The sequence below is a fragment of the Pseudoduganella umbonata genome (assembly GCF_014192225.1).
GTDB classification, from domain to species: Bacteria; Pseudomonadota; Gammaproteobacteria; order Burkholderiales; family Burkholderiaceae_D; genus Rugamonas; species Rugamonas umbonata.
In genome coordinates, this window is sequence record NZ_JACHXS010000015.1 from 1 (window position 1) to 115,343 (window position 115,343).

At 66.5% G+C, this 115,343-nt stretch carries 90 protein-coding genes (1 of these 90 running past the window's edge); 60 read left to right on the plus strand and 30 right to left on the minus strand.

Translation table 11 applies throughout. From position 1 onward, the window contains the following. Positions 1-137 precede the first annotated feature (137 nt). The gene (locus FHS02_RS28495) at positions 138-494 is read right to left on the minus strand and encodes a winged helix-turn-helix domain-containing protein (protein WP_137312055.1); all 357 of its coding nucleotides are present in this window, start codon (positions 492-494) and stop codon (positions 138-140) included. 112 nt (positions 495-606) lie between these two features. Between FHS02_RS28495 and FHS02_RS28500 the strand changes: the two genes are divergently transcribed. After that, entirely contained in the window at positions 607-1,122 is a 516-nt protein-coding gene (locus FHS02_RS28500) for a hypothetical protein (protein WP_229422457.1), read from the plus strand. A gap of 458 nt (positions 1,123-1,580) precedes the next feature. Further along, complete coding sequence (locus FHS02_RS28505) at positions 1,581-2,504, plus strand: GGDEF domain-containing response regulator (RefSeq protein WP_137312057.1); 924 nt, start codon at positions 1,581-1,583, stop codon at positions 2,502-2,504. A 110-nt stretch (positions 2,505-2,614) separates the two neighbouring features. Here FHS02_RS28505 and FHS02_RS28510 read toward each other — a convergent pair whose 3' ends face one another. The 3 genes from FHS02_RS28510 to FHS02_RS28520 all read right to left on the minus strand — a co-directional run bounded on the left by FHS02_RS28510 (position 2,615) and on the right by FHS02_RS28520 (position 7,591). Beyond that, positions 2,615-3,406 (minus strand): 3-keto-disaccharide hydrolase, encoded by a 792-nt coding sequence (locus FHS02_RS28510; protein WP_229422458.1) that lies wholly within the window; start codon positions 3,404-3,406, stop codon positions 2,615-2,617. Between the two features lie 231 nt (positions 3,407-3,637). Continuing rightward, the gene (locus tag FHS02_RS28515) at positions 3,638-4,705 is read right to left on the minus strand and encodes a Rieske 2Fe-2S domain-containing protein (protein ID WP_137312058.1); all 1,068 of its coding nucleotides are present in this window, start codon (positions 4,703-4,705) and stop codon (positions 3,638-3,640) included. Between the two features lie 96 nt (positions 4,706-4,801). Beyond that, positions 4,802-7,591 (minus strand): sensor domain-containing protein, encoded by a 2,790-nt coding sequence (locus FHS02_RS28520; RefSeq protein WP_137312059.1) that lies wholly within the window; start codon positions 7,589-7,591, stop codon positions 4,802-4,804. A 379-nt stretch (positions 7,592-7,970) separates the two neighbouring features. On the opposite strand from FHS02_RS28520, the gene FHS02_RS28525 reads away from it, so the two are divergent. The 4 genes from FHS02_RS28525 (at position 7,971) to FHS02_RS28540 (ending at position 11,594) form a co-directional block, all read left to right on the plus strand. Continuing rightward, on the plus strand, positions 7,971-8,390 hold the full coding sequence (locus FHS02_RS28525) for a response regulator (RefSeq protein ID WP_137312060.1): 420 nt from the start codon (positions 7,971-7,973) through the stop codon (positions 8,388-8,390). Then, a complete protein-coding gene (locus FHS02_RS28530; RefSeq protein WP_137312061.1) occupies positions 8,387-9,373 on the plus strand; it encodes a sensor histidine kinase in 987 nt (328 codons plus the stop codon). The genes FHS02_RS28525 and FHS02_RS28530 overlap by 4 nt, the downstream gene beginning before the upstream one ends. A gap of 248 nt (positions 9,374-9,621) precedes the next feature. Further along, a complete protein-coding gene (locus FHS02_RS28535; protein WP_175424657.1) occupies positions 9,622-11,190 on the plus strand; it encodes an ATP-binding protein in 1,569 nt (522 codons plus the stop codon). A gap of 176 nt (positions 11,191-11,366) precedes the next feature. Further along, entirely contained in the window at positions 11,367-11,594 is a 228-nt protein-coding gene (locus tag FHS02_RS28540) for an EAL domain-containing protein (RefSeq protein WP_503826886.1), read from the plus strand. A 68-nt stretch (positions 11,595-11,662) separates the two neighbouring features. On the opposite strand, the gene FHS02_RS28545 is transcribed toward FHS02_RS28540, so the two are convergent. Further along, on the minus strand, positions 11,663-12,073 hold the full coding sequence (locus tag FHS02_RS28545; RefSeq protein WP_137312064.1) for a hypothetical protein: 411 nt from the start codon (positions 12,071-12,073) through the stop codon (positions 11,663-11,665). 531 nt (positions 12,074-12,604) lie between these two features. On the opposite strand from FHS02_RS28545, the gene FHS02_RS28550 reads away from it, so the two are divergent. Next, entirely contained in the window at positions 12,605-13,159 is a 555-nt protein-coding gene (locus FHS02_RS28550) for a DUF3237 domain-containing protein (protein ID WP_137312065.1), read from the plus strand. A gap of 64 nt (positions 13,160-13,223) precedes the next feature. Here FHS02_RS28550 and FHS02_RS28555 read toward each other — a convergent pair whose 3' ends face one another. Together FHS02_RS28555 and FHS02_RS28560 are read right to left on the minus strand one after the other, a co-directional pair. After that, positions 13,224-13,436, minus strand: a complete 213-nt coding sequence (locus tag FHS02_RS28555) for a VF530 family protein (protein ID WP_137312066.1) — start codon at positions 13,434-13,436, stop codon at positions 13,224-13,226. Between the two features lie 127 nt (positions 13,437-13,563). After that, on the minus strand, positions 13,564-14,184 hold the full coding sequence (locus FHS02_RS28560) for a flavin reductase family protein (protein ID WP_137312067.1): 621 nt from the start codon (positions 14,182-14,184) through the stop codon (positions 13,564-13,566). Between the two features lie 266 nt (positions 14,185-14,450). On the opposite strand from FHS02_RS28560, the gene FHS02_RS28565 reads away from it, so the two are divergent. From FHS02_RS28565 to FHS02_RS28590, 6 genes are all read left to right on the plus strand, one after another. Then, positions 14,451-16,091: a right-handed parallel beta-helix repeat-containing protein gene (locus FHS02_RS28565; protein WP_137312068.1), complete on the plus strand. Its 1,641-nt coding sequence runs from the start codon at positions 14,451-14,453 to the stop codon at positions 16,089-16,091. Positions 16,092-16,100: 9 nt separating this feature from the next. Beyond that, positions 16,101-16,697: an NF038129 family PEP-CTERM protein gene (locus FHS02_RS28570; protein WP_137312069.1), complete on the plus strand. Its 597-nt coding sequence runs from the start codon at positions 16,101-16,103 to the stop codon at positions 16,695-16,697. A gap of 94 nt (positions 16,698-16,791) precedes the next feature. Next, positions 16,792-19,311 carry a PAS domain-containing protein gene (locus tag FHS02_RS28575; RefSeq protein WP_137312070.1) on the plus strand — a complete coding sequence of 840 codons (2,520 nt, stop codon included), beginning with the start codon at positions 16,792-16,794 and terminating at the stop codon, positions 19,309-19,311. 14 nt (positions 19,312-19,325) lie between these two features. Further along, positions 19,326-19,808, plus strand: a complete 483-nt coding sequence (locus FHS02_RS28580; RefSeq protein WP_137312071.1) for a response regulator — start codon at positions 19,326-19,328, stop codon at positions 19,806-19,808. 45 nt (positions 19,809-19,853) lie between these two features. Continuing rightward, on the plus strand, positions 19,854-21,341 hold the full coding sequence (locus FHS02_RS28585; protein WP_137312072.1) for a sensor histidine kinase: 1,488 nt from the start codon (positions 19,854-19,856) through the stop codon (positions 21,339-21,341). Beyond that, the gene (locus tag FHS02_RS28590; RefSeq protein ID WP_175424659.1) at positions 21,334-23,706 is read left to right on the plus strand and encodes a hybrid sensor histidine kinase/response regulator; all 2,373 of its coding nucleotides are present in this window, start codon (positions 21,334-21,336) and stop codon (positions 23,704-23,706) included. The genes FHS02_RS28585 and FHS02_RS28590 overlap by 8 nt, the downstream gene beginning before the upstream one ends. Positions 23,707-23,794: 88 nt before the next feature. Here the strand turns inward: FHS02_RS28590 and FHS02_RS28595 are convergent, their stop codons facing one another. After that, a complete protein-coding gene (locus tag FHS02_RS28595) occupies positions 23,795-23,983 on the minus strand; it encodes a hypothetical protein (RefSeq protein WP_137312074.1) in 189 nt (62 codons plus the stop codon). A 219-nt stretch (positions 23,984-24,202) separates the two neighbouring features. Here FHS02_RS28595 and FHS02_RS28600 point away from each other — a divergent pair, with 219 nt between their 5' ends. Both FHS02_RS28600 and FHS02_RS28605 read left to right on the plus strand, forming a co-directional pair. After that, on the plus strand, positions 24,203-24,499 hold the full coding sequence (locus FHS02_RS28600) for a helix-turn-helix domain-containing protein (RefSeq protein ID WP_137312075.1): 297 nt from the start codon (positions 24,203-24,205) through the stop codon (positions 24,497-24,499). Positions 24,500-24,736: 237 nt separating this feature from the next. Beyond that, entirely contained in the window at positions 24,737-24,919 is a 183-nt protein-coding gene (locus tag FHS02_RS28605) for a hypothetical protein (RefSeq protein ID WP_137312076.1), read from the plus strand. 238 nt (positions 24,920-25,157) lie between these two features. On the opposite strand, the gene FHS02_RS28610 is transcribed toward FHS02_RS28605, so the two are convergent. The 3 genes from FHS02_RS28610 to FHS02_RS28620 form a co-directional block, all read right to left on the minus strand. Further along, on the minus strand, positions 25,158-25,592 hold the full coding sequence (locus FHS02_RS28610; protein ID WP_137312077.1) for a hypothetical protein: 435 nt from the start codon (positions 25,590-25,592) through the stop codon (positions 25,158-25,160). Positions 25,593-25,864: 272 nt separating this feature from the next. Next, positions 25,865-27,790 carry a pectate lyase-like domain-containing protein gene (locus FHS02_RS28615; RefSeq protein WP_137312078.1) on the minus strand — a complete coding sequence of 642 codons (1,926 nt, stop codon included), beginning with the start codon at positions 27,788-27,790 and terminating at the stop codon, positions 25,865-25,867. Between the two features lie 124 nt (positions 27,791-27,914). Beyond that, entirely contained in the window at positions 27,915-29,060 is a 1,146-nt protein-coding gene (locus FHS02_RS28620; RefSeq protein WP_137312079.1) for an MFS transporter, read from the minus strand. Positions 29,061-29,336: 276 nt separating this feature from the next. Here FHS02_RS28620 and FHS02_RS28625 point away from each other — a divergent pair, with 276 nt between their 5' ends. The 11 genes from FHS02_RS28625 to FHS02_RS28675 all read left to right on the plus strand — a co-directional run bounded on the left by FHS02_RS28625 (position 29,337) and on the right by FHS02_RS28675 (position 45,435). Next, a complete protein-coding gene (locus FHS02_RS28625) occupies positions 29,337-31,535 on the plus strand; it encodes a TonB-dependent receptor (protein ID WP_137312080.1) in 2,199 nt (732 codons plus the stop codon). A gap of 96 nt (positions 31,536-31,631) precedes the next feature. Continuing rightward, positions 31,632-33,224, plus strand: a complete 1,593-nt coding sequence (locus FHS02_RS28630; RefSeq protein WP_137312081.1) for an EAL domain-containing protein — start codon at positions 31,632-31,634, stop codon at positions 33,222-33,224. A 175-nt stretch (positions 33,225-33,399) separates the two neighbouring features. Beyond that, positions 33,400-33,873, plus strand: a complete 474-nt coding sequence (pedF, locus tag FHS02_RS28635; RefSeq protein ID WP_137312082.1) for a cytochrome c-550 PedF — start codon at positions 33,400-33,402, stop codon at positions 33,871-33,873. Between the two features lie 38 nt (positions 33,874-33,911). Beyond that, positions 33,912-34,745, plus strand: coding sequence for a substrate-binding periplasmic protein (locus tag FHS02_RS28640; protein ID WP_137312083.1), 834 nt, complete (start codon positions 33,912-33,914; stop codon positions 34,743-34,745). Beyond that, positions 34,742-37,036 (plus strand): TonB-dependent receptor, encoded by a 2,295-nt coding sequence (locus FHS02_RS28645; protein ID WP_137312084.1) that lies wholly within the window; start codon positions 34,742-34,744, stop codon positions 37,034-37,036. The genes FHS02_RS28640 and FHS02_RS28645 overlap by 4 nt, the downstream gene beginning before the upstream one ends. Positions 37,037-37,089: 53 nt before the next feature. Then, positions 37,090-37,290: a hypothetical protein gene (locus FHS02_RS28650; protein WP_137312085.1), complete on the plus strand. Its 201-nt coding sequence runs from the start codon at positions 37,090-37,092 to the stop codon at positions 37,288-37,290. Between the two features lie 209 nt (positions 37,291-37,499). Next, the gene (gene adh, locus FHS02_RS28655) at positions 37,500-39,020 is read left to right on the plus strand and encodes an aldehyde dehydrogenase (RefSeq protein ID WP_137312086.1); all 1,521 of its coding nucleotides are present in this window, start codon (positions 37,500-37,502) and stop codon (positions 39,018-39,020) included. A 126-nt stretch (positions 39,021-39,146) separates the two neighbouring features. Further along, positions 39,147-40,892 (plus strand): PQQ-dependent methanol/ethanol family dehydrogenase, encoded by a 1,746-nt coding sequence (locus FHS02_RS28660; protein WP_137312087.1) that lies wholly within the window; start codon positions 39,147-39,149, stop codon positions 40,890-40,892. Positions 40,893-41,154: 262 nt separating this feature from the next. Further along, on the plus strand, positions 41,155-42,306 hold the full coding sequence (locus FHS02_RS28665) for a porin (protein ID WP_137312088.1): 1,152 nt from the start codon (positions 41,155-41,157) through the stop codon (positions 42,304-42,306). Between the two features lie 7 nt (positions 42,307-42,313). Then, positions 42,314-44,422, plus strand: a complete 2,109-nt coding sequence (locus FHS02_RS28670) for a 4Fe-4S binding protein (RefSeq protein ID WP_229422459.1) — start codon at positions 42,314-42,316, stop codon at positions 44,420-44,422. 26 nt (positions 44,423-44,448) lie between these two features. Next, positions 44,449-45,435, plus strand: a complete 987-nt coding sequence (locus FHS02_RS28675; RefSeq protein WP_137312089.1) for an FAD:protein FMN transferase — start codon at positions 44,449-44,451, stop codon at positions 45,433-45,435. A gap of 14 nt (positions 45,436-45,449) precedes the next feature. Here FHS02_RS28675 and FHS02_RS28680 read toward each other — a convergent pair whose 3' ends face one another. The 7 genes from FHS02_RS28680 to FHS02_RS28710 form a co-directional block, all read right to left on the minus strand. Beyond that, positions 45,450-47,378 (minus strand): sigma-54-dependent Fis family transcriptional regulator, encoded by a 1,929-nt coding sequence (locus FHS02_RS28680; protein ID WP_443094135.1) that lies wholly within the window; start codon positions 47,376-47,378, stop codon positions 45,450-45,452. A 227-nt stretch (positions 47,379-47,605) separates the two neighbouring features. Next, positions 47,606-48,916 (minus strand): fumarylacetoacetase, encoded by a 1,311-nt coding sequence (fahA, locus tag FHS02_RS28685; RefSeq protein ID WP_137312090.1) that lies wholly within the window; start codon positions 48,914-48,916, stop codon positions 47,606-47,608. Next, on the minus strand, positions 48,913-50,205 hold the full coding sequence (gene hmgA, locus FHS02_RS28690; RefSeq protein ID WP_229422460.1) for a homogentisate 1,2-dioxygenase: 1,293 nt from the start codon (positions 50,203-50,205) through the stop codon (positions 48,913-48,915). The genes fahA and hmgA overlap by 4 nt, the downstream gene beginning before the upstream one ends. 111 nt (positions 50,206-50,316) lie before the next feature. Further along, positions 50,317-51,099 carry a DeoR/GlpR family DNA-binding transcription regulator gene (locus FHS02_RS28695; RefSeq protein ID WP_137312092.1) on the minus strand — a complete coding sequence of 261 codons (783 nt, stop codon included), beginning with the start codon at positions 51,097-51,099 and terminating at the stop codon, positions 50,317-50,319. Next, positions 51,096-51,575, minus strand: a complete 480-nt coding sequence (locus FHS02_RS28700; RefSeq protein WP_137312093.1) for a heme-degrading domain-containing protein — start codon at positions 51,573-51,575, stop codon at positions 51,096-51,098. Before FHS02_RS28700 ends, FHS02_RS28695 begins: the two co-directional genes overlap by 4 nt. Before the next feature lie 10 nt (positions 51,576-51,585). Further along, the gene (locus FHS02_RS28705; RefSeq protein WP_137312094.1) at positions 51,586-52,623 is read right to left on the minus strand and encodes an oxidoreductase; all 1,038 of its coding nucleotides are present in this window, start codon (positions 52,621-52,623) and stop codon (positions 51,586-51,588) included. Between the two features lie 59 nt (positions 52,624-52,682). Beyond that, positions 52,683-53,597 carry a LysR family transcriptional regulator gene (locus tag FHS02_RS28710; protein WP_183444271.1) on the minus strand — a complete coding sequence of 305 codons (915 nt, stop codon included), beginning with the start codon at positions 53,595-53,597 and terminating at the stop codon, positions 52,683-52,685. Between the two features lie 102 nt (positions 53,598-53,699). Here FHS02_RS28710 and FHS02_RS28715 point away from each other — a divergent pair, with 102 nt between their 5' ends. From FHS02_RS28715 to FHS02_RS28760, 10 genes are all read left to right on the plus strand, one after another. Next, a complete protein-coding gene (locus FHS02_RS28715; RefSeq protein WP_137312096.1) occupies positions 53,700-54,809 on the plus strand; it encodes a muconate/chloromuconate family cycloisomerase in 1,110 nt (369 codons plus the stop codon). Between the two features lie 22 nt (positions 54,810-54,831). Beyond that, positions 54,832-55,122, plus strand: a complete 291-nt coding sequence (gene catC, locus FHS02_RS28720; RefSeq protein WP_137312097.1) for a muconolactone Delta-isomerase — start codon at positions 54,832-54,834, stop codon at positions 55,120-55,122. Positions 55,123-55,143: 21 nt separating this feature from the next. After that, a complete protein-coding gene (gene catA / locus FHS02_RS28725; protein WP_137312098.1) occupies positions 55,144-56,064 on the plus strand; it encodes a catechol 1,2-dioxygenase in 921 nt (306 codons plus the stop codon). Positions 56,065-56,075: 11 nt separating this feature from the next. Further along, the gene (gene benA / locus FHS02_RS28730) at positions 56,076-57,461 is read left to right on the plus strand and encodes a benzoate 1,2-dioxygenase large subunit (protein WP_137312099.1); all 1,386 of its coding nucleotides are present in this window, start codon (positions 56,076-56,078) and stop codon (positions 57,459-57,461) included. Further along, positions 57,458-57,949 carry a benzoate 1,2-dioxygenase small subunit gene (gene benB / locus FHS02_RS28735; protein WP_137312100.1) on the plus strand — a complete coding sequence of 164 codons (492 nt, stop codon included), beginning with the start codon at positions 57,458-57,460 and terminating at the stop codon, positions 57,947-57,949. The genes benA and benB overlap by 4 nt, the downstream gene beginning before the upstream one ends. A 29-nt stretch (positions 57,950-57,978) precedes the next feature. Further along, a complete protein-coding gene (gene benC, locus FHS02_RS28740; RefSeq protein WP_137312101.1) occupies positions 57,979-58,995 on the plus strand; it encodes a benzoate 1,2-dioxygenase electron transfer component BenC in 1,017 nt (338 codons plus the stop codon). A gap of 1 nt (position 58,996) precedes the next feature. After that, positions 58,997-59,809 (plus strand): 1,6-dihydroxycyclohexa-2,4-diene-1-carboxylate dehydrogenase, encoded by an 813-nt coding sequence (locus FHS02_RS28745; RefSeq protein ID WP_307722182.1) that lies wholly within the window; start codon positions 58,997-58,999, stop codon positions 59,807-59,809. Positions 59,810-59,829: 20 nt separating this feature from the next. Then, a complete protein-coding gene (gene pcaD / locus FHS02_RS28750; RefSeq protein ID WP_137317186.1) occupies positions 59,830-60,609 on the plus strand; it encodes a 3-oxoadipate enol-lactonase in 780 nt (259 codons plus the stop codon). Between the two features lie 43 nt (positions 60,610-60,652). Next, positions 60,653-61,807, plus strand: coding sequence for a benzoate/H(+) symporter BenE family transporter (locus FHS02_RS28755; RefSeq protein ID WP_137317187.1), 1,155 nt, complete (start codon positions 60,653-60,655; stop codon positions 61,805-61,807). 70 nt (positions 61,808-61,877) lie between these two features. Next, the gene (locus FHS02_RS28760; RefSeq protein ID WP_137312102.1) at positions 61,878-63,239 is read left to right on the plus strand and encodes an MFS transporter; all 1,362 of its coding nucleotides are present in this window, start codon (positions 61,878-61,880) and stop codon (positions 63,237-63,239) included. Here the strand turns inward: FHS02_RS28760 and FHS02_RS28765 are convergent. Then, positions 63,236-63,796 (minus strand): Lrp/AsnC family transcriptional regulator, encoded by a 561-nt coding sequence (locus tag FHS02_RS28765; RefSeq protein WP_137312103.1) that lies wholly within the window; start codon positions 63,794-63,796, stop codon positions 63,236-63,238. The genes FHS02_RS28760 and FHS02_RS28765 overlap by 4 nt on opposite strands. Positions 63,797-64,404: 608 nt before the next feature. On the opposite strand from FHS02_RS28765, the gene FHS02_RS28770 reads away from it, so the two are divergent. The 6 genes from FHS02_RS28770 to FHS02_RS28795 all read left to right on the plus strand — a co-directional run bounded on the left by FHS02_RS28770 (position 64,405) and on the right by FHS02_RS28795 (position 75,241). After that, positions 64,405-66,648, plus strand: coding sequence for a TonB-dependent receptor (locus FHS02_RS28770; protein WP_137312104.1), 2,244 nt, complete (start codon positions 64,405-64,407; stop codon positions 66,646-66,648). Between the two features lie 5 nt (positions 66,649-66,653). Then, the gene (locus FHS02_RS28775; RefSeq protein ID WP_137312105.1) at positions 66,654-68,150 is read left to right on the plus strand and encodes an amino acid permease; all 1,497 of its coding nucleotides are present in this window, start codon (positions 66,654-66,656) and stop codon (positions 68,148-68,150) included. After that, a complete protein-coding gene (locus FHS02_RS28780) occupies positions 68,134-69,573 on the plus strand; it encodes an amidase family protein (protein ID WP_175424661.1) in 1,440 nt (479 codons plus the stop codon). The genes FHS02_RS28775 and FHS02_RS28780 overlap by 17 nt, the downstream gene beginning before the upstream one ends. Before the next feature lie 52 nt (positions 69,574-69,625). After that, on the plus strand, positions 69,626-71,275 hold the full coding sequence (locus FHS02_RS28785; RefSeq protein ID WP_175424662.1) for an alpha/beta hydrolase fold domain-containing protein: 1,650 nt from the start codon (positions 69,626-69,628) through the stop codon (positions 71,273-71,275). Next, positions 71,268-73,490 carry a prolyl oligopeptidase family serine peptidase gene (locus tag FHS02_RS28790; RefSeq protein WP_175424663.1) on the plus strand — a complete coding sequence of 741 codons (2,223 nt, stop codon included), beginning with the start codon at positions 71,268-71,270 and terminating at the stop codon, positions 73,488-73,490. The genes FHS02_RS28785 and FHS02_RS28790 overlap by 8 nt, the downstream gene beginning before the upstream one ends. A 110-nt stretch (positions 73,491-73,600) precedes the next feature. Beyond that, positions 73,601-75,241 carry a GGDEF domain-containing protein gene (locus FHS02_RS28795; protein ID WP_137312109.1) on the plus strand — a complete coding sequence of 547 codons (1,641 nt, stop codon included), beginning with the start codon at positions 73,601-73,603 and terminating at the stop codon, positions 75,239-75,241. Between the two features lie 9 nt (positions 75,242-75,250). Here the strand turns inward: FHS02_RS28795 and FHS02_RS28800 are convergent, their stop codons facing one another. Then, on the minus strand, positions 75,251-76,204 hold the full coding sequence (locus tag FHS02_RS28800) for a LysR family transcriptional regulator (protein WP_221403982.1): 954 nt from the start codon (positions 76,202-76,204) through the stop codon (positions 75,251-75,253). A 147-nt stretch (positions 76,205-76,351) separates the two neighbouring features. Here FHS02_RS28800 and FHS02_RS28805 point away from each other — a divergent pair, with 147 nt between their 5' ends. From FHS02_RS28805 to FHS02_RS28835, 7 genes are all read left to right on the plus strand, one after another. Beyond that, entirely contained in the window at positions 76,352-77,518 is a 1,167-nt protein-coding gene (locus FHS02_RS28805; protein WP_137312111.1) for a mandelate racemase/muconate lactonizing enzyme family protein, read from the plus strand. A gap of 185 nt (positions 77,519-77,703) precedes the next feature. Continuing rightward, positions 77,704-79,041 (plus strand): C4-dicarboxylate transporter DctA, encoded by a 1,338-nt coding sequence (gene dctA, locus FHS02_RS28810; RefSeq protein ID WP_137312112.1) that lies wholly within the window; start codon positions 77,704-77,706, stop codon positions 79,039-79,041. 36 nt (positions 79,042-79,077) lie between these two features. After that, the gene (locus FHS02_RS28815; protein ID WP_137312113.1) at positions 79,078-81,384 is read left to right on the plus strand and encodes an NADP-dependent malic enzyme; all 2,307 of its coding nucleotides are present in this window, start codon (positions 79,078-79,080) and stop codon (positions 81,382-81,384) included. A 123-nt stretch (positions 81,385-81,507) separates the two neighbouring features. After that, positions 81,508-84,030, plus strand: a complete 2,523-nt coding sequence (locus tag FHS02_RS28820) for a sensor domain-containing protein (RefSeq protein ID WP_137312114.1) — start codon at positions 81,508-81,510, stop codon at positions 84,028-84,030. A 307-nt stretch (positions 84,031-84,337) separates the two neighbouring features. Next, a complete protein-coding gene (locus FHS02_RS28825) occupies positions 84,338-84,784 on the plus strand; it encodes a response regulator (protein WP_137312115.1) in 447 nt (148 codons plus the stop codon). Between the two features lie 139 nt (positions 84,785-84,923). Beyond that, positions 84,924-85,331 carry a hypothetical protein gene (locus tag FHS02_RS28830; RefSeq protein ID WP_137312116.1) on the plus strand — a complete coding sequence of 136 codons (408 nt, stop codon included), beginning with the start codon at positions 84,924-84,926 and terminating at the stop codon, positions 85,329-85,331. 88 nt (positions 85,332-85,419) lie between these two features. Further along, positions 85,420-88,722, plus strand: a complete 3,303-nt coding sequence (locus FHS02_RS28835; protein ID WP_137312117.1) for an EAL domain-containing protein — start codon at positions 85,420-85,422, stop codon at positions 88,720-88,722. Here FHS02_RS28835 and FHS02_RS28840 read toward each other — a convergent pair. Next, entirely contained in the window at positions 88,719-89,870 is a 1,152-nt protein-coding gene (locus FHS02_RS28840; protein WP_137312118.1) for a metallophosphoesterase, read from the minus strand. The two genes, FHS02_RS28835 and FHS02_RS28840, sit on opposite strands and share 4 nt — an antisense overlap. A gap of 397 nt (positions 89,871-90,267) precedes the next feature. After that, positions 90,268-91,365 carry a PEP-CTERM sorting domain-containing protein gene (locus tag FHS02_RS28845; RefSeq protein WP_175424665.1) on the minus strand — a complete coding sequence of 366 codons (1,098 nt, stop codon included), beginning with the start codon at positions 91,363-91,365 and terminating at the stop codon, positions 90,268-90,270. A gap of 287 nt (positions 91,366-91,652) precedes the next feature. Here FHS02_RS28845 and FHS02_RS28850 point away from each other — a divergent pair, with 287 nt between their 5' ends. Beyond that, complete coding sequence (locus tag FHS02_RS28850) at positions 91,653-92,993, plus strand: alpha/beta fold hydrolase (RefSeq protein ID WP_137312120.1); 1,341 nt, start codon at positions 91,653-91,655, stop codon at positions 92,991-92,993. Between the two features lie 12 nt (positions 92,994-93,005). Here FHS02_RS28850 and eutC read toward each other — a convergent pair whose 3' ends face one another. The 8 genes from eutC to FHS02_RS28890 all read right to left on the minus strand — a co-directional run bounded on the left by eutC (position 93,006) and on the right by FHS02_RS28890 (position 103,250). Beyond that, positions 93,006-93,824 (minus strand): ethanolamine ammonia-lyase subunit EutC, encoded by an 819-nt coding sequence (eutC, locus tag FHS02_RS28855; RefSeq protein WP_137312121.1) that lies wholly within the window; start codon positions 93,822-93,824, stop codon positions 93,006-93,008. A gap of 11 nt (positions 93,825-93,835) precedes the next feature. Then, positions 93,836-95,227, minus strand: a complete 1,392-nt coding sequence (locus FHS02_RS28860; RefSeq protein WP_137312122.1) for an ethanolamine ammonia-lyase subunit EutB — start codon at positions 95,225-95,227, stop codon at positions 93,836-93,838. Next, on the minus strand, positions 95,220-96,617 hold the full coding sequence (gene eat, locus FHS02_RS28865) for an ethanolamine permease (RefSeq protein ID WP_137312123.1): 1,398 nt from the start codon (positions 96,615-96,617) through the stop codon (positions 95,220-95,222). Before eat ends, FHS02_RS28860 begins: the two co-directional genes overlap by 8 nt. Before the next feature lie 175 nt (positions 96,618-96,792). Then, positions 96,793-98,172 carry a sigma-54-dependent transcriptional regulator gene (locus FHS02_RS28870; RefSeq protein ID WP_307722184.1) on the minus strand — a complete coding sequence of 460 codons (1,380 nt, stop codon included), beginning with the start codon at positions 98,170-98,172 and terminating at the stop codon, positions 96,793-96,795. Further along, the gene (locus FHS02_RS28875; RefSeq protein ID WP_229422462.1) at positions 98,169-100,124 is read right to left on the minus strand and encodes a sensor histidine kinase; all 1,956 of its coding nucleotides are present in this window, start codon (positions 100,122-100,124) and stop codon (positions 98,169-98,171) included. Before FHS02_RS28875 ends, FHS02_RS28870 begins: the two co-directional genes overlap by 4 nt. Positions 100,125-100,159: 35 nt before the next feature. Then, positions 100,160-101,158, minus strand: coding sequence for a porin (locus FHS02_RS28880; protein WP_137312124.1), 999 nt, complete (start codon positions 101,156-101,158; stop codon positions 100,160-100,162). Positions 101,159-101,182: 24 nt separating this feature from the next. Then, positions 101,183-102,469 carry a dicarboxylate/amino acid:cation symporter gene (locus FHS02_RS28885; protein ID WP_137312125.1) on the minus strand — a complete coding sequence of 429 codons (1,287 nt, stop codon included), beginning with the start codon at positions 102,467-102,469 and terminating at the stop codon, positions 101,183-101,185. Between the two features lie 229 nt (positions 102,470-102,698). After that, a complete protein-coding gene (locus FHS02_RS28890; protein ID WP_137312126.1) occupies positions 102,699-103,250 on the minus strand; it encodes a YdeI/OmpD-associated family protein in 552 nt (183 codons plus the stop codon). A gap of 150 nt (positions 103,251-103,400) precedes the next feature. Between FHS02_RS28890 and FHS02_RS28895 the strand changes: the two genes are divergently transcribed. The 10 genes from FHS02_RS28895 to FHS02_RS28940 form a co-directional block, all read left to right on the plus strand. Further along, positions 103,401-104,312 (plus strand): LysR substrate-binding domain-containing protein, encoded by a 912-nt coding sequence (locus FHS02_RS28895; RefSeq protein WP_137312127.1) that lies wholly within the window; start codon positions 103,401-103,403, stop codon positions 104,310-104,312. Between the two features lie 110 nt (positions 104,313-104,422). Beyond that, entirely contained in the window at positions 104,423-105,625 is a 1,203-nt protein-coding gene (locus FHS02_RS28900) for an aromatic ring-hydroxylating oxygenase subunit alpha (RefSeq protein WP_137312128.1), read from the plus strand. A 9-nt stretch (positions 105,626-105,634) separates the two neighbouring features. Further along, entirely contained in the window at positions 105,635-107,080 is a 1,446-nt protein-coding gene (locus FHS02_RS28905; RefSeq protein ID WP_137312129.1) for an aldehyde dehydrogenase family protein, read from the plus strand. A gap of 22 nt (positions 107,081-107,102) precedes the next feature. Further along, positions 107,103-108,500, plus strand: a complete 1,398-nt coding sequence (locus tag FHS02_RS28910) for an FAD-dependent oxidoreductase (protein ID WP_137312130.1) — start codon at positions 107,103-107,105, stop codon at positions 108,498-108,500. 9 nt (positions 108,501-108,509) lie between these two features. Further along, positions 108,510-109,838: an NAD(P)/FAD-dependent oxidoreductase gene (locus tag FHS02_RS28915; protein ID WP_137312131.1), complete on the plus strand. Its 1,329-nt coding sequence runs from the start codon at positions 108,510-108,512 to the stop codon at positions 109,836-109,838. Continuing rightward, a complete protein-coding gene (locus tag FHS02_RS28920; protein ID WP_217496880.1) occupies positions 109,835-110,218 on the plus strand; it encodes a EutQ-related cupin domain-containing protein in 384 nt (127 codons plus the stop codon). Before FHS02_RS28915 ends, FHS02_RS28920 begins: the two co-directional genes overlap by 4 nt. 40 nt (positions 110,219-110,258) lie before the next feature. Next, the gene (locus tag FHS02_RS28925) at positions 110,259-111,434 is read left to right on the plus strand and encodes an MFS transporter (protein ID WP_137312132.1); all 1,176 of its coding nucleotides are present in this window, start codon (positions 110,259-110,261) and stop codon (positions 111,432-111,434) included. A 150-nt stretch (positions 111,435-111,584) separates the two neighbouring features. Continuing rightward, on the plus strand, positions 111,585-113,171 hold the full coding sequence (locus tag FHS02_RS28930; protein WP_137312133.1) for a BCCT family transporter: 1,587 nt from the start codon (positions 111,585-111,587) through the stop codon (positions 113,169-113,171). Positions 113,172-113,267: 96 nt separating this feature from the next. Then, positions 113,268-114,473 carry a putative porin gene (locus FHS02_RS28935; protein WP_229422463.1) on the plus strand — a complete coding sequence of 402 codons (1,206 nt, stop codon included), beginning with the start codon at positions 113,268-113,270 and terminating at the stop codon, positions 114,471-114,473. A gap of 98 nt (positions 114,474-114,571) precedes the next feature. Continuing rightward, positions 114,572-115,343, plus strand: partial view of a phosphocholine-specific phospholipase C gene (locus FHS02_RS28940; protein WP_137312134.1) — the 5' portion only. 1,304 nt of this gene lie beyond the right edge of the window; the window shows 772 of its 2,076 coding nt (coding positions 1-772); it begins with the start codon at positions 114,572-114,574; the stop codon falls past the right edge of the window.

The window sequence follows — 115,343 nt, forward strand, 5'->3', positions numbered from 1 at the left end:
CTTCATGATGACGCCTCCCTCGATATCGTGGCTTGTTGACACTTCCACTTTGGCACATCGATGCCGTTTCGGAGGGGGCGTCCATCCCATTGCCTGGCAAAAATGGTCTTCGGAACAGGGAAGGCCAGAAACGTCTGTCATTCGCCCCCCTCCGTAGCCCGAAGCATGCAATGAGATAGCCGGTCGAAATGAAGAAGTGCAGCCTGCGTGAGCTCAATCTGCTTGCGTCGGGAATCCTCGGTATCGGTCAGCATGATCCATCCTTTCTCACGCATTGACTTCAAGCGGGCATGAACCGTTGCTGGAGCACCGAGTTCGTGTTTCCCCATCATGCTGCGCACCGACAACCGCAGCTTATCCTGCTGTGCACGTGCAACGATCGTCAAGATACGCTCCTCCAAAGGATCAAGTTCCGGCAACGACGGTAGTCCACGGATGGCTTCAGTCAATTGCAGAAACCGCAAGTAAATGTCAGCAGGACGGATCAGTTTCATAGATTTCAAGTTGCTATAGTGCAGCTGAACCCAGTAAGCTTTGGGAAGGTGTGCCGCTTGGCCCCATTACTTGATGAACCAGGGCATGAGCCAGTTACGACTAAGATTCCTTATGGTGGTCACCACCGTCATACTATTCTTGACAGCGCTTGCTATCAACGAGCTCCTTTTTACCCGGTCCGAGTTTACGCGTGGTATCAACTGGGTCTATCTTCCAGCTGGTGTGCGACTGCTCTGCACTTTGTTATTTGGCGAGGCTGGAATAGTTGGGCTGCTGCTGGTGTCGTGGGCAGTATCATTCCTGTATTTCTTTCCAAACGACATGGTCCGTGCTTTCATGGGCGGCATCCTTGCCAGTGCTGCGCCTTACCTCGTCTATCGGTTCACGCAACGCCATTGGGGCTTGCAGGAGACCTTGGCGAACCTGACGCCCCGACGCCTGCTTCTATGTGCTCTCGCATTTTCGATTGCAAGTCCATTTCTGCACCATCTCTGGTTCAGCTTCGCAGAGCCGGAGCGTCAGCTACTTCCCAGTTTCATTGCCATGGCGACTGGCGATTTTGTCGGCACCGTTCTAGTGCTCTACGCGGCAAAACTCGTCCTCAAGCGGTGGCCGCCTCATCATTGAGACCAACGATAGCGACCGAGCATTTGTGTAGGGACCATACCGAGCCACGCTGTAGCAGCAGTGTTGCTGGAACGAGAAGCATGGGTGCGCTACAGTCCCAATGGGATGCACTTGAGCACAGTCTCTTGCCACAGCAGCATAGTATCGTGCGAAGCCGCCTATAAGGAAGGCTATCCTTCTCATCAATCCGAGACAGCACCTGGAACGGTTTTGTGTGGACAACACCGGATAACCGATCTTGTGGAGTCTACAGGGTCATCCGGTTCGCACTGATGGACCGAACCGGTTTTTTAACAGTCTGTCAAGCCTGCAAGCAATAATTACTTGCATTTTGTAACCAAGCTGATAAGATCGTTCTAAATTTTATAACAATATTCAGATCAGCGGAGACCGCTGCTTTCCGGATATGTTGCGGCCACGTCAAAAACCACCACAGTGAGCCCATCGGAGACGGATGCATGAGCAATACCAATGGCATGAAAATCCTGGCAATCGACGATGATAGTTTTACGCTCGCGATGATTGCCGACATGCTCGGCGACCTGGCCCACGTGGATTGCGCTAACGGTGGTGCACAAGGTCTGACGGCAGCTGCGGAATTGAAGCCGGACTTGATCTTGTGCGACGTCGTAATGCCGACGGTAGATGGTCACGCGGTTTGCCGCCAGCTTCGTGCCGACGAAGACACCAAGCATATCCCGGTAGTGTGCGTGTCTGGCGCCTGCGCGGAATCTGACGAAATAGCTGCGCTGAACGCCGGAGCATCGGATTTCATAAGAAAGCCGCTGAGTGCCGCTCTTCTACGCGCGCGAGTCCAAGCTCATCTGGACCGGGCAGCCGAAGTTGCGCACATTTGGGATTTGGCTCGCCGTGATGGGCTGACAGGCATATTCAACCGCCGGTATTTTGACGAGAGACTTGAACGTGAGTGGGCCCGGCATCGGCGTTCTGGCCAACCTTTAGCGATTGGAATCGTCGATCTGGATCGCTTCAAGCAGTTCAATGATTTCTACGGCCATGTGAAGGGTGACCAATGTCTGGTGCAGGTGGCTGATTTGTTGCGCGGATGCGCTCGCCGACCGGACGGGTTCGCAGCCCGCTATGGCGGCGAGGAGTTTGTGTACTTGCTTCCTGGGATGAGCATGGACGAGGCGGACCGTTTCGGCGCGGCGGTTTGCGGAGCGATAAGGAATATGGCGCAGCCACATGAAAGCTCCGAGTTCCACATTCTTACTGCAAGCATCGGCATGGCCAGCGTTCGACCAATTACTGGACTCGCACCAAGCGACATCATCCGCATGGCGGACCGAGCCCTTTATCAAGCAAAGCTGGCCGGGCGGAATCAGCACATGAACAGTATCGCTACGAAGCCAGCGAATTGAAACGAAGCGCTTGAAGGCTCGCCGGTCTATTGTTCCCGGATCCGGCGGGGGTCATGGGAGAGTTCTGCCGCTGCTTCCCGGCGGCGCCGTGAGCTGCCTCATGGATCCGGTCAAGGCAGCGAAGCCGTGCCGGAGAGCGGTCTCACCCAGACATTCCGGAAGCTGACCGCATCGCCATGATCCTGCAGCTTGATCGGCGCGGGACCATGTTTGCGATAGGACGGCTTGCCGGCATAGACCGACTCGCCCTGGACCTCGACATGATTCTGCACCAGCACGCCATTGTGCAGGGCGGTGACACGCGCGGGCGACAGCAACGTGCCATCGGCGGCAAAACGCGGCGCGGTCCAGACCACGTCGTAGGTCTGCCATTCTCCGGCCGCGGAGCAGGCGTTCACCAGCGGGATGTGCTGCTTGTAGATGCTGGCTGCCTGCCCGTTGGCATAAGTCCTGTTGTTGGCACAGTCGAGAATCTGGATCTCGTAGCCGCTGTCGATGCCCGTCGAGGCCAGGAACAGGCCGCTGTTTCCCTTGCCCTGGCCGCTTCCCGTCGCCGATGGCGACACGCGCCACTCCAGGTGGATCTGGTAGTCCGTGAACAGCCGCCTGGTCTGGATGTTGCCGCTGCCGGGGCGCACGGTGAACACACCGTCCGTTACGATCCAGCTGGCCGGTTTGTCGGGCGCTGTCGTCGACACCCATTCGCGAAGATCCTGTCCGCCGAACAGTACGATCGCATCCGAAGGCGCGATGGCCGAGGAGCCAGGGACGACGCGCCTGGGTTCCGCGGCCCATACTTCCGTATCTCCCGGATCTGGCTGCGAAGGGGGACGGTCCTGAGCGGTGGCGGAAAACACCGTTGAAAATCCGATCAATGCCACAACGGTCTTTGCAATCATCATTCGTCCTGCATGAAAGCGTGACAAGCGCACGCCTGGGTTAGCGGTTCATCGGCGCCGATCAGTGTTTCGGGATGGTCAATCACACCCCCACCCATCACTGGCAAGCCCGGCCAGCCGTGATTATGCGGTACGCAAGGCAGGCCGGCTACGACCACGGCCTGCAGCGCGAAACGGCCTTCCGTGCGGCCGGCGCCACGACCAGCAAAGGAAGCATGCTGGCCATCCGCATTGTCAGCCGGCGGCCACCGATCCTGCGCGCTTCCCAGTGCCGCACTCGTCGGCGATCAGTTTGTCGAGTAAGCGCCGCGCGCGGATCGCACCGGCATCGCTTGCCAGGAGTACCGGGTGCATCGACCAGAAATCGCGGTCGCCGATCGCTGCCTGCTGGGCCTCGAGCATCGGCAGGTCCTCCTGCTCGAATGGCTGCCTGGCGCCCGCCACGATGCTCTCCACGACTGCTTCGCCGTGCGGGCCGGCGGAGCGCGCCATCGTTGTCGCGTACCAGTAATGCGTCGAGCTTTCGGTTTCAGGGCTGAACAGGTGGGGGAACATCGGCGCGCCCGGATTGTGCCGGCGCGGTTCCCCGGTCGGCGTTGCCCCGGCGTCGAGCAGCATGCAGGCCGGCGCATTCCAGCGGACGTCGAACCACCGGTCGACCGCTATGCCCTGCGGCAGTCCCATCGCGTCGTACAGGAAGGGCGACATGTGATCGTTGACCGTGCTGCGGTGGATGGTCACCTGGTTGCCTTGCTGCTCGACCCGCGTCACCGCGTCCTTGACTCCGGGGCTGCCCAGTGTTCCGGGATGGAGGAACTCGATGTGGGACAGGTCGAGGATGTTGTCGGTCTCCAGCACGTAATTGGCGTGCGCATGCAGGTAGCGCTTGCCGACATGGTTGGTTGCCGGATCCATGCAGGAAAAGTCGGGGATCAGCGCCGGATCGGCCTTCCCGACGTCGCCCATCCACACCCAGATCACGCTGTAGCGCTCGACGGTCGGATACGCCCGAACGATGGCCGCCTTTGGAATGACGCCATTGCCGTGCGGGTTGTGGACGCAGGCGCCGGTGGCATCGAACTCGAGCCCATGATACGGGCACTTGACGCAGTCGCCCTTGTGGGTGCCTTTCGACAGGGGCGCGAAGCGGTGCGGGCAGCGGTCGAGCAGGGCATGCGGCACGCCGGCCGTATCGCGAAAGAACATCAGTGGTTCGCTCAGCAGTGTGCGGCGGAACAGATCGTCCTTGCCCACCTCGTGGTCCCACGCTGCCACATACCAGCAATTTCTCAGAAAAGCCATGCAGATTCTCCATGCTCAGGTCAAGACGGAGACGAGTGTAATACTCGAGCTTTCAGTGAAACCAGCCGCTCTTATCCATACAAGGCATTCATGCTTTCAATTGGTGATTTGCGGTTTTTCGTGACTCAATTCAGGCTGGCATGCACGCGCGCCGTCTTCCTGCGCCAGGAACGCCTCCAGCGCGTCCAGTGGCATCGGCCGGGCGAACAGGTACCCCTGGCCTTCGTCGCACGAGGCGTCGCGCAATGCCTCCATCGCCGCGCGGTGCTCGATTCCCTCGGCCACCACCGACAACTTGAGCACGTGTGCCATGCCGATGAGCGAGCGCAGGAAGTCATCGCCGGCCGGATTCTCCGCCAGGAACGAGCGGTCCAGTTTCAGCACGTCGATCGGCAGGCGTTTCAGGTAGGACAGGCTCGAATAGCCGGTGCCGAAATCGTCGATCGACAGCCGCACGCCCAGCGCCTTCAGGCCGCGCAGCACTTGCACGGACTGGTCCAGATCCTCGATCAGCGCGCTCTCGGTCAGTTCCAGTTCCAGGGACCCCGCCGGCAGGCCTGAATCGGCCAGCGCCGTGTGCACCTGGCCGATCAGGTCGGGCGAGCGCAACTGCCGTGCCGAGACATTGACCGACACGTGCAGTGCCAGGCCATACCGGTCATTGATGTGCTTCACGTCGCGACATGCCGCGCCGAGTACCCAGCGGCCGATGTTGCCGATCTGGCCGCGCTCTTCGGCGAGCGGAATGAACTCCAGCGGCGGAATACTGCCGAACTCGGGATGCTGCCAGCGCAACAGCGCTTCGACGCCGAGCGTGCGCAGCGAGCGCAGGTCGACGCGCGGCTGGTAGTGCAGGGCGAACTGGCGATGTTCCAGCGCACGATGCAGTGCTGCCTCCAGTTGCAGGCGGCGCTTGGCTTCCAGGCACATGACCGGTTCGAAGAACTGGAACGAGCCGTCGCCCAGCGCCTTCGCCTTGTACATGGCGGTATCGGCCTTCTGGAACAGTTCCTCGGTCGACGTGAAGCCGGCCCCGGCCTGGCTGATGCCGATCGATGCGCCCACCCGCATTTCCATGCCGTCGGCGTCGAATGGCAGGTCCATCGTGGCGAGCAGGCGCCGTGCGATGGCCGCCGCCGCTTCGCGGCCCGTGCAGTTGGCCGCGACCACGAATTCGTCGCCGCCCAGCCGGGCCACGGCGTCGCCCGGCCGCATGCACGATTGCAGGCGCTTGCCTACCTGCTGAAGCAGGCGGTCACCGGTGGCGTGGCCCATGGAATCGTTGACTTCCTTGAACCGGTTCAGGTCGATGAAAAACAGCGTCGTATCGCCGCAGCCCCGGCCGTTGTCCAGCATGTCCGACACGCGCCGGTTGATCCAGGTGCGGTTCGGCAAGCCCGTCAGCGTGTCGCGCGTGGCCAGTATTTCCAGCCGGGCCTCTGCGTGCTTGCGCTCGGTGATATCGGTAATGAACGCCGTCAACGACCGCGCGTGGCCTTGCGCGTCCAGTTCGATGGTCTGGTTCACGAGGGCGACGACGCGATGGCCTTGGCGATGCCGCAGCACGGTCTCGAGTGCATGGTCATGCTGGCCCGTATGGCAGACGTTCAAGGCCGCGCTGGCCGCGCCGCCAACCAGGATCGCGGCCACCGGATTGCCGACCAGTTCATCGCGCGAATAGCCGGATAGCTGGCACAGCGCGGGATTGATGTCCTCGACAATACCGGCGCCGTTGACCAGCATGTAGCCGGCCGGCGTGATGCGGATCGTTTCGCGGAAGCGGCGTTCGCTGTCGCGGATCTGCTGTTCGGCCGCCACGCGCTCGGAAATGTCGTGGAAGAACACCGACAGGCCTTCCTCGTGCGCATAGATCCGCTCGCTGACCCAGACGCCCACCGGTTCATAGAATGCTTCGAAACTGGCGCTTTCGCGGCGTTCCATGGCCCTGCGCAGTTGCTCGCCGACCACCGAGTCCGCCAGGCCCGCCGCCACGTCCCACACGACCTTGCCGATTGCCGTGTCGCGGTCGACGCCGACGAAGGCTGCCGCGCGGTTATTGGCGTACACGATTTCCCAGGCCGGATTGACCGAGAAGAAGCCGTCGTTGATGCTCTCGAGCAGCGTACGGTTTTGCTCGGCCATGCGTTCCAGACTCTGCAGCATCTCCTTTTCGCGCGCGATGTCGCGCGAGACGAACACGGCGCCCAGGCATTCCCCGCTCGCCGGGTCGGTAACCATGCGTGTCTTCGATGCCAGGGCGAGATACTGGCCACGGGTATCGCGCTTGCGAAGTTCGATCGCGTCCGGCCTGGTCTCGCCGGCCAGGATGCGGCGCATGTCGTCGTTGGCATGGGCGTGGTCGTCCGGATGCACGAAGTCGATCGCGGGCTGCCCGATCAACTGTTCCCTTTCCCACCCGAGGCTGCGCGTGAAGGAAGACGAAATGTCGATATAGCGCCCATCCAGCCCGCAGTAGCCAACCAGGTCGGTGGCATTGTCGACCATCAGCCGCAACGTTGCCGCACTGCGCGTGGCGTCCTCCAGCGCGTTGTGCCGGTCCGTCATGTCGACCAGCGCGCCCGCATAGCCGCCGTCCTGCCGGGGCAGGCCGGTGACCAGCACGTGCCGATGCCGCCCGTCGATACAGGCAATCTCCAGCGCGCATTCGAAGGGCTGGTGCCTGGCCAGCACCCCTGCAAGCTCGCGTGCCAGGGCCGCACCGTCCGTGACAGCGACTGCCGCCAGCCAGTCCGCCAGGGGCTTGCTCTCCATATCGGGCAGCAGTTCCGGGCACCACGCCAGCGGAGCTGCGCACACGCCGTCGGCGTTGCTGGACCAGGCCAGGTGGAGAAGTGGTTCTCGGCATGTGCTGCGTTCGCGAATCATGGTGGGACTGCCTCGTATTGCGAGCAGGCCGCACGGGCCTTGCTTGCTGGATGATCGATTGGAAGAAATACCGGGCCAGCGCAATGGAGAGGGCCAAAAGCTGTCGTACCTCGGTGGCAGGCGGGGGGGCGGGACCACGGCGAAAGCTGAAACATGACGTTATCATGAGTGGTTCCGTGAGGCAATAAATGCGCGGGCCTGCAGGCGTACGTTGCGCACTGGCAACGCTATCGGCAGGCCTCCAGGTCTGTCGGTGCCGGCAAGCAAGCTTTCCACTCCGCCAAGAGGAAGAGCTCGTTTAGCGAAATTGTGTACACTGCTTCGTACTTACGAGCATCCTGCAACCCGGCAGCGCGCAAATTCCAAGGTCATGTAAACAATGCAAATATTGGTGGTGGAAGATGATGCCGTCCTGGCGATGGTGTGCGCGGCGGCATTGGAGGAGGCCGGGCACACGGTTGTGGGCCCGGTGCACGATGTCGAGAGCTTCCGGGCGATATCAGGACTCGACGGTACCAATCTCGCGCTGTTGGATATCAATCTTGCCGGCGGCAACGAAGGACTTGAACTCGCGCGCCAGCTTCGGCAGCGCGGCATCCCGGCGTTGTTCGTCAGCGGCCAGTTGGGGGCGGCGCGTGACAGTGCCAGTCTGGCTCTTGGCCTGTTGCGCAAGCCCTACGACGTTGACGATTTGCTCGACAGTATTGATTATCTGCAAAATTCACGTAATCCCGCTTCCGTTTCGACGCTGCAGAAACCGGCAGCACTGGAGATCTTCGGATCGAAAGAGCACCAATGAACGCTGAAAACAACTTCCGGGAAATGGGGGAGCTGGAGTTTCGTGAACTGGCGGACAACGCTCCAGTCATGATCTGGCGCTCCAGGCCAGACAAGCAATGCGACTGGTTCAACAAGCCATGGCTGGACTTTTCCGGCAGGACCCAGGAAGAGCTGTTCGGCTATGGCTGGGCCGATGACGTCCACCCCGAGGATTTCGAGCGCTGCGTGTCGATCTACCAGACAGCCTTCGATGCCCGCGAAAAGTTCACGATGCCGTATCGGCTTCGCCGGCACGACGGCGTCTACAGATGGTTCCTCGATAACGGTGCGCCGTTCTATCGCAATGGGGAATTCGCTGGCTATTTTGGCAGCTGTGTCGACATCACGGAACATCGCGAACTGGAAGAGCACCAGCGCACCTTGCTGGCGGAACTGAACCATCGTGTGCGGAACAATCTCCAGCTCATCATGTCCTTCCTTCAGCTCTCGAAGCTGCGTGCAAAAACCGACGAAGCAAAATCGCTGCTGCAAGGTGCCATGTCACGCGTCAAGGGCATTGGCATCATCCAGGACGAGTTGAATCGGAACGCCACGGGTTTCATCGAGCTGGCGGAATATTTATCCGGGCTGGCGCAGTCGATCCTGCGTGCCGAAAGTATCGGCGACATCGAACTCGTCACGGAAGCCTGCCCGTTGAGCGTGCCTTATGACCTCGCCGCGAACCTCGGCATGGTCGTCAACGAATTGGTGACGAATTCAATCAAGCATGCAGGCCAGGATAACCGCACGATTTTCCTGAAGCTGGAGTATGTCGACGGGCACATCAAAATCCTCGTCGCTGACCGCGGCGTGGGATTTTCACATGTCGCGAAAGACGCCCGCGCTCCCATGCAAGGCAGTGGCCTGGTCGATGCGCTGGTCAAGCGCTCAGGCGGTACGATCAGCCGGGAGAACCGTGGTGGCGCGCATGTGGTGGTATTGGTCAAGTTCCCAGCCACATGATCCAGCCGATGTGCCGTGCACAAACATGCCGGCACGACGGCACGAGGATGCCTTCGATCACTTGCCCGCGGCCGTGATCGAAACTTCCATCGATCGGCACACTGGCCGGGTCTCATCCGGATAGAACACCCCGCATCATGGCATGCGGCCGGCTGCGGGAGAAATCCGCGGAGAGCTGCCTGCGTGTAATAATGGACCTTCAAGCCCGCGTCCTCCTGCCCACCCCATTCAATACGGCGAACCAAGTTATGTTCAATTCTCTTTCTGACATGAAGGAGATGGCGATAGCCATCGCCGAAAATTCCGTGCAAGGGATAGTCGTGATGGATGAACAGGGGATGTGCCTGTACGCGAATCGTGCGTGGCTGGAAATCACCGGCTTTTCAGCCGCTGACATGCACTCGAAGCCAGTGCACGACTGGGTACATCACCACCGTCCGAACGGGCAACCGCTGCCGATTCACGAATGTCCGATCGGCTGTACGCTCGGTAACAACGAGTGTGTGCGGAATCACCGCGACCTGTTCTTCCGGAAGGATGGAACGTCGTTTCATGTGTCCTGTGCCGCCAGTCCCATCATGGTTGACGACGCCACTGTGCTCAAGATTCTCGAAATCCGCGACGTGACGCGCGAGGTCGAGACGGAACAGCGCAGGGATGAATTCCTGGCGATGCTGGCGCATGAGTTACGCAACCCTCTGGCACCGATCTCGGCGGCTGCCAGCCTGCTGGAGATCCAGAAACTCGACGAACAGAGTGTCCGGCGCTCAAGCAGAATCATCGCGCGCCAGGTCAGCCATATGACCGGGCTCATCGACGATCTGCTGGACGCCTCGCGCGTAACCCAGGGGCATGTGCGGCTTGAGAAGACAGCGTGCGACCTGGCGTCGGTCATTCTCGATGCGGCCGAGCAGATTCGGCCACTGATCGATGGAAAGCGTCACCGGTTCACTGTCGACGTTGCGCAGCAAGCTGCGACTGTCTGGGGTGACCGCAAGCGCCTGGTACAGATATGCGCGAACGTCATCGGCAATGCCGCCAAATACACTGCCGAGGGCGGAGAAATCCTGGTCAGCCTGACCATGCTCGAGAAACACGTGCAGGTGACAGTGTCGGACAATGGCATCGGCATGACTGCCGAAATGATCGGCCGCGCATTCGAACTCTTTACCCAGGCGAAACGTTCACCGGACCGTTCCCAGGGAGGGCTGGGCATTGGACTGGCACTGGTGCGCAGCCTCGTTCTGCTGCATGGCGGCACGGTCTGGATCCAGAGCGCTGGCATAGGCCATGGCGCCAAAGTAACCATGGAACTCCCGCGCGCAACGCAATCGGCCGTCACGACGAGTGAAGTCGCCGACGTCCTGGATACGGCGCATTCGCTGAATATACTCATCGTCGAAGATACGAAAGACACAGGCGACGCGTTGGGAATGGTGCTGGGTGTCCTTGGACATGACGTGCGCGTGGAACGCGACCCTTATGCCGCCATGCAGACTGCCGGCAATAAGCGGTTCGATGTTTTTCTGATTGATATCGGATTGCCCGGAATGGACGGAATGGAAATGGCGCGCCGGATTCGCCGGCAGCCACAGCACGCCGATGCCATGTTGATTGCCATTACCGGCTACGGACAGGCACGCGACCGGCTTGAGGCTCTCGAAGCCGGCTTCGACCACCATATGGTCAAGCCCGCAAACCTGCACGATCTCCAGAATTTGCTCTCCGGTCGCACCGGTCGCGTGGCAACGGTCGATGATGAAGACCAGGCTGCGCGGACAACGGCGCCGTACGAAATCCCGTCGACACTGCTGTAGCGTCGTGCCCGTTTCCGTATTGGCAGTTCCAGTGCTCCTGGCTCGTCAACGCAGCGGATAGCATGCCCGTGTCCTGCAGGCGCTGCTGCGCTGGCGCCGCGCGACGGGCGAGCTGATCGGCCCGACTTCTTCATTCCGATTGCGAAACAGAGCGGCACTATCACGAAGCTGACCAGGTGGTCAGCCATATCATGCGCATGGCCGACGCCATGGGCTTGCACGTGATTGCCGAGGGTGTCGAAAACGTGGAGCAAGCCGAGTTCCTGCGGGCGAACGGCGTGCAGTATGCGCAGGGGTGGCTGTTCTCCAGGGCGATACCGTTCGACGAGCTGTGCCGGGCACTCGACGGCGCTGCAGCCGCGCGGGGCGATCAACGCTTGGCCGACAGGGTAGGGGAGCGCTAACGTCGTCGTCAGTTCGAGCGCGATACCCGCGATACCACAGCTGCCGGCGACGGCGATACGGGTTCCTGTCAGGAGATGCGCCTGCCACTGCGTTCCTCGGATAAAACCCTCTCGATCACTTCGTCTCCCAGTCCTTCGCGGCGCAGCATGCGCTCCGCCATTTCGCGGCCCAGTTCCTGCGAGAGCGCAATCGCGGCCTGCACGACCGCGGCGCCAGTCAGGTCCTGGCGGCGTCCGGCGTTGCAATAAAACAGGCTGACGTGCGGATCGACCGGCATATCCGCCGCTACCGATGGCGCTGGGCGAGGCAGCGGCGGAATCCCGCCCGGCTGCCCATTGACGAGGCGTTCGATCACGATCTCGGGAATATCGGCCGCACGCCAGTAGGCGCGCGCATCGTCGACCCCCAGCATCTCCATGAAAATCAGCCCCGTTTCGATTTGCCGGGACACCAGCGCGTTCCTGCGCAGCTCCTGCATCGTCTGCTTCGCTGGCTGGCGCTCGTCCGATCCATGTGCGCAGGAGGCATGGCAGGGAGCTGCCGGAACCGGCGTGACCGCTGGCCTGGCGTGCGGTACCGGGCCGGCATGCTCGGGCTCAGCCATGTCCAGTGCGATCGCGGAGCCGGGTGCCGGCAAGTTCACGCGCCATCCCGTTGGCCGTCACGCGACCGGCACCACGGCAAGCGCACCGGCCGGGGACGGGGTGAAGGCAGGGACAAGGCAGCAGGCATGCTTTTGACGTTTTGATACTGTACGGATATACAGTATAGACGAAACCTCTTGCCGTTGCCAGACCGTCACATGCTTGCCGGTGCCTGGCCAATGTACTTGGCTCCAGGCCGGCACCGGCTAGCCGGGCGGCGCGTTGTAGAAAGAACTGTTGTCAGGTATCCTGATATTGTCGCGATAGCTGGTTGCGGCGGAGATCAGGGTGGTCCAGCCTCACCTGGCAACCTCCGCTGTGACCGAATCCGTCTAGTTCAACAATTCGATAACAATGGAGGAGACATGAAAAAATACCTGGGCACCGCCCTCATGCTGTCGTCATTCGTCGCGGCATCCGGCCCGGCGTGCGCTGTGGAGAAGCAAGTCTTCGAACCGCCGAAACCGAAGCTGGAACCTCTGGCGCGATTCACCGTGAACCTGGAAGCGCCGGTCTGGGAGCTGGGCGCGACCAGCGATCTGGGACGCCGCCGCATCATTCCGATCACCAGCGGCAGTTTCGATGGTGCGCGGCTGAAGGGCACCATCCTGAACAACGGAGCGGACTGGCAGGTGGTGACTGCGCAGGGGCTGGCGATCATCGACACGCGCTACCTGCTCAAGACCGGCGACGGGGCGCTGATCTACCTGCAGACCAAGGGTTTTCGCTACGGTCCGGCCGATGTGATGGCGGAAGTCGCCAAGGGCAACCCGGTCGATCCAGCCAGATATACGTTTCGCGTGACCATGAGCTTTGAAACGGCCGACCCGCGCTATGCGTGGCTCAACCGCGCCATCGGCGTGGGGGCGGCGATGCGTCTCGGCGCCGCTGTCGTGTACGACGCCTACCTGCTGGAATAGGCTGGCTTACCCGCTGCCGGTGTCGATAGCAGCGCCGGCCTGGCCGCAGGCCAGGTCATCCTCGTCAGTCGGGAAATTCGGTAGCCAGGAACAGCGCTTCCACTTCCGCGCGTGCCCATGGCGTGCGGCGCAGGAATTTCAGGCTGGACTTCACGCTCGGCTCGCTTCGGAAGCAATTGATGTCGATGCGGCGGCCCAGCTCGCGCCAGCCATAGTGCTCGACCAGCCGGGTAAGCAGGGATTCCAGGGTAATGCCGTTCAGGGATTGCACACGCATGTCAGGGGTGGTTGGGACGGGACAGGGCAGCCAGTATAGCCGCCATGGCCGGGTTGATGCAGCCCTGTGGATGGCCGCCGCAATGGAAGACCCTTCCGGGCGCGACCGATGGCGGGTCATGCGCGATTCATTTCGGCCGGTGCATCCTGAACAGCTGTGCCGGCACGATCTCGAAATAGTCGGCGGGGCCGCCACCGCGCAGGATATGCCCTGCCGACGCGGTGTCATAAACGCCGTCCTTCAGCGAGGCGCGGGCGATGTGCACTCCCACCACTTCTCCAAGGACAAGCCAGGTCGGCACCCTGGTGCCATCGGCGCCTTCCAGCTGCACGATCTGCGTGACCTTGCACTCGAATGCCACCGGGCTTTCCGCGACACGGGGAACGGATACCAGGCGCGATGCCACCGGTGTCAGGCCAGCGAGCTGGAATTCATCGACTCCGGGCGGCACCGCCGCGCAGGTCTGGTTCATCGCTTCGGCCAGCGGGCGCGTGGCCAGGTTCCACACGAATTCGCCGGTCTGTTCGACGTTCGTGACCGTATCCTTGTGGCCGATGCTGGCAAAGCCGACGATCGGCGGCGTGTAGTTGAAGGCATTGAAAAAACTGTACGGCGCCAGGTTCAGCCTGCCGGCGCCGTCGCGCGACGAGATCCAGCCGATCGGCCGCGGGCCGACAATGGCATTGAAGGGATCGTGCGGCAGACCATGACCGGCACGTGGTTCGTAGAAATGGATGTGTTCTGTCATCGCAAGACGATAGCAGGAAGCCGCCTGCCATGCATTTCCACAGTCTCTTCCCGCCGTCGCGCAGCAGGACTCATGGCGTGCCGCAGGGCGCGGATCGCCCGCAAACCCGCATGGCCAGCGCCTCATGCGCTGGCCGTCTATGAACATCACCAAATGTCGCAGCGAAAGTCTTGCCGAACCGATAAGATCTGGCGGCTTTTCCACAGCGGCCCACCCATCGGCAGCGGCCGCGCACGTCTCTTAAACTACAACACATCGGAGTATCAATGAAAGGTTGGCAGAGTATTGCACTCCTGGCCGCTGGGGTATCGTCGCATGCGGCGGCGGCGGTCTATTACGTGGCACCGAATGGCAACGATGGCGCGGCGGGTACCCTGGCGGCGCCATGGAAAAGCTTCGCAAAGGCCCAGTCGATAGCGCTACCAGGCGATACCGTCTATTTCCGTGGCGGCGATTACGTGTACACGGCCGGCCTCAACAGCTGCGCCACGCGCACGGACGTGGTCAACGTCATCACGCTCAACAAGAGCGGCCAGGAAGGCGCACCGATCCGCTACTGGGCCTATCCGGGCGAAACACCGAAGTTCGACTTTTCCCGGCTGAAGGACGATTGCCGGGTCAAGGCCTTCAATGTGACGGCCAGCTGGCTGCACCTGAAAGGGCTGGAGATCACGGGCGCGCCGCAGCAGCCGGGCAACACGCTCAACAACGAATCGTGGGGCCTGTGGATCCGCGGCAGCCGCAACATCTTCGAACAGATCGACACCCACCACCACATGGGGCCGGGCCTGTTCATTTCGCGCGGCAGCCACAACCTGGTGCTGAACACCGATTCGCACCATAACTACGACCCGTACAGCAGGAGCGGCGCCGGCCAGAATGCCGATGGCTTCGGCGCCCACATCGCCGCGAACGAGCCGGGCAACGTGTTCCGTGGCTGCCGCGCGTGGTCCAATACGGACGACGGCTTCGACACCATCAATGCCCACTCGCCCGTGACCATCGAGCATTCGTGGGCCTGGTCGCACGGCTACCTGCCCGGCACCGGCACGGCGATCCCGGCCGGCAACGGCAACGGCTTCAAGATCGGCGGCTTCTCCGGCCTGTGGGAAGCCAACGCTCCGGTGCATGTCACGCGCTTCAATGTGGCGATCGCCAACAAGGTCAACGGCTTCTATGCCAACCACCACCCGGTGGCCAGCGAGTTCTACAACAATACGGCCATCGGCAACCGCACCGGCTTCAACCTGCTCGGCGTGGCCCAGGACAACACGGACGTCAACCTGGGCATCGCCCGCAACAACCTGGTCGTTGGCGGCACCACCGCGGCCGCCAACGTGGCCGGCACGGACAGCACGCACAACAGCTGGAACCTGCCCGTCACCGTGACGGCGGCCGATTTCCAGAGCGTGTCGACCACCGGCTGGGACGCCCCGCGCCTGCCGGACGGCAGCCTGCCGCCGCTGCCGCACGGCCGCCTGGCCGCCGGCACTGGCCTGGTCGATGCCGGCATCGATGTCGGCCTGGCGTTCGAAGGCGCGGCGCCGGATCTCGGCGCCTACGAAGGCACGGCGCCGGTGCCCGCCTACAGCGACCTGACGGCCAGCGTGCGCATCGTGCAGTCGGGCCTGGTGCTGGACCGCGCCACGCAGAAGCAGCGCGGCACCGTCACCTTTACCAACACGTCGGACACGGCCATCGCCGGCACGCTGTTCCTGCGCCTGGACTACCTGAGCAGCGGCGTCGTGCTCGACAACGAGAGCGGCGCCCAGGGCGGGGCACCGATCCTGGCGCTGCCCGTTCCGGTGCTGGCGCCGGGCGAAACGGCCACCGTGACGACCACTTTCCTCAACCCCCAGCGGGTCAGCATCGGCTACACGCCGAAACTGTTCGCCGCCATCCTGTAAGGCACGACGATGTTGAAGTCCCTTGTAGTTGAAGCGTTTGTATTGCGATTGGCCCTGCTGCTGGCACTGGCCACCGGCACCGGCAACGCGCTGGCCAGCCCGATCTACCATGTCGCCCTCGACACCACGTCGCTGGCCGGCCAGCACGCGTGGCTGGACTTCCTGTTCACGGGCCTGGACAATGCCGCCCCGGCCCAGGCCACGGTGACCGGCTTCACCGCAGATACCGGCGGCGTCACCCTGGCGGAGGGCGACGTATCCGGCAGCCTCGCCTCGGCGCTGGTGATCGGTAACGGCAGCGGCTGGAACGAATACGGCCAGTGGCTGCAACTGGGCGGCCTGCTGGAGTTCGATGTGGCGTTCGACCTGGGGCCTGCCGGCGCAGGAACGTCGCTGGTGGTCACCCTGCTCGATGACCGGTTCGGCTACCTGGCCGGCACGGGCGACCTGGTCACGTTCGCCCTGCAGCCGGGTGCCGGCACCGCCGTCAGCGCCGACAGTGCCTTCGCCGCGGTATCCGCCATACCCGAACCGGGGTCGCTGGCCGTGCTGGGCACGGGCCTGCTGCTGATGATGGCCACGCGCCGCTTCGGCCGCCGGCGCTGAGTCCCTTGTAGCGGGCGCGGGAGCTGGCGCGGGCAGGGTATGCTTCAGGTGACGTACCACCTCGGCATTTGTTACCTTCGTCATCGCTTGCTCCATGACCTTATCGCTACGTCGCACGCCCGTAACGGCGGCAACCGCTGTCAGCCTCGTGATACTGGCGCTGGCCTGGCTGGTTCTTGGCCGCAGCATCAGGAACGAAGCCGAGTCCTGGTCCTGGCTGGTCCATACGCGGGAGGTCCTGGAGCACCTCCAGACCACGATGACGCTGACGAGCGACGCCGAAGCGGCGCAGCGCGGCTTCCTGCTGACGGGCAACGAGAAGTTCGCCGCCGCCTATACCGTCGCGCGTGACCAGGTTCCCGATGAAATGCAGACCCTGCGCCAGCTGACCAGCGACAATCCAAGCCAGCAGGCGACCTTGCGCTTGCTGGAGGCGGCGCTGCAACGGCGCCTGCGCATGCTGGAACTGGTGATGCAGCAGTACCGGGGGGGCACCATGGCGGATCCCGACATGCTGGAGTCCGGACGCCTGATCAAGCAGCAGATCGTCGCGCACGCAACCACGATCCGCCTGGAAGAACAGCGTTTGCTGCGCGAGCGGCAAGCGCGCGCGCAAGGCACGCGCTGGGAACTGATCACGGCGGTTGCCGTCGTGTCCGGCCTGTCGGTTTTCCTGATCGTCCTGCTGTGGGTGATATCGCGACGCGATGCCGCGCGCCTGGTGGCCGAGCGCGCACAGCTCGACGCGACACTGCGCGGTATCGGCGAGGGCGTGGTTGCCACCGACCGCGACGGTGTCGTCACGCTCGTGAATCCGGTCGCGGAAGACCTGATGGGGGTCACCGAGCAGGCGGCGCTGGGACGACGCCTTGCGGACCTGCTGGACCTGCATCACGAGACGGGTGCACCGGTAACGGCAATGGATGCGGCGATTGCCGGCAGCGGTACCGGCCGCTGGCACTTGAAGGCCGGCGAACGCAACCACGTTGTCGAGTTGACCGTGGCCCCCGTCAAGGCGGACAACGCGGCACCGCAGGGCTCGGTGCTGGTCATGCGCGATGTCACCGAGCGCGACGCGCGCGAGCGTGCGCTGCGCGAATCCGAAGCGAATTACCGTTACACGATCGAACTCAATCCGCAAATCCCGTGGAAGGCAAGTCCCGACGGCAGCGTCCAGGGCGTCTCCGAGCGCTGGCTGGCGATCACGGGACAGTCGCATGACGCCGCGACAGGGGCCGGGTGGGGCGAGGTCGTGTACGCGGACGATCTGCCGGGGATGGTCGCTGCCTGGACGCACTCGGTTGCGACGGGCGAGCCGTACGACTTCGAGCATCGTCTCCACACCGTGGATGGCGACCTGCGCTGGATGCGCTCCCGGGCCAACCCGCGGCGCGATCCGTCGGGGGCCATCGTCGCGTGGTATGGACAGACCGAGGATATCCATGCGCGCAAGGAAGCGGAACTGTCCCTGCGCCGCCGGGAAGAGGAACTGCGCGACAAGCTCGCCCAGGTCGAAACCATCTATCGTGCCGTTCCCATCGGTCTCGGCTACGTGGACACCCGTTCGCGGATCGTGGAGTTGAACGAAGCGCTGGCCGAGGTGGCGGGACGCTCGAAGGACGAGGTGGTCGGCATGACACCGGCCGCGGTGCTGCCGGCGCCCTTTGGCGAGCGTGTCAGTGCGGTGCTGGACGAGGTCGTGCGGCAGAGGCACCAGTTGAGCGGTGCGGAATTCACCGACACGCATGCCGCGGACGGCGCGCGGCGCGACTGGCTGGGCAGCTTCTTCCCCGTGCTCGATGGCGGCGAAGTGCAAGGTGTCGTCATCGCACTGCTCGAGGTCACGCAGATCAAGGTGGCACAGCTGGAGCTGGAGCATGCGAACCAGTCGCTGGAACGGCGCATCGAGGAGCGGACGATGCAGATCGGCGAAGCGAATGCCGAGCTGCGTGCCTTTGCGCATACGGTCGCCCATGACCTGCGCGCGCCGCTGCGTAATGTCGAGGGGTTCGCGACGGCGCTGCTGGAAGACGAGGGTGAACGGATGTCGGAAGATGGCCGCCTGTTCGCCGAGCGGATCGTCGCGGCCGTCACGCGGATGGACCGGCTGATCACCGACCTTCTGGCCTACAGCCGCCTGTCGCGCGCCGAGCTGCGCATCGAGCCGGTCGACCCCGCGGCGGCCCTGCGCGTCGTCATGCGCGACCTGGAAGGCGAGGTCGCTGCCCGCGGCGCGGTGATTGCCGTCGCGCCGGCGTTGCCGATGGTGATGGGCAACCAGGCCATGCTGGTGCAGGTGCTGGCCAACCTGGTGTCGAACGCGATCAAGTTCGTTGCCCCGGGCACGCCGCCGCGCGTGTCGATCGGCGGTACAAAGGATGGACCGCTCGCCAGGCTGTCGATCGAGGATAATGGCATCGGTATCGCCCCGGAACATCACGAGCACGTGTTCGGGGTATTTGAACGGCTGCACGGGCAGGAACAATATCCGGGCACGGGAATCGGCCTCGCGATCGTGAAGAAAGGGATTGAACGAATGGGCGGGAGTGTACGCATCCTGAAGGCGGCCGCGGGCGGTACCGTGTTCGAGCTTGTCTTGCCGGCGGCCGCATGACGACGGAGACCGGAATGGAGAGCGCCATTGCCGCGCCGCCGTCCGACGGCGCTCCGCTCATCCTGCTGGTGGAGGATAATCCGGACGATGTGCTGCTGGCGAAGCGGGCCTTCAAGAAGGCTGCCCTGTCGGCGACGATGGAAGTCGTCAGCGATGGCGATGAAGCTGTCGGGTACCTGGACGCGGCTGCGCAGGCCGGCGGGGGCGGGCAGTCGGCGCCGCCGTCGCTGATCCTGCTCGACCTGAAGCTGCCCAAGCGCCCGGGCCTGGAAGTACTGCGCTGGATCCGCGCCAACCGGCACTACGATGCCACGCCGGTCGTCGTGCTGACCTCTTCCACGGAAGATGAAGACATCCAGAAAGCGTATGCGCTGGGCGCCAACTCCTACCTGCAGAAGCCGGTAGCGTTCAACGGCCTGGTGCAGCTGCTGGGCGTGCTGGGCTTGTACTGGCTGCAGAATAACCTGACCGCGTCGCCCGGGACGGCGCAGCGCTAGATGTTAAAAATTTAGAGTCAAAGGGCGTGCCCGAAAGATGCAAGCGTGACGATTACCTTATTACTGCTGGACGATAATCCGGATGACCGCGCGCTGGCGCGGCGCGAACTCGAACGCCATTTCGACGGGTGCATGATCCGCGAAGTGGGCGACCGCGCCGGCTTCGAGCGCGAGATGCAGGATGGCCTGCGGGTCGACCTGATCATCACGGATTTCCAGATGCGCTGGATTACCGGCCTCGAGATCCTGAAGCAGGTGCGGGCCTACGATGCGCAGCTGCCGGTCATCATGTTCACCGCCACCGGCACGCAGGAAATCGCCGTCGAGGCGATGAAGCTCGGGCTCGACGACTATGTCATCAAGAGTCCGCGCCACTATGCGCGCCTGCCGGTTGCCGTGCGCACCTGCCTCGACCGCTCGGAGATCCGGGCACGGGCGATCCGCTCGGAGACGCGGCTGGCCGGTCTGCTGGAAAATATCCAGCTGGGGGTGTTTCGCATGAGCCTCGATGGCCGCCTGCAGGAAGGCAACCGCGCTTTCTGGACCATGCTGGGCGGCGATCCCACGGCACCGGACACGTTGCGCCATCCGTTGCTCGACCAGGTGCTGACGCGATTGCCCGCACTCGAGGCCACGCTCGATACCACCGAGCTGCAGGCCGAACTCGGCGCCATCGATGACGCGGGCCGCTTCTTCGTGGTCAAGCTCGTTCGTGTCAAGGTCAACGGCCACGATGTCGTCGACGGTATCGTCGAGGACGCGACGTCGCTGCGCCGGGCCAGTGCCGAGATCCTTCGCCTCAATGCGGAGCTGGAGCAGCGCATCGTCGAGCGCACCCGGCAACTGCAGGAAGCCAACGAAGCCCTGGAGACGTTCGGCTTTTCGGTGTCCCACGACCTGCGCGAGCCGCTGCGCACCATCCAGGGATATGCGGCTGCGCTGCGGCAGGACCTGCACGCGGGGGACCATCGCCATCTGGAAAAGTTCGTCGATCGCATCAACGCGATCGCCCGGCGCATCGACCAGATGGTGTCCGATCTGCTGGAGTTTGCCCGCCTGTCGCGGGCCGAGGTCGCATCCGAAACCCTGGTGCTGACGGACATCGTCCGCGATGCGCGGATCGCCTTGCAGAACGAACCGGTCTATCGCGCCGCCGAGGTCCAGGTCGACATCCCGGAAGACCTGCGGGTCCGGGCGCATCGTCCGATTCTCGTGCAGGCGCTGACGAACCTGCTGGGTAACGCCGTCAAGTTCGTGCGGCCCAATACGCATGCCGCCATCAATGTGGTGGCCCGCGCCCACGGCCGCCAGGTCCGCATCGAAGTGCAGGACAACGGCATCGGCCTGGCCGACGAGGCGCGCGCACGGGTCTTCAACGTCTTCGAGCGCCTGCATGGCGAAGAAGAGTATCCGGGCACGGGGATCGGCCTGGCGATCGTGAAGAAAGGCGTCGAGCGCATGGATGGCTGCGTCGGGGTGGATTCGGCCCCCGGCATCGGATCAACCTTCTGGATCGAGTTGCCAAGTGCCTGACCTGTCCAGTCGCGCCGAACGGCTGCGCATCCTGCTCATCGACGACAATCCCGATGACCGGGCACTCGTCGAGCGGGAATTGCGGCTGCGTATTCCCGGCGTGTCGGTGAGCCACGTGTCCGATGCCGGCGCGCTCGACCAGGCCCTGGCCGCCGGCCAGTTCGACGTGGCCGTGACGGACTACCGCCTGCGCTGGACGCTGGGCACGGACGTGCTGCGCGCCATCAAGCAGCGCTATCCGAACACGCCCGTGGTGATGTTTACCGGCAGCGGCAATGAAGAGGTCGCGGTGGAGGCGATGAAGGAGGGCCTCGACGACTACATCACCAAGACGCCGAAACATTATCCCCGGGTGCCCTACGCGGTGCTGGGCTGTTTCGAGCGTGTCCACAACAGGTTGCGGCTACAGGAGTCGCTGGCGCGGGAAAAACTGGCCAAGGCGCGGCTGGAAATCGCACTGCAGTCGGCCCGCATGGGCACCTGGCAGTATGACGTGCAGACAGGCGAGCTGGCGTTTTCCGACGAAATCGGTCCGATGCTCGGCCACGGCGCCGGCTTTGTCCATGCAACCGTCGACGAAGCGCTGGCGCAGGTCCACCCGGCGGACGGCGAGCGGGTGCGCGCGGCATGGGCGGGCGCCGTCGAGCGCGACGCGGCTTTTGCGATCGAGGCCCGCGTCCTCGGCGCCGATGCCAGGACACGCTGGCTTGCACTGAGCGGCAAGGCAGTGGGCGACGGAACCGGCACACGGCGGATCGTCGTGGGGACGGCCCGCGACGTCACGCCCGAGGTGGAAGCCAAGGAGGCGCAACGCGCCCAGCAGGAAGAACTGCAGGCGGTACTCGACGTCCTGCCGGTCGGGGTCGCGATCAGCCACGATCCGCAGATCAGCGAGATCACGGTCAGCCCGTATTTCTGCGGCTTGCTGGGCATCGCGCCCGGAACCAATATCGCCCAGGTCCTCCCCCAGGGCGATGGCCGGCAGCCGTACCAATACTTCCGGGGCGGACAGCCGCTCGATCCAGCCGACTGGCCGATCCGTGCCGCGGCCCGCCAGGGATCGCCGGTACGCGGCGAAGAGCTGGAAGTGCGTTTCGACGACGGGCGCGCGCTGACCATCCTGGTAAATGCCGCGCCGCTGCTGGACCGGCAGGCGATGGTGCGTGGCGCGGTTGCCGCGATCATGGATGTGAGCGCACTGAAGTCCGTGCAGCGGGAACTGGAGGGGGCCAACCGGCAGAAGACGGAATTCCTGTCGGTGCTGGCGCACGAGCTGCGCAACCCGATGGCGGCGATCAGCTATTCGGTCGAGATGCTGCGCCACATTGCGACACCGGATGCCATCAACAAGGCCCGCGACGTGATCGGCCGCCAGACGGCGCACATGCGCAAGCTGCTGGACGACCTGCTCGACCTGAGCCGGATCACCCATAACCGCATCGACCTTTTCCTCAAGCCGCTCGACCTGCGGCGGGTCATCGAGCATGCCTACGAAAGCACGCGTGCGCTGCTGGAACAGCAGCGTCACCGGATCGCGTTCGCGCTGCCCGAGATGCCGCTGACCGTGCTTGGCGATGAAGTACGCCTCACCCAGGTACTCAGCAACCTGTTGAACAACGCGGCGAAGTTCACCCCGGCGGGAGGCACGATCACGGTCGCCGGCGCCGCCGATGGGCGGTTTATCGCGATCGAGGTGACCGATAACGGCACGGGCATCCATCCGTCGGAACTCGAGCATGTCTTCGAGATGTTCGTGCAGGGGAAGGGCAAGGCCAGCGGTGGCGTGCCGGGCCTGGGGATCGGGCTGGCGATCGTCCGCAGGCTGGTGGAACTGCATGGCGGAACGGTGCAGGCTTTCAGCCAGGGGCCCGGCAGCGGAACCACGTTCCGCATCAGGCTGCCCCGTGTCGACGATGAGGAAGCGACGCAATCCATGTCGGGCGCGCTCGACGCCGGCAAGGGGGGACGGTTGCTGGTTGCCGACGACAACACCGACGCGGCGGACCTGCTGGGCGCCGTGCTGGCCATGGAGGGCTATCCCGTGGAGGTCGCCTATGACGGCGAAGCCGCCATCGAGCTGGCAGGACGCTGGCGGCCCGATCTGATGCTGCTCGATATCGGCATGCCGCGCGCCACTGGCCTCGACGTGGCCCGCTGGATCCGTGCCCAGGAGTGGGGCAGGGATGTCGTCCTCGTTGCCATCACAGGATGGGGGCAGCAGGAGGACCGCCGGGCGACAAAGGAGGCGGGGTTCGACGTCCACCTCGTCAAGCCTGTCAGCCCGTCGGAAATCGTGGCATTGATCGGCCAGCACCTGGGGTCGCGCCAACGCGATGCCTTGCCCGCGCCTGATGAGCGCGTATAAGCACACGGCGGGCCGTCCCGGTCACGACTGCTGCTCAGTCCTACTACTGCTCAGCCCTGCTGCTCAGCCCTGCTGCTCTTATTACTGCTCAGTTTTCCTTGGCGTCGCCGGATTGTCCGGGGGGCACCTGTTGCAGGGGCCGGTGTTCTTCCGAATATAGCAGGCGATAAATCAGATGCGGCGCGATGCCGACGGAGCGCAGATACGATTCCGCTTCCGCCGCGCCGAGCATGTTCTTGTAAACCAGGCCTACCTGCAGGTGCTGCGCGGTGAGCACGTCCTTTCGACTATTCATATGAAAGTTGCTAATCTGATATTAAGGGCGTACCGTAACCGATAGTCAGGTTGCTTGCAACACGATACTGTGAGGAATCCGCAGCCGAACCCCCGATTTCGACGAGATTTCGTGGTCGGCGCATGACGGCGATGGCATCCGACGCCTTGAATTGGTCCTGCCGAGTCCCTAGTTGTAAGGGACAAGAACAGGAGTCATGGAATGGAGACGAAAGACCATACAACGCGCAGCCACGCCTATGATCCCGCAAGGCTGCTGGATGCGCTGGCATTGCATACCGGAGCGTCCAGCGACGCCAGGCTGGCCAAGAAGCTGCAGGTCAGCAAGCATGTTATCGGGGGAATCCGGCAGCGCCGGATCTCCGTCAGCGCCACGCTGATGCTGCACATCCAGGAAGCGACAGGGTTGAGCGTGCCGGAGATACGTCACCTGGTGGGCGACCGCCGGCGTGTCGTACGCATGGCTGGCGCTGGCCCGGGCCGTTCGCGGCTTCGCTGATCGGGAAATCGCACCAGGCGCACCGGCTTCGCCACGGGGCTGGAGGCGTGCGCATGCCTCCCGGGATTTATCGTCTGCAAGGGGCGCCCGCACGCCGTCCGGATGCATCTTCGGGCAAGCCGCAACAGATTGCTGGTATCGACAAAAACAATTGGTGTCCCCCTCCGCCGAGGTCTAGTATCGACTTACGGACGCTGCGCGTACCTGCGGCGGACGATCATAAAATCGGAGACGGTCATGACACTACTCGCACTTACCCTGTCCGGCATCGCCATCGTGGCGGGAGCCTCCGCCGTGGTCTGGCAACGCGACAGCGCGCCGCAACAGCAGGCCATCCCCACCGAGGCTGCGCAGCCCGCCTTCCACCCGCCGGCCATCGACCTGGGGCGCCTGGCCCAGGCGTGCGGCCAACCCGGCTGATCCCGCTGATCCCGCTGGGCCAGGGGCCCCGCAATGGCGGATCAATCGCCCTGTGGCCAGGCCGAACGCCTGGCCACGCGAACTGCTGCGCCAACATAAGGTTGACACGCGCTGGTGTAATCCAGCTGGTGTACGGGAGGCGGCTCTTCAGGGGCTCGGTTCGGTGAGTCAATCACGGCGCGGAGCCGTGCAGCGTCCGCGTTATCGCGACAGGGCAGGGCAATTGCGCTAAATTGCGCTATTCAGTCACAAGTGCTGGCGATGGCCGTCTTTTTCTTGACCCGAGCACACGTGCCGATATCCAGATGGGTACTCCGGCGTTTCGAAGATATTCGGCGGCGGCGTTCGTGCCGAGCATGGTCTGGAAGACGATTGCCACCTCTACCCGTTGTGAGCTCAGCGTGTCGGTCCGACGATCCACAGGGAGCTGGACCAGTTCTGGACCAGCGACGATAGCCCGGCGTGCGGCATAGCGGCGATCCTTGCGCCGTACCTTGCTTTCATTTCCCTTCAGTACTCTCTCGATGACTGAAGCCGGCGTACCTTCCCGTATCAGTATCCAATACGCCCTGTCGGAGCCGAACGCCTTGTTTATGTAGATAGCCGCTTCTACATAAGCGGCGCAGACATAATTCTTCCTGCGGCAATGCGCATTTCCCTTGTCTACCGGCATCGGCGCTCCCTGACCGCGACAGGCAATTTATTGTCTCTTTATTGTTTGTTTTTACTGAGTCATCTGCATGTGGAAGCCATTAAAAATATTGTCGCATACGTCACAAGCAGCATGCTAGGTACACTGTTAACTTTGCGTCACAGTCCGAAAAAACGATCAGGTACTGCGGACTGGTTCCTCGGGTTAAATCACATGGAGCGGGCTGATGGTTGCCGTACCGGGAGCCGGATCGCCCTCGCTCCCACGCCGATCTCGCTACTCGTTGCGGTCTTTCAGGGAGCGGTCGGGAACACCGGCACCTGCCGCAGGGCGGCCAGGCCGACCACGAAGGAAGCTGGTCCGGAAGCGTCGACAGGACCGCCGATGTCGTTGAATACATGTTCGAAGCCACCGGACCCGAAGACCTTGCCGGCACTCGTGTTCGTGAAGCGCACGCCCGGCGCGACCGGCGCCTTGATTGCGCTGCGTGCATAGATGACCGTGGGTGGCGGGGCACGGAAGAATGTCCAGCTGATCAAACCGGTGGCTTCGTGCGACGTCACGTCGCCTGCCACTTCGTAGCACGGATAACCGTTCTCCGCGGTATTCCCCATGCTGTTCATCCAGCGGGCCTGCGAGGGCGGGTCGTAGGGCGGCTCGCATTCCATGAAGATCGTGCGGCCGCCGTTGGCGTTCCACAGGACCTGCGTCTTCTGGTAGTGCTCGGCAAACAGGGCCAATGCGGTGACATTGGCACCGTTGACGATCATGCCGTGGTCGGCCAGGTTGATGTCCCAGCCGACGGTATCCGGATTGCCATGGTCGGCGCGCCACAGCCAGGCGTGATCGACCAGCACGTCGTTCTGGTTGATCTCGAGGCTGGTTGTCGCCATGCCGGCATAGGAACCGCCGATGCGGATGAAAATATCGTGCAGGGTCGTCGGATCGGAAGATTTTCCCTTGCTGGCTCCCCTCGGCCCGACCTGCACCAGTACGTCCGAACGTTTCGTATTGGCGTCCACCATGAAGGACGACAGGATTACGCCTGGAACGTCGTCGACCAGGACCGCGGCGGTGCCGTCGGTCGGTGTCAGCGTGGCCAGGCCCATGCCCATCACGACAGCGTTGGCGCGGGTAACCCGGATCGGCCTGTCAATCGTGTAGACCCCGGGTGTCAGCAGCAGGTTCCTGCCCTGTGCAAGCGCCCCGTTGAGCGTCGCGGCAGAGTCGCCGGGCTTGGCGATATGAAACGTGGACATCGGCAGCGACGTACCGTCGCGTGCCGTCATGCCCCAGCTGACGCCACGCGCATCGGTGCGCGGGGACGGGACGAACACCCTGTAGTTCTTGCCATCATGATAGAGATGGGGTGCTTCCCGCGACAGGGGAGTCGACGCCAGCGAAGTCTTGTCGCCTGGAGCAAACTGCGTAGCTGGCGCGCCGACGACGCCGGACATCACGATATTGGCGGAGCGTCCCTGCCAGCTGCCGATTTCGCTGTCGCGGGTGTAGTACTGCGCCTGTCCGCCTTCGACCCCGCCGGTAACGGCCGGCTTGCGGTCTTCTTCCCACGAGAAAGCGGAACGCACTTCTCCGGCGACGCGGCTGTTCGCGATGAAATTGCCGAATGCGATGCCGCCAGCCAGGTCGAGATTGCCGGCGACGTTGAGGCGCCGCAGCGGGGATGCCTGTGACGTATTCCAGCGCATGGTGTGCGCGGGTTCGTCGGCCTGGATCGGATTGATCGTCATGTTTGCCAGGGACCGCCAGAAGGTGGAGAGCGCAGGCTGGCCTGCGACACCGGCGCGCAGGTTGCCGTTGATCGTCACATCGGTCGGCGCGGCGCCCAGTCCCTGCACCGTCATGTTGACGCCTACGGGTGAGTCGACGTGTCCTGTCGCAGTGGCAGGATCGGACTGGCCGGCTGCACTGCCATAGGTGCCCGGCATGAAATAGATGGCGTGGCGTTTTCCGTCGAAGCCGGTCGACTGGGCCGCCACGCCTTGCAGCTTCGCATTGATGTCGGCAACGGCCATTGCCGGCGTGAAGATGGTGACGTTCGGTCCGAAATCCGGCGGTGGCTCCGCGGGTTGGTCGGCGACGGGCTTGCTGTCGCCGATCCGTCCACTACTTCCGCCGCAGGCGGTCATCAGGACGGCGATGGCGACGACAAGCGCCAGCGCAGGCTTTCCCTTCTCACGCGTTCCTTGATGCGTCATACAGTCTCCATTGTTGTTATCGGGAGGCACACTTTTCCAGGCGCAGTGCCTTGGCACTGCACGGAGGGATCGTGCGGGACGAGCCGGCGGACGGCACGCAAATCCGTGCCGCCCGGATCCCGGCTCAGGAATGGGAAAGGACCGCCCGGTCTGCCCGGCTTGGCAGGAAGCAGGCCACCGCGCAGGCGGCGATGCCGGCCGCGGCCAGCCCGAGACTCGCATAGCCCGACAGCTTCACCACCGTCCCGCCGAGGATGGGGCCGATCGCCGCGCCGATCATCAGCATGGCCGGTGTCGCGCCCACCGCGCGGCCGCTCGGGTCGAGCGCGGCCAGGAGTCCGAACGCGAAGGTGTGGGTGAAGATCATCACGGCGGCGAAGAACATCGCGCCGACCGCATACGGCAGGAAGGCTTGGCTCTGCGTCATCAGCAACGCCAGAACCGCCTGGACGACGGGACCGCACACCAGCACCGCGCGCGGATTGACGCGCTTCTGCAGGAAAGCGGCAAGCGGCGCCGGAAGAAGGTTGGCGAAACCCAGTGCGATCAGCACGCCCGCTACCGCAGCGGTGTCGAAGCCCCGTTCGGCGCCGATGCGCTCGACGAAGGCGAAGATCATTGCCTGGACCAGGGCCATGCAGCTGACGCCGAGCGCCGCCAGCCATACCGCGCGCGGCAGTTTGCCGGCAATGCGCGGCGTTCCCGTGCTGGATGCGCGCGACGTGGGAAAACCCAGGGCGGCCACGCAGGCGGCAAAGGCCATGATGCCGGCGAAGCTCCAGAACAGCGCCGGCGCGCCCAGCGCGGCGACGATCTTCGGCACGCCGCCCATGAACAGGATGCCGAACACGCCCAGTGCAAAGCCGACGATGGCGAACAGCCGATGCGGGTTGCCGCTGCCGCCGATGGTGGCATGCGTCACGCTCAATGCCGTTGCTGCAGCCAGGCCGGCGGCCACGTGCAGCACCGCCATCGCCGCATACCCGTCGACGAACCCGACAGCGCCGAAGGCCAGCGCCGCCACGGCAAAGCCGCCGGCCGCGGTGGCTCGTGCAGGCAGGCGGGCGGAGCGGGGGGCGACGAACAGGCTTGCGCACACGGCGCCGACCAGGAACAGCGTGGCCAGCCCGCCCGCCTGTTGCGGGTCCAGGCCATAGCCGCCGATCAGCACACCGACCCACACCGGCAGGGCGACCAGGTCGACCATCCCGGCACAATGCGCCACCATCAGGCTGGCGCGGCCAGCCCGGCTTTCGCTTGTCGTGTTCATGCTTGTCTCCTTTATTTTTTCTGGCCGTCCGCGTACATGGCCGGCGGCGATGGGTCGCCGCGGTACGGGGCCCTTGGTATTTTTGTATTGGTAACGGCTTTGCGAATGTAGCGGTGGCACGTCACCGCCACAAGTCGGACCTTTCGATTGCAGGTATCCGCCAGGGCGATGGATCCGGGCCCGGTGCGCCATGACCGGCTCGCATATCCAGATGAGAATGATTCGTATTCTTTGGCGGCGGCCTATAATGGCGAATCGCCTTTTCACTGCCTGCATATGACCAAGCCCGCCTTCCCCCTGACTTCCATTACCCCCATCGCCTGCGCCGCGGCACTGCTTGCCGCCGGTGCCGTGCATGGACAAGAAAGCGACTCCCCGGCACCGCAAACGCTGCAGACCGTCGTCATCAGCGCCTCGGCCGACGCCTCGGCCGAAGGCCTGACGAAAGCCTATTCGGGCGGGCAGGTGGCGCGGGGCGGGCGCGTCGGCCTGCTGGGCAACGTGGACATGATGGATACGCCGTTCAACGCCACCAGCTACACCCAGCAGCTGCTGCAGGACCAGCAGACCCACAGCGTCGCCGACGTGCTGCAGAACGACCCCGGCGTGCGTGTCACGCGCGGCTTCGGCAACTACCAGGAGATGTACGTGATCCGCGGCTTCGCGGCCAACTCGGACGACCTGGCCTACAACGGCCTGTACGGCATTCTGCCGCGCCAGTACGTGGCAACCGAACTGCTGGAGCGGGTGGAAGTCTTCCGCGGCGCCAGCGCCTTCCTGAACGGGGCCGCACCCGGCGGCGGCGGCATCGGCGGCTCGATCAACCTGCTGCCGAAGCGTGCCGGCAATGCGGCGCTGACATCGGTGACGGCCGGCGTCGAATCCGGCGGCCAGGGCTATGCCGCGGCCGACATCGGGCGGCGGTTCGGACCCGGCGACCGCGCCGGCATCCGCATCAATGTCGTGCGCCGCGATGGCGATACGGCGGTGGACCGGGAGCAGCGCGAGCTGTCGCTGGCCTCGGTGGGACTGGACTGGAACGGCGGGAACTACCGCCTGTCCGCCGACGTCGGCTACCAGGATCACCGGTTGACGGCTGCCCGCCCCAGCGTCAATGTCAACGCTGGCGTGCCCGTCCCGGCCGTGCCGGATGGCGGCAGCAACTATGCGCAGCCGTGGACCCATTCGAACGAACGCGACACGTTCGGCACGCTGCGCGGCGAACTGGACCTCGCGAAGGACACGGTTGCCTGGGCGGCGTTCGGTGCGCGCTCGGGGCAGGAGTCGAATATCCTGGCCGCGCCCCGTGTCGCCGCCGCCGACGGCACCGCGGCCATGTACCGCTTCGACAATGAACGCAAGGACACCGTGCGGACCGGCGAAGTGGGCGCCCGTACCAGACTGCGTATCGGCACGGTCGGCCACGCCATCAGCGCGACGGCAACCGGCTTCTGGAACGATTCGCGCAACGCGTATGCGATGAGCAACTCCACCGCTGCCGGCATGTTCCGCACGAACCTGTATGCGCCGGTGGACGCCGTCGCGCCGGCGGCGACCTACATCGTCGGCGGCCGGCTGGACGCGCCCGGAACCACCGGCAAGACCATCCTGTCGAGCTACGCGATTGCCGACACCCTGTCGCTGCTGGACGAGAGGCTGCTCGTCACCGTGGGGCTGCGCCATCAGCGCATCCGCGATTACAGCTACAACTACAACACGGGTGCGGAAACGTCGGCCTATGACGAGAGCCGCAACACGCCGGTGGCCGCCGTGGTGTTCAAGCCGTCGAAGCAGGTCTCCGTCTACGCGAACTACATCGAAGGCCTGCAGAAGGGCATGACCGCTTCCGGTACCGGCGTGATCAACCTGGGCGAGACCTTCGCGCCGACGGTGTCGCGGCAAAAGGAAATCGGCGCCAAGTACGACGCCGGGACCATCGGTTTCTCGGCCGCCGCCTTCGTCACGGCGCAGCCGCAGGCCTACGTCGTCGACAATGTGTATGGACTCAATGGCGAGCAGCGCAACCGCGGCGTGGAGATGACCGTCTTCGGCCAGCCCGTGCGCGGCCTGCGCCTGCTGGGCGGGGTGACGTTCATCGATGCGGAGCAGCGCCGCACGAACGGCGGCCTGCGCGACGGCCACGATGCGGTCGGCGTACCGGACCGGCAGTTGAACCTGAACGCCGACTGGGACGTGCCCGGCATGCGGGGCCTTGCCCTCAATGGCCGCGTGGCCTACACGTCGAAGCAGTACCTGGATGGCGCCAACCTGCAGCAGGTGCCGTCGTGGGCCCGCACCGACGTGGGCATACGCTACCTGGCAAGCCTGGGCGAGCGGACGCTGACGCTGCGGGCGCGCATCGACAACCTGTTCGACCGCGACTACTGGGCGTCAGCCGGCGGCGCTTCCGGTGCCGGCTATCTCGTGCAGGGCACGCCCCGCACGGTGGCGGTGTCGGCAACGCTGGAATTCTGAAGGCGTGCATCCGCCGCCGGCGCGCCGGTGCCGCGGGCCGGAGCGTATACTTGCGGCCAGCGAGCTGAAAACCAGCTCATCGATCGTGAGTCCACCATGAAGCAGCGCGCGGTGTTTGTTGCAACGTCATTGGCGATGCTGGTCGCGGTCACGATACCCCCCTGGCTGGCGCTGCGCGAAGCCGGGCAGCAGGCCTACCGCGCGGAGGCCGACCTGGCGCTCGGCTACGCCAACGACATCGTGCGCCGCGCGGACGATACCGAGAAGCAGGCGCTGGCCGGCATCGGGCTGCTGGAGCGGTCGGGGCATCCTCCCTGTTCCGATGCGTCGCAGGCGCTGATGCGGCTCATCGACCTGACCTCGATTTATATCCAGGCCGTCGGCCATGTCGAGGATGGCGTCCTGGTCTGCTCGTCGATGGGCGACGACCCGGTCCCGCTCGGGTCGCTGGCCTTTCGTTCGTCGACCGGGGTAACGCTGCACGCCCGCGTCCCGCTGGGCAATGACGTCAAGAGTCCGCTGCTGGGTTTCCAGAAGGGTAACTTCGCGGCGCTGATCCACCGCGACCTGCCGCTCGATACCTGGACGGCGGTGCCGGACGTTTCGCTGGCGATGATGCACCTGGAATTTTCGCGCAACGGCAAGCCCGTCACCCATCGGGGGCACGTCGACCCCGGCTGGCTGCCGCGGCTGGGGGACCGGAACCAGGTGACGGTGGTCACGGGCGGTTACCTCGTCGCACTGGTGCGCTCGCGGCAGTTTCCCACCGCGGGAATCGCCGCGGTGCCGGTTTCCTACCTGGACCGGAGAACGGGTGGCCTCGCTTGGCGATTCGTGCCTGCGGGAGCGATCGCCGGCCTGGCCCTGGCCCTGGCGATCTTCCTGGTCGCCCGGCAGCAGCTGTCGCTCGCCAGCGCGGTGCGGCAAGGGCTCCGGCGCAACGAGTTCTTCCTCGCCTACCAGCCCATCGTCGAGCTGGCGACCGGGCGCTGGGTGGGCGTGGAAGCGTTGCTGCGCTGGCGCAGGTCGAACGGCGAGATGATCGGGCCCGATCTCTTCATTCCCGTCGCGGAACGCACCGGGACGATCACGAAGTTGACCGAACGCGTGGTGGAACTCGTGCATCGCGATGTCGGCGGGTTCCTGGCCCATCACCCGGCGTTTCACATCGCACTGAACCTGTCCGCCGCCGACCTGAATTCCCCCAGGACCAAGATCCTGCTCGACAAACTGCTGGCCGATGCCGGCGCGGCACCGTCGAACCTCATCGTGGAAATGACCGAGCGTGCGCTGCTGAATGTGAGCACCGCGAAACCGGTCATCGCCGACCTGCGGGCCGGCGGCATCGAAGTGGCCGTGGACGATTTCGGGACCGGCTATTCGAGCCTGTCCTATCTCGAGTCGTTCGACGTCGATTTCCTGAAGATCGACCGCGCCTTCACCGAGGCCATCGGAACGCGATCGCCGACCGACCAGGTGGTGCATCACATCATCGCCATGGCCCAGACCATGCAACTGCGCATCATTGCCGAGGGCGTGGAGACGGAAGCGCAGGCGGAGTACCTGCTCGCACGCGGCGTGCAGTTCGCGCAGGGCTGGCGGTTCGCCAAGGCCATGCCGTGGAACGAGTTCCGCACGGCCTTCGAGGAGCGCGGGTTCGGCAGCCCGCGGGTGGCGGCAAACCATTGATTGTTTCCGAAGCCTCCTCGTGCATCCGCGTTTCCCTCGGAGCAGGGCCATGTGACACCTGTTCCAAACTGTCGCACCCAGGCCTCGCGCCTGGCATGCCGTTCCTCTGGCGATGTGATGGCACGCGGCTTGCTCCTGCTGGAAGCAAAGATTCTTAAACCAGCAGGAGACAAGCATGAAATACCCGATCCGCACCCTCATCGGCGCAGCAGCATTCTGCATCGCCGCCATGGCCTCGCTGCAGGTCGCCGCCCACGGCCCCGTCACGCCGCAGGCCGTCGACACGAAGGGGCTTCCCGCACTCGGCGACAAGTGGCACGAAGAAAACCCCTTCCGTACCAATGCCATCGCGCTGAAGATCGGCGCCTCGGCCTATAACCAGAACTGCGCGCGCTGCCACGGTATCGATGCCGTCTCGGGCGGCATCGCCCCCGACCTGCGCCTGCTCGACCGCGACTGCACCGGCACGAAGAACGCCAAGAAGAAGACCGCCTGTTTCAAGGAAATGGACAACTACTACCTGACCGCCGTCCGGAAAGGCAAGGTGCGCAACGGTGCCGTCTACATGCCGCCGTTCGAAGGCGTCTTCAACCAGGAAGCGATGTGGGCCATCAAGACCTACCTGGAATCGCGCCGGGAAGCCAACTGAGCCAGCTGCAGCCACCGAACCATCCTGAGAGGCCCGGCATGAACCGACGCTGTTTCGCGCGTGCCAGCGCGCTGCTGGCTTGCGCCGGCATGGCAACCCTCTTCGCCGCGCCGGCCCGCGCGGACTGGCAACAGGTATACGGGAGCGGCACGCTGAAGGTCGCCGTGTACAACGAGTTCGCGCCTTTTTCCGACAAGGGCGCCGGCATCGACATCGACCTGGCGCAGGCACTGGCAGCGAAACTCGGCGTGAAGCTCAGCCTGCTGCCGTTCCCGGCCGACGAGGAAGTCGCCGATGACCTGCGCAACATGGTCTGGAAGGGCCATTACCTCGGCTATGGTCCGGCCGACGTGATGATGCACGTGCCGGTCGACAGCCGCCTCATGGCCGGCAACCCGCAGGTGCGGATCTTCGCGCCGTATTACGTCGAGACGCTGCGCCTGGCGCGCAGCGCCCGCGGCATCCCACGCTTCGATGGCATGCAGTCGCTGGACGGCAAGCGGATCGGCGTCGAGAAGGTATCGCTCTCCGGCATGCTGGTGCTGGGCGAAGGGGAGGGGCGCTTGCGCGACGAGGTGCGGATCTATCCCGGCGCAGGGGAAGCGCTGGCGGCCCTGAAGGCGGGGGAACTCGATGCGGTGGTGGCCAAGCGGTCCGAAATCGAGTCGGCCCTGCGCGGCGACGCGGCGTTCCCGCTGGAAGAGGTGGGCTTCCAGCGCATGCCCCGCACGGGCTGGGCGGTCGGCATGGCGGTGCGCAATGACAGCGAGGAACTGGCGCGGCGCCTGCAGGCGGCCATCAACGACATGTCCGCGAACGGCGAGCTGGAGGCACTGTTCGCCAGGCACGGCGTCAAGTGGGGCAAGCCATGAACGCGGACGCCGGCAAATGGGCAGGCCCGGTCGGCCTGCTGCTGGCGGCCCACGCCGCGGCCGCGGCGCCCGTGCCGGAAGGGGCCGCGATGGCGCGGGTGGAGATCGTCGGCGCGCTGCCCTTCGGCGGCGCCGGTATCGAGGCGGACCGCCTGCCGTACGCGCGCCAGATGCTCGATCGCGAGGCGCTGCGCGATGCCCAGGGCGGCAACTTGGCGGAGACCATGGCACGCAAGCTCGATGGCATTACCGTCAACGAGATCAGCGGCAGCCCGTTCCAGGCCGACGTGAGTTACCGGGGATTCCGTGCCTCGCCGCTGCTCGGCACTTCGCAGGGATTGTCGGTCTACCTGGACGGCGTACGCATCAACGAAGGCTTCGGCGATGTCGTCAACTGGGACATGGTGCCCGAGGCGGCGCTGGGCCGGGTGTCGCTGGTGTCCGGCTCGAACCCGCTGTATGGCCTGAACACGCTCGGCGGCGCGATCGCGCTCGAGACCCGCTCCGGCATCACCGATCCGGGCGCGGAAGCGTCGGTGAGCGTGGGGACGTACGGCCGGCGCCGCATCGACCTGGCCCATGGCACGCACCGCGATGGCTGGCACGCATTCGCGGCGGCCACGCTGTTCGACGAGGACGGCTGGCGGCGGCACTCGGCGGGACACCTGGCGAACGGACTGGTCAAGGTAGGACGCGACGGCGCCGCCACCGACTGGAGCGCGACGCTGACGGGGGGCCGCAGCCGGCTGCTCGGCAATGGCCTGCTGCCGGACGGGCTGTATGCAGCGGACCGCCGTGCCGTCTACACCTACCCCGACCGCACCGGCAACCGCGTGGTGCAGGGCACGCTGCGTATCGCCCACCGCCCGCAGGCGGGCATCGACATCGGCGCCATGGCGTATGTGCGCGACAGCCGGCGCGATACCGTGGGCGGCGACGTAGCCGACGAGTATGCCGATTATGCAAGCGGTTGCGCCGATGGCTTCGACGCCGGCGGCGGCCCGGCCGATCCCGGCGAGTGCGGTACCGATCGCGAGGAGGGGGCGGCGCTGCATCCGGCCAGCCTGAACACCACCTCCACGCGGCAGCGCGGCCGTGGCGCGGCCCTGAACCTGCACCGGCGCGCCGGCGCCCACGCGTTCGACGTCGGCGCCACGCTGGACCATGCCCGCGTGCGTTTCTCGCAATTCGAACAGGCGGCATTGTTTACCGCATCGCGCGGCGTCGAGGCCGACCCGGACGCGGATATCGAACCCGCGTCGTCGGTGTCGGGCACCTCGCACGCCGCCAGCGCCCATGCCGCCGCCACGCTCGAACTGCGGCGCGGCACGAGCGTCACGGCGTCCGCCCGCTTCAACCGGGCCCGGGTCGGCAATACCCTGGTAACGGAGGATGGGCCCAGGCCGCACGAAGCGTTTACGTATTCGCGGCTGAATCCGTCGATCGGCATCGCGCATGCGCGCGGCGGCGTGACGTGGTTCGCCAATGCCGCCCAGAGCAACCGCGTGCCGACCGTGATCGAACTGGGTTGCGCCGACCCGACAGAACCGTGCCGCCTGCCGGTGGGCCTGCAGTCCGATCCCTACCTGGCGCAGGTCGTCTCGCGCACCGTGGAAGCGGGCGTGCGCGGCGACGGCTTCGGCGCGACCGTGTTCCGTACCGTAAACCGGGACGATATCCTGTTCGGCCGCGCCGGCGCCATGCGCGCGGGATACTTCTCCAACTTCGCGCGTACGGTGCACCAGGGCGCCGAGCTGGCCTGGACCTTCCGCAAGGGCAGCCTGCACCTGCGCGCCGGCTACAGCTACCTGCACGCCGCTTATGGCGCACCCGGAACGCTGTTTACCGGCGCGCGCTCGGTGCGGGTCGACAGCGGCACCCGTATCGCCGGGTTGCCGCGCCACACGCTGAACGTCGACGTGGATTGGGACGCGGGGCCGGGGCTGGTGCTGGGTGCGGAACTGCGCGCGCTGTCGCGCATGGCGAGCCAGGGCAACGAGGATGGATCGGTGGAAGAAGACGGCGTGGCCCATGGTGACTGGGGCATCGCCGGGCACGCGCTGCTGAACTTGCACGCGAACTGGACGCCAGCTCGGGGCTGGCAGCTGTTCGCCCGCATCGGCAACGCGATGGACCGCCGCTACGAAAGCTTCGGCGCGCTGGCCGTCGACATGTTCCCGGCCGGGCGCCTGCTGCAACCGCACGCCGGCGCCGCCGATGCCGGAATCACCCGCTTCGTGGCGCCCGGCGCGCCGCGCACGCTGGCGGCCGGGCTGCGCTACCGGTTCTAGACCGGATCCAGGTGTGTACCGCGCACCTCGGCGCGGCTTCTGAAAGGTCGACCATGCATCGGTTCCGCCTCACCCTCGTTCTTGCAACGCTGACGCTGGCCGCCGTGTCGCTGTCTGTCGGCGCCGGCGCCGCCCCGCTGGCCTACGTGCCCAACGAAAAATCCGCGACCCTGAGCGTGATCGACACCGCCACCGCCACGCGTATCGGCGACATCGCGGTCGGCCAGCTGCCCTGGGGTGTGCTGATCCGCTGACCTGTCCTACTTTGGCGCAGGTGTACCAGGGCCTGCCAGCTTGCCTCCGCCGCCGGGGCGCTTCCGAAGCGGCCGCACTGCGGGGTGCCGGGCAGGGCAGCCGGGAAAAGGGGGCTGGCACGACCCTTGCGGAAAGCACCATGTGTCAACGCACCGTTGCCGGCAAAAGGCACAACATCACACCACACCACACCAACATAGAGGATGACATGAATCTCGCGGACATCAACAAGCTCGGCGTCGCCAATCCGTTCAAGCAGCGCTACGACAACTTCATCGGCGGCCGCATGGTCGCCCCGGTCCGGGGCGAATACTTCGCCAACGTCACGCCGATCACCGGCCAGCCGTTCTGCGAAGTGGCGCGCTCCAGCGCGGAAGACGTCGAACTGGCGCTGGACGCGGCGCACGCAGCCAAAGAAGCGTGGGGCAGGACCTCGCCCGCCGAGCGCGCCACGATCCTGCACCGCATCGCCGACCGCATGGAGCAGAACCTGGCGCTGATTGCCACGGCCGAGACCATCGACAACGGCAAGCCGATCCGCGAGACCATGGCCGCCGACATTCCGCTGGCGATCGACCATTTCCGCTATTTCGCCGGGTGCATCCGCGCCCAGGAAGGTTCGGTCGCGCAGATCGACCACGAGACCTACGCCTACCACTTCCACGAACCGCTCGGTGTCGTGGGGCAGATCATTCCGTGGAACTTCCCGATCCTGATGGCGGTGTGGAAGCTGGCCCCGGCGCTGGCGGCGGGCAACTGCGTGGTGCTGAAGCCGGCCGAGCAGACCCCGGCCTCGATCATGGTGCTGATGGAGCTGATCGGCGACCTGCTGCCGCCGGGCGTGATCAACGTCGTCAACGGCTTCGGCCTGGAAGCGGGCAAGCCGCTGGCCTCGAGCAAGCGCATCGCCAAGATCGCTTTCACCGGCGAGACCGGCACCGGCCGGCTGATCATGCAGTACGCCGCGCAGAACCTGATTCCCGTCACGCTGGAACTGGGCGGCAAGTCGCCCAACATCTTCTTTGCCGACGTGATGGATGCCGACGACGCCTTCTTCGACAAATGCCTGGAGGGCTTCGCAATGTTCGCGCTGAACCAGGGCGAGGTCTGCACGTGCCCCTCGCGCGTGCTGGTCCAGGAGTCGATCTACGAGCGCTTCATCGAGCGTGCGCTGGCACGGGTTGCCGCCATCAGGCAGGGCAATCCGCTCGACGCCTCGACCATGATCGGCGCCCAGGCGTCGCAGGAGCAGCTGGAGAAAATCCTGTCGTACATGGACATCGGCCGCCAGGAAGGCGCGCAGGTGCTGGCCGGCGGTGAGCGCAACACGCAGGGGGGCGAGCTGGCCGGCGGCTACTACGTGCGCCCGACCGTGTTCAAAGGCGACAACAGCATGCGCATCTTCCAGGAAGAGATCTTCGGCCCCGTCGTGTCGGTGACCACCTTCAAGGACGAGGAGGATGCGCTGCGTATCGCCAACGACACGCTGTACGGCCTGGGCGCCGGGCTGTGGACGCGCGACGGCAGCCGTGCCTTCCGCGTCGGCCGCGCCATCCAGGCCGGCCGCGTGTGGACCAACTGCTACCACCTGTACCCTGCGCACGCCGCGTTCGGCGGCTACAAGCAGTCCGGCATCGGCCGCGAGAACCACAAGATGATGCTCGATCACTACCAGCAAACCAAGAACCTGCTGGTCAGCTACAGCCCGAACGCGCTGGGCTTCTTCTAGGTAACGGCACCGGCCGGCGCTTCCATAGGCGCTCGCGCCGGTTCACCGGCAAGGAGTCCCCGCTGGCCGGCGGGCAGCCCGCCGCGGCATCGACGGACCATCAACGATAACAACAAGGAGATGAACATGAAGACGAACCTGCTGTGCATGGCGGCCGCACTGGCCGCAGTCTGCGCCGCGCATGGCGCCGACGTGACGACGGCGATGATCGATGCCGACGCCAGGAACGAGAAGGACGTGCTGTCCTTCGGCATGGGCACCAACGGGCAGCGCTATTCGAAACTCACCCAGATCAATACCGGCACGGTGGCGCGCCTGGTGCCGGCCTGGTCGTTCTCGTTCGGCGGCGAAAAGCAGCGCGGACAGGAATCGCAGCCGCTGATCCATGACGGGAAGATGTTCGTGACCGCCTCGTACTCGCGGATCTTTGCGGTGGATGCCAGGACCGGCGCGAAGCTGTGGAAATACGAGCACCGCCTGCCGGACGGGATCATGCCCTGCTGCGACGTGGTCAACCGCGGCGCCGCGCTGTACGGCAACCTGGTGATCTTCGGCACCCTGGACGCCCAGCTGGTGGCGCTCGACCAGAACACCGGCAAGGTGGTGTGGAAGGAAAAGGTCGACGACTACGCGGCCGGCTATTCGATGACGTCCGCGCCGCTGGTCGCCAACGGCATGCTGCTGACCGGCGTCTCGGGCGGCGAGTTCGGCGTGGTCGGCCGGGTCGAGGCGCGCAATCCGCTGACGGGCGAACTGCTGTGGGTGCGCCCGACCGTCGAAGGCCACATGGGCTACCGCTACGACAAGGATGGCAACGAGATCGCGGCGGGCGTCAGCGGCACCGTCAACAAGACCTGGCCGGGCGAATTGTGGAAAACCGGCGGCGCGGCCACGTGGATGGGCGGCACCTACGACGCCGGCACCGGGCTGGCCTACTTCGGTACCGGCAACCCGGCGCCATGGAACAGCCACCTGCGCCCGGGCGACAACCTGTATTCCTCGTCGACGGTGGCGCTGGACGTGAAGACCGGCCAGATCAAATGGGCCTACCAGAACACGCCGAACGATTCGTGGGACTTCGACGGCGCCAACGAGTTCGTGACCTTCGACCTGAACGGCAAGCGCTACGGCGGCAAGGCCGACCGCAACGGCTTCTTCTACGTGATCGATGCCGGCAGCGGCAAGCTGCAGAACGCCTTCCCGTTCGTGCGCAAGATCACCTGGGCCAGCGGCATCGACCTCAAGACCGGTCGCCCGAACTTCATCCCCGCCAACCGTCCGGGCGACCCGACCAAGGGCGAGGAAGGCAAGAAAGGCAAGACCGTGTTCTCGGCGCCGGCCTTCCTCGGCGCGAAGAACCAGATGCCGATGGCCTACAGCCAGCAGACCGGCCTGTTCTACATTCCCGCCAACGAATGGGGCATGGAAATCTGGAACGAGCCGATCTCGTACAAGAAGGGCGGCGCCTTCCTGGGCGCGGGATTCACCATCCGGCCGCTGTTCGACGACTATATCGGCGCGCTGCGCGCGGTCGACCCGAAGACCGGCAAGATCGTCTGGGAAGCAAAGAACACCGCGCCGCTGTGGGGCGGCGCGATGGCAACCGCCGGCGGGCTGGTGTTCTACGGCACGCCGGAGGGCTACCTGAAGGCGCTGGACGCGAAGACCGGCAAGGAACTGTGGAAGTTCCAGACCGGCTCCGGCGTGGTGGCGCCGCCGGTCACCTGGGAAGAGGGCGGAACGCAATACGTCGCCGTGGTCTCGGGCTGGGGCGGCGCCGTGCCGCTGTGGGGCGGCGAGGTGGCCAAGAAAGTCAACTTCCTCGAACAGGGCGGCTCCGTGTGGGTATTCAAGCTGGCCGGCAAGGGCTGAACAGGTGTCTCCGGGCGGCAGCGCACGCGCCACCGCGACCGGTTTGCTGGCGGCGCGTGTCGCCAGTTTTTTTGGGGGCGGAGCGCGCACGCAGGGCGATCCAGAACCGGACAGCGGGCGGCGCAACTGATCATTTTCGGCGCAGGCCGGAGGCCGGCCCGGCCCGTTCTCCTCCGTGCAATTGCGGGCACGCTCCTTGCCATTGCCTTCCAGTGCATCAGCCGATGCAACCAACCACACAAGAACAATGCAAGGAGACTCCATGAAAACCATTTGCGTCCTGGCCCTGTCGGCAGCCTGCATCCCGCCGGCGCTGGCGGTCGACATCAAGGCGGGCGACTGGAACGTCGCGGTCGGCGGCATCGTCAATGCCTACGCCACCGTGGTCGACTGCGGCGGCGAGCAACCCGGCGGGCTGGCGCTCGGCGGCGCCGCGCTTGGCTGCGGCGGCAAGGAGCGGCGCACCACGATCGGCAACGGCCTGCTGCCCAATGCGCTGACGGCGTCGGCCACGTCGACGCAGGGCGGCTACGACGTCAAGGCCCTGGTCGGCATCTACGCGGCCACCGCCACCGACAGTGCGATCTCGCAGAACAGCACGGTGGACGTGCGCCAGGCCTACTTTACGTTCGGCCGCGCCGGCCTGGGCACTTTCAAGCTGGGGCGCGACTACGGCATCTTCGGCAGCAACGCGATCCTGGGCGACATGACCCTGGTGGGCGCCGGCGCGCCGGTGCAGGCAACGCAGCGCGGCCGCGTCACGCTCGGCCACATCGGCGCCGGCTACGCCTATCTCGGCACGTATGGCCAGATCGCCTACAGCAGCCCTGACCTCGCCAGCGGCGTCGGCGCCGACGTCGCCGTCATGAGCCCGGTCGCCGACACGCCGGTGGTGGCCGGCGCCGCGTACTCGTCGGGCTCGACGCCCCAGTTGCAGGCACGGTTGCGCGTGGCGCAAGGCGGCTTCAAGGGATGGCTCGGTGTGAAGGGCCAGCGCTTCGAGGCGGAGACGCCCGGCATGCCCGACCTGTCGATGCGCGGCATCGAGGCCGGCGCGTCGCTGCAAGCCGGGCCGGCCGGCTTCCTCGTCAACGTGCAGCGCGGCACCGCGCTGGGCATCCTGTCCGATGCCGACCAGGGCGACGTGCGCACCACGCATTACCTGGTCCAGGCCACGTACAAGGTCACCGATGCGCTCAAGCTCGGCGTCGCCTACGGCCGCAGCCGCAACAGCGACGCCGCGCCAGGCACCGCCGGCCTGAAGTCGAACTCGAACGCGACACTGGGCGCCTACTATGCCCTGAACAGCGCGATCACGCTGGTCGCCGAGGCCGGGCAGACGCGCTCCGAAGCCTTCGCCGGCGCCGAGGGCACAATGAACGGGGTTTCGCTCGGCGGCATCATCTTCTTCTGAGCCCGCCATGCGCGCGCCGAAGGTTGTCCCGCTGCTGCAGATGCAGCTGATACTGCTGATTCTGCTGGCGGCGGCCGCCAGCGCGGCCACGGCCGGCGTGCTGACGAAGCGGGAGCTGGTGCGCCGCTTCCCGGCGCCGCTGATGGTCGGCGACAGGGACGCGGACCTGCCGGCCTGGCCGCTGTTCAGGCGGAACGGCACGGCGACGGAGCTGGCCGGCTATGTCTTCGAGTCGGCCGACCTGGCGCCGGTGCCCGGTTTCACCGGCGTGCCGCCGAACCTGCTGGTGGCGATCGATCCGGCGGGGCACTTCCTCGACGTGGCAGTGCTGTCGCAGCACGAACCGGTATTCCTGGACGGGCTGGGCGAAGAGCCGCTGCATGCCTTCGTGCGCCAGTACCGCGGCGCGGCGCTGGGCCAGCAGATCGACGTGGGCGGGCCCGAGGGCGCGGGCCGGGTGCGGCTGGACGGCGTGTCGAAGGCCACGGCGTCGGTGCGCATCGTCAACCAGAGCGTCCTGTCGGCGGCGCTGAAGGTGGCGCGCGCGAAGCTGGGTTTTGCGCAGGGCCGCGACCCGGCACGCATCGCGCGCATCCGCGACCAGGTGTTCGCGCCGATGACGCTGCGCGCGCTGTTCGATGGCGGATTCGTGCAGCACGTGCGCGTGGCGAATCGCGAGGTCGAACGGCTGTTCGCCGGCAGCGCGGGGGCCGGGCTCGATCGGGATTCGCTGGCGCGGCCGGACGAGCCCTTCATCGACCTGTACCTGGCGTGGGGATCGGTGCCGGCCATCGGCCGCAACCTGCTGGACGAACGCAGCTGGACCCGCCTGGCGGCGCGGCTGGACGAGGGCGACCACGCGCTGCTGGTGATGAGCGCGGGCCGGCACGGTATCCTGGCGGACGACTTCGTGCGCGGCAGCGTGCCGCGGCGCATCGCGTTGCGCCAGGATGGGTTGCCCCTGGAGATGCGCGACCTCGACCTGGAACTGGGCCTGAGCCGGGCCGTGCACGGCGCCTTGCCGGCCACGGAGATCATTGCGCTGCGGGTCATCGCGCAGGCCGGGCTGGATCCGGCGCTGCCGCTCGACTTCACGCTGCCGGTCACGCGCAGCAAGGGCATCGTCTATCCGGAACGGATCACGCGGGACGTGCCGGCGCGGTACGTGCTGCCGGCAACGCTGTACCGCAGGCCGCCGCCGGCGGCGGCAGCCTGGCAGGCCAGCTGGCGCAGCCGCATGCCCGACCTGCTCGTGCTGGCCGTCGCGCTGACCGTGCTGTCCATTGCGCTGGCCGTGCCGGAACGCCTTGCGCGCAACGCGCGGCGCCTCGCATGGGTGCGGCGCGGCTGGCTGCTGTTTACCATCGGCTTCATCGGCTACCACGCGCAGGCGCAGCTGTCGATCGTCAACGTCACCGGCGTGCTGCAAGCGCTGCGCGAGGGCAGGGGGCTGGGCTTCCTGCTGTTCGATCCGATGTCGCTGGCACTATGGGGTTTCGTGCTGTTTTCGCTGCCGCTGTGGGGACGGGGCACGTTCTGCGGCTGGCTGTGCCCGTTCGGCGCGATGCAGGACCTGGCCGGGCAGCTCGGCAAGGCACTGCGCCTGCCGCAACTGCGCTTGAAGCACCGCGCAGACCTCCGGCTGCGGCGCGTCAAGTACGTCATCCTGGCTGGGATCGCGGGTGCGGCGTTGCTGTCCCCCGCGCTGGCCGGCCGCCTGGTCGAAGTCGAACCGTTCAAGACGGCCATCACGCTCGCCTTCGTGCGCAGCTGGCCCTACGTCGCCTGGGCCGCTGGCCTGCTGGTGCTGGGCATGGTTGCCTACAAGTTCTTTTGCCGCTACCTGTGCCCGTTCGGCGCTGCGCTGGCCCTGCTGGGCCGGGTGCGCCGGCGCGACTGGATCGCGCGCCGCGCCGAATGCGGCACGCCATGCCAGACCTGCCGCCACCGCTGCGGCTACGGCGCCATCCTGCCGTCGGGGAAGGTGGCGTACGACGAATGCTTCCAGTGCCTGGACTGCGTGGCGATCCACGAGAGCGATACGCTGTGCGCGCCGCGCATCCTCGCACGCAGGGGCGCGCGCACGATCCGGATCGAACCGGTGCCGCGCACATGAACCTCCACCACCACGCGGGATCGACGATGCAGCGACGTACATTGATAGCGGCAGGGGCACTGGGACTTGGCTCGCTGGCCGGGCTGCGCGGCACGTCCGCCGCGGGCGGCCGGCTCCATGGCGGCGCGGCGCTGGCCTTCGGCACCACGATCTCCGTCGTCGTGCGGCACGACGATGCGGACACCGCCCGGCTGGCGATCGGCGACGCGCTGGCAGTGGTCGCCCGGGTGCACCACCTGATGAGCATCCACGATCCGCGCAGCGAAGTGTTCCGCCTCAACCGCGATGGCGTGCTGCGCAGTCCGGATCCGCGCCTGCTGGAAGTGCTGCAGCATGCGCGTGCGCTGTCGCAGCTGTCGCATGGCGCGTTCGACATCACCGTGCAGCCGCTGTGGCAGGCAGGGCGCGAGGCCGCGAACCGCGGCGGCGTGCCGACGCTCGCGGAGCGGGAGCGTGCCCGCGCCCTCGCAGGATGGCGCGATGTCGAAGCCAGCCGCGAACGCGTCACGCTGCGCCGGCCGGGCATGCGGGTCACGCTCAACGGCATGGCGCAGGGCTACGCCGCCGACCTGGCACTGCGGGCGGTGCGCCGCCATGGCATTCGCGATGCGCTGCTGGATACCGGCGAGTTCGCCCCGATGGGCGACGCGGGCGGGCGGCAGTGGACACTCGGCGTGCTCGATCCTCGGGCGGATGGCGGCCTGGCGGCGGCGTTCGCGGCGGACGGGCGCTGCGTGGCGACGTCCGGCGACTATGGCTCGGCATTCACGGCGGACTTTCGCCACCACCACATCATCGATCCGGCGACCGGCCTGTCGCCACCGGAACTGGCGAGCGTCACCGTGCTGGCACCCACCGCGCTGGAAGCGGATGGCCTGTCAACCGCCTTCATGGTCATGGGCGCGCACTCCGCGCACGCGCTGGCGACGCGCCTGCCGGGCGTGGACCTGCTGACCATCAACAAAGGGGGGCACGTGTGGCGTTCGCACGGTTTCCCGGCGCTGCGCACGTGATGTGCCCGGTGGCGCTATTTCAGGTGCGGCAGCTTGCGGTAGATGGTGTTGCGCGACACGCCGAGCGCGCGCGCGGTGGCCGACACGTTGCCGTCGTTGGCTTCCAGCGATTGCATGATCGCGCTCAGCTCCATGTCTTCGAGCCTGGCGCTGCCGGCCACGAACGTCTGTGCGCTGGTGGGCGGCCCGGCCATCGCGTCGATGTCGTCGAGGAAATCGTCGGGCATGTGGTCCAGGCCGATCTCGTGCTCGTCGCCAGCCATGATGACGGCGGTGCGCAGCAGGTTGGTGAGCTGGCGGAAGTTGCCCGGCCACTTGTGGCGCCGGAACAGGCGCAGCACTTCGTCCGAGAGGAGGTACGGTCCGCCGTCCGATTCGGTCGACAGGATCTTGCTGGCCACGGTTTCCAGGTCGGTGCGCTCGCGCAGCGGTGGCAGCTTGACGACCAGGCCATTGAGCCGGTAATACAGATCCTCGCGGAACAGCCCCTTGGCGATACGCTCGCGCAGGTTGTGGTTGGTGGCGCAGATCAGCTCCACGTTGACCGGGATCGACTTGCCGCTGCCGAGCGGCGTCACCATGCGTTCCTGCAGCACGCGCAGCAGGTGGGCCTGCAGGCTCACCGGCATGTCGCCGATCTCGTCGAGGAACAGCGTGCCGCCGTTCGCCTGCAGGATCTTGCCCGCGGCGCCTTTCTTGCGGGCGCCGGTAAAGGCGCCTTCCTCGTAGCCGAACAGTTCCGATTCGATCAGGCTTTCCGGGATCGATGCGCAGTTCACCGCCACGAACGGGCCCGCCGCGCGCGGCGAATCGTTGTGGATGGCCTGGGCGAGCAGTTCCTTGCCGGTGCCGGTCTCGCCCATGATCAGGATGGGAATGTCGCGGCCCAGCACCCGGTTGACCTTGTCGATGACCTTCTCGAGTTGCGGGTCGCCGGTGTTCAGGTAGCGCAGGCCCGAGAGGCGGCGCGGCCTGGCCGCCGCCCCGGCCTGTGCGGTGGCGGAAGGAGATGGCGCCGCGGCCTCGTCGGGATCGGTGAGCGCATGCATGCCGCTGCCGAGCCGGAGCTCGGCGCGGCCCCGCACCCGCACGCCGTTGTGCAGGCACATGTCGAGCAGGCCGGGCGCCGCCGTGCGGTAATGGTCGAACAGGGCGGAGACGGGCAGGCCGAACAGCGAATGGAAGGTGTGCATCTGCAACGCCTGGCAGGGCAGGCCGAGCTGGAACAGGCCATTCCGGTTGGCGGCCAGGAAGCGTCCGCCGGGACTGAATGCGGCAATGCCTTCCATCAGTGTGCCGATGAATTCAGGGCGCGCATGGAAGCGCAGCACGATGGCGTGTTCGAAGGTCGCCGCGAATACCTGGTTCTCGATCATCAGCGCGGACATCCGCACCAGCGCCATCGTGTGCTGGTGATAGCTGCGCCGGTCGCCGCTGACATCGAGCACGCCGATCACCTTGCCCTGATGGTCGGTAATGGGGGCGGCGGAGCAGGTGAGGAAATGGTTGGCGGCGAGATAGTGCTGGTCGGCGTGCACCAGCGACGGCGCTTTTTCCGCGATGGCGGTGCCGATGGCGTTCGTTCCCATGCGGTCTTCCGACCAGCCGACCCCCGGCGCCAGCGCCACGCGGTTGGCTTTCTCGATGAAATCGGCGTCGCCCAGCGAATGCAGGATGATGCCCTGCGCATCGGTCAGCAGCACCATGTTGTGGGTATTGATGATCTGCTGGTACAGCGTTTCCATGGCCGGCACGGCGTGCGCATGGAGCAGCGTGTTCTGCTCCAGCAGCAGCGACATGTCGCTGCGCGCCAGCGGCGCGAAATCCGGCCGCACGCCCGGGCACAAGCCGTACCCGGCGGAACGCTGGCGCGATGTCTCGATGACCATCTGCGTGTCGGGTCCCTCAGCCGCCGTCAATCGTTCCGTTGGCGGCACCCCCATCGTGTCTCGATGCAACATCCCATGTCTCCTCATTGGCCCGTGACGGGCTCTCGTACTGGAATTGCTGTTCCATAATGTAACACCTGTACCAGGACGGACCAAACCAGCCTGGCTGGGGAGCCACAGTCGTGGCTCCCACTTGTGGCGCCCACTTGCATGGGAGCAGCCTATGCAAGTGTAGTGCCAGAGGAGGAGATGGCGCGCGGACTGCGGTCCGCGCCATGGGGTCAGCGGGCAGCCAGCAGCGTGCCGGACGCTTCGCCGAAGCCGATGCGGGGCAGGCCCGGACGCGCGGCGCGGCCACGCAGCACGACACGGTCGCCATCTTCGAGGAATACGCGCTGCTCGCCGTTCGGCAGCGACAGCGGCTGCTTGCCGCCCGCGCTCAGTTCCAGCAGCGAGCCGGCTTCCGCCGCTTCCGGGCCGGACTGGGTGCCCGATCCCAGCAGGTCGCCGGGGCGCAGCGCGCAGCCGGTGACAGTATGGTGGGCCACCAGTTGGGCCACGGTCCAGTAGGAGTGCCGGAAGTTCGAGGTCGCCAGGGAAGCCGGCGCCTGGCCTTCGCGGCGCATGGTCTCCGTTTGCAGCAGCACTTCCAGTTCGATGTCGAAGGCGCCGCTGCCGCGCAGTGCCGGATAGTCCAGGTAAGGCAGCGGCTGCGGATCGGCGGCGTCGCGCTGCCAGGCCGTCCTGTATGGCGCAAGGGCCTCGGTCGTCACGATCCAGGGCGAGATCGTGGTGGCGAAGTTCTTCGACAGGAACGGGCCCAGCGGCTGGTATTCCCACGCCTGCAGGTCGCGCGCCGACCAGTCGTTCAGCAGGCACAGGCCGAAGACGTGCGCCTCCGCGTCACCGACGGCGATCGGTTCGCCCGCGGCATTGCCGCCGCCGACGAAGATGCCCACTTCCAGTTCGAAATCCATGCGTTTCGCGGGGCCGAACACGGGTTCGGTCTCGGTGGCGCCGCAGGTCTGGCCGCGCGGACGGTGGAACGCCTGTCCGGACACGCCGATCGTGGACGAGCGGCCGTGGTAGCCGATCGGCACCCATTTGTAGTTGGGCAGCAGGGGATTGTCGGGCCGGAACAGCTTGCCGACCGCCGTGGCGTGGTGGATCGACGTATAAAAGTCCGTGTAGTCGCCGATGCTGGCCGGCACGGTGAACTCGGCATCGGCCTGCGCCACCATCAAGTCGGGGCGTGCCGGCGCATCGCTGCGCAGGAGCCTCGACAGGGAAAGACGCAAGGCCGACCAGGCCTGCGGGCCTGCGGCCATCAGTGCGTTCAGGCTGTCGCGGGAGCCCAGCGCCGCGGCCTCGCGGGCGGCTGGATCCGCGCCGGCCAGCGCATCGCCCAGCGCGGCCAGGTCGACGATCTGGTCGCCGATGGCGACGCCGCCGCGGAACGCTTCGCTGCTGCCGGCACGGCGGAACACGGCGAACGGCAGGTTCTGGATCGGGAAGTCCGAACCCGCTTCGTTGGCCGACTTGACCCAGCTGGACAGCGCTGCGTCATGGGTTTCGTTGAGTTGGTAGGTCATGCGCGTGGATCCTTGAAATGCTTGTTGAAACCTTGCCAGCACTGGTAGTAGTCCGGCTGCAGTTGGGGCGAGGCGAGGGCGGCGGCGGTGGGGCGGATCACGTCGCGCGTCTCGAACATGAAGGCCATCGTGGCGTCGACCTTGTGCGGCCGGGTCGTGTCGGCCACGCTGGCCTTCTCGAAGGTGGGCGCATCCGGGCCATGGCCGCTCATGCAGTTATGCAGGCTCGCGCCACCGGGGCGGAAGCCCTCCGACTTGGCGTCGTACTGGCCAGCGATGAGGCCCATGAACTCGCTGGCCACGTTGCGGTGGAACCAGGGCGGACGGAACGTGTCCTCCGCGGCCAGCCAGCGCGGCGGGAAGATCACGAAGTCCAGCGTGTCCACGCCCGGCGTGTCGCTCGGCGCCTGCAGCACCAGGAAGATCGACGGATCGGGATGGTCGTAGCTGATCGAGCCGATCGCATTGAAGTGGCGCAGGTCGTACTTGCAGGGCGCGTAGTTGCCGTGCCACGCGACCACGTCGAGCGGCGAATGGCCGATCGCTGCGCGCCACAGGTTGCCGGCGAACTTGGCCACCAGTTCGAAGTCGCCTTCGCGGTCTTCGAAGGCCGCCTGCGGCGTCAGGAAGTCGCGCGGGTTGGCCAGGCCGTTGGAGCCGATCACGCCCAGGTCGGGCAGTTGCAGCAGGGCGCCGAAGTTCTCGCAGATGTAGCCGCGCGCCTCGCCGTCCGGCAGCGTCACCTGGAAGCGCACGCCGCGCGGGATCACGGCGATCTCCTGCGGTTCCACGTCGACGATGCCCAGTTCGGTGGCGATGTGCAGCCGGCCCTGTTGCGGCACGATCAGCAGCTCGCCGTCCGCGTCGTAGAAGTAGCGCCCTTCCATCGGCTGGTTCGCGGCGTACAGGTGGATGGCCACGCCCGCATTGCCGGCCATCGTGACCCAGCCGTCGATGAAGTCGGTAGGGGTGTCCGGCATCGGCAGCGGGTCCCAGCGCAGCTGGTTCGGCGGCGCCTCCAGCGTGGCGAATGCGCTGACGATGCGGCCGTTGTCCAGCCGCGTGAACGGCTGGTGCATCGCGCCGGGGCGGATGCGGTACAGCCAGCTGCGCCGGTTGTGCGCGCGGGGCGCTGTAAAGGCCGTGCCGGACAGCTGCTCGGCGTACAGGCCGTAGGGCGCCCGCTGCGGCGAGTTCCGGTGGGCGGGCAGGGCGCCGGGCAATGCTTCGGTGGCGAATTCGTTGCCGAAGCCGGACAGGTAGCCCGGGTTCAGGTCGGTCTTGTTCACATTGTCTCCTGGGTGGAATGCGTGACAAGACTGTAGATCATTTGCCGCATGAATGCGGAAATGTCGAATATTCATGCTGAAAATAGACCCGCGAACTAGGCATGCGCTGCGCTACAGCGTCCCGCCAGCCACCACGACCTCGACATCCAGCCCGTCGAGCGTCTCCATCAGCACGGCGGGCAGCGCCCGGTCCGTGACCAGCACGTCGATCGCCTCGAACGCGCACAGGCGGTGCAGGAAGCCCTTGCCGAACTTGGCGGCATCCGCCACCACGATCACCTGGCTGGCCTGGCGCAGCATCGCCTGCTTCAAAGACGCTTCGTCGTCCGACGGGCAGGTCAGGCCCTGCGGGTCGATGGCGCAGGCGCCGAGGATCAGCTTGTCGAACCGGAACTGATCGAGGCCCAGCCGCGCCTGCGCCCCTTCCAGGCTGCGCTGCCAGGGATTGAAGCGCCCGCCCGTCAGGTGCAGCTCGACGCCGTCGCGCCCGCCCAGCACTTCGGCGATGTCGATCGAATTGGTGACCGCGTGCAGCGGCGACGCGGTCAGCGCACGGGCCACCTCCAGTACGGTGGTGGAGGTATCGAACAGCACCCGGTCGCCGTCCCGGAGCAGCGCCGCGGCGGCGGCGCCGATCGTCTGCTTCGCCGCGGATGCGCCGGCGCGTTCGGCATATTGGCGCACCTGCCGGCCCTGCGGCGGCAGCACGGCGCCGCCGCGCACGCGCAGCACGCGGCCGTCCGCATCGAGCCGCACCACGTCGCGGCGGGCGGTATCGCGCGTCACGCCGAACAGCCGGCAGATGTCCTCGATGCCGATGCGGTAGTGCTGGCCCAGGTAGTCGCAGATCGCGTCCAGCCGCTTCGGCTGGGGCAGCGCGCCTTCCCCGCTCATGCCGGCGCAGCCAGGTATTCGCGCAGTACCGCGGTCACCAGGTCGTGGTCTTCCTTCTGCGGCAGGCCGGAGACCGTGATCGTGCCGACGATGCCGGTGCCGCGCAGGATCAGCGGGAAGGCGCCGCCATGGGCGGCAAAATCGGCGGCGGCGGCGTTGCTGTCGGCCTCGAAGGTCTTGCCCTGGCTGCGGTAGCGCGAGCCCACGTGCCACGAGCTGCGGCCGTAGCGCTGCACCACGTTGTTCTTGCGGCGGATCCAGTCGGCATTGTCCGGCGAGGTGCCGTCCATGGCGTGCTGGAACAGCTGGTGCCCGTTGCGCGTGATGTCGACCGTGACGGCCTTGCCCAGTGCCCGGGCGCGCTCGACGAGGGCCAGGCCCAGCTTCAGTGCGTCGTTGTTCGAGAATGCGGCGAACTGCAATTGCTGTTCTTCCAGCGCGAGTGCCTGCAACAGGCTGGCGTAGTCTTCCTGCATGGGGTTCTCCTCAGGCGAAATCGACGGTGCGGCGTTCGTGGTGGCTGCGCAGGGCCAGTTCGATCACCCGGACCACGTCCACCGCCTCCCGGGCGGGCACGGCAACGGGCCCGTCTTCCGCGATCGCCCGATGGACGCCCTGGTAGAACGATTCGTAGGCGCCGGGGACGGTTTCGACAGCGCGGTGCGATCCGTCCGCCAGCGTGATGATGGCGTAGGCGGCGGGCGCGTCGTGGCCCCAGCCGGCGTCGCCGGGCCGCACGCCCGCCTTCAGCGCGTCTTCCTGCGGATCGATGCCGGATTTTACGAAGCTGCCCAGTGTGCCGTGCACCTGGTAGCGCGGGCCGGGTGCGCGCACCAGCGCTCCCGCGTGCAGGATCGACTTCGTGGCGCCATGGTCCAGCACCAGCTCGAACGCGTCCTCGACTTGCGCGCCGTCGCGCTGCAGCGACAGGTGCGCCGTGACCGCACGGGGCGTGCCGAACAGCTGCAGCGCCTGGTCGATCAGGTGGGAACCGAGATCCCACAGCACGCCCGCACCGGGCTGCGCCTGTTCCTTCCAGCGCACCTTCACCTGCGGCGCATAGCGGTCGAAATGGGCGCGGTACGTGTGGATGGCGCCCAGTTCACCGGATGCCACCGCGCTGCGCAGCGTCAGGAAGTCGCCGTCCCAGCGGCGGTTCTGGTAGACGCTCAGTTTCAGGCCTTTCTCCCGCGCCAGGGCCGCCAGTTCGTCGCCCTCGGCCGAGGACAGCACGAAGGGTTTGTCCACCACGACATGCTTGCCGGCCTGCAGTGCCGCCTTGGCCAGGCCGTAATGGCTGGCGTTCGGCGTGCACACCACCACGAGATCGATGGACGGATCGTCCAGCATGGCTTGCGGCGTGTCGTCGCGCTGCACGCCCGGATACGGGCGCAACGCTTCCTCGCCGGCGCTGCGGCTGGCGATGCGGGCCAGCCGCAGGCCCGGCACGGCGGCAATCATCGGCGCATGGAAGATCGCACCACCCAGGCCGAATCCGATCAGTCCTACTGCATATCGCTGCATGGTTTTCCCCTGATAAGTCAAATCGATTAAGCATTCTAAGCGATTTGCAGTATTTCTGGCTAAAGCTCTTCCCGCACGTGCGGGATCTGCCGTTCCTCGTAGATCTCGTAGATGATCGCCAGCATGTCCGCCAGCTCCTGGGAGCGGTCCATCGCCCGCGCGCTGAAGATGATGGGAGAAATTGCCTGCCGGTCGTCGAGCGGCTTGTAGACCACGTCGGTGCGGATCATGCCTTGCAGGCTGTCGGGCACGATCGCGATGCCCTGGCCGGCGCCGACCAGGCCGATGGCGATCTGCAGTTCGCGCACTTCGATCACCTGGCGCGGCACCAGCATCCGTTCGCGGAACGTGGCCAGCACCTGGTCGGCGAAACTGGGCCGGGGCGTTTTCGGGTAGACGATCAGCGGGTCGTCCATCAGTTCCGACATCTTCAGCGCTCCCGGCACGCGCGTCAGCCGGTGGCCGACGGGCAGCGCCACGATCAGCGGTTCCTCGCGCAGCACGATGCGGCGGATCGCCGCATCCTCTCCCTTCAGCCGGCCGAAGCCGACGTCGATCGTGCCATCCTTCAGCGCTTTCAGCTGCTCGACGGTGGTCAGCTCGTGGAAGCTGATGTCCACCGCCTGGTAACGGTCGCGGAAGCGCCGCACGATTTCCGGCAGCAGGCCGTAAAGGGTCGAGGCGACGAAGCCGATCGACAGCTTGCGTTCGATCTTGCCCACCCGGCGCGTCATCGCCTTCAGGTCCTGCGCCTTGTCGAGCAGTTCCTGGGCATGGGCGTGGAAGAACTGGCCGGCCTCGGTCAGCCGCAGCGGCCGCGAGCCTTTTTCGATCAGCACCACGCCCAGTTCCTCTTCCAGCTGCTGGATCTGCCGGCTCAGCGGCGGCTGCGCGATGTTGAGCCGCTCGGCGGCCCGGGTGAAATTCTTCTCGTCGGCGACGGCGACGAAATAGCGCAAGTGGCGCAGCTCCATGACTATACCTTCCAGGTATGAAAAGCATACCAAATCAGTGTTGGACGGGCGCTTCTACGGGGAATATTGTACCCATACCGCTCCAAACCATACTGACTGAATATGATCTCCCATATCGAAACCTACCTCGTGGACGTGCCGACGATCCGTCCGCACAAGCTCTCCGTGGCCACGATGAACACGCAGACGCTGGTACTGGTGCGCATCCGCTGCGCCGACGGCATCGAAGGCTGGGGCGAGGGCACCACGATCGGCGGCCTGGCCTACGGCGAGGAAAGCCCGGAAAGCATCAAGGCCAATATCGACACCCACATCGCGCCGCTGCTGGTCGGCATGGAAGCCGGCGCGGTCGCGAAAGCGATGGCGAAGGTGCGCAAGGCCATCCAGGGCAACCGCTTTGCCAAGTGCGCGATCGAGACCGCGCTGCTCGATGCGCAGGGCCGCCGCCTGGGCGTGCCGGTCAGCGAACTGCTGGGCGGCCGCGTGCGCGACAGGCTGCCGGTGGCGTGGACGCTGGCGTCCGGCGATACCGCGAAGGACATCGCCGAGGCCGAGAAGATGCTGGAACTGCGCCGCCACCGCATCTTCAAGCTGAAGATCGGCGCCCGCGGCGTGAACGACGACGTGGCCCACGTGCTGGCCATCAAGCGCGCGCTGGGCGACGCGGCCAGCGTGCGGGTCGACGTCAACCAGGCATGGAGCGAACTGCAGGCGGTACGCGGCATCGCCGCGCTGCAGGATGGCGGCGTCGACCTGGTCGAGCAGCCGGTGCGGGCCGAGAACCGCGAAGCGATGCGCCGCCTGGCGCGCCGTTTCGACGTGGCGATCATGGCCGACGAAGCGCTGCACGGCCCGGTCGACGCCTGGAACATCGCCCGCATCGAAGGCGCCGACGTGTTTGCCGTGAAGATCGCGCAGTCGGGCGGCCTGGTGCCGGCCCAGCAGGTCGCCGCGGTGGCGCAGCAGGCCGGGATCGGGCTGTATGGCGGCACGATGCTGGAAGGCGGTATCGGCACGGCGGCCACGGCGCAGCTGTGCGCCACGTTCGCCGACCTGTCCTGGGATACCGAACTGTTCGGCCCCTTGCTGCTGACCGAGGAAGTGCTGTGCGAGCCGCTGGTATACCGCGACTTCATGCTGGAAGTGCCGGCCGGGCCGGGCCTGGGCGTGTCCATCGATACCGACAAGCTGCACCGGCTGGCGCGCAAATAAGTCATCAATAAGGAGAGAGACCATGCTGTTCCATGTCCGAATGGATGTCCAGCTGCCGCCGGGCATGCCGGCCGACCAGGCCGCGCAACTGAAGGCCGACGAGAAGGCGCTGGCCCAGCGCCTGCAGGAAGAGGGCAAGTGGCGCCACCTGTGGCGCATCGCCGGGCAGTACGCCAACGTCAGCATCTTCGACGTCGGCGGCAACGAAGAGCTGCACGCGCTGCTGATGTCGCTGCCGCTGTTCCCGTACATGAAGATCGACGTCACGCCGCTGTGCCGGCACCCGTCCTCGATCCGCACCAACGATTTTTGACCGGAATACAAGGAGACAATCATGACCCATAATGACATCGACAAACTCGTCAACAGCTGGATCGTCGAATCGGCGATCCGCCCCGCCAATCCGCGCGTGCAGCAGATCGTGGTGCGCCTGGTGGGCGACCTGTGCAAGGCGATCGAGGACCTGGACATCACGCCGAACGAATTCTGGCAAGGTCTCGAATACTTCTCCGCGGCCGGCGCGAACAATGAACTCGGCTTGCTGACGCCGGGCCTGGGCCTGGAGCGCTTCATGGACATCCGCGCCGACGAAGCCGATGCGAAGGCCGGGCTGGAAGGCGGCACGCCGCGCACCATCGAAGGCCCGCTGTACGTGGCCGGTGCGCCGGTCTGCCAGGGCAGCGCGCGGCTCGACGACGGTACCGAGAGCGACCGCGCCGAAGTGCTGTTCATGCAGGGCACGGTGTACGGGGAGAACGGCCGGCCGGTCCCCGGCGCGCAGGTGGAGGTGTGGCACGCGAATTTGCTGGGCAACTACTCGCACTTCGACCAGACGCAGTCGCCGTTCAACCTGCGCCGCACGATCGTCGCGGACGACAAAGGGCGCTACCAGTTCCGCACCATCATGCCGAAGGGCTACGGCTGTCCTCCGGGCGGCAGCACGCAGACGCTGCTGGACCTGCTGGGACGCCATGGACAGCGCCCGGCGCACATCCACTTCTTCGTGTCCGCCGACGGCCACCGCAAGCTGACCACGCAGATCAACATCGACGGCGATGAATACCTGTGGGACGACTTCGCGTTCGCCAGCCGCGAGGGCCTGGTGCCGCCGGTGGTGCGCGTCGACGATCCGGCCGCCATCGCGGCGAAGGACCTGCAAAAGCCGTTCGCATCGATCGACTTCGATTTCCACCTGCATGCCGACAGCGCGGCCGCCCCGGCCGGCGACGTCGAACGCACCCGCGCCGCCGCCTGAGGAGTATCGCCATGAACCAGCGCACCACGATCCCGATCCATCCGGCCAGGCCATCCATGCCGTCCTCTGTTGACGGTCTGTTGATCGAAGACGAAGGGAAGGGCGACTACCGCGTCCACCGCAGCGCCTTCACCGACCCGGATCTGTTCGAACTGGAGATGAAGCACATCTTCGAAGGCAACTGGATCTACCTGGCCCACGAGAGCCAGATCCCGAACAACAACGACTACTACACCACGCACATCGGGCGGCAGCCGGTGTTTATCGCCCGCAACAAGCAGGGCGAACTGAATGCCTTCATCAACGCCTGCAGCCACCGCGGCGCGCAGCTGTGCCGCCACAAGCGCGGCAACAAGGCCACGTACACGTGCCCGTTCCACGGCTGGACGTTCAACAACAGCGGCAAGCTGCTGAAGGTGAAGGACCCGGAAGGCGCCGGCTATCCGGACTGCTTCAACAAGGAAGGCTCGCACGACCTGAAGAAGGTGCCGAAGTTCGCCAGCTACCGGGGCTTCCTGTTCGGCAGCATCAACCCGGACGTGGTGCCGCTGGAAGAGTTCCTCGGCGGCGCCGGCAAGATCATCGACATGATCGTCGACCAGTCGGCCGATGGCCTGGAAGTGCTGCGTGGCGCGTCCACCTATACGTTCGACGGCAACTGGAAGCTGCAGGCTGAAAACGGCGCGGACGGCTACCACGTGTCGGCCGTGCACTGGAACTACGCGGCCACGACGAACCGCCGCAAGGAACAGGAAGCGCAGCCGGGCCGCGAAGACAAGATCCGCGCGATGGATGCGGGCACCTGGGGCCGGCAGGGCGGCGGCTTCTACGCGTTCGAGTACGGCCACATGCTGCTGTGGACGCAGTGGTCGAACCCGCAGGACCGGCCGAACTATCCGCGCCGCGCCGAGTACGCCGAAAAGTTCGGCGAAGCGACGGCGAACTGGATGATCGAGCGCTCGCGCAACCTGTGCCTGTATCCGAACGTCTACCTGATGGACCAGTTCGGGTCGCAGATCCGCCTTCTGCGCCCGATCTCGGTGGACAAGACCGAAGTGACGATCTACTGCATCGCGCCGAAAGGCGAGTCCGACGAGGCCCGCGCCCGCCGCATCCGCCAGTACGAGGACTTCTTCAACGTCAGCGGCATGGCCACGCCGGACGACCTGGAAGAGTTCCGCGCCTGCCAGACCGGCTATGCCGGCGCGTCGATGGAGTGGAACGACATGTGCCGCGGCGCGACGCACTGGATCAAGGGACCGGACGAGGCGGCGAAGGAAATCGGCCTGGCGCCCGTGCTCTCCGGCGTGCGCACCGAAGACGAAGGTTTGTACACCGTGCAGCACCGCTACTGGCTCGACGTGATGCAGAAAGCCGTGAAGGAGGGTCAGCCATGAGCGACGTCACCATCGAACGGATCGCCGCCTTCCTGTACCGCGAAGCGCGCCTGCTGGACGACGAGCAGTGGGACGACTGGCTGGAGTGCTACCACCCCGACGCCCGCTTCTGGATGCCGTCCTGGGACGACGACGGCACGCTGGTGACGGACCCGCAGCGGGAAATCTCGCTGATCTACTACCCGACCCGCCAGGGGCTGGAGGACCGCGTGTTCCGCATCAAGACGGAGCGCTCGAGCGCGACGATTCCCGATACGCGTACCAGCCACAACATCGCCAACATCGAAGTGGTGCAACAAGAAGGGAGCACGGTCACGGTGCGCTTCAACTGGAACACGCTGAGCCACCGCTACAAGACGGACTTCGCGTACTTCGGCATGTCGCGCTACGTGATCGATTTCGGCGGCGACCGGCCGCGCATCCTCGACAAATACGTCGTGCTGAAGAACGACTACATCAACCAGGTCATCGACGTCTATCACATCTAGTCGATCGACAAGCCACAAGGAGACAGGTGATGAACACCCACCGCATCGCCCTGCAGTTCGAAGACGGGATCACCCGCTTCATCACCTGCAACGACAACGAAAAACTGGCCGATGCCGCATACCGGCAGAAGGTCAACATTCCGCTCGATTGCCGCGACGGCGCCTGCGGCACCTGCCGCGGCTTCTGCGAGTCGGGCAGCTACGACATGCCCGAGTCGAGCTACATCGAGGATGCCCTGGAGCCGGAGGACGCGGCGCAAGGCTACATCCTGGCCTGCCAGTGCAAGCCGACCTCCGACTGCGTGGTGCGTATTCCCGCCACATCGGCGTCGTGCAAGTCCGGGGCCAGCACGTTTGCCGGCAAGGTCGCCGCCGTCGAGCACCTGTCGGCATCGACGATCGCGTTCGCCATCGATCTCGACGCCGACGGGCCGGATTTCCTGCCGGGCCAGTATGTCAATGTCGGCATTCCCGGCACCGCGCTGACCCGCTCGTACTCGTTCAGCTCCCCGCCTGGTTCCACGCAGGCGCGTTTCGTGGTGCGCAACGTGCCGGGCGGCCGGATGAGCGGCTTCCTGTCGCAGGAAGCGGCCGCCGGCCAGCCGGTCGCGTTCACGGGACCGTATGGCAGCTTCTACCTGCGGCCGGTGGTACGCCCGGTGCTGCTGCTGGCAGGCGGCACCGGCATTGCGCCGTTCCTGTCGATGCTCGACGTGCTGGCCGTCAAAGGTTTCGCGCATCCGGTGCGGCTGGTCTACGCGGTGACCAACGACCACGACCTGGTGGGGCTGGAACAGCTGGACCGCATCGCCGCGGCGCATCCCCATTTCACGTATGTGACCACGGTGGCGACAGCGGACAGCCGGCACCCGCGCAAGGGGTACGCAACGGCGCACGTGGAGCCGGGCTGGATGAACGGCGGCGACGTCGATGTCTACCTGTGCGGCCCGGTGCCGATGGTGGACGCGGTGCGCGGCTGGTTTGCGGAGACGGGTGTGACGCCCGCCAGCTTCCACTACGAAAAATTCTCGTCGACGGGAGCCTGAGATGACGGATCGCATGACATATGAAACGGAAAGCCGGCGCGAACGTTTCCGCGGCAAGGTCGTCATCGTCACCGGCGCGGCGCAGGGAATCGGCCGCGGCGTGGCGCTTGCCGCCGCGCGGGAGGGCGCACAGCTGGTCCTGGCCGATCGCGCCGGCCTCGTTGCCGAGGTGGCCGCCGAATGCGCGGAACTGAAGGCCCAGGTAGCGGTCGTGCAGTCGGACCTTGAAACCTATGCCGGCGCGGTCGCCGTCGTCGACAGGGCGCTGGCCGAATTCGGCCGCGTCGACGTGTTGGTCAACAATGTCGGCGGCACCATCTGGGCCAAGCCTTACCAGGAATACGAGGAAGAGCAGATCGAAGCGGAGATCCGCCGCTCGCTGTTCCCCACGCTGTGGTGCTGCCGCGCCGTGCTGCCGTCGATGATCGAACGGCGCAGCGGCAGCATCGTCAATATCTCGTCGATCGCCACGCGCGGCATCTACCGGATTCCCTATTCGGCGGCGAAGGGCGGCATCAATGCGCTGACCGCCAGCCTGGCGCTGGAACATGCGCAGGACGGCATCCGCGTCAACGCCGTGGCCACCGGCGGCACCGAGGCGCCGCCGCGCGTGGTGCCGCGCAATCCGCAGCCGCTCAGCGCGCAGGAGCAGGCGTGGTACCAGGGCATCGTCGACCAGACCATCGCCAGCAGTCCGATGCACCGCTACGGCACCATCGGCGAGCAGGTCGGCGCCATCCTGTTCCTGGCCTCCGATGAAGCGTCCTATATCACCGGCAGCGTGCTGCCGGTCGGCGGCGGGGACCAGGGATGAATACCGTCATGAATCCCGTCATGAATACCGTCGAACTCAATGGCAGCGCATGCCGGTACCGGACCGACGGCGATCCGCGCAACCCGGCGGTGCTGATGTGTAATTCGCTCGGCACCGACCACACGATGTGGAACGCGCAGGTCGACACGCTGTCGCGCTGCTTCCACGTAGTGCGCTACGACACGCGCGGCCACGGCGAATCCGCCAGCCCGCCCGGCCCGTACAGCCTGGAGATGCTGGCCAACGACGCGCTGGCGCTGCTGGATCACCTGGAAATCTGCCGTGCCCACGTGGTCGGCCTGTCGATGGGCGGCCTGGTCGCGCAGTGCCTGGGCCTTTACGCGCCGCACCGGGTCAACCGGCTGGTGCTGGCCAACACGGCGGCCCGCATCGGCACGGCGGCCGGCTGGCGCAGCCGCGCCGAAGCGGTGCGCGAGGATGGCCTGGCCGGTATCGCCGCCACGTCGCCCGCACGCTGGTTCACGCCCGCATTCGCGGCGGAGTACCGGACCATCGTCGAACCGCTGCAGCATGCGCTGCGCAGGCAGTCGCCCGAAGGTTACGCGGCCTGCTGCGATGCGCTGGCCGGCGCCGACCTGGGCGACGACATCCGCGCGATCGCGGCACCGGTGCTGGTGATCGCCGGCGAAGCCGATCCGGTGACCACGGTCGCCGATGGCGTCGCGCTGTGCACGCGGATCCGCGACGCCAGGCTGGTTACCTTGCCGGCATCGCATCTGTCCAGCATTGAAGTCCCCGCGGCCTTCGCGCGGGAAGTGCAGTCCTTCCTTCACTCCTGAGGACATCATGAGCGATACGGTTCGGCCGAGCGACCCGGCCGGCATGGCGGCGCACGCGCTGCCGCTGCCGGCGATCGTGGCGGGATTCCTGGCGGTGCTGGTGTCGTTTGCCGGGCCGCTGGCGATCTTCTACCAGGCCGCGCAGGCGGCGCAGGTGGATGCCACCATGTTCGCCTCGTGGGTCTGGGGCATTTCGATCGGCGCCGGCGTCACCGGCATCTTCCTCAGCATCCGCTACCGGGTGCCCGTCATCACCGCCTGGTCGGCACCCGGCACCGCACTGCTGATCGCGCTGTTCCCGGCATTGTCCGTGGCGGAGGCGGTTGGCGCCTACATCACGGCGGCGGCGATCCTGCTGGTGCTCGGTCTGACCGGCAGCGTCGACCGCATCATGCGCCACATCCCGCAGGGCGTCGCCGCCGGCATGATGGCCGGGATCCTGCTGCCGTTCGGATTGAACGCATTTCGCGGCGTCGGCAGCCTGCCGGTGGTGGCGATCGGGATGATTGCGGCCTACCTGCTGTGCCGGCGCATGCTGCCCCGCTACACGGTGGTCGCCGTGCTGGCGGCCGGCGTCGCCCTGGCGCTGGCCTCGGGGACGACGGATTTCCGCGGCGTCGGCTTTGCGCTGGCCGTGCCGGAACTGATCGCGCCGGAATGGTCACTCGGCAGCACTTTCAGCCTTGCACTGCCGCTGGTGCTCGTCACGCTGACGGGGCAATACCTGCCCGGCATGGCACTGCTGAAGACTTCCGGCTACAGCCTGCCCGCCAGGCCGGTGATGGTCGCCAACAGCCTGGCGTCGCTGCTGGTTGCGTTCACGGGCGGCATCACGATCGCGATCGCCGCCATCACGGCGGCCATGTGCACCGGTCCGGATGCCCATGAGGATCCCCGCAAGCGCTACATCGCCGGTGTCGCCAACGGCGTGTTCTACCTGCTAGCCGGCTTGTGCGCCGGCTCGATCGTCACCTTGTTCGCGGCGCTGCCGAAGGAACTGGTGGCGACCATCGCCGGGCTCGCCCTGCTGGGACCGATCGCATCGAACGTGGGCACCATGATGGCCGCGCCCGACCGCGAGGCGGCATTGATCGCTTTCGTCGCCACCGCTTCCGGCATGACATTCCTCGGCCTGGGCGCGGCCTTCTGGGGCATCGCGATCGGCATCGCCGCGCATTTTCTCCTGACCCGCAAATAAGGAATACCGGCACCGGCCTTCATACACGATTCGACACAGCATCATCCAACAATCAAAGGAGACACGAATCATGCGGCAAATCGACCTGCAACAACTGGCGGACAAGGCCAGCTTCAACCGGTACCACGGCAGCATCCTGGCATGGTGCGCCATCATCATCATCTGCGACGGCTACGACCTCGCCGTGGCGGGCATCGCGCTGCCGTCGATCATGAAGGACATGGGCGTGACGGCGCAAAGCGCCGGCTTCATGGTCAGCTCGGCACTGTTCGGCATGATGTTCGGCGCCATCTTCCTGGGCACCATCGCCGACCGCATCGGCCGCCGCGCCGCCATCGCCACCTGCCTGGCGCTGTTCTCGCTGTTCACCGCGGCCGCGGGCCTGACCAGCGATCCCTATGTCTTCAGCGCGATGCGTTTCCTGGCCGGCCTCGGCATCGGCGGCGTGATGCCGAACGTGGTGGCGCAGATGACCGAATACTCGCCGAAGAAGATCCGCGCCACGCTCGTCACGCTGATGTTTTCCGGCTATGCGGTGGGCGGCATGCTGGCCGCGCTGCTGGGCAAGGGCATGCTCGAAGCGTGGGGCTGGCAATCGGTCTTCCTGGCCGCCGGCGTGCCGGTGGTGCTGATTCCGTTCGTGCTGAAGTCGCTGCCGGAATCGCTGGCCTTCCTGGTCCGCAAGGGCCGTATCGAAGAGGTGCAGCAGATCGCGCGCAGGCTGGAACCATCGTTCGTGCCGCAGCAGGGCGATTCCTATGCGCCGGCGTCCGGCGGCGCCGCGACCGGCACGCCGATCGGCCAGCTGTTCAAGGACGGCCGCGGCTTCTCCACGGCGATGTTCTGGGTCGCCTTCTTCATGTGCCTGTTCATGGTGTATGCCTTGAGCTCGTGGCTGGCCAAGCTGATGGCCGGCGCCGGCTACAGCCTCGGTTCGGCCTTGACGTTCGTGCTGGTGCTCAATTTCGGCGCCGTGATCGGCGCCGTCGGCGGCGGCTGGCTGGCGGACCGCTTCCACATCAAGTACGTGCTGGTGGCGATGTATGCTCTGGCGGCCGTGTCGATCACGCTGCTCGGCTATCCGGTATCGACGCCCGTGCTGTTCCTGCTGGTGGGGCTGGCGGGTGCGTCGACGATCGGCACGCAGATCGTCACCTATGCGTACGCCGGCCAGTTCTACCCGGCGGCGGTGCGCGCCACCGGCATCGGCTGGGCGTCGGGCGTGGGCCGCAGCGGCGCGATCCTGGCGCCGATCGTCATCGGCACGCTGGTCGGCATGGCGCTGCCGCTGCAGCAGAACTTCACCGCGATCGCCATCCCGGCCGTGATCGCGACGGTTGCCGTGTCGCTGATCCGGCACGACAGATCCGCGGCCGCGCACGAGCTGCTGGAGCAGGGCGGCAGCGGCGCCTTGCCAGGCAAGGCGGTCTAACGCCGCGCCGCCGGCTGCTCGGCCCCCGCATGCGATGCCGGCGCTTCGCGCTGGCGCGGCGCCTTGCGCGCTGCCGTCTCCGCGGTCGGCATCAGCTGGTATCCGCTGAACGCTTTCATTTCATCCATCAGGAAGTGCGAGACGATCTTCTCGACGCCGTAACCGCCGTCGAGCAGGATCAGCATTAGGCGCTTCCATTGCTGCATGTCGCCGACCACGGCGCGTAACATGTAGTCGTACATGCCGCTGACGCGGCAGGACTCGACGATTTCGGGCATCGCGGCGATGCGGTCGTCGAACGCGCCGAAGTCGTTGAGCGCATGGCGTTCGAACGACACCTGCGCCATGACGATCAGCACGTTGTGCATCTTGTCGACGGCGATCTGCGCTCGGTAGCCCGTAATGAATCCGCGTTCCTCCAGGTCGCGCACGCGGCGAAGGCAGGCGCTCGGCGACAGCGCCACACGGTCGGCCAGCGCCTGGTTGGTGATGCGTGCGTCCTGCTGCAGCAGATCCATGATCTTGCGATCGATACGGTCGATGTCTTTTTGTGTCATATGCAGTGGGCTCCAGGTTATCGGCGCCACTCCCGATCATGACGAATGGCAGCCTGTTATTAGTCAAGCAAGATCCATACCGGTAAGCACGCAGCGATATCAGTCGCTGCCGTGTCATCGAACCGCGCCGGTCGAACGATTCTATCGCCGCCGGACAGCGCGGGAACCGCAAATGTGCGCGTGTTCGCGGCCGGATTCCCCGGCATATCTCCGCGACGGACCTGCAGTTGTGCCGCCGCTGCTGGTTAATCCATATAAATCAGCTACTTGGCGCTAGCTGCGCACCATTCGGGTGCTTTCCGTTACCACGGAACAAGGCAAGAGCGTTTCTGTGCACCACGGTGCAGGAAATGCCGATTTCATGCGTTGCCTGTCAAGAATCTGCGGTTGTTGGGGTGCCCAGGCGGGGAAATCTTGTGATGTTGGAGAAAAAGGCTTTGTAATTCAAAGGCTTGGGGCCGATCGAGGGTGCCCGGCAGCCAATGGACTGACGGCGCGATTGGCTCTACAGTCGAGCGGTGCAGTGGTCCGGTCGAACCCGGAACCGGACCAGCCGCTGCAAGCGCCATCCACATCACGCCGCACATCGCCACGGAGATTTGCCCAGTATGAAACCAGCATCCCCAGCCCTTCTGCACCGCAGTGCCATGTCGCTGGCGCTGCTTGGCCTGTTTGCCGGCCCGGCGCAGGCGCAGGCAGACATCGCCCCCCACGATGCCGCCGGCACCGCCAACGCCACCGGAGCGGCGTCGGGCGAGTCTTCCTCGGAGTCTTCCACGACCACGCAGGCCGTGGTCGTGGTCGGCAAGCGTGGACAAACCGTAGCCAATACCGTCGGTGCCGCCAGCGCCCTGAGCGGCGAAGCGCTGAGCAAGGCCGGGGCCGAATCCTTTGCCGACTACCTGGGCAAGCTGCCTGGCGTCGTCTTCAATGCGGGCCCGGCCGGCAACTCGACCGCCGTCATCCGCGGCGTCGGTACCACCGCCGGCCTCGACCAGGGGCAGGGGACGACCGGCTACTACATCAACGAGATTCCCCTCAGCGAAGTGGGCTATACGGTCTCGATTCCCGATATCGATACGTTCGACGTACGCCGCGTCGAAGTGCTGCGCGGGCCGCAGGGTTCGCTGTATGGCGCATCGTCGCTCGGCGGTGCCGTCAACTATGTCGCCAACGACGCCGATCCGGGAGGCTTCGATGCCGCGCTGGAAACATCGCTCAGCAAGACCGTGAATGCGGGCAGCCTGGGCTATACCGCCAAGGCGATGCTGAATGTTCCGCTTGTCGCCGGCAAGCTGGCCGCCCGTGTGGTAGCGGTCAAGCGCGACATGCCCGGCTACCTGGACAACGTCGGCATCGGCAGGAAAGGCAGCAACGACAACCGGGTTTCGGACGGCCGCGTGTCGCTGGTCTGGACGCCGGACGGGAAGACCCGGCTGTCGTGGCTCAGCCTGTGGCAAAGCTCGTTCGCGGACGACAGTGGCTATCGCATGACGCGCTATGGCGAGCTGGAACGGTCGACTGCGCTGCCGGCCAGCTTCGACCTGGACTTCGCACTGCACAGTGCGCGCCTGGAGCGCGATGTCGGCGTCGCCCGGCTCACGGCGATCGCTTCCTGGAACAAGAAGGAGCAGGAACTGCACTTCGACTACACGCCTTATTACGGCGGATTCATGGGCACCACCGATCCCCAGCTGTTCCGCCAACTGGGCACCAGCAAGAACACCAACTACGAATTGCGGCTCGCGTCGCCGGATGGCGGGCGCTTCGAATGGCTGGTGGGCCTGTCGTACCAGAAGACCGACAAGCGCTTCGACGAAGACCTTTCGGCGCAGGGCGCCTACGATGTGCTGCTGCCGCAGGTGGGCGCCAGCCAGCTGCGCGGCGACCACTATTACTGGGGCGACGGCGGCACGTACGGTACCGACAAGGGAGTGTTCGGCGAAGTCTCGGTCAATTTCGCGGACGGCTGGAAGCTGACGGCTGGCGGCCGCCGCTATGACACGGCACTGCGCACCGACGGCCACCGCGATGGCGTGCTGTATCCGGGCGGGGTTTCGCTGCCGAACGGCTACCAGGCCGAGAACGGGTTCTCGCCGAAGATTTCGCTGAGCTACAAGGCCAGCCCGCAAACCCTGTACTACGCGCTCGCCTCGGAAGGCTTCCGCTTCGGCGGTGCCAACATCCTGCTGCCCATGGCCGGCTTCGACACGCCCACGGGCTGGGGCAGCGACTCGCTGCGCAATTACGAGATCGGCGTGAAATCGTCGCTGTTCGAGCGTCGTCTGGCGTTCGATGTCGCCCTCTTCAATATCGACTGGAGCGACCTGCAGGTGCGCCTGTTCCGCCCGGACGATCTCAGTTATGGCACCAACGCGGGCAGGGCCCGGCTGCGTGGCCTGGAATTTTCCGGCAGCTGGCGCGCCACCGACCAGCTGGACCTGGGCCTCAACTACACCTTCCTCGATGCGAAGCTGACGGAGGACCTGCTGGAAGCCGCCGTGCCGCTGCGCAAAGGCCAGCAGTTGCCCGGCTCCTCGAAGCACCAGCTGTCGAGCACCGCGACGTGGAAGTTCGACGGCCGGTACAGCCCAACAGCCACGCTCAGCGGCCGTTACCTGTCCGGCGCGCCGGCCAACCTGCAGCAGTCCGGGCAGCGCATCAACGGCTTCAGCCAATTCGATGCCCGCTATGCCATGTGGTTCGACAACCTCGAACTGAGCCTGTTCGTCAACAACATCGCCGACAAGCGCGGTGTCACGTTCAGTTACGGCAGCGAAGCCGCCTTCGGCGCGCAGGAATTCGTCATCCGCCCGCGTACGGCAGGGGTGCGCCTGCACTGGCAGCTGTGAACGCGATGCCCACGCCTTCTCCCGGCCTGCGCCACAGCCTCGGCTGGGGCGGGCTGCTGGTCCTCGGCATCGCCAACATCCTGGGCGCCGGCGTGTATGTGATGACCGGCACGGCGGCAGCCCGCTTTGCCGGGCCGGCGGTCACCGTGTCGTTCGCCATCGCCGGCGCGGCCTGCCTGCTGGTGGCGTTCTGCTACGCCGAGCTGGCGTCGTGCATGCCCGAATCCGGCTCCGCTTATACCTACTGCCGCCGTGCGCTGGGCGGCGGGCCGGCCTGGGCGCTGGGCTGGCTGCTGTTCCTGGAATACAGCGTGGCCGCCTCGCTGCTGGCAGTGGGTTTTGCCGGCTATCTCGGCAGCCTGCTGGGCGATTTCGGCATCGGTTTCCCCGCCTCGCTGTCCATGCCGCTGATCCACTCGCAGGTCGTCGAGGGCAGGCATGTGCTGTCGCTCGGCGCGGGGTGCAACGTCGTGGCGGCGCTCGCGGTGCTGTGCGCCGGCGGCATTGCCGCACTGGGCATGTCGCGCTATGCGCTCGTCAGTACGCTGCTGGTGGTGCTGAAAGTCGCCGTGCTGGTGGGCTTCATCGTGGTCGGCGGAAGCGCCGTCGATCCCGCCAACTGGCAGCCGTTCGTTCCGCCGAACGAGGGCGGCTTCACCTACGGCTGGGAGGGTGTCGCACGCGGTGCATCGCTGCTGTTCTTTGCCTTCCTCGGCTTCGAGACGGTGTCCACCGCCGCGGCCGAGACCCGCATGCCGCAACGCGATGTACCGGTCGGCATCCTCGGCGCACTGGCGGTCTGCACGACGCTCTATGTACTGAGCGGCTTTGTGCTGACCGGCCTGGTGCCGTTCCGGGAACTGGGCGTGCCCGATCCGATCGCAATTGCGGTGGACCGCATCGGTTATCCGGGCATTGCGCTGGTGATCAAGATCGGCGCACTGGCGGGCCTGGCGTCGGTACTGCTTGCTAACGCATTCGGCCACTCGCGCATCTGCTATGCGATGTCGCGCGACGGCTATCTGCCGGCACTGTTCTGCCGCGTGCACGAAACGCGCAACAGCCTCTGGCATGGCAATCTGCTGCTGGCCGGGATCGCGGCGGTGAGCGCCGCGCTGCTGCCGGTCTCTGTCATGGCCGACCTGATCTCGTTCGGCGTCGCCTTCATGTTCGCCATGGTCGCGGTCAGCCTGATCCACATGCGCAATACCCGGCCGGACCTGGAACGCAGGTTCCGCGTACCGTTCGGCGGGGTGCGCATCCGCGGCTTCTGGATCGGCTATGTCCCCGTGGCGGCGATCGTCACCAGCTTTGTCATGACCTTGCCGGTGGCGCTCGACATCCTCGACCAGGCCCGCCGTGGCGACTGGCTGGCCGTCGGCCTGCTCGGCGTCTATGCATTGCTGGGTACGTCGATCTATCTTTTCTTCGGCAAGCCGCGTGCGCGCCGCCTCTCCATCCTGAACCATGAGGAAGCCGTCTCCTATGCTCGAACTCACTGACGCGTTTGCCCTCGGGCTGCTGGACGCGCATGACCAGGCAGCCCTGGTGCGCAATGGCGAACTCGATGCCGCAACGCTGGCCGAGGCGGCGCTGATGCGCATCGCCGCCCTCGATCCGGCGTTGCGCGCCGCCAGCCATGTCGCATCGGAACTGGCCACCGCGCGCGCCGCGCGGTTGCCGGGCGGTGGCGCTATGCGCGGCGTGCCATGGATGCCGAAGGATTCGCTCGACTATCCGGGCATGCCCAGCCGCGCATGCTCGCGCAGCCGCACCGGCATGCTGGCGGCGGCCGGGCATCCGTTCGTCGACCGGCTCGATGCGGCCGGCCTGGTCGCAGTGGGCAAGACCTCGATGCCCGAGTTCGGCCTGCTCGGTTCGACGGAACCGCTGGCCGGCCCCGTCACCAGGAATCCTTGGTCGGCACGGCACTCGCCAGGCGGTTCCAGCGGTGGTGCCGGCGCCGCGGTCGCCGCGGGCCTGGTGCCGCTGGCGCACGGCAGTGATGGCGCCGGTTCGATCCGGTTGCCCGCCTCGTGCTGCGGCGTCGTCGGCCTGAAGCCCGGGCGCGATGCCACGGTTCGCGTGCGCTCGCGGCACAACGTGGAGGACCTGCTGGTAGGGGACAGCCTGATGTCGCGTTCCGTGCGCGACACCGCATGGGCATTTGCCGCCACACACCTGCAGCCTCGGCGGCCGATGGTCACGGGGCCGTCCGCGCGGCGCCTGCGCATTGCCGTGATCGAGAACGGCTTGCAGGGCGGCGCGCCGCATGCGGACGTGGCCGATGTCGTCCGCCGCACCGCGGACCTGTGCGCCACGCTGGGCCACCGCGTGGAAGCGGCGGCCTGGCCGCTCGACGGCGCCGCTTTCCTGCAATCGTTCCAGGATTTATGGACCCATTTGGGCGCCGACTGCGTGGACACGGTGCGCGCGGGCAGCGGCGTGCGCCGCCTCGAGGACGCACTGGAACCGTGGACGCTGGCCCTGGGCAGCCGTGCCGAGATGCTGTCCCCCGCCGCGCTGGAGGCGGCGTACCGCCAGTTGGCCGGGTTGCCGGCGCGGCTGGCGGATTTCTTTACGCGGCACGACGTGCTGCTCTCGCCCGTCGCAAGCACGCCTCCGCCGCTGCTGGGAACCTTCGCGCCCACCGTGCCGGCCGCCACGCTGATGGAAACCATGTTCGACTGGATCGCCTACACGCCGCTGCAGAACCTGGCGGGTACGCCGGCGATATCGCTGCCGCTGTTTGCCGCCAGCGATAGCGATGCCCCGGGCGGCGGGCTGCCGGTGGGAAGCATGTTCTCCGCCGACCGCGGCCAGGAAGACATGCTGCTCGCGCTGGCCTACGAACTCGAAAACGCGCAGCCCTGGCATGCGCGGTGGCCGGCCGTTTCGGTGGCAACCCGATCCCGACAAGCCTGATTCCGACAAGCTGATTCCGACAAGCTGATTCCGACCAATGACGACCGTTCCGATGACCGACAAATTTTCTCCCCGCATTTCGCGCGACATCGCCGACCTGGTACACAGCCATCCGCTGGCGTGGATCGTTTCCGGCCCCGCCGACGCCTTGCAGGCATCCGTCCTGCCCATCCAGCTCGAATGCGATGCCGACGGCCAGCCATTGCGCCTGCTCGGCCACTTCGGCCGTGGCAACCCGCAGTGGCGGCAGCTGGCGCAGTCGCCCCGTGCCACGGTGCTGCTGCTTGGCCCGCATGGCTATATCTCGCCATCGTGGTTTGCCGACCGCACGCAGGCACCGACATGGAACTACGCGCTGGCACGGTTCGACGTCGACGTGACGATCCGCGACACGCCCGAGGATGCCGATGCGCTGCTGCGCGGCCTGGTCGCGCAGATGGAGGCGGGGCGGCCCGCGGCCTGGCACATCGGTGACATGGGTGCGCGCTATGCCGGCCTGGCGCGCGGCGTGGTGGGCTTCGAAGCCCGCATCCTGGCGGCCGGCGGCCGCTTCAAGCTGGGACAGGACGAGCGCGACGATGTCTTTGCCGACATCCTGCACGGTTTGCAGGTGAGTGCGCCGGCGGGCGAATCGCGCACGCTGGCCGACTGGATGCGCCGCTTCGCCGACCGCCCCGCCGGTGCCGTAGCGCCGCGCGCGTTGCCCGCGCCATCGCCGCTGGATCCGGACATCATGCGCTTCATCGACGATGTGCGCGAGCGGGCACGCACGCTGACCGCCGGCCGCGCACTGGACTGGCCGGAGCGCCGCATCGTCGCGCTGCAGTCGCGCCTGCCGTGGCAGCAGGGCGGGCCGTCGATGGCCAGCACCGTGGAACGCCTGGTTGACACCGTGGCGGGGCCGGTACGGCTGCGCTTCTACGACCCCGGCCCGGTGTCTCATCCGGGTAAGGAAAGGCCGGCGCTGGTCTACCTGCATGGCGGCGGCTGGGCGCTGTTCGGGCTCGATACCCATGACCGGGTGATGCGGGAATATGCGGCGCGCAGCGGCATGGTGGTGGTGGGCGTGGATTACGCGCTGGCGCCGGAAGCGCGCTATCCGATCGCCTTGAACCAGGTGGTGGGCGTGCTGCACTGGCTGCGCCGGCACGGCGGCGAATACGGCATCGATGTCGACCGGCTCGCGCTGGGCGGCGATTCAGCCGGCGGCAGCCTGTCGATGGGCGCGGTGCTGAAACTGCGCGACGACGGCGACGGCGATGCGGTCAAGGCGGTGCTCAGCAACTACGGCGGCTTCTCTCCCGACTGCTCGCCGGTGGCGCGGCAGCGCTACGGCACGCCGGACGACATGCTGACGGCGGACGAGATGGACGAGTTCTGGAACACCTACGTGGGCACCGTGGCGGACCGGCGCGATCCTTACCTGGCCACCGTGCTGGCACCGTTGCGCGGCCTGCCGCCCGTGTTCCTGGTGGTGGCCGAATGCGATGTGCTGACCGAGCAGAACATGCTGATGGCCGGCTGCCTGCTGGAGGCGGAGGTGCCTGTCAAGGTCAAGGTGTATCCTGGCGCGCCGCACAGCTTCATCGAAGCGATGGGCGTATCGAAGGTGGCCAGCGATGCCATCGACGATGGCGCCGCATGGCTGTGCCGGACGCTGTCGTATTCCCCGCTATCGAACCAGAGGATGCCGCATGACTGACCGACGCAGGTTTCTCGTTTCCGCCGCCGCGACGGCGGCCGCCACGCTGCTTCCGGGCCTGCCTGCCAGGGCGGCGAAAGCGCCCCGGTGGCCCATGCCGCCGCAGCACGCGCGCAAGCCAGCCGCGGTCGGCGCGCTGGGCTATCGCCGCATCGACGACTACGCGTGGTTCCAGCCGCGCGACTGGCACGCCGTGCTGCGCGCCCCCGACACGCTCGACGCGCCCGTCAAGGCCGTGGTACAGCGGGAGAACGACTACACTGCCGCCATGCTCGCGCCTACCGAGGCACTGCAGAAGCAGCTGAGCGGACGCATGGCGGCGCTCGAAGGCATCGCGGGGGCGCCCATCGAGGTGCGCAATGGCGACTGGCTGTACTACCGCCGCAGCCGCCAGGGCAGCGACCATCCGGTCCATGCGCGCAGGAGCGTGGCGGGCGGCGCCGAACAGGTGCTGCTCGATGTCGGCACCGAAGCGCACGGCAAGACGTTCTACAGCTTGAGCTGGGGCGGCCCGCAGTTCAGCCGCGACGGCCGGCTGGTGGGCTGGGCGGCCGACCAGACCGGCTCCGGCATCTTCTCCGTGCTGGTGCGCGAGATCGCCACCGGAAAAATGGTGGTCGACGATATCGGCGATGCGCACGGCGGCTTTGCGTTCTCGCCCGATGGCCGGTACCTGTACTGGGTCGGGCGTTCCGACAAGGGACGGCCATCGACGGTCCATCGCCGCGACCTGCAGGCGGGCGGTGCAGGCACGGAGCGCGGCGACATGCTGATCTACGAAGAGAAGGACCCGGCGTTCTTCATGGGCCTGCACACCACGGCGGCCGGCGGCTATGTCGTGATCCGCATCTTCAATGGCGACATGGCCGAAGCGCGGCTGGTGCCGATGAGCGACCCGACCGCCGCGCCGCTGCTGGTCGAGCCGCGTACACCTGGCCTCCATTACGACGTCGACGAATGGAATGGCAAGCTGCTGGTGCTGACGGATGCCGACGGCGCGGCCGATTACAAGCTGATGACGGCAAGCGCCGCCGCACCGGGCCGCGCAGGCTGGCAGCCGCTCGTCGATCATCAGCCTGGCCGCTTCATCGCGGCCATCCATCCGTTCGCCGGCCACCTGGTACGGGAAGAGTGGCGCGACGCGCTGCCGCGGCTGGTGGTCATGGCGGCCGACGGCACGGAACGCGAGATCGGCTTCGACGAGGCGGCCTACGCGATCAGCGTGCCGGCAGGGCAGGGGTGGCATTCGCCCACGCTGGCATTCACCTACCAGTCACCCCGCACGCCGGCCGCACCGTGCGCCTTGACGCTGGCCACCGCGCAGTATGCCCGGGCGGGCAAGCCGGTGGCATCGAAGGCTTTCGACCGGCAGCGTTATGAAGTACGCCGCCTGAACGCCAGGGCCGACGATGGCGCGCTGGTGCCGATCACGGTGCTGATGCGCAAGGGCCAGAAGCTCGACGGCAGCGCGCCCCTGTTCCAGTATGGCTACGGTTCCTATGGCGCCACCGTGGATGCCGATTTTTCGCCGGCGGCGATCGCCCTGGTGGAGCAGGGCTGGATTTACGCGATCGCCCACGTGCGCGGCGGCGCCGAGCGTGGCACCGACTGGTGGCGCTCGGTGCTCAAGCGCGGCAAGCGCAAGACCTTTACCGACTTTATCGCCTGCGCGGAATTCCTGATCGCGCAGGGCTACACGCGCAGGCAGCGCATCGTCGCACATGGCTATTCGGCGGGCGGCCTGTTGATGGGGGCCGTCTACACGATGCGGCCCGACCTGTGGGCGGGCGTGATTGCACAGGTACCGTTCCTGGACGTGCTGAGCACGATGGAGCATTTCGACATCCATCCGCTGGGCACCACGTCGTTCCCGTTCTGGGGCGACCCGCGCATCCCGGAAGACCATGCCTACATGGCCAGCTATTCGCCGTACGATAACCTGCGCCCCGCGGCGTATCCGGCGCTGCTGGCGCAGGGCAGCGTGGCGGACGACCGCGTGGCGTTCTGGGAACCGCTGAAATTCGCCGCGAAGGCGCGGGGACTGACCACGGCGGGCAATCCCATCCTGTCGAAGACCCTGCTGTACGCGGGCCACATGGGCGATCCGGGCACCAACGCCGCGCGTGCCCAGCATGCGACGTACCTTGCCTTTGCCATCTGGGCCGCGGAGCGGCGCTGGGGCGAGGTGCCGCAAAGGCCGACGCCGGCGGGCTGAGCCGCGTGGCCTGTTGCCTGCCGGTGGGAAAGGAGGCACCGCAGCAACGTGCAAGGCAATAGGCACTGTGTACCGCATGGTAGACTGCCCCCAAAAGACAGGGGCCTGCCATGCACAGAATCCACCCATTCAATACGCTCAAGGCGCGGATGACAGTCATCGTCTGCGCGCTGGTCTTCCTGTCCGGGATCCTGCTGGCCATCTACGCGGTGAACATCGTCGAGCGCGACATGGCCAAGCTGGTCGGCGATCGCGAATATGCCCTGTTGTCCAGCGCGGCGGCGCAGATGGAGCAGGACCTGCAATCGAAGCGCGCGGTGCTGCGCGTGACGGCCGAAGGCATGCGAGCCGCGCAGGTCTTCCGCCCGGCGGCGGTGCGAAGGCACCTGGAGCAGGTGCCTTCGCTGGACCAGCAGTTCTTCAATACCGTGGCCATCGATGCCAAAGGCGTACTGATGACCAGCCTGTCCGGCGACGCGGCCGCGGGCCAGGCCACCGCCCAGTCCACCCTGGCCGCGCGCGAGTACTTCCAGCAAACGGTGGAGAGGCGCAGGGGGCTGCTGTCGCGGCCGCTGCGCAGTGCGCTGTCGGGAAAGCCCATCGTGCTGCTGACCGAGCCCGTGTTCAACCCGGCCGGTACCCTGCAATTCGTGCTGGCCTCCTCGATCGACCTGTCGGAGGCGGAATTCTTCCGTCACCTGGACCGCCTCAAGCCGGGCCGGAACGGCTACATGTTCGTGATCACGACGGAGGGCGTCATCCTGCACCATCCGGACGCCGGCCGCCTGCTGCGCAATGTCGCCGACGAACAGGGCGGCATCGTGCCGTCGACGCGGCAGGCGCTGGCCGGGATGAATGGCTGGGTGCTGGCCAGGAACAAGGCCGGCGTCAACTCGCTGATCGGCTACCGGCGGCTGGCGACCGCCGACTGGATCGTCGGCATCGTCTACCCGACCGCGGAGGCCTTCGCGCCGCTGGTGGCGATGCGCCAGCGCGCGATCGAGCGCACGGGCATTGCCGCGGCCGTCGCCGGCCTGCTGGGGCTGTTCGCCACCATGCTGTTGCTGCGCCCGCTGGAGACGCTGCGCCGCCAGGTGGCCAGTATCCGCCGCGGCGATGCCGGCATCGACATCATCGACCTGACCCGCCGGGACGAGATCGGCGCGCTGAGCCGGGCCATCCACGCGCTGACCGAGGAGCGGGCGAAGGCGGAGGCCGAATCGGCGCGGCTGGCCAGCACCGACTCGCTGACCGGCGTGTGCAACCGGCGCGCGATGGAATCCGAGCTGGACAAGGCCGTGCTGCGCCAGGGCCGCACCCACGGCGGCCTCGGCGTGGCGTTCCTCGACATCGACCATTTCAAGCAGATCAACGACAGCCATGGGCACGGCACCGGCGATGCGGTACTGGTCGAATTCGCCAGGCGGCTCAAGCTGGCCGTGCGGGGTACCGACATCGTGGCGCGCTACGCGGGCGACGAATTCGTCGTCGTCTTCGAAGGGTTGTTCTCGGCCGACGAATTGCCGGCCCTGGGAGCAAAGATCGTCGAGGCCATGCGCGTGCCGTTCGACGTCATCGCCGGCGGCCTGAATGTCACCACCAGTGTCGGCCTGGCCTTCAGCGGCGCCGACAGCACCCGGGAAAGCCTGCTGAAGTGCGCGGACGAAGCCCTGTACGCGGCCAAGGCCGCGGGCAGGGACGGCTACTTCGTCGACGGGATCGTGGCCCGCACCTGCGGCGCCGGGCACTAGCGCAAGGCCTTATTCCTGCGCCTGCTTGCGCGTCTTGCGCGAACGCGTGCCCGCTGCGAGGTGCTCGCGGACACCGCCGCTCCGGCTGTCGAGCGCGGCCTTGAAGTGGTCGGCAAGGAAGTCGATGAATACCCGCGCCCGCAACGGCAGGTTGCGGCGCTCGGGGTAATACACAAACAAGTCCGCCGGCGGCAGCTTGAAGTCCGGCAGGACGATCCGCAGGCGGCCGCTGTCGAGATACCTGGCCAGGTCCCATTCCGACCGGATCAGGATGCCGTGACCGTCCAGTGCCCAGCCGAGCACGATGTCGCCGTCGTTGCTCGACAACATGCCATGCACCTTCACCACTTCGCTGTGGTCGCGGTGCAGGAAGCGCCAGATGCCGTAGGCGTCGTCGTTCTGGCGGTGGATGATGCAGCGGTGCGCGGCCAGGTCGGCCAGTTCCCGGGGCGTGCCATGGCTTTCCAGGTAGGCGGGCGAGGCGCACAGGAAACGCCGGTTCGACATGATGCGGCGGGCGCTGAGCCGTTTGTCGGGCAGGTCGCCGAAGCGCACGGCGAGGTCGAAGCCGCTTTCCACCAGGTCCACCGGCCGGTCGGTCACCTCGACCAGTACCTCCACTTCGGGATAGCGTTTCGCGAACTCCGACACCAGCGGCGCGATCGCCGAGCGGCCGAAGTTCAGCGTCGCGTTCACCCGCAGCAGGCCGCGCGGCATTGCCCGCCCCTGCGAGACCAGATCCTCCATCTCCTTCACGTCCGCCAGGATCCGGGTGGCGTGCTGCAGGTAGGTTTCGCCCTCGCTCGTCAGGCTCAGGCTGCGCGTGGTGCGGTTCAGCAGCCGCACGCCCAGGCGGCTTTCCAGCGTGGCAAGCCGCTTGGTGGCAGCCGGCGGCGTCAGGTCGACGGCCCTGGCCGCGGCCGACAGGCTGCCCAGCCGGGCGATCAGGACGAACAGCTGCATGTCCGAGGTGGGGTCATTCTTCACTTGTATTCACTTTTGAAATCAATCCGGGGAAATTATAGACGCTTGTTTCGCGATTAATCTATGGGTTCCCAATACCAGTCGCAGCCCGGTTCCAGGGCAAGGCGGCGCTTCCAGGAGACTCGCATGAGAATCGTAGAAATCCGTGAACAAACCCTGCCCATCAGCTCGCCGATCCGCAACGCCTACATCGACTTCAGCAAGATGACGCTGAGCCTGGTCGCCGTGATCACCGACGTGATCCGCGACGGCAAGCCGGTCATCGGCTATGGCTTCAATTCCAATGGCCGCTACGGCCAGGGCAAGCTGATGCGCGAACGCTTCATCCCGCGCATCATGGAAGCGGACCCCGCTTCGCTGGTCGACGACGCCGGCACCAACCTCGATCCGCACAGGATCTGGAACTGCATGTTCACCAACGAGAAGCCGGGCGGCCATGGCGAGCGTTCGGTGGCCATCGGCACCATCGACATGGCCGTGTGGGATGCGGTGGCCAAGATCGAAGGCAAGCCGCTGTTCCAGCTGCTGGCGGACCGCTACGGCAACGGCCAGCCGGACCGCAAGATCTTCGTCTACGCCGCGGGCGGCTATTACTACCCGGGCCAGGACCACCAGAAGCTGAAGGACGAGATGCGCAGCTACATTGACCGCGGCTACACGGTGGTCAAGAAGAAAATCGGCGGCGCCTCGCTGGACGAAGACCTGCGCCGCATCGACTCGATCCTTTCCGTGCTGGGCGATGGCCAGAAGCTGGCGGTGGATGCCAACGGCCGCTTCGACCTGGACACGGCGATCCAGTACGCCAAGGCGCTGTCGCAGTACGACCTGTTCTGGTACGAGGAACCGGGCGACCCGCTGGACTTCGAGCTGCAGGCCACGCTGCGCAACTACTACAAGAACCCGATGGCCACCGGCGAAGACCTGTTCTCGATGCAGGATGCGCGCAACCTGATCCGTTACGGCGGCATGCGCGCCGACCGCGACTGGCTGCAGTTCGACTGCGCGCTGTCGTACGGCCTGGTCGAATACCTGCGCACGCTCGACATGCTGCGCGAGCACGGCTGGTCGCCGAGCCGCTGCATCCCGCACGGCGGGCACCAGATGTCGCTGAACATCGCGGCCGGCCTGGGCCTGGGCGGCAACGAGTCCTACCCCGACCTGTTCCAGCCGTTCGGCGGCTTCCCCGACGGGGTGGCGGTCGACAACGGCTACATCACCATGCCGGACCTGCCCGGTATCGGCTTCGAAGGCAAGGCGGACCTGTTCGCGGAAATGCAGAAGCTGTCGGCCTAGTGCTTCCTTAGCCGCCCCGCGTGACGGGGGACCGGTAACGCCTCCGCAGAAGAGGCGCGGTCCGCCAACGATTCGACCCAGAGGACGTGGACCATCGCAGCTGCCGCCGTGCGCAGCTGCGACGGTCGCGCTCGTCCATCAGAAGTCCGGAACGCAGTACGAAACATTCGCAACAGGAGGCAGCCATGCGAACCAACGTCATCGGAAAATCCCTTTCCAAACTCTATGTCCAGGTCCTGATCGCCATTGTCGTCGGCATCGCGCTGGGCCATTTCATGCCCGACCTGGGCGCCCAGCTGAAACCCCTCGGCGACCTGTTCATCAAGCTCATCAAGATGCTGCTGGCGCCGATCATCTTCGCTTCCATCGTGGTCGGCATCGCCCGCATGAACAACGTCCACGAAGCGGGCCGCGTCGGCATCAAGGCCGTGCTGTATTTCGAGATCGCGTCGACCCTGGCGCTGGCCATCGGGCTCGTCGTCGTCAATGTGTTCCAGCCGGGCGCCGGGATGAACATCGACCCCGCGCACATCGACGGTTCGTCGGTGGAAACCTACGCAAAGCGGGCGGAACAGCAGGGCGGCGCCTTCGATTTCATCCTGAATATGGTGCCGAACAGCGTGGTGGGCGCATTCGCCGCCGGCGAAATGCTGCCGATCATCTTCTTTTCGCTGCTGTTCGCCATCGCGCTGGCCCGCGCCGGCAAGACGGTCGAACCGTTCGTCGACATGCTCGACCAGTTCCTGCAGGGGATGTTCGGCGTCGTGCGCATTGCCATGTACGTCGCGCCGCTGGGCGCCTTCGGCGGCATGGCGTTCACCGTCGGCAAATACGGCATCGGCACGCTGGCCTCGTTCGGGCAGCTGATCCTGTGCCTGTACCTGACATCGGCCGTGTTCATCGTGCTGGGACTGGGCATCGTCATGCGCGCCTGCGGCCTGTCGCTGTTCAAGTTCCTGCGCTACATCAAGGACGAGCTGCTGGTCACGCTCGGCACCGCATCGACGGAAGCGGTGCTGCCGCAGATGCTCGTCAAGCTGGAAAAGCTGGGCATTCCGAAGCCGGTGGTCGGCCTGGTGCTGCCGACCGGCTATGCCTTCAATGCCGACGGCACGGCGATCTACCTGACGATGGCGTCGATCTTCATCGCCCAGGCCATGAACATCGACCTGACGCTGTGGGACCAGCTGGTGCTGCTGGGCGTGCTGCTGTTCACGTCGAAGGGCTCGGCCGGCGTGGCCGGCGCCGGCTTCGTGGCGCTGGCGGCCACGCTGGCCTCGATGCACAAGATTCCCGTCGAAGGACTGGTGCTGCTGCTGGGCGTCGACCGGTTCCTGAACGAAGCGCGGGCGGTGACGAACCTGGTGGGCAACGGCGTTGCCACGGTGGTGGTGGCGCGCTGGGAAAAGGCCATCGACATGGCGCAGGCCAGGGCCGTGCTCGAACGCGGCGCCGCGTTCGGCGACGACCAGCCCGCCCCTGTGCTGGAGCCCGTCGTACCCGTCGCACGGATGCAGAAGTAATCACCGCCCATTACCCCGAATCGAACAAGGCTCGACATGACTTCCGAAACCTCCGCGCTGCGCCAGGCAGCGCTCGACTATCACGAATTTCCCCGGCCGGGCAAGCTGGAGACGCTGCCGACCAAGCAGCTGATCAACCAGCGCGACCTGTCGCTGGCCTATTCGCCCGGGGTGGCATTTCCCTGTGAAGAGATCGTCGCCAACCCGCTGAACGCCGCGCGCTACACGGCGCGCAGCAACCTGGTGGGCGTCGTCACCAACGGCACCGCGGTGCTGGGGCTCGGCAATATCGGCCCGCTGGCGTCCAAGCCCGTCATGGAAGGCAAGGCGGTGCTGTTCAAGAAGTTCGCGGGCATCGACGTCTTCGACATCGAACTGGACGAATCGGACCCGCACAAGCTGGCCGACATCATCGCGGCGCTCGAGCCCACGTTCGGCGGCATCAACCTGGAAGACATCAAGGCGCCGGACTGCTTCGTTGTCGAGCGGGAGTGCCGGGCGCGGATGAAGATTCCCGTGTTCCACGACGACCAGCACGGCACGGCGATCGTTGTCGCCGCGGCCATCATCAACGGCCTGCAAGTGGTCGGCAAGCGGATCGACGCCGTGAAGCTGGTGGCCTCGGGGGCCGGCGCGGCGGCGCTTGCCTGCCTCGACCTGCTGGTCGACCTGGGCATGAACCTGCATAACATCTTCGTTACCGACCTGGCCGGCGTGGTCTACAAGGGCCGCGCGGAACTGATGGATCCGGACAAGGAACGCTACGCACGCGACACGGGCGCCCGCACGCTGGCCGACGTGATCGGCGACGCCGACGTGTTCCTCGGGCTCTCGGCGGGCAATGTACTGAAGCCGGAACTGGTCATGACGATGGCGCCGCGGCCGCTGATCATGGCGCTGGCCAATCCGACGCCGGAAATCCAGCCCGAGCTGGCCCTGCAGGCCAGGCCGGATGCCATCCTGGCGACCGGCCGCGCCGACTATCCGAACCAGGTCAACAACGTGCTGTGCTTTCCGTATATCTTCCGCGGCGCGCTGGACGTGGGGGCCAGCACCATCACCCGCGAGATGGAAATCGCGGCCGTCAATGCGATCTCCGAACTCGCCCGGCAGGAGCAGAACGACGTGGTGGCCGCGGCCTACGGCACCGCCGACCTGGCGTTCGGCCCCGATTACCTGATCCCGAAGCCTTTCGACCCGCGCCTGATCGTGCGGATCGCGCCTGCGGTCGCGAAGGCGGCCATGGCCTGCGGCGTGGCGGCGCGGCCCATCGACGACATGGCCGGGTACGAGCAGCACCTGCAGCAGTTCGTCTACCACAGCGGCAGCCTGATGAAGCCGGTTTTCCATGCGGCGCGCGCCATCGCGGCGGAAAGGAAGCGCATCGTCTTTGCCGAAGGCGAGGAAGAGCGCGTGCTGCGCGCCGTGCAGATCGCGGTGGACGAGGGCATTGCGCGCTCGGTGCTGGTCGGCCGGCCGGACGTCATCGCCCGGCGCATCGAAAAACTTGGCCTGCGCCTGGCGAAGGACCGGGATTTTACGGTTGTCGACACGGACCATGACCCGCGTTACCGCGAGTACTGGATGGCCTACCATGGGCTGATGGGCCGCAAGGGTGTCACCGTCCAGATGGCCAAGCTGGAGATGCGCCGGCGCACCACGCTGATCGGCGCCATGATGGTCCGTAACGGCGAGGCGGACGGCATGATCTGCGGGACCATCAGCACGCCCCACCGCCACCTGCATTTCATCGACCAGGTCATCGGCAGGAAGGCCGGTTGCAGCGTGTACGGTGCCCTGACCGCGCTGGTGCTGCCGGGACGGCAGATCTTCATCGCCGATACGCACATCAATGCCGACCCGACGCCTGCCGAACTGGCTGAGATCGCGCTGATGGCCGCCGGGGAAGTACGCCGCTTCGGCGTGGAGCCGAAGATCGCCTTGCTGTCGCATTCGAACTTCGGTTCCAGCAATGCTCCCTCTGCACAAAAAATGCGGGATGCGCTGGCGATCCTGCGGGAGCGGGCGCCCGGGCTGGAAGTGGATGGCGAGATGCACGGCGACGTGGCGCTCGATGCCGGCCTGCGCAGCAGGACGCTGCCGGAATCGACGCTGGAAGGCGATGCCAACCTGCTGATCCTGCCCGATATCGATTCCGCCAACATCTCCTACAACCTGCTGAAGGTGGCGGCCGGTAACAATATCGCCATCGGTCCGATCCTGCTCGGCGCGGCGCAACCGGTGCATGTGCTGACGCCGTCGGCAACCGTGCGCAGGATCGTCAACATGACGGCCCTGCTGGTGGCCGGTATCGGCGCTGGCCGGGATGCCGACCTGGGTTGAGACGGGGCCGGAGCCAGGCAATCGTGTTCATGGCGAAACGACTGCGTACCAAAAAGAAAGTCGTGGCCAAACCTGTCGTGCAGTCCTACACTGCAAGGCAGGCCCTTCTCTTCACACGGCGTCATGACCGGATCCGGCATCCATAGTCGCGTTCACTCCAGCCCCGGGGACGAGAGTCCTCCTGGCGGAGAGAATGCGGACGACGCCGAATCGGCCCTGACCTATCGCATGGCGGCGGAGAGTGCCGGCATCGGTACCTGGACCATCGATCCCGTGGCCCGGACGATCGTTCTTTGCCGCACCATGTCGGCGATGCTCGGCCTGCCTCCAGCCGTCCATCTGCAGCCAACCGGCGAATGGGAGCAGGGCATCCACCCGGACGACCTGGCGGCGGTCAGGAAAGCCCTCGGCGGTTCGATCGCCTCGAAGCAGTCGTTCAGTCTCGAGCACCGCATGCGCCGGCGCGACGATCGCGTCATCTGGCTGCTGACGCGTGGCAGGGTGGTCGACGCCGGCAATGGCACGCGCCAACGCCTGGTCGGGGCCTGCGTGGATGTCACCGACCGGAAAAAGGCCGAGGAGGCCGCCAGGTCCGTCGAGGAACGCTATCACCTGCTTGCTGAAAGCAGTCCGGACGGGATACTCGTCAAGGAAGGCAGCCGGATCCGCTACGCCAACGCGGCGGCGGCGCCCATTTTCGGCGCCGCCCATGCCGGCGATCTCATCGGGCGGTCTGCGGCCGACTTCTTCGATGCCGTCACCGTCGAGATCTTCGAGCGCACCGTCAGCACCGCCGTGGACTGCGGCGGGGCGCCCGTCACGCTGGCCGCGCGCCGCCTCGATGGCGCCATGGCCTTCGTCGAAGTCAGCACCAACAAGGTCAGCTGGGAAGGCAAGGCAGCCGCGCAGGTACTGATCCGGGATGTCACCGAACGCAGGCAGATCCAGAGTGAAATGTCGCTGATGCACGAACGGTTGAAGTTTGCCGTCGAAGGCACTGGCGACGGTATCTGGGACTGGGACCTCGTCACTGACACGTTTACCTTTTCCGGCAAGCTCAAGCAGATTTTCGGCTGGGAACCGGACGAACCGATCGACGGCAAGGTCGACTGGAGCCGCTTCATTCATCCGGAAGACCTGCCGCGCGCCACGGCATTGCTGGGCGCGTGCGTGAAAGGCGAAACGCCGATCTACGAATGCGAGTATCGGCAAGCCACCAAGCAGGGCCAGTGGCGCTGGGTATTGTCGCGCGGCGTGATCGTTGCCTGGAGCGAGCGCGGCAAGCCTGTCGCCATCGTGGGCACCACGTCGGACATCACGGCGCGCAAGGAAGCCGAAGAGCAGGCCTGGCGCCACGCCAACCTGGACATCCTCACCGGCCTGCCGAATCGCCGCCTGCTGCGCGACAGGCTGGAAGCGGCTATCCACGAGACACACCGCCTGCACCAGACGCTGGCACTGCTGTTCGTCGACCTCGATGGCTTCAAGCAGGTCAACGACCTGCTCGGGCATGACGCCGGCGACCTGTTGCTGTGCGAGGTGGCGCGCCGCCTGAAGGAATGCGTGCGCGAGTCCGACATTGTCGCGCGCCTCGGTGGCGATGAATTCACGATCGTCCTGACCGGCCTGGACGAGGCGTACCACATCGAATTCGTCAGCGAAAAGATTTTGCTCGCGCTGGCCCTTCCATTCACGCTCGGCAACGAAAAAGGCTATGTCACCGGGAGTCTCGGCATTGCGGTGAGCCCCTTCGATGCCACGTCGGCCGACGAATTGATGCGCAAGGCCGACCAGGCGATGTATGCGGCCAAGCAGGCGGGCAAGAATCAGTTCAGCTATTTCACCCGCGAGATGGACGAACGCGCGCATGCGCGCCTGCAACTGTCCTACGAACTCAGGCATGCCGTGGAACGAAACCAGCTGTCGCTGTGCTACCAGCCCATCATCGACCTGCGCACCGGGGTGATGGCCGAGGCGGAAGCTCTCGTGCGCTGGAAGCATCCGTCACTCGGCAATATCGCGCCATCGCTGTTCGTACCGATCGCCGAGGAATGCGGCTTGATCAACGCGATCGGCAACTGGGTCTTCCAGCAGGCGGTTGGATGCTCCAGGCGCTGCAGCCAGCATGCGAAAAAGCTGATCCCGATCGGTATCAACAAATCCCCACTGCAGTTCATCCGCCAGGATGAGGAGTCGGACTGGCTCCAGTACCTGGAGCGCATGGGTATCTCCGCGAACAGCATCATCGTCGAGATCACCGAGGGCTTGCTGCTGCATCCCTCGTCGAACGTGAACAAGATGCTGATGCAGTACGCGCAATCGGGCATGCGCCTGGCAATCGACGACTTCGGCACCGGGTACTCGTCGATGTCGTACCTGCACAAGTTCCATATCGATTACCTGAAGATCGACCAGTCGTTCGTGCACGACATTGAAACGAATGCCAGCCATCGCACGATTGCGGAAACGATCGTGATCATGGCGCACCGGCTTGGTCTGGAGGTGATCGCGGAAGGCATCGAAACCCGGTGCCAGATGGAAATCCTGGCACAGGCTGGATGTGATTTCGGCCAGGGCTATTACTTCTCGAAACCGGTTCCGGAGCGGGAACTGCTGGACATGCTGCCGCGACAGTTCATTCATTGACCAGTGGCGGCGCCTGGCCCGGAAGGAGCCGGGGCACGGAACGTGCGGGGCTGTGCGGTTGCAGTAGGCCAGGCATGGCCACCGGGCCGCGGGCGTGCGTACTTTGCCATCGGCAGGCGCACGCCCGCCTCAACAGGATTCGAACCCGGCATGGGCAACTTCGCGACCGCCGTCATTTAACGTCGATAGCGCCATGGTAGCGTGTTACACTTGATGCAGGGAAAGCCCAGTTATCGCTTTTCCTACCATCCCGGCCGAGCCAACGCCGCTTGCAATGTCGCCTTGCGACGCTTTCGGACACACGGCCATGCTTACTTCCTCTCCCCGTATTCTTATCGTCGACGACATCCACGATGCCGCCGACCTGCTCTCCGACGTCCTCGTTGCCAGGGGTTTCAACGCCCGGCCGGCATACGACGGCGTCCAGGCCCTTGCGGCAGTAGAGAACTTCCAGCCTGACATCGTGTTTCTCGACCTTGGCATGCCCGTCATGGATGGCTACGCCACTGCCTGCGCGTTGCGCGCCAGGCCAGGTCCGCAGCCAATGCTCGTCGCGCTGACGGCGTGGGGCGATGCCGCCACCGCCGCGCGCGTGGCCGCTTCGGGGTTCGACCGGCATCTCGTCAAGCCGAGCAGCCTGGACGAGATCATGTCCATCGTCCTCGAGCGGTCGCGCGCGCGCAAGGCCGACGCGCCGGCCGATGCGGCTTCCGCGATGCAATCGGGCGCTGCTTTTGCGGCGCAGGCTCTATGATGTCGCCCTGCAAGACCTGGTTCACGCAGGGCGGTGCGACGACGCGCCGCCATGGAGCCAGGCCGCTGCGGATGATGTCATGATCTAACAACGAGACCGGTGGTTTGCGGAGGCTTGCCGGTCCTTTCGGGAGCACCAGATGAAAACCTTTAGCACTCCGCCTGCGAGCGCCGCAGATGCCGATATCGACGGATATGTTCCGGACGACTTCCCCGTACACGATGAACTGCTCGACCTGATCGACGACGACGAGCTGCCGGAAGGCGTGCTCGACTACAGCGTGCTCGACAAGCAATTCCACAGCGCATATCTCGACCGCTACCGCACCTGCCGGGACCTCGCCGTGCGGCTGAGCGAACAAATCCGGCAAAGCGGCCAGGCGCCCGCAACGTCCCTGCTGCGCAGCCACATCCTGGAGCGATACCGCATCTCGCTGGCCAGCTCGGGGTGGACCGCGCCGGAAGAGGCGTACTGGGTCACGCACCGCGTCGCGCTCCTGCTGGGGTGGGACAATCCCGCGATGCTGGTGCGCAAGCTGGCGCACTGAAACCATCGACGGACCGCCCGGGCCGCGAAGCCTGCCGTCCGTGGCGAAACCCGGGGATGTGTTACTTTCGGTTCCCCGCCGAGGAGGTATGCCCATCATCGTGTTCATCGCCCGCGCCCTGCTGGCAACGTTTCTGCTGCTGCCGCTGCTGCCACCGTCCGCCGTGGCGGGGGCGCCGTTGCGCGTGGCACTGGACCAGAACTATCCGCCGTTCGTCTTTCGCAACGCCGACGGACAGCTGGAGGGCTATTCGATCGATATCTGGCGCCTGTGGGAGCAGCGGACCGGCGTCAAGGTCGAGCTGCACGCGGTCGACTGGCCGCGCGTGCAGCCGCTGCTGGAAAATGGCCAGGTCGACGTGGCCGATACCATCTTCCATACCGCAGCGCGGGCACGGCGCTACGATTATTCGGCACCGTACGCGTCGGTCGCCACGTCGATCTATGCCGATACCTCGATTGCCGGCCTGCGCGACAGTACCAGCCTGAGCGGCTTCCAGGTGGCGGTACAGGCGGGCGATGCCTGCGTGGATCGCCTGCGCGCCATCAGCGGCGTCAGCGTGCGCGTCTTCCCCACGTACGCCAGCCTGCTCGACGCGCTGTCCGGGCGCGGCGTCAGGCTGTTCTGCAAGGACGATTACGCGGCCAACTACGACCTGTACCGGCTGGACCTGAACGATACCTATGCCAAGGCGTTCGAGCTGGGCCGCGACGAACTGCACCGCGCGGTGCGCAAGGGCGACACCGCCACGTTCGCGCTGGTCGAGCGCGGCATGGCCCAGATCACGCCCGCCGAAACCGCCGCGCTGCGCGACAAGTGGATGGCGCGCCCGCTGGGCTTCGCCCGCTATGCCCGGCCGCTGGTGGAGGGAATGACCGTGCTGGGCGGCGTGGTGCTGCTGCTGGCGGCATGGCTGCTGTCGATGCGCAGGGCGGTGCGCATGCGTACCAGGGAACTCGAAACCGAGAAGGCCCAGCTGCGCACCCTGGTGGAAAGCAGCACGGACGTGATCTGGCTGAAGGATGCGGCGGGCCTGTACCAGGCCTGCAACCAGCGCCTGCTGGCGCTGCTGGGACTGCCGCGCGAACAGGTCATCGGCAAGGACGACGTCACGCTGTTCGGGGAAGCGGCGGCCGAGCGGTATCGCCGCGACGACGTTGCCACGCTGCTGGCCGGGCGGGCACTGCTGTCCGAGGACGAGGTGGCGATACCGGGCGAGGCCGGCGACCGGGTGTTCGAGACGATCAAGACACCGGTCCTCAAGCCGGACGGCACGGTATTGGGCGTGCTGGGCGTGGCGCGCGACATGACCGAGCGGCGCCAGCGCGAACGCACGATCCGCGAGCAGGAGCGCCTGCTCCAGGAAATGAGCGCGCTGGCCAGCATCGGTGCCTGGGAACTGGCGCCGGCCACCGGCGTGTTCCAGTGGACCGGCGAGGTGGCACGGATCTACGGCACCGCGCCCGGCCAGCCGCTCACGCTCGAGCACTGCCTGGCCTGCCGCGGCGAGGAAGAACGGCTGCAGGCCGGGCGCGCGCTCGATGCTGCCGCCACCCACGGCACGCCGTTCGACCTGGAGCTGGACATCGATACCGGCGCCGGCCGCAAATGGGTGCGCATCCTGTGCAGCCCCGTACTCGAGGATGGCCGGGTGGCGATACTGCGCGGTACCGTGCAGGACGTTACCCACCGGCGCAACCTGGAAGAGTCGATGCGCATGGCGAACCTGATCTACCAGACCAGCCTCGAAGCGATCGTCGTCACCGATGAGGCCAACCGGATCGTCGACGCCAATCCGGCCTTCCTGGCGCAGGCCGGGCGTGACCTTGCCGAGGCGACGCTGGCCGAAGTGACAGGCACCCGCCCGCGGCTGTTCGAGTCGAGCACGCACGACAACGGCTTCTATGCCCGCATGGAACAGCAACTGAAGGACAGCGGGCACTGGCAGGGCGAAGTCCACGACCGCGACGGCGCGGGCGCCTCCACGGCCAAGTTCGTCGATATCCGCGTGATCCGGCGGCCGGACGGGCGCATCTATCGCCATGTCATCCAGTTCCACGATATCAGCGCGCAGAAACAGAAGGACGAACTGCTGTGGCGGCAGACCAACTTCGATACGCTGACTGGCCTGCCGAACCGCCGCCTGTTCCTCGACCGCCTGGAGCAGGACATCAGGAAGGCGCATGGCGCCGGCGCGGGGCTCGGCGTGCTGCTGCTCGACCTGGACCGCTTCAAGGACATCAACGACAGCTTCGGCCATGCCAGGGGCGACGCCGCGCTCGTCGAGCTCACCCGGCGCGTGGCCGGCTGCGTTCCGGAAGACGCCACGATGGGGCGGCTGGGCGGCGACTCGTTTGCCCTGGTGACCGGCGAATTCGACCGGCGCCCGCACCTGGAGGCGATTGCGCAGGCCGCGATCGAGGCCGTCGCGGCGCCGCTTCGCCTCGGCCCCGCCGACATGGCCTACGTGACCGCCAGCGTCGGCATCAGCGTCTATCCGGACGACGGCACGGATGCCGCCGAACTGGTCAAAAATGCCGAGCACGCGATGCGCCTGTCCAAGCAGGCCGGGCGTGGCCGGTTCCAGTACTTCACGCCATCGCTGCAGCGGCAGGCCCATGCCAAGCTGATGCTGACGAACGAACTGCGCGAGGCATTGGCGCGCCAGCAGCTGCACGTGTATTACCAGCCGATCGTCGAGGTCGCGACGGGCGGCATCCACAAGGCCGAGACGCTGCTGCGCTGGCGCCATCCGGAGCGGGGCATGATCAGCCCGGCGCAGTTCATCCCGCTGGCGGAAGAATCCGGCCTGATCGCCGAGATCGGCGACTGGGTACTGGGCGAGGCCATCGCCAGCATCCGGCGCTGGCAGCGCATGTACGGCCGCGTGATCGAACTGAGCGTAAATATCTCGCCGACGCAGTTCGACCAGCGCGGGCCGCTGTCGTGGCTCGACCGGCTGGTGGCGGCGGACCTGCCGCATCACAGCCTCACCGTGGAGATCACCGAGGGCGTGCTGGTCAACGATACGGCGCAGGTGGCGCGCTGCCTCGGCAGGCTGCATGCGGCCGGGGCAAGGGTGTCGATCGACGACTTCGGCACAGGCTTTTCCGCGCTGTCGTACCTGAAGCAGTTCGACGTCGACTACCTGAAGATCGACAAGTCGTTCATCGACAACCTGGCCAGCGACAGCAGCGACAGGGCGCTGACCGAGGCGATCGTCGACCTCGCGCACCGGCTCGGCATCGAAGCGATCGCCGAGGGGGTCGAGAACGGCGCCCAGCGCGATGCGCTGGCCGCCATCGGGTGCGACTACATCCAGGGGTATTTCTACTCGCAGGCGGTGCCCCGCGAGGCGTTCGAGGGGCTGCTGGAGGGGCAGGCGGCCTAGCTTTCCTGGCTCGCCCCCTGGCCCGCCGGCTTCATCGTGCGCAGCGTGATGAGGGTGATGTCGGAAGGCCGGCCCAGGCGGATCGGGAAGCCCGGCCATAGCCCCGCGCCGTTGCTCACGTAGAGCGTGGTTGCGCCGACCGCATAGCGGCCGGACACGAAGCCCTGGTTGAAGCGGGCAATGATCCAGTCGAGGCCGCGGGCATGCCCGCCATGCGTGTGCCCGGACAGCTGCAGGTCGACGCCCAGCGGCTGGTTGCGCAGCACGTTCCCCGGCCGGTGATCCAGCAGCACGACCGGCAGGCCGGCCGGCTTGCCGGCGAGGGCCTTGGCCGTGTCGGGAACCGGCTGGCCGTGCCGTTCGGCCATCATGTCGGGCACGCCGGCCAGCACGAGGCCCTGCCGGATGACCACGTGCCGGTTCTCCAGCATGTCGATGCCCAGCTCGTCGAACCGGCGCATCCACGCCGCATACTCGGCATAGTATTCGTGGTTGCCCGCCACGGCGAACACGCCGTCCTTTGCCGACAGCTGCGCCAGCGGCGCCACATCGGCACTGCGGGCCGCCGTCGTGCCGTCGACCAGGTCGCCCGAGATGACGATCAGGTCCGGCGCCACCGCGTTGGTGGCCGCGACCACCGCCTTCGCCCACGGCTCCTGCAGTAGCCGGCTCAGGTGCAGGTCGGTCAGATGCGCAACCTGGTAGCCGTCGAGTTCCGCCGGCAATCCCGCCAGCGCGACCTCCATGCGCTTGATGGCCGGCACCTTGATCGCCTGCGCCACGCCGATGCCCGCCAGTACCAGACTCACGGCGAGGAAGACGTGCGGCGCGGTCCTGTTGCGCAGGATGGCTTGCCCGGTGGCGCGCGAAGGCAGCCAGGCGGCCAGGCCGGCCAGGTCCCTGAGCAGCAGCAGGACAGCCGTCAGTACCAGCGTACCATGGGCCACGCTCACGCCGATCAGCGCGGCGCGGGGAATTTCCGGCGACGCAATGGTGGTGCCGAACAGGCGGCTGACGAGCCAGTGGTGTTCGAGCAGCGCCATCAGCAGGACCGCCAGAGCGATCCTGCCGGCGACGCCGAGTTGCAGTCTCCATACATAACGCCAGGCCAGGTACGAGCCGAGGACAAGAGCGACGATTGGCAGCACGGGTATTTCCTTGATGTCGTTCGATGGCCTGGCGTACCGCGTGGTACGCCAGGCCGGTGGGAGTGAGCGCGGAACCGGCCGATCCTCCAGGATCCGGCCGGCCGCCACGGCGGTCGGTGTGCGGCCAGGATTGCGAAGGCCTGGCGGCGCGGGCGACAGCGTAGCATGATTGAAGCAGGCTCGCTCAGCAGCGGGGTGCCTGGCGAAGTGCACCCAATGCCCTATGCGGGCAGCGAAACGCAGGCGCGCACGGGCGACGGGTGGAGAGCGGGCAGGTCGAGGACTGGTTTCGGCCGCGTTGCGCGGTCAGCGCCCTACAGCAAGAATACCTGGCGTGGTATGTGAAGAAATTCCTGATAACGACATGATCTTGGGGCTTGTCACGCCTCGGCCGCATTTACCTGTGATGCAGCCTCCCGGCGAAGAGAACACTCAGGCCTGCCAGCAGCAGCAGGACAGTCGATGGCTCGGGCACTGGCGGCGGGTCCGGCACCAGGCCGAGCGGGTCCAGCAGCAGCACGCCGCACTCCGTAAGCATCGCCTTGCAACCGTGGGCAACGATCTGGCCCGCGTTGTTGATGTCAAACGCGCTATCGATGCTCCATCCCGACGCCGGGTCGATCAACTGGTTCAGCTGCGCAACGCGGCCATCGGTCCAGATCCAGCCTGGTCCCGATCCGGTTCCCACTACCTGGCCGAGGTCATTCAATCCGAAGGCAGTCGTGGAGTAAGCGAACCCGGGAGTAAGGTCGATCGCTTCGCCATCTCTCCACATGACTGCATGCCCATATGCGTCGCCTGAAAAATTCGACCCTCCAACCACTGTGCCGGCAGAATCGATATCGTGGACACTGTTCACTGTCCCGCCAAGGCCGGGCAGATAGGTGAACTGCCCGTCATGATAGGTAAACGCAGTGAAGACACCGGTCCTGTTCCCACGCTGCGAACCGGCAATCGAGCCGCTATCGTTAATGGCGTGGAAGCCTATGCCGTCCCACGAATTCTCCGCGCCGACCGTCGTCAAGGTGCCGTTGTTGTAGATGAATGCTTTTTCCGGGCCCGCGACCGTGCCGAATTCGCCGACAGCGGTCCCGCTGTTGTTGACGTAGTGGGCCAGGCTATAGCTGGGAAATGCTGCGCCGATATTGACGTAGGTGCCGTTGGCATTCGCGATATAGGCCCCCGCGCTCAGGGATGATGGGTCGATCTGGTATTCGACTTGCCCGACAACCGTTCCGGCATCGTTGATGCCGGAGACTGCCGGTTTCCCGGCTATCGGGATGTCCAGGAATCTCCGCTGGCCGGGTGAAGTCCAGACGAACGCGCGATCGGGGCTTCTTTGCGTGGCGGCTATCGCCCCGCTGCTGTTGATGTATGCCTCGAAGCCGGTTCCGCCCACCAGCGGTGTGATTGCGTATCGATGGAAGACGGGAGGCTCTTCGGCATGCGCTACCGCGGCAGCCAGTGCGAGACCAAGGCAAACGATCGTTTTCATCGGCATCTCCGTTGGCGCAGGCTGTCAGGTTGCCCGCTGCATCTCAGGATAGGCAATCTGCTTCCCAAAGCAAGCGACAATGAGTGAAGTTGCAGGCACTCGGCGAATCAGCGATGTTGTCCGGCTGCCGGGTTCCTGGCGCCGGCCCGGTTCGGGCATGTGTGGCGCCCGGCCGCAAGAATGCATCCGCAGACATGTCTTTTTCCTATCGTCGTGTTATCGTTATTCGGCGCCATCCCGCGACGGGAGCGGCACCCTGATAGCCACCGGACTAACGAGGGGACACCATGCTGCAGACCAGGCGCGTCATTTCACTGCTGTTGCTGCCCCTCGCGATCGGCCTTGAAGGCTGCGGCGGCGACGACGGCGACCAGGGCGTCCCGGGAGAGCAGGGTGCCCCAGGTGCCCCCGGCGCCAATGCCGATGCCATCGCCACCATCGGCGAAGGCGCCATCATCATCGATGGCGCGGCCCCCGGCGATCCGAAGGAAAGCATCTATGTCCGCAAGGCCGGCCATGGCCCGAAGGTCATTGTGCTGGTACCCGGCAATAACACGTCGGGCGCCACCTTCGACGGCATGATGGGCTTCTTCCGTTCCGTCGACGCGCTCAATGACGCCTATACCGTGTATGCCTTCGACTACCGCGGCAGCGGCAAGTCGAGCTACAACACGAAAATCACGTCGCTGAAGGACTTCGCCGCCGATTTCGAAAAGGTGATGAACAAGATCGCCAACTTGCCGGCCTCCGGTGTCACGCTGGTCGGCTACTCGATGGGTTTCGGCGCCGCGCTGGAGATGGTCATCGCCAATCCGGGGCGGTACGCCAATGTCGTCAGCCTGGCGGGGATCGGCACGCGCGGTGTCCGCGTCGGCTTTAACGCGGGCCAGGCCGGCACCGATTCGACCGGGCATGCATGGGCGAACGGCGACTGGGTCACCGTTGCAAACGATGCTGCCGGCATTGCCGGCACCGGGTTCCAGCAGCGTTCCTGGCAGGGCGACCAGCGCACCTACGCCAACGTGCAGGCCACCTGGGACGCGGTGGTCTACAACGACGTGCTGAAATACGATATCAGCAAGGCCTTCACGCCCGCGGCGGTCACCGATCCCACGTTCCGCGCCTCGCCGAACTACAACGGTTCACTGCTCGACGGCTTCACTATCCAGTACATGCCGGAATCGCTGTACTACTCGCATAAATTCAACGTCTCGCCCGTCGACGTCGTCAAGCCCGCACCCAATGCCGACGGCACCGTGGTCACCATCCCGGGCGACGGCCGCCTAGGCGCGCTGTTCAACGGCAAGCGCGCCATGCTGGTGAAGGCCACCACCGATTTTGCCGCCTGGCGCGGCGACCAGGTCATCTACGACAACTACACGGCCACCTCGAAATACGATCTCAAGCGCGCGGGCGCCGATGTGACCGCCGTGATGATCAACCCGAACCAGGGCTTCGACCACGGCTTTCCGGTCGCGCGGCCGCTGGAAACGGTGCGGCTGATCGATGCCTTCATCAAGGGCGATGTCTCGGCGCCCGGTGCGACGAGTGCGCTGGGCGGCGCCGGCGTCGCCGTGTATCCGAATGGGGAAACCGCCTGGGAAACCGATACCTTCACCGGTTTCTGACGCCGCACGCACTCACAGTAAAAACTTCCCGTTCCCTTCCTGTGGCAGCACCGCCGGGCCGCCGCTCTCGTCCTTCAGGCCGATCCCGGTCAGCTGCCGCCGGCGCGCCTCCGCCAGCAGGTAGTGCAGCCGGCCCGCCGCTTCCTCGTAGCGCTGCCCGGCCGGCCGCACGTTGGAGATGCAGTTGCGCCGTTCGTCGGTCAGGCCCACCGCCGGCGCCCACGTGATGTACAGGCCCATGCTGTCCGGCGAACTCAGGCCCGGCCGCTCGCCGATCAGCACGACGGCGATCTTCGCGCCCAGCAGTTCGCCGACCTCGTCGCCGACCGCCACGCGCCCTTGCAGCACGATCGATGGCGGTGCCACCGACCAGGTTTCATCCCGCAGCCGTTCGCGCAGCACCGCGAGGAAGGGTGCCGCGTGCTGCGCGACGGCCAGCGCGGAGAGGCCGTCCGCCACCACGAACGCCACGTCGAAGGGCCGTGCGGCGGCCTGCCTGCCAGTCAACGATGCACGGGAAGCCGTGGCACGGGAAACTGCGTCCAGCCTGCGGCCGAGATCGGGCCGCTGCAGGTAGACGTGGCGGTTCTCCGCCGCGCTGTGCAGCGTCAGGCAGGGGGCCGCTTCCGGCCACGCCGTCTCGATGGCCCGAGCCAGCGCTCCGGCATCCAGCGCGAGGTGGACTGCATCGCGGGCGCGCGCATGGGCCAGCTGGAAGTCGAGCTGGGCAGAGGTTGGCTGGCTGACGCCCGTGTGGCCCAGTGCGATGCGCGCGGCGGTGAAACGGCGCAGCGCCTGCCAGGGATCGGGCTTGCCGATGGGGTCCGACATGACAGGCTCCTTCACGAAAGCTGCAGCAGGGCGCGCTGGAACGGCGCGGGCAGCGTGCGGCCCAGGCTCACTTCGGCGTCGCCCTCGAAAATACCCATGTCGCGCAGCCAGCGGTCGAATTCCGGCGCCGGCCGCAGCCCGAACGCGCGGCGCGCGTACAGCGCATCGTGGAACGACGTGGTCTGGTAGTTCAGCATGATGTCGTCCGCGCCGGGAATGCCCATCACGAACGTGCAGCCGGCCGTGGCCAGCATCGTCAGCAGCACGTCCATGTCGTCCTGGTCGGCTTCGGCGTGGTTCGTGTAGCACACGTCGCAGCCCATCGGCAGGCCCAGCAGCTTGCCGCAGAAGTGGTCTTCCAGGCCCGCGCGCGTGATCTGCTTGCCGTCGTACAGGTATTCCGGGCCCATGAAGCCGACCACCGTATTCACCAGCAGCGGCTCGAAGCTGCGCGCCACGGCGTAGGCGCGCGCCTCGCAGGTCTGCTGGTCCAGCCCGTGGTTGGCGCCGGCCGACAGGGCGCTGCCCTGACCGGTTTCGAAGTACATCACATTGTTGCCCACGGTGCCGCGCCCCAGGGAGAGCGCGGCGGCGCGGGCTTCGCCCAGCAGCGCGAGGTCGATGCCGAAGCTGGCGTTGGCCGCCTGCGTGCCGGCGATCGACTGGAACACCAGGTCGACCGGCGCACCCCGTTCGATGGCGGCGATGGTGTTCGTCACATGCGTCAGCACGCACGACTGGGTAGGGATGGCGTGGCGGGCGATGATCTCGTCGAGCATCCGCACCAGGTGGATCACCTGGGGCACGTTGTCCGTGGCCGGGTTGATGCCGATGACGGCGTCGCCGCTGCCGTACAGCAAGCCGTCGAACAGGCTGGCGGCGATGCCGGAAGCGTCGTCCGTCGGATGGTTCGGCTGCAGCCGCGTCGACAGCGTTCCGGGCAGCCCGATGGTATTGCGAAAGCGCGTCACGGGCCGGCACTTGCGCGCCACCAGCACCAGGTCCTGGATGCGCATGATCTTCGAGACGGCGGCCGCCATCTCGGGCGTGATGCCCGGCGCGAGCCGCGCCAGCGCGGCCGTATCGGCGTCGTCGCCCAGCAGCCAGTTGCGGAAGTCGCCCACCGTCAGGTGCCGCACGGGCGAGAAGGCGGCGGCATCGTGCCCGTCGACGATCAGGCGTGTGACCTCGTCCGTTTCGTAGGGCACCACGGCCTCGTTCAGGAAAGCGGTCAGCGGCAGGTCGGCGACGGCCATCTGGGCCGCCACGCGCTCCTCGGCGCTGCCGGCTGCGACACCGGCCAGGAAGTCGCCCGAGCGTGCCGGCGTGGCCCGCGCCAGCAGCTCGCGCAGGCCGGCGAACCGGTAGGTCCTGGCGCCGACGGTATGGGAATATTCAGGCATGGTGCGAGCCTCCGGCTGGCGGGGAAGAGGGGAGCGCGGCGCGTTTGTCGCGGCTCAGCAGGAACACCACGTAGCCGGCCGCCAGCAGGCCGACGTACACGCAGAAGATCGGGAAATTGTAGTACACCATGGTCACCAGGCAGACGACCGCCGCGGCGACAGCGAAAGCCGGTACCCACGGATAGCCCGGCGCGCGCCATGGCCGCACCATGTCCGGCTCGGTGCGGCGCAGCTTGAAGAGACTGAGCATGCTGACGATGTACATCGTGATGGCGCCGAACACGGACATGGTGACGATATTGGCCGTCAGCGTCTGGCCGCCGAAGTTCACCCACCCATCGCTGAAGATGGCGACGATGCCGACCACGCCGCCGGCCAGCACGGCCAGGTGCGGCGTGCGAAAGCGCGGGTGGATGCGTGCGAGGCCACGCGGCAAGAAACCTTCGCGCGCCAGCGCGAAGACCTGCCGCGAGTAGCCCAGGATGATGGCATGGAACGAGGCGACCAGGCCGAACAGGCCGAGCCAGACGAGCATGTGCAGCCAGCCGCTGTCGCCGCCCACCACGGCCTTCATCGCCTGCGGCAGCGGATCGTTGATGTTGGCGAGTTTCGTCCAGTCTCCCACGCCGCCGGCGAACACCATCACGCCGATGGCCAGCGCCACCAGGGTGAGGATGCCGGCCACGTAGGCGATGGGAATCGAGCGGCGCGGGTCCTTTGCTTCCTCGGCCGCCATCGCGACGCCCTCGATCGCCAGGAAAAACCAGATCGCGAACGGGATCGCCGCCAGCATGCCGGGAATGGCCGCCGTTGTGAACGCGTCCTGCCCGGCCCAGCCGCCGCGCGTGAAATTGGCCAGCGAGAAGCCGGGCGAGACGACGCCCATGAAGACCAGCAGCTCGCCGATCGCGACGACGGTGATGAACAGTTCGAATGTCGCGGCCAATTGCACCCCGGCGATATTCAGCGTCATGAACACGAGGTAGGCGCCGACCGCCACCCACTTCGGATCGAGCCCGGGAAACTGCACGTTCAGGTAGGAGCCGATCGCCAGCGCGATGGCCGGCGGCGCGAACACGAATTCGACCAGCGTCGCCGCGCCGGCGAGATAGCCGCCCGTGGCGCCGAACGCCCGCTTGCTGTAGGCGAAGGGGCCGCCCGCCTGCGGGATGGCGGTGGTCAGCTCCGTGAAGCTGAAGATGAAGCAGGCGTACATCAGCGCCACAAAGATCGCCGTCACCGTGAAGCCCAGCGTGCCGGCGGAAGCCCAGCCATAGCTCCAGCCGAAATATTCGCCCGAGATCACCAGCCCCACGGCGATGCCCCACAGCTGGACGGTGCCGAGTGTCTGCCTGAGCGCCGGGGCGCCTTGTGTGCCTGCCGTGTTCATGGTCTTCTCCTGGTCAAGGTACAGCATCGGGGTGCGTGTCTAAATCAGGCAACAGTCAGGCAAGAATCATGCAAGGGGCACGGAAGCTGCTCAGCGGGTGTGGCGCCACGCGGGCGGCCCGGCCAGTGTCCCATGGTGCGGCATCGCTGCACTACGTTGGCGCGCTGGAGGATCCCTACCGGTAATCTTCGGCCACCAGCCCGTACTTCTGCATCTTGTGATACATGGTCTGCTTGGGCAAGCCCAGCGCGGCGCACGCGACGCTGACGTTGCCGCCGGCGTTGCGCAGCTCGACCTCGATCAGCGCGCGTTCGAACGCACCGACCTGGTCCGCCAGCGGGGCTGGGGGCGTGCCGGCGGCCGCACCCGCCGCAATACCGGGCAGGGCGCCCTGCAGGCCCAGCACGTAGCGGTCGGCGGCGTTGCGCAGCTCGCGCACGTTGCCCGGCCAGTCGTGCCGCATCAGCGCCTGCATGTGCGCCGCCGGCACGGACGGCACGTCGCGCCGGTAGCGGCCCGCGGCATCCAGCATGAAATGCTCGAACAGCAGCGGGATGTCCTCGCGCCGTTCGCGCAGCGGCGGGATGCGCAGCACGATCAGGTTCAGGCGGTAGTACAGGTCGGGCCGGAACTGGCCCGTTTTCACGAGCTCCTGCAGGTCCGCCTTCGACGCGGCGATCACGCGCACGTCCACCGGCAGCGGCTGGACCGATCCCAGTCGTTCGACCAGGCGTTCCTGCAGCACGCGCAGCAGCTTGACCTGCATCGCCAGCGGCAGGCTCTCGATCTCGTCGAGGAACAGCGTGCCTTTCGACGCGTGCTCGATCTTGCCCGTCTGGCGCTTCGCCGCGCCGGTGAACGCGCCTGCTTCATGGCCGAACAGTTCGCTCTCGAAAATCGTTTCCGGGATCGCGCCGCAATTGATGGCCACGTAATGGTGGCCGGCGCGTTCGCTGAAGTCGTGCAGGCAGCGCGCCACCAGCTCCTTGCCGGTGCCCGTCTCGCCATACACCAGCACATCGGCTGGCTGGCTGGCCACGTCCAGGATCAAGCGGCGCAGTTCGCGCATTGCCGGCGCGTTGCCGAGCAGCGCGGCGTCAATGCCCTGGCTGTGGGCCAGGCGCTGGCGCAGTTCGCGCACTTCGAGCTGCAGGCGGCGCCGGTCGGCCGCGCGCCGTACCACGTCGGCCAGTTGCGCGGACGAGTAGGGTTTTTCAATGAAGTCGTAGGCGCCGTCATGCATCGCCTGCACTGCCATCGCGATGTCGCCGTGGCCGGTGACCAGGATTACCGGCAGGTCGGGATCGACGGCGCGCATGGCGGCCAGCAGCTCCAGCCCGCTCATGCCGGGCAGCCGTACGTCGCTCACCAGCACGGCGCGGCAGTGCGCATGCAGCAGCTCGCGTGCCGGTTCGGCGCTGTCGAAGGCGCGCACCGCGAAACCGGCCAGGTCCAGCGCCTGGGCGCTGCCTTCGCGTACCGCGGCGTCGTCCTCCACCAGGATCACGTCGATCCCGCCGGTTTCCATCGCATTCGCGTCTGTGTCGTTCATCATCGCTCCAGCGGTGCCGCCTGCAGTTCGATGACGAAGCAGGCACCGGTATCGGTTGGTTCGGCGCGCAGGCTGCCGCCGAAGTCGCGGACGATCTGTTCCGAGATCGCCAGGCCCAGCCCCAGTCCCTCGCCTTGCGGCTTGGTGGTGAAGAAGGGCTCGAACAGCCGGCCGCGGGCTTCTCCCGACAGGCCGGGACCGTTGTCGGCAACGCGGATCAGCACCGATGCCGGGGTCCGCGCCACGCTCACGGCGAGTTCGCGAGGCGCGCCGCGCTCCAGCGTGGCCAGCGCGTCGAGCGCGTTGCTCATCAGGTTCAGCAGCACCTGTTCCAGACGGTTGCTGTCGCACAGCGCGTAGATGTCGGCCGGGCCGATGTCGAAGGTGAATGCCACCTTGTCCAGCTGCATGCGGCGCTCCACCAGCACCAGCGCGTTCGAGACAGCCGTGTGGACGGAAACGGGCGCCAGCCCGGCATTGGACTTGCGCGCAAAGCTTTTCAGCTTGCCCGTGATGGTACCCATGCGCGCCACGATCTGCGAGATCTTCGCCAGGTTTTCCCGGGCTTCGGCCATGCGGCCCCGGTCGAACAGCAGCACGGCATTGTCGGCCATCGTGCGCAGCGCCGTCAGCGGCTGGTTCAGTTCATGCGTGATGCTGGCCGACATCTGGCCCAGCACGGCCATCTTGCCGGCCTGGTAAAGCTCGTTCTGCGTGCGGTGCAATTGCTGCTCGGCCTGGCGCCGCACGTCCATCTCGTCGATCAGGCTCTGCGTGGTGTGCTCCAGCCGGGCGGTGCGTTCCGCGACCATCGCCTCCAGGTTGTTGTAGGCATCCTGCAGCTGCGCCCTGGCCCGCAGGCGCTGCCGCACGTACAGGAACAGCAGCAGCAGGAAGCCGTACGCCAGGCAGGCGAACAGCATGGCCGCCCGGGCGCTGGCGCGCGCCTGGCTCAGGTCCGACAGGTAGATGAAGGTCCACTGGCGGGGTGCCAGCGAGCGGGTCTGCATCAGCAGGGGCGGCGTACCGGCCCTTGCGTCATGCCCGGCGCCGGCACCGATGGCCACCACGCGCGTGCCGCCGGCGCGCGCCTCGTCGCGAACGATGCGCAGGGGCGGCAGCGGCAGGCGGTGGTACTGGCGCGTCTGATCCAGGCGGGCGCGCACGCCGGCGGGCAGCGGGCGCAGCGTGTGGTACTTCCAGGCCGGCGCGGACGACAGGAACAGCACGCCGTTGGCGTCCGCCAGCATCACCTTGTCGGCCCCCTGCATCCAGCCGCGTTCCAGCGCTTCGATGTTCACCTTGACGACGGCCACGCCCAGCATGCGGCCGTCGCGGTGCACGCCGCGCGCATAGAAATAGCCTGGCTCGCCGCTGGTGGTGCCCACGCCGTAGAAGCCGCTCGGGCGGCCGCGCAGCGCATCCTGCAGGTAGGGCCGGAAGCCGATGTCGTCGCCGACGAAGCTGTCTTTCTGGCGCCAGTTGCTGGCCGCCAGCGTGCGGCCCTGCAGGTCGACGATATAGATGATGCGCGAACCGGCCTGCCTGCTCTGGCGTTCCAGGTAGCCGTTCATTTCCTGGCGGCGCACGGGATCTTCCGGATGCGCCAGCAGGGCTTGCACATCCTTGTCCAGCTCCAGCATGTGGGGCAGGAAGTCGTACTTGTCGAGCAGGTTTTCCAGGCTGGCCGCGTATACCTCCAGGCGCTGCGCGCCCGCCGCTCGCAGCCGTTCGGTGCTCGACTGTTCGGTCCAGCGGTAGGCTGCGAGGGCGAGGACCATGCCGCCCGCGAGAGCGGCGCACCAGCCCATTACCTTGCGCCGCGACCACCGTCGGGACGGCCGCGGGCGTGCGACGGGCAGCCGCGCGCCTGCGGCCCCGCTGGCTACCTCATTGGCCGCCGCGTTGGCCGTGTCCCTGGCCACCTCGGCAATGTTGTCGGACGGTGCTGGCATGCTGGCGACTATAGCAAATACGCCATTCCGGAGCGCTAGAACGCGTGCCGGAAGCCGAGATTGAACGCGGCGTTGCCGTTGCCGTCGTCGGTTGCGTTGCCGACCCTGAACGCGGCACCGTTGTCGTTGTCGATATGGCCGTAGGCCGTGTAGATGTCGCTGCGGCGCGACAGCGCGTACAGGTAGCCGACGCCGAACTGGCTTGCGTCGCGATGCGCCGCCGAGCCGTCGTCATGCCGGATGGCCGAGAACAGCACGCGGTGCGGCCCCGCCGCATATGCCAGGCCGAGCAGGGCGTCGCGGCTGGTCTCGCCGCCGAGCCCGCGGGCGCGAACCAGGGCCGCGTGGGCGGTGACCGCGCCCACCCTGTAGCGCGCCGCCAGCAGCGTATTGCCGATGTGGTCCGGCAGCAGCGCATCCTCGCGCCGATGGTGGCCCAGCGACACCGCCAGCGCGCCGGCGGCATAGTTCAGCGTACCGCTGAACACGCGCTTGCGGGTGCCATTGACAGCCAGGCCGCCAGGCACCTCGCCGGCGCCGTACGCCACCTCGGCCGACCATCCGGCCAGCTTCGGCGTGCCGTACACCACCGAGTTGTCGATGCGGCGGTAGCCCGCGATGATGTTCATCGCCTGGCCGGCCAGGCCGTCCGCGAACGGATCGGCCACGTCGCGCAGCACCTTGTAGTAGGGCGACAGCTGGCGGCCCGCGCTCACGCTGCCGAACGCACCCGCCAGGCCCACCCAGGCCTGGCGGCCGAACAGCACGCCGCCCTGGCCGGACGTGCCGGTATCGATGTTGATGCCGCTCTCCAGCACGAAGTTGGCGGACAGGCCGCCGCCCAGGTCTTCGGTGCCCTTGAAGCCTAGCCGGGAGCCGGACGCGACGCCGCCGGTGACGCCCGTGCGGTTGCCGCCGGGGCTGCCGTATTCGGCCACCAGGCCGGCGTCCATCACGCCGTAGACCTTGACCTGGGTTTGCGCATGGGAGGCGGCGCAGGCCAGTGCCAGCGCCGCGGTGACTGCGTGTTTCATGAAGTCTCCTTGTTGTTGTTATCGTCAGGCGGCGTGGACGCGGCCTTGTCCGGCCAGTTTTTCGTCGCGGCCAGGCGCCGGCTCTTCCAGCGCGCCTTCCCACTTCGCCACCACGGCGGTGGCCACGGCATTGCCCACCGCGTTGGTCGCGGAGCGGCCCATGTCGAGGAACTGGTCGACGCCCATCAGCAGCAGCAGGCCCGCTTCGGGAATGTTGAACTGGGTCAGCGTCGCGGCGATCACCACCAGCGATGCGCGCGGCACGCCGGCCATGCCCTTGGAGGTCAGCATCAGCAGCAGCAGCATGGTGATCTGCGTGCCCACCGACAGGTCGATGCCGTAGGCCTGGGCGATGAACAGCACGGCGAAGGTGCAGTACATCATCGAGCCGTCCAGGTTGAACGAATAGCCCATCGGCAGCACGAAGCTGGAGATGCGGCGCTGCACGCCGAACTTGTCGAGCGCCACCAGCAGCTTCGGATAGGCCGCTTCCGAACTGGCGGTGGAGAAGGCCAGCAGGAACGGTTCGCGGATCAGGCCGACCAGGCGGAACACGCGCGGGCCCAGCGCCAGGAAGCCGGCGCCGATCAGCAGCAGCCACAGGCACAGCAGGCCCAGGTAGAAGCCGCCCATGAACTTCGCGAAGGTGACCAGGATGCCCAGGCCGTTGGTGGTGACGACCGACGCCATGGCGGCGAACACCGCCAGCGGTGCCAGGTTCATGATGGTGCCGGTAATGCGCAGCATCACCTGCGCCAGTTCGTCCACCACGCCCACCAGCCGCTTGCCGGACTCGCCCAACGCGCCGAGCGCGGAACCGAAGAAGATCGAGAACACCAGCACCTGCAGGATCTCGTTATTGGCCATCGCCTCGATCGGCGACTTCGGCACCACGTGCGTGATGAAATCCTTCAGCGTGAATGCGGCGGTCTTCAGGCCGGTGCTGGCGTCGGCGGCCGGCAGCGGCAAGCCCAGGTTGGTACCGAGCTGCAGCAGGTTGGACAGCCCCATGCCCAGCGCCAGCGACACCAGCGAGGCCAGCATGAACCAGGCAAACGCCTTGGCGCCGATGCGGCCGGCGGCCTTGCCGTCCGCCAGGTTGGCGATGCCGATGGTCAGCGTGGAGAACACCAGCAGCGCGATGATCATCTTGATGAGGCGCAGGAAGATGTCCGTCACCAGCGAGATGTTGGCGGAAATGTCGGTCGTGATCGCCTTGTCGGGGAATACCGTGTGACAGGCATGGCCGACCACGATGCCGAGCAGCATCGCGATCAGGATATACAGGGTGAGAGGGCGCTTTTTTTGCATTGCAGTCTCCGTTTTGTTGGGACCGCGGTGAGCCACCGCGGGGGTGGCTCGTAGATAGCAAGCGCCATGCCATTCTGGTTTGAATGGCTAAGTTATTGTTTTTACTCGATTAAGTTGAAAGGGGAGAGGGAAATTGTCCAAGAAATTGGACTGGGTGGGGTGGCCCGGTCCAGGATCTTGGATGGCGCCCACGCGCCTGGGAGCAGGACGGTTACGTTTGCACCCGTCGTCAGGGCGCCTGCCGGGGCGCACGCAGCGCCTTGCTGTAGTAGCCGGACGGGTCGAAGCAGCAGACGCGTTTCTTGCCTTCCGCAAGCATGTCGCAGGCATCGGCGATGCGGCTCAGGCGCGTTTTTTCCTGCTTGGCTGAGCCGATCCAGTGTATCCAGTCGATGCGGGCAATCGTCGTGGTGCTGTCCCACGTCGCGCCGGCTTGCGGCGACGCGGCCAGCGCGGCCAGCAAATCCGGCGGCATCTGCGGTTCCAGTTCGTCCGCCAGCGGCTGGAGCGCGAGGGTCACCAGTTCTCCTGCCTGCGCACCCGATTTTTTGAGCAAGGCCGCGGGAATCTTCAGCCAGTGGCTCAACTGGCCGTCCGGCTCGAGGATGGCCTGGAACGGCTGGCCATTCAGCCAGCCTTCCGCGCTGGTTCTTCCACGGCGCGCGAACCGGTCGCTTTCCGCCTTGGGCAGGATGGCGAACGCCCAGGGATCCTCGCCCTGGAAGTCCGCGGGGCGCAGCAGGCGGGCTTCAAAGCATGTGTCGGTGGGACTCGTCTTCATCGGCGCTCCGTTCGGCGGTTTGGCGGGATCGACAGTATGAACCGGATCGCGGGCGCGGGTCAGGTGATGCGGTCCGCGGGCCGGTACGTGGCATGCCGCTGCCGGTGCGTGGTATCTTAAAAAAACAACTATACCGAGACACGCGACACCATGAAGATCGACCCGATGCCACCCCTGAACAGCCTGGTGGCGTTCGAGGCAGCCGCCCGCCACCTCAGCTTTACCGTGGCCGCCGCGGAACTGAACGTTACCCAGGGAGCGATCAGCCGGCAGGTACGGCTGCTGGAGGATTACCTCGGCACGCCGCTGTTCGAACGCACCACGCGCCGCATCGTCCTCAGCAGCAAGGGCGAACAGTATTACCGGGACATCCATGACGTACTGACGCAGCTGGCACGCGCCACCGGCGCGGTGCGCCACTGGAAGGGCGCGCAGCAGGTCACGGTGTTCACCAGTACGGCGCTGGCATCCATGTGGCTGCTGCCGCGCGTGGCGGAATTCCAGCGGCAAAACGAAGAGATCGAACTGCGCATCATCGCCAACGACCAGGCGAAGGACTTCAGCCGCCTCGATTGCGACCTGGCCGTGTTCTACAGCGGCCAGCGGCCGGAAGGCATCCACGCGACGCCGCTGTTCGCCGAGGAGGTATTTCCGGTGTGCAGCCCGGAGTACCTGGCGAAGCATCCCGGCCTGGCTGGGCCGGAGCAGCTGTGCGACTGCACCTGGCTGTGGCTGGAGGATCCGCAGAGTGGCTGGATCGGCTGGGCGGAATGGTATCGCCGCACCGGGCACGTGCCGGTCGAGCCGCGCCGCCGCATCAACATCAACAGCTACGCGATGCTGATACAGTCCGCCGTCGCCGGCCAGGGCATTGCGCTCGCGTGGGCAAACCTGGTCGATCGCCACCTGGAGACAGGCGCACTGGTGCGGCCGATCGACGCGGCCCTGCGTACCAGCGGCATGTTCTACCTGCTCGAACCCGAAGATCGCGGCGCCTGGCGCCCCAGCGTGCGGCGCTTCCGCGCCTGGCTGCTGGAGCAGGTCGCCGGCGCCGATTCATGATAAAAACTCACAAATAGGCGTGTAAAACTCGTTTGTCGATCATCCCCCTGCAGCCCGAAACTAGGTGCCACAACACCTGGGCCTTCGGACCCGCAGATACAGGAGATCACATGAGCCATACCCCTTCCCAGCGCATCGCCTTCCACAAGCTCGAAGACGTGCTGCGCCCCATCCACCAGGCCAGTGGCCTTGGCAACGAGTTCTATACCGAGCAATCCGCGTTTGCGCTGGAGCGGGACAACGTGATGGGCAAGACCTGGGCTTGCGTTGGATTTGCCAGCGACCTGCCCAGGAACGGCATGGTGAATCCGGTCGACTTCATGGGCCTGCCGCTGCTGCTGATGCGCAACCGCGACGGCGCGCTGCAGGTGTTCCACAACGTGTGCAGCCATCGGGGCATGAAACTGGTGGAACAGCCCGGCGAAGTACAGGGCGTGATCCGCTGCCCGTACCATTCGTGGACGTACGACCTGAACGGCAGCCTGAAGGGCACGCCGCACATCGGCGGCATCAACCAGCACAAGGACGAGCGCTTCGCCTGCGAAAAGCACGGCCTGAAGCCGATCCGCAGCCAGGTCTGGATGGACATGGTGTTCGTCAACCTGTCCGGCGACGCGGCACCGCTGGAGGACATGCTGGCACCGCTCACCGAGCGCTGGTCGCAGTTCCTCGGCCCCGAAGGCATGAGCCTGCTGCGCCGCAAGGGCAGCGGCGACGCCACCAGCATCGAGGTGAACTGCAACTGGAAACTCGCGGTGGAGAACTACTGCGAGGCCTATCACCTGCCATGGGTGCATCCGGCGCTGAACACCTATTCGCGGCTGGAAGACCACTACAACATCCTGTTCGCCGGGCACTTCGCGGGGCAGGGCAGCTACGCGTACAACCTGTCGGACGTCGCCGGCACCAACCTGCCCACCTTCCCCGACTGGCCGAAGGACCGGCTGCGCAACGCCGAATATGTCGCCTTCTTCCCCAACGTGCTGCTGGGCATCCAGGCCGACCATGCCTTTGCCATGCAGCTGCAGCCGATCGCGCCGGGCAAGACCATCGAGCACCTGCGGCTGTTCTACGTGGGCGACGAGGCACTGGACGAACGGTATGCCGCCTGCCATGCAGCCGTGCTGGAAGCCTGGCGCGTGGTGTTCGCCGAAGACGTGGCGTCGGTCGAAGGCATGCAGAAGGGCCGCTCTTCGCCCGGCTACCAGGGCGGCGTGTTCTCGCCCGAGATGGACGTGCCCACGCATTATTTCCACCAGTGGGGCGCGCGCCAGCTGCTGGCCGCAGCGCAATCCGGCACGGCCGCGGCCTGAGGAGCGGCCATGTTCCCGATCAAGCCGCACTGGCTGAACTACATCGATGGCGAATGGTGCGACAGCCCGCGTTCGCTGACCGTCAGCAATCCAGCCACCGGCGAGCCGCTGGCCACCATCGCGGAAGCCGGCAGCGACGATGCCGAGCGCGCGCTGGCGGCAGCGCGCCGCTGTGCCGACAACGCGGAACTGACCCGTGTGCGCCCGGCGCAGCGCGTCACCTGGCTGCTGCGCATCGCTGCGGAAATCCGCGCGGTGGCCGACGAGGGCGCGTGGGTACTGTGCCACGAAAACGGCAAAAGCCTGCGCGACGCCAGGGATGAATTCACCGAGGCGGCCCGCTATTTCGAGTACTACGCCGGCCTGGCCGACAAGATCGAAGGCACCTCGATCCCGCTGGGCGACGGTTACATGGATTTCACGGTCTACGACCCGATGGGCGTGTCTGCCCAGATCGTGCCATGGAACTTCCCCGTGTCGATCTGTGCGCGCTCGCTGGCGCCGGCGCTGGCCGCCGGCAACGCGGTGGTCGTCAAGTCGCCCGAATTGTCGCCGCTGGGCATGTGCGTGCTGTTCCAGGCGATTGCGAAAGCGGGGTTGCCGACAGGCGCCGTCAACCTGCTGTGCGGACCGGGGCGCCAGGTCGGCGCGCGACTGGTGGATCACCCGCACGTCGACCAGATCGTGTTCACGGGCTCGGTGTCCACTGGCCAGTCGATCCTGCGCAGCGCTGCTGCGCGGGCAATCCCCAGCGTGATGGAGCTGGGTGGCAAATCAGCGGCGCTGGTCTTCGCCGACGCCGACCTGCCGCAGCTGCTGGACAGCGTGAAAAGCGGCATCTTCTTCAATGCCGGGCAGGTGTGCTCCGCCATGTCGCGCCTGCTGGTGCAGCGTTCCGTGTACGAAGAGGTCGTCGGTGCAGTGGTCGCGCTGGCGGACGGGCTGCACATTGGCCCTGGCAGCGACAATCCCGACCTGACGCCGGTGATCAGCGCCGGCCAGCTCGAACAGGTCGAAGCGATGTGCCGCAAGGCTGTCGATGGCGGTGCGCGGCTGGCCACCGGTGGTGGTGCTTGCCGCGAACGGGCCGGCTGGTTCATGCAGCCGACCGTGTTCCGCGACGTGACGCCGGAGATGGGCATCTCCCAGGAAGAAGTATTCGGTCCGGTGCTCGTCGTGATCCCGTTCGACACGGAAGAAGAAGCGCTGGCGATCGCCAACGGTACCGAATTCGGCCTCGTTGCCGGCGTCTTCACCCAGGACATCAGCCGCGCCATGCGCTGCGCGCGCCGGCTGAAGGCGGGCCAGGTGTTCGTCAACGAGTGGTACGCGGGCGGCATCGAGACGCCGTTCGGCGGCGTGGGCCTGTCCGGCTTCGGCCGCGAGAAGGGGCAGGAAGCGCTGTACAGCTACGTGCGCACCAAGAACATCGGCATCCGCGTGGCCGGCGAATAAACAGCAACAGGAGGAGACGATCATGAAAACATGGCTGTGCATTATCTGTGGCCTGGTCTACGACGAGGCCAGGGGCTGGCCGGAGGACGGCATCGCGCCCGGCACGCGTTGGGAAGACGTGCCGGAAGACTGGCTGTGCCCCGACTGCAAGGTGGGCAAGGCGGATTTCGAGATGCTCGATGTCAGCGTGCCCGCGGCGGCGGTGGTGGCACCGGTACCGCTGCCGGAGAAAGCCGTGACGGTCGCAGTGGCGGCGGCAGTACCGCGCCAGCCGATCGTCATCGTCGGCAGCGGTCATGCCGGCTATGGCCTGGCCGCCGCGCTGCGCAGGAACGACCCGCAGGCCGAGATCCGCGTCGTGACGGCCGATGACGGTTTCGTGTATTCGAAGCCGGCGCTGTCGATCGGCGTGGCGCAAGGCAGGGCGGCCGGGGCCATGGCGACCGAGTCGCCGCTGGCGATCGAGCGCCGCCTCGGCATTCGCGTGTATCCGCATTGCCGCGTCGAGCGCATCGATGCGCAGGCTCGCCGCCTGCACACGAGCCTGGGCGAGATGGAATATGGCCAGCTGGTGCTGGCCTGCGGCGCCCTGCCGGTGCGCCCCCCGATCGAAGGCGATACGGACGCGGTGCTGAGCGTGAACAACCTTCAGGAATACCGGCGGTTCCGCGAACGGCTGGCCGGCGCGCGCCGCATCGCCATCCTCGGCGACGGCCTGATCGGCTGCGAGTTCGCCAACGACCTGGCCGCCGCCGGTATCGAAGTCACCGTGGTGGGGCTGGGCCGCTGGCCGATGGAGCGCCTGCTGCCGGCAGAAGCCGGGCAGCGGCTGCAGGATGCGTTGTCGGAGCTCGGTGTCCGGTGGCGCCTGAACAACACTGTGCGGCGCATCGACCGGGCCGGCAACGGCTACCGGCTGGCGCTGGCCGACGGCGAGCAGATCGACGCGGACCTGGTCCTGTCGGCGATCGGCCTGCGCGCCGACGTATCGCTGGCCGCTGGCGCCGGCATTGCCACCGGCTGCGGGATTCAGGTCGATGCACACCTGCGGACGTCGCAGCCCGGCATCTACGCGCTGGGCGACTGCATCGAGATCGACCGTTGCCTGCTGCCTTACCTCGCGCCGATCAATCAGGGCATCCAGGCCCTTGCCCGCACGCTGCTCGGCCAGCCCACGGCGGTGGCATATCCGGCGATGCCGGTGACGGTCAAGACCCCGGCAATGCCGCTGTGCCTGCTGGCACCGGCACCCGGAACGGCGGGCGCATGGCGCTGCACACCCACCAGCGACGGCCTCGAGGCCGCGTTCCTGGATGCCCAGGGCGCGCTGCGCGGCTTCGTGCTGCTGGGCGCCGCGGCGCAGGCCGGGCGAAACGCATGGCTGCAAACCTGCCAGCAAGACCAACGGGCAGCCGCCTGAAAGAACATCATGACCAAGCAAATCAATCTTCCGTTCGACGACAGCGGTTGCGGGTGGTATGCGGCGCTCGCCCCGCGCCCGGACGTAAAGCGCCTGCAAGGCAGGCAGCAGGCCGACTACGCGGTGATCGGCGCCGGCTTTGCCGGCCTGGCGGCCGCGCGCCGGCTGGCCGAGCGCCTGCCCGAAGCGCGCATCCTGCTCGTCGATGCCCAGCGTGCCGGCTTCGGCGCCTCGGGCCGCAACTCCGGCTTCGTCATCGACCTGCCCCATAAATTCGCGCTGGAGCATCCCGATCCGGCCCACAAGCAGCGCCTGCTGCGGCTGAACCGGGCCGCCATCGGGCAATTGCAGGGCCTGGTCGAAAAGCACCGCATCGACTGCCAGTGGTCGCACGCCGGCAAGTACCAGGGCGCGGTGGGCCCGCGCGGCCAGGCTTACCTGGACCATTTCGAACGCCTGCTGGGCGAACTGGGCGAGCCCTTCCGCCGTGCCGGGCGGGAGGAGCTGAAGGCGGTGCTCGGTACCGGGCACTACAGCGATGCGATCTTCACGCCCGGCTGCTACCTGATGCAGCCGGCGGCGCTGGTCACCGGGCTGGCGCGCTCGCTGCCACCCAATGTCGAGCTGCTGGAAGAGTCGCCGATCCGCCGGCTGGAGCGCGACGGGCAGGGCGGCTGGATACTGCATGGCGACGAAGGCAGCATTGCCACCCCCACGCTGCTGCTCGGCACAAGCATCTTTACCCAGGAATTCGGCTACCTGCGCAACCGCCTGCTGCCGGTGATGACGTTTGCCAGCTGGACCCGGCCTTTGACGGATGCAGAACTGGCGCGCTACGGCGGGCAGCTCGACTGGGGGCTGACGCCGGCCGACCATGCGGGCACCACGGTGCGCATGACGCGGGACCGCCGGCTGATCATCCGCAACACGTACAAGCATGTGCCCCGCTACGGGCGCAGCACCAGCGATGCGATGCGCGAACAGGTGCGTGCGAGGCACCGCGGCGCATTCCTGGCCCGCTTCCCGCAACTGGCTGACGTGCCGTTCAGCCACACGTGGGGCGGGGTATACGCCATCTCGCGCAATTTCACCAACTTCTTTGGCGAGCTGGACCAGGGCGTGTACGCCACGGCCTGCGACAACGGCGTGGGCGCGGCCTGGGGCACCATCTCGGGCACCCTGCTGGCCGACCGGGCGATCGGCGCCGGCTCCGAACAGCTGCGCGATATCGAAGCCGTCACCGGCATGCCCTCGCGCAATCCACCGGAACCGTTCCTCGGCATCGGCGTGCGCTCGCGCATCCAGCTGGCGGCCTGGTCGAGCAGGAGCGAACTGTGAGCCCGGGTGCGAAGTCAGGGGCGGCGGGCAAGCGCCCCGTGGTGCTGGTCGACCAGGCATCGCTCGACTACACGCAGCGTGGCGGACCACCCGGCGCCGCGTGGGTGGCCCGCGCAGTATCGAACGAGGTGTCGCCCCATATCGGCTTCGGCTTCGCCCGATGGGAGGGGGCCGAGGTGGAATGGACGGTGCTGTACGACGAGCTCATCTTCGTAATCGAAGGCACCCTCGAACTGCGGGCCGATGACGAGGCCTTCCGCATCGTGCCGGGGCAACTGTTGTGGATACCCGAGGGTACCGGACTGGTGTATGGCGGTCACGCGCTGTTCGGCTATGTGGTGCGCCCGGCAAACTGGAGAGAACTGCATGGGCTCGCTTGACGGTGTTCCGCGTGCCGCCGACGCTCGGGAGGGCTGAGCCATGCCCGTCATCGGCAAGACCTTTGGCGCGCTCTATCTCTCCGCCGCGGTGCTGCAGTTCGGTGCCACGCTGCTCATCTCCCACCTCGCGCTGCGCCTGGGCGCCGGGGGCGCCTCCGAACTGCGCATCGGCGCGCTGATGGCGGCCAATGCGCTGGGCATGGCCATCGGCGCAAGCGCCGGCCGTACGCTCATCGAGCGGATCGGCCATGTGCGGACGTTCGCGGCGACCACCGGCCTGATGGTTGCTGCCGTGCTGGCCCATGAGCTGGGTACCGCGCTGCCGTTCTGGATCGTGCTGCGCGCCGTCGCCGGCATGGCGCTGATGACCCAGGTGATGGCGCTGGAAAGCTGGCTGAACGACCGCGCCGGCGCGCTGCAGCGCGGCCGCGTGCTGGCCGGGTACATGGTCGCAACCTACGCCGGCATGATGCTGGGGCAGGTCGGCGTCGCCGCAGGCGGCGGCGCTGGGCCTGGCGGTGGTACCGTCATCGTTGTCGCCATCGCGTTTGCCTGTTGCGTGATTCCGGTGGCGATGACGCGGATGCCGCCGCCGGCCGCGTTGCCGCAGGCGGGCATCACGTTCGGGCAGATCGTGCGCCGGGTGCCGCGGCCGCTGGCCACCGTCTTCGTCTCGGGCATGCTCAACAGCAGCTTCTTCGGGCTGGCGGCGATCTATGCGGCGCAGCACCGCATGAGCCCCGGCGCGACGGCAGTCTACCTGGCATGCCCCGTGGTAGCCGGGCTGCTGGCGCAGTTCCCGCTGGGAGTGCTGTCCGACCGGCTGCCGCGGCTCGTCCTGGTCCGCGGCGTGGCGGTCCTGCTGGCGCTGGCCAGTGCCGTCCTCTGCACAGGAGACAGCATGCCCATGGCGGCCCTGCTGGGATTCGCCTGCTGCGCAGGCGCGCTGCAGTTCTGCCTTTATCCGCTGGGCGTCGCATGGGCGAACGGACTGGTCGACCCGGCGATGCGCGTGGGCCTGGCCGGCGTGCTGTTGACGACCTTCGCCATCGGCTCCTGCATCGGGCCGCTGCTTGCCGGCGCCTGGATGAGCGAAGCGGGCGCATCGAGCCTGTATGCCTTCTTCGCCGCATGCGCCGTCGCACTGGTCCTGGCCACCGGGCGGGAACGGCAGGGAGCGGCGCTCGGTCCCGCCATCGGCCATGCCGATTCATGACAAAAGCTGATGGCAGGGCGATTTTTCATGATTTGTCGATGATGCAACGCCGCCCGATCATGTAAGCCTGCCATCGCCAATCGCGGCGCTGAATTCCCGCAGCAGACGGGAAGCGCACCGCGGCCTATAGTGAACAACAATGGAGACAATATGAAGCAGATCGCCCCAGGCATTCCCACGGCCGTCCGCACGACGCGCCGCACTGCAGCGCATTCAGCCACGGACTTCAATACCGAAGTGTTCGGGCTGAAGATTCACCGTGTCATCTTCCCGCTCTCTATCCTGGTCGTGCTGGCGCTCGTGCTCGGCGCCCTGTTCGATCCTCCGGCCGCCGCCGCCGCACTGGAGAACATCAGGACGGCCACCCTGAAACATCTGGACTGGCTGATCATGATCGGCGGGAACGTGATGGTGCTGTTCTGTATCGTACTGGCGATTTCGCCGTACGGGAAAATCCGGCTGGGCGGGAAGGAAGCGCAGCCGGAGTTCCGCACGATGTCCTGGTTCTGCATGATGTTCGCCGCGGGCATGGGCGTCGGCCTGCTGTACTGGGGCGTGGCGGAACCGGTGGCGCACTACACCGCATGGTTCGAGACGCCCTTCAATGTCGCGGCACGCACGCCCGAAGCGGCGCATGCGGCGATGGGCGCGACGATCTTCCACTGGGGCTTCCACCCATGGGCCATCTACCTGACCGTGGCGATCGTGGTCGGCTACTTCTCGTACAACAAGGGCCTGCCGTTCTCGCTCAGCTCCGGCCTGCAACCGCTGCTCGGCAAGGCGCACAAGGGCCCCATCGGCCACGCCGTCGACACCTTCACGGTGGTGCTGACCGTGTTCGGCCTGGCCAGTTCGATCGGCCTGGGCGCCATGCAGGCGACCGCCGGCATCACCCACGTGCTCGGCCTGCCGAATACGATCATGCACCAGATGCTGTTCATTGCCGTCGTCACGCTGCTGGCCGCGATATCGCTGTGGCGCGGCCTCGATTCCGCGCTCAGGCTGCTCAGCAACGTCAACATGCTGCTGGCGCTGCTGCTGTTCGCGATCGTCGTGGCCGGCGTGGGCGTGATGGCGTTTTCCTCGGGCGTGCTGAATACCACGGTCGACTTTGGCCGCTATTTCATCCCGTTGAGCAACTGGATCGGCCGTGATGACCAGGCCTGGTACCACGGCTGGACCGTGTTCTACTGGGCATGGTGGTGCACCTGGGGCCCGCTGGTCGGCGTGTTCGTGGCGCGGGTGTCGAAAGGGCGTACGCTGCGCCAGCTGGTCGGCGTGGTGCTGCTGGCGCCGACCGCCGTGGCCATCCTCTGGTTCACCGCGTTCGGCGGCGGGGCCATCGGCAACGTGGCGTCGGGAACCGGCGCGCTGGCCAGCGGCACGATGAACGTCGACATGGCGATCTTCCATTTCCTGGAAACGCTGCCGATGTTCGGCGCGACGTCGATGCTTGTCGTGGTGCTGCTGGTGATCTTCATGGTCACTTCCGTCAACTCGGGCGCCATGGTGGTCGACAGCCTGGCGGCCGGCGGCGATACGGACACGCCGGCGGTGCAGCGCGTGATCTGGCTGCTGCTGATCTCAATCGTGACGGTAATCCTGTTCGTCATCGGCGATAATACCGCCCTCAAGGCCATCCAGGCCGGGGCGGTCGCCATGGGACCACCCTTCATCGCCCTCATGCTGCTGCTCATCGTCGGCTTCGTCAAGGCCATCGCGAAAGAGCCGCGCTGACTGCCCGTCCGGAACGGAAGTACCGCTTTCCGCGACAGCCATCGGGACATCAACTTTCGAGAGGACCGGCGCCCGCGGGCGCCGGGGAGAAACATCATGATCAGCATTCAAGTCAGGCGCGCAGGCGCCGCCGTGCTGGGCGCCGCCATGCTGGCGGGCGGCCAGGCCCATGCGGAAGAGCCGGCATCGCCGCTCACGATCGGCGGCGCGATCCGCTTCAATTACGTGCACAAGGGGTGGCAGGCGGAAAAGCCGCGCGGCTTCGTTGGCCTCGATACCGTGCGCCTGGAAGTCAAGTACGACGACGGCACCCGCATCGCCTCGGCCCAGTACCGCTACAACCGCTATCCGGAAGGGCAGGGCGGCTACTGGCAGCATTTCCTGCATCACGGCTGGGTGGGCCTGCGCTTCGACGACCGCAGCACCGTGCGGGTTGGCCTGGACAAGGTGCCGTTCGGGCTGCTGCCGTTCGCGTCCAACAACTTCTACGAGTCCATCGCGTTCTATACCGGTTTCGAGGACAAGTACGACGCCGGCATCACCTACGCCAGCGCCCCCGGCAAGCTGGAGTGGCAGCTTGCGTTCTTCCCCCGCGACGGCGGGTCATACGGCGGCGGCGACAACACCGCGCCGGCCTCGAACCGCTATTCCTACAACATCGTCCGCGACGACGACGAGCACGGCTACGGCACGGGCCAGCGCGACAGCGAGCGCAACACGCTGGTTGCGCGCGTGGCGTGGCACGCCGATACCGCGATCAAGCAGGAATTCGGCGCATCGGTGCTGGGCGGAGACATCCGCAACGGCGCCGGCCAGGACACCCGCCGCAACGCCTTCGCCATTCACTACCGCGCCACGCCGGGGCCGGTCACCGTGATGCTGCAGGCGATGCGCTACCGCTACAAGACCAGCCACGCACCCAGCCAGACCTATGGCGGGCTCGATGCCAACAGCTTCGTCATGGTCGGCGGCTTCGGCTACCCGTATCCGGTCGCGACGAAAGGCGACATCGTCATCGCCAACGTCAGCTACGACATTCCGGGCAGGATCGGCCCGTTCGGGGGCTTCAAGGTCTACAACGACTACAGCGCGCTGCACAAGCGGACCGCCAGCTATGGGCCCTCGAAGCAGAACGTGACGGGTCTTTCCTTCTCGGCCGGCAAATGGTTCTTCTATGCCGACCTGATGATGGGCAAGCATCATCCGTACATTTCGCCGGACTTCGGCGGGCTGGCCTCGACAGCGGGTCAGCATGACCGGTGGGCGCGGCGGATCAACCTGCAGGCCGGCTACTACTTCTGAACCGATCGGCGCGGCGGTCCCTGCTCCTGTCCCTGTAGTGTTCCGGTCATAAACCGGACTTACCATGCAGGACAGGACCCACCCATCACGGAGGATGCATGACCCGACTTTCCCGCCGCCGCTTCCTGGGCGGTACGGCCGCCGCCGGCGTGCTCGGCGCGATGTCGCCGCTGCTGCGCGAGGCGCTGGCGGTGCCGGCGCGCCGGGCCACCGGCACGCTGGCCGACGTGCGCCACGTCGTCATCCTGATGCAGGAAAACCGCTCCTTCGACCATTATTTCGGCACGCTGGCCGGCGTGCGCGGCTTCGGCGACCGCATGGCGATCCCGCTGCGCGACGGCCGCACCGTCTGGCAGCAGCACAATGGCCGGCGCATCGTGATGCCGTACCGGCTCGATGCCAGTGCCGGCAATGCCCAGCCGGCGCTCGACCTGCCGCATACCTGGCCGGATGCCCAGGCCGCGTGGGACGATGGCCGCATGAACGCCTGGCCCCGTTCGAAGACGGATGCGTCGATGGCGCACTATGCGCGCGCCGAGCTGCCGATCCAGTTCGCGCTGGCCGAAGCCTTTACGTTGTGCGACGCCTACCACTGCTCGCTGCAGGGCGGCACGAATCCGAACCGGCTGTTCCTGATGACGGGCACCAACGATCCGTCCGGCCGGCATCGGGGACCGGCGATCGACAACCGCATGGAAGGCTTCGGCCCGCCCGAGCTGGGTTTTACGTGGACCACCTATCCGGAGCGGCTGGAAGCGGCCGGCGTCAGCTGGAAGGTCTACACGGACATGGCGGACAACTACGACTGCAATATGCTGACGACGTTCCGCACCTTCCGCGAGGCCCATGCAGCCAGGCCGAATGCGCTGG

What these genes read in the sequence shown, in the direction of transcription:
- FHS02_RS28495 (WP_137312055.1), bottom strand. Translation starts at nt 494, where the DNA reads ATGAAACTGATCCGTCCTGCTGACATTTACTTGCGGTTTCTGCAATTG.
- FHS02_RS28500 (WP_229422457.1), top strand. Translation starts at nt 607, where the DNA reads ATGGTGGTCACCACCGTCATACTATTCTTGACAGCGCTTGCTATCAAC.
- FHS02_RS28505 (WP_137312057.1), top strand. Translation starts at nt 1,581, where the DNA reads ATGAGCAATACCAATGGCATGAAAATCCTGGCAATCGACGATGATAGT.
- FHS02_RS28510 (WP_229422458.1), bottom strand. Translation starts at nt 3,406, where the DNA reads ATGATGATTGCAAAGACCGTTGTGGCATTGATCGGATTTTCAACGGTG.
- FHS02_RS28515 (WP_137312058.1), bottom strand. Translation starts at nt 4,705, where the DNA reads ATGGCTTTTCTGAGAAATTGCTGGTATGTGGCAGCGTGGGACCACGAG.
- FHS02_RS28520 (WP_137312059.1), bottom strand. Translation starts at nt 7,591, where the DNA reads ATGATTCGCGAACGCAGCACATGCCGAGAACCACTTCTCCACCTGGCC.
- FHS02_RS28525 (WP_137312060.1), top strand. Translation starts at nt 7,971, where the DNA reads ATGCAAATATTGGTGGTGGAAGATGATGCCGTCCTGGCGATGGTGTGC.
- FHS02_RS28530 (WP_137312061.1), top strand. Translation starts at nt 8,387, where the DNA reads ATGAACGCTGAAAACAACTTCCGGGAAATGGGGGAGCTGGAGTTTCGT.
- FHS02_RS28535 (WP_175424657.1), top strand. Translation starts at nt 9,622, where the DNA reads ATGTTCAATTCTCTTTCTGACATGAAGGAGATGGCGATAGCCATCGCC.
- FHS02_RS28545 (WP_137312064.1), bottom strand. Translation starts at nt 12,073, where the DNA reads ATGCAGGAGCTGCGCAGGAACGCGCTGGTGTCCCGGCAAATCGAAACG.
- FHS02_RS28550 (WP_137312065.1), top strand. Translation starts at nt 12,605, where the DNA reads ATGAAAAAATACCTGGGCACCGCCCTCATGCTGTCGTCATTCGTCGCG.
- FHS02_RS28555 (WP_137312066.1), bottom strand. Translation starts at nt 13,436, where the DNA reads ATGCGTGTGCAATCCCTGAACGGCATTACCCTGGAATCCCTGCTTACC.
- FHS02_RS28560 (WP_137312067.1), bottom strand. Translation starts at nt 14,184, where the DNA reads ATGACAGAACACATCCATTTCTACGAACCACGTGCCGGTCATGGTCTG.
- FHS02_RS28565 (WP_137312068.1), top strand. Translation starts at nt 14,451, where the DNA reads ATGAAAGGTTGGCAGAGTATTGCACTCCTGGCCGCTGGGGTATCGTCG.
- FHS02_RS28570 (WP_137312069.1), top strand. Translation starts at nt 16,101, where the DNA reads ATGTTGAAGTCCCTTGTAGTTGAAGCGTTTGTATTGCGATTGGCCCTG.
- FHS02_RS28575 (WP_137312070.1), top strand. Translation starts at nt 16,792, where the DNA reads ATGACCTTATCGCTACGTCGCACGCCCGTAACGGCGGCAACCGCTGTC.
- FHS02_RS28580 (WP_137312071.1), top strand. Translation starts at nt 19,326, where the DNA reads ATGGAGAGCGCCATTGCCGCGCCGCCGTCCGACGGCGCTCCGCTCATC.
- FHS02_RS28600 (WP_137312075.1), top strand. Translation starts at nt 24,203, where the DNA reads ATGGAGACGAAAGACCATACAACGCGCAGCCACGCCTATGATCCCGCA.
- FHS02_RS28605 (WP_137312076.1), top strand. Translation starts at nt 24,737, where the DNA reads ATGACACTACTCGCACTTACCCTGTCCGGCATCGCCATCGTGGCGGGA.
- FHS02_RS28610 (WP_137312077.1), bottom strand. Translation starts at nt 25,592, where the DNA reads ATGCCGGTAGACAAGGGAAATGCGCATTGCCGCAGGAAGAATTATGTC.
- FHS02_RS28615 (WP_137312078.1), bottom strand. Translation starts at nt 27,790, where the DNA reads ATGACGCATCAAGGAACGCGTGAGAAGGGAAAGCCTGCGCTGGCGCTT.
- FHS02_RS28620 (WP_137312079.1), bottom strand. Translation starts at nt 29,060, where the DNA reads ATGAACACGACAAGCGAAAGCCGGGCTGGCCGCGCCAGCCTGATGGTG.
- FHS02_RS28625 (WP_137312080.1), top strand. Translation starts at nt 29,337, where the DNA reads ATGACCAAGCCCGCCTTCCCCCTGACTTCCATTACCCCCATCGCCTGC.
- FHS02_RS28630 (WP_137312081.1), top strand. Translation starts at nt 31,632, where the DNA reads ATGAAGCAGCGCGCGGTGTTTGTTGCAACGTCATTGGCGATGCTGGTC.
- pedF (WP_137312082.1), top strand. Translation starts at nt 33,400, where the DNA reads ATGAAATACCCGATCCGCACCCTCATCGGCGCAGCAGCATTCTGCATC.
- FHS02_RS28640 (WP_137312083.1), top strand. Translation starts at nt 33,912, where the DNA reads ATGAACCGACGCTGTTTCGCGCGTGCCAGCGCGCTGCTGGCTTGCGCC.
- FHS02_RS28645 (WP_137312084.1), top strand. Translation starts at nt 34,742, where the DNA reads ATGAACGCGGACGCCGGCAAATGGGCAGGCCCGGTCGGCCTGCTGCTG.
- FHS02_RS28650 (WP_137312085.1), top strand. Translation starts at nt 37,090, where the DNA reads ATGCATCGGTTCCGCCTCACCCTCGTTCTTGCAACGCTGACGCTGGCC.
- adh (WP_137312086.1), top strand. Translation starts at nt 37,500, where the DNA reads ATGAATCTCGCGGACATCAACAAGCTCGGCGTCGCCAATCCGTTCAAG.
- FHS02_RS28660 (WP_137312087.1), top strand. Translation starts at nt 39,147, where the DNA reads ATGAAGACGAACCTGCTGTGCATGGCGGCCGCACTGGCCGCAGTCTGC.
- FHS02_RS28665 (WP_137312088.1), top strand. Translation starts at nt 41,155, where the DNA reads ATGAAAACCATTTGCGTCCTGGCCCTGTCGGCAGCCTGCATCCCGCCG.
- FHS02_RS28670 (WP_229422459.1), top strand. Translation starts at nt 42,314, where the DNA reads ATGCGCGCGCCGAAGGTTGTCCCGCTGCTGCAGATGCAGCTGATACTG.
- FHS02_RS28675 (WP_137312089.1), top strand. Translation starts at nt 44,449, where the DNA reads ATGCAGCGACGTACATTGATAGCGGCAGGGGCACTGGGACTTGGCTCG.
- FHS02_RS28680 (WP_443094135.1), bottom strand. Translation starts at nt 47,378, where the DNA reads ATGGGGGTGCCGCCAACGGAACGATTGACGGCGGCTGAGGGACCCGAC.
- fahA (WP_137312090.1), bottom strand. Translation starts at nt 48,916, where the DNA reads ATGACCTACCAACTCAACGAAACCCATGACGCAGCGCTGTCCAGCTGG.
- FHS02_RS28695 (WP_137312092.1), bottom strand. Translation starts at nt 51,099, where the DNA reads ATGAGCGGGGAAGGCGCGCTGCCCCAGCCGAAGCGGCTGGACGCGATC.
- FHS02_RS28700 (WP_137312093.1), bottom strand. Translation starts at nt 51,575, where the DNA reads ATGCAGGAAGACTACGCCAGCCTGTTGCAGGCACTCGCGCTGGAAGAA.
- FHS02_RS28705 (WP_137312094.1), bottom strand. Translation starts at nt 52,623, where the DNA reads ATGCAGCGATATGCAGTAGGACTGATCGGATTCGGCCTGGGTGGTGCG.
- FHS02_RS28710 (WP_183444271.1), bottom strand. Translation starts at nt 53,597, where the DNA reads ATGGAGCTGCGCCACTTGCGCTATTTCGTCGCCGTCGCCGACGAGAAG.
- FHS02_RS28715 (WP_137312096.1), top strand. Translation starts at nt 53,700, where the DNA reads ATGATCTCCCATATCGAAACCTACCTCGTGGACGTGCCGACGATCCGT.
- catC (WP_137312097.1), top strand. Translation starts at nt 54,832, where the DNA reads ATGCTGTTCCATGTCCGAATGGATGTCCAGCTGCCGCCGGGCATGCCG.
- catA (WP_137312098.1), top strand. Translation starts at nt 55,144, where the DNA reads ATGACCCATAATGACATCGACAAACTCGTCAACAGCTGGATCGTCGAA.
- benA (WP_137312099.1), top strand. Translation starts at nt 56,076, where the DNA reads ATGAACCAGCGCACCACGATCCCGATCCATCCGGCCAGGCCATCCATG.
- benB (WP_137312100.1), top strand. Translation starts at nt 57,458, where the DNA reads ATGAGCGACGTCACCATCGAACGGATCGCCGCCTTCCTGTACCGCGAA.
- benC (WP_137312101.1), top strand. Translation starts at nt 57,979, where the DNA reads ATGAACACCCACCGCATCGCCCTGCAGTTCGAAGACGGGATCACCCGC.
- FHS02_RS28745 (WP_307722182.1), top strand. Translation starts at nt 58,997, where the DNA reads ATGACGGATCGCATGACATATGAAACGGAAAGCCGGCGCGAACGTTTC.
- pcaD (WP_137317186.1), top strand. Translation starts at nt 59,830, where the DNA reads ATGAATACCGTCGAACTCAATGGCAGCGCATGCCGGTACCGGACCGAC.
- FHS02_RS28755 (WP_137317187.1), top strand. Translation starts at nt 60,653, where the DNA reads ATGGCGGCGCACGCGCTGCCGCTGCCGGCGATCGTGGCGGGATTCCTG.
- FHS02_RS28760 (WP_137312102.1), top strand. Translation starts at nt 61,878, where the DNA reads ATGCGGCAAATCGACCTGCAACAACTGGCGGACAAGGCCAGCTTCAAC.
- FHS02_RS28765 (WP_137312103.1), bottom strand. Translation starts at nt 63,796, where the DNA reads ATGACACAAAAAGACATCGACCGTATCGATCGCAAGATCATGGATCTG.
- FHS02_RS28770 (WP_137312104.1), top strand. Translation starts at nt 64,405, where the DNA reads ATGAAACCAGCATCCCCAGCCCTTCTGCACCGCAGTGCCATGTCGCTG.
- FHS02_RS28775 (WP_137312105.1), top strand. Translation starts at nt 66,654, where the DNA reads ATGCCCACGCCTTCTCCCGGCCTGCGCCACAGCCTCGGCTGGGGCGGG.
- FHS02_RS28780 (WP_175424661.1), top strand. Translation starts at nt 68,134, where the DNA reads ATGCTCGAACTCACTGACGCGTTTGCCCTCGGGCTGCTGGACGCGCAT.
- FHS02_RS28785 (WP_175424662.1), top strand. Translation starts at nt 69,626, where the DNA reads ATGACCGACAAATTTTCTCCCCGCATTTCGCGCGACATCGCCGACCTG.
- FHS02_RS28790 (WP_175424663.1), top strand. Translation starts at nt 71,268, where the DNA reads ATGACTGACCGACGCAGGTTTCTCGTTTCCGCCGCCGCGACGGCGGCC.
- FHS02_RS28795 (WP_137312109.1), top strand. Translation starts at nt 73,601, where the DNA reads ATGCACAGAATCCACCCATTCAATACGCTCAAGGCGCGGATGACAGTC.
- FHS02_RS28800 (WP_221403982.1), bottom strand. Translation starts at nt 76,204, where the DNA reads ATGCAGCTGTTCGTCCTGATCGCCCGGCTGGGCAGCCTGTCGGCCGCG.
- FHS02_RS28805 (WP_137312111.1), top strand. Translation starts at nt 76,352, where the DNA reads ATGAGAATCGTAGAAATCCGTGAACAAACCCTGCCCATCAGCTCGCCG.
- dctA (WP_137312112.1), top strand. Translation starts at nt 77,704, where the DNA reads ATGCGAACCAACGTCATCGGAAAATCCCTTTCCAAACTCTATGTCCAG.
- FHS02_RS28815 (WP_137312113.1), top strand. Translation starts at nt 79,078, where the DNA reads ATGACTTCCGAAACCTCCGCGCTGCGCCAGGCAGCGCTCGACTATCAC.
- FHS02_RS28820 (WP_137312114.1), top strand. Translation starts at nt 81,508, where the DNA reads ATGACCGGATCCGGCATCCATAGTCGCGTTCACTCCAGCCCCGGGGAC.
- FHS02_RS28825 (WP_137312115.1), top strand. Translation starts at nt 84,338, where the DNA reads ATGCTTACTTCCTCTCCCCGTATTCTTATCGTCGACGACATCCACGAT.
- FHS02_RS28830 (WP_137312116.1), top strand. Translation starts at nt 84,924, where the DNA reads ATGAAAACCTTTAGCACTCCGCCTGCGAGCGCCGCAGATGCCGATATC.
- FHS02_RS28835 (WP_137312117.1), top strand. Translation starts at nt 85,420, where the DNA reads ATGCCCATCATCGTGTTCATCGCCCGCGCCCTGCTGGCAACGTTTCTG.
- FHS02_RS28845 (WP_175424665.1), bottom strand. Translation starts at nt 91,365, where the DNA reads ATGAAAACGATCGTTTGCCTTGGTCTCGCACTGGCTGCCGCGGTAGCG.
- FHS02_RS28850 (WP_137312120.1), top strand. Translation starts at nt 91,653, where the DNA reads ATGCTGCAGACCAGGCGCGTCATTTCACTGCTGTTGCTGCCCCTCGCG.
- eutC (WP_137312121.1), bottom strand. Translation starts at nt 93,824, where the DNA reads ATGTCGGACCCCATCGGCAAGCCCGATCCCTGGCAGGCGCTGCGCCGT.
- FHS02_RS28860 (WP_137312122.1), bottom strand. Translation starts at nt 95,227, where the DNA reads ATGCCTGAATATTCCCATACCGTCGGCGCCAGGACCTACCGGTTCGCC.
- eat (WP_137312123.1), bottom strand. Translation starts at nt 96,617, where the DNA reads ATGAACACGGCAGGCACACAAGGCGCCCCGGCGCTCAGGCAGACACTC.
- FHS02_RS28870 (WP_307722184.1), bottom strand. Translation starts at nt 98,172, where the DNA reads ATGATGAACGACACAGACGCGAATGCGATGGAAACCGGCGGGATCGAC.
- FHS02_RS28875 (WP_229422462.1), bottom strand. Translation starts at nt 100,124, where the DNA reads ATGCCAGCACCGTCCGACAACATTGCCGAGGTGGCCAGGGACACGGCC.
- FHS02_RS28880 (WP_137312124.1), bottom strand. Translation starts at nt 101,158, where the DNA reads ATGAAACACGCAGTCACCGCGGCGCTGGCACTGGCCTGCGCCGCCTCC.
- FHS02_RS28885 (WP_137312125.1), bottom strand. Translation starts at nt 102,469, where the DNA reads ATGCAAAAAAAGCGCCCTCTCACCCTGTATATCCTGATCGCGATGCTG.
- FHS02_RS28890 (WP_137312126.1), bottom strand. Translation starts at nt 103,250, where the DNA reads ATGAAGACGAGTCCCACCGACACATGCTTTGAAGCCCGCCTGCTGCGC.
- FHS02_RS28895 (WP_137312127.1), top strand. Translation starts at nt 103,401, where the DNA reads ATGAAGATCGACCCGATGCCACCCCTGAACAGCCTGGTGGCGTTCGAG.
- FHS02_RS28900 (WP_137312128.1), top strand. Translation starts at nt 104,423, where the DNA reads ATGAGCCATACCCCTTCCCAGCGCATCGCCTTCCACAAGCTCGAAGAC.
- FHS02_RS28905 (WP_137312129.1), top strand. Translation starts at nt 105,635, where the DNA reads ATGTTCCCGATCAAGCCGCACTGGCTGAACTACATCGATGGCGAATGG.
- FHS02_RS28910 (WP_137312130.1), top strand. Translation starts at nt 107,103, where the DNA reads ATGAAAACATGGCTGTGCATTATCTGTGGCCTGGTCTACGACGAGGCC.
- FHS02_RS28915 (WP_137312131.1), top strand. Translation starts at nt 108,510, where the DNA reads ATGACCAAGCAAATCAATCTTCCGTTCGACGACAGCGGTTGCGGGTGG.
- FHS02_RS28925 (WP_137312132.1), top strand. Translation starts at nt 110,259, where the DNA reads ATGCCCGTCATCGGCAAGACCTTTGGCGCGCTCTATCTCTCCGCCGCG.
- FHS02_RS28930 (WP_137312133.1), top strand. Translation starts at nt 111,585, where the DNA reads ATGAAGCAGATCGCCCCAGGCATTCCCACGGCCGTCCGCACGACGCGC.
- FHS02_RS28935 (WP_229422463.1), top strand. Translation starts at nt 113,268, where the DNA reads ATGATCAGCATTCAAGTCAGGCGCGCAGGCGCCGCCGTGCTGGGCGCC.